The following is a 115343-nucleotide window of genomic DNA, read 5'->3' as shown; positions in this document are numbered from 1 at the left end:
TGGCCGCCCTCGGCGTCCCCGGCGCCGAGCACCGGCTCGACGACACCGCGGCGGCGGCGCGCGGGCTGGCCGTCCAGGCCCGGTACTACCGCCAGCACGTCCTGCCGTGGGTGCTGCGCCGGGTCCGCGGCCGCTCGTCCGGCGACGGGCGCGTGGCGAAGTACCCGGCGTGGACCAGCGTCTCCTGAGCCGGCGGGCCGGGCTCAGGTCACCAGGCCGCGCCGGTACGCGTAGATGACTGCCTGCACCCGGTCGCGCAGGTCCAGCTTGGTGAGCAGCCGCGACACGTACGTCTTCACGGTCTCGGGGCTGATGACCAGCGCGGCGGCGATCTCGGCGTTGGTCAGCCCTTCGGCGATGAGCCGGAGCACCTCCAGCTCGCGCGGGGTGAGCGGCGCGCCGGCCGGGCCGTCGGCGGCGGGCCGGATACGCGCGGCGTAGCGCCCGACGAGCTGCCGGGTCACCTCCGGGTCCAGCAGCGCGGCGCCGGCCGCCACGGTGCGGACGCCGTGCAGCAGCTGGGTGGTCGGCGCGTCCTTGAGCAGGAAGCCGCTCGCCCCGGCCCGGAGTGCCTCGTAGACGTACTCGTCGAGGTTGAACGTCGTCACCACCAGCACCTTCACGGGCTCGGCCACGCCGGCGCCGGCCAGCCGCCGGGTCGCCTCGATCCCGTCGAGGACCGGCATGCGCACGTCCATCACCACGACGTCCGGCCGTAGGCGCTCCGCCAGGCCGACCGCCGCCCGGCCGTCGCCGCACTCCCCGACCACCTCCATGTCGGGCTGCGCGCCGATGATGGTGACGAATCCCGTCCGTACGAGGGCCTGGTCGTCGGCGACCAGCACGCGGATCGTCACAGCGGGATCCGGGCGGTCGTGGTGAAGCCGCCGTCGGGCCGCGGCGCCGCGGTGAACGTGCCGCCGAGGGCCCGGACGCGCTCGGCGAGGCCGCTCAGGCCGCGGCCGCCGTCGGTGGAGACCTCGACCGTGAGCTCGTCCGGGCCGTGATGGAGGTGCACGACGGTACGACGGCCGTGGGCGTGCTTGAGCGCGTTGGTCAGTGACTCCTGGACCACGCGGTGGGCGACGGCCTCGGGGTCGCCGGGCGTCTCCCGGGGCGTGCCGGACTCCGTGACCTCGACCGGCTGGCCGGCGCCGCGGGCCTGATCGACCGGTGCGCGGAGGTCGGCCTGCCCGCCGTGGCCGGGGTCCAGGACGTCCAGGAGCCGGCGCAGGTCGGAGATGGCGCGGCGGCCCGTGCCGGCGACGGCGGTCAGCGACTCGTCCAGGCGGTCGGGCGCGGCGGTCAGGTACCGGGCCGCCTCGGCCTGCACGACCATCGCCGTCACGTGGTGGGTGACGACGTCGTGCAGGTCGCGGGCGATCCTGGCCCGCTCGGCGGCGCGGGTGCTCTCCGCGACGTGCCGGCGGCGCTCGGCCTCGGCGGCGCGGGTGACGCGCAGCCACGCGCCGATCCCCCACGCGAGCGCCACGGCGAGATAGAACGTGAGGTACCCGGTGACGCCCTCCGCCGAGCCCCGCCGGTCAAGGGCCACGGCGAGCGGCACGTACGCCACCGTCACCGCCGCCGCCGTGAGCACCCGGACCCGGCGAGCGGCACCTGGGCGCCCGGCGGGGAGCGCGTCCCCGCCGAGGTGGGCGCCCGCGCTCATCAGGGCGATGGGCAGGGCGGTGCCGGCGACGAGGTGGTAGCCGAGGAGCTGGTCGGCCGCGAACCCCGCCGCGACGAGCGCCAGGCACAGCGCCGGCCGGCGCCGCCGGAGCACCAGCGGCAGGCACTCGAGCGCGGCGACCGCGACGGCCCACCCGTCGAACGGGCGGGACGGCAGGTCCTCGGCGAGGCGCGTGCCGTAGCCGTGCAGCGCCGGCACGAGCGAGGCGGCGGCGAGCAGCAGCGCGAGCGGCAGGTCCCGGGCCGTGACGTCGAGACCCGCCCACCGCTCCCGGAGCCGCTGGGCGTCGATCACCGGCTGAGCGTAGCGGCCGGGCGGCGGCTCCGGCGGGGCAGCACGCGGCCCCGGCGCCGGGCGAGGGCCATGAAGGCCACGGTGGCCATCACGCCGCCGACGACCGACGCCAGGCTCGCCTCGGGGCCGAACGTGCCGCCGGACAGCAGCACCGGCCCGGACAGCGCGCCGTCGAGCAGCCCCTGCGCCGTGTCGTTGCCGGAGACGTCGGTGCCGAAGACGCCCGCCTCCGCGAAGTTCCAGGCCCAGTGCAGGCCGATCGGCAGCCACAGGGTGCGGGTCGCGGCATAGGCGGCGCCGAGCATGCCGCCCGCCTCGATCGCGATGGCGACCGCGCCCCACAGGCTGGCGTGCGGGTTGAGCAGGTGCATGAGGCCGAAGAGCGCGCCGGTCAGGGCGAGGGCGGTCCAGGTGCCGGTGCGGGCCTCGACGACGCGGAACAGCACACCCCGGAAGATGAGCTCCTCGGTGACTGCGGCCGCGAGCATCAGGCCGAGCAGTGCGGCGGCGCCGGACAGCGAGCCCCAGCCTTCGACGCGATAGCCGCCGAGGAGCGCGATCACGGCGATGACCGCGGTGAACAGGGCCGCGCCCAGGACCGCGCCGCGGCCGAACGCGACGGCCGCGCCCTCGCGGGGCAGGTCGGGCGACGGGCGGCGGCCGATCCGGACGTACACGACGAGGGCCAGGACCGCGGTGGCGGTGCCGGCGAGGAGAGTGAGCCACGGATTGCCGCCCGCGACGAGACTGCCGAGGAACGAGACCGCGAAGACCGCGGCGAGCTGCAGGAACGATCGCATGCAGTGAACGGTATGGATTCGCGCGCGGCAGCACGTCACCGCGCGGTGGACACCTGACCGTAGCTCGCTCGGGGGACACGCGTGGGCGGCCGAGGGAAGCGTGGACGCTGAAATACCTGATCCTCCGCCTGCGCGGAGGTTCCCGAGTCGAACGGAAACAGCAGGAAGCGCCCACATGGCCTCGGCCGCCGCCGCATTACGCGGGGATCAGCTCGTGGAGCCGGTTCAGGGTATAGGTCTCCGAGCCGGCGGGCAGGCCCTCCGGTGCGTCGATGCCGATGAACGTGACGGGTTCGTCGGGGAGGCTGCCGTCCCAGATGGTCACGTCGGCGCCGGCGCGCCACAGGTCCACGAGGTACGACACGGTGAGGTACCGGCGCTCCATCAGTGCCCGCACCCGGTCGGCCGTGGTGAACGTCTGCTCCTCGACCCGGTTGAACGACGGGCGGCCCTCCAGGTACAGGTGCAGCCACACCGCCTCCCAGCCGCGCTCGCCGCGGGCGAACACCATCGGCAGGGCGATGCGGCCCTTGCCGCGCAGGTCCGAACGGGCCCGCACGGTCCGGGCGTCGAACGGGGCGCCGCGCTGGTCCAGGGCGCGGGTCTGGTAGCCGAACATCGACTCGGCGACCTGCTGGAACGACTCGCCCGAGTAGATGTGCACCTGCGGCACGACGTGCGGCGCGCCGATCGTCAGCGGCACGTCGATGAACTCGGTCGCGCCGTCCGGTGCCTCGGTGATGTCACCGGAGTGCACCACCCCCTCGTGGTGGTAGTTCGTCCACGACACCTGGCCGACGCTGTGGTACTCGTCGTCGAGCAGCAGCACCGACAGGTCGAAGTCCGTGCGGAGGCTGGTCTGGCGCCAGTAGGTGAAGAAGCGCAGCAGCTCCCCCGCGACCGGCGCCCGCGAGCCGCGCGGCAGCACGCCGAAGCCGCCCTCCGCCGACTTGCCCGACAGCGGCAGCGCGACGTCGAGCACGTCCGGGTCGACCAGCAGCGGCCGCTGCGGCCGCGGCAGCCGCGCCGCGATCCGCGCGTCGAGCAGCGCCGACAGCTCGGCGACCAGCCCCGCAGGCAGCGGCGGCCGCTCGTCCGGCCCGATCCACGCGCGGCGCGACCGGTTCACGTACATGCGCGCCGACACGGGCGCCAGCCGGTTGCCGACATGCTCCCGCAGCGAGCACAGCACCCGCCCCGACGCCGAGCCGAGCGCACCCCTGACCGCGTCGACCACGACGCCCTGCTCCGCCGGCGAGGCGAGCCGCAGCAGCCGGTCCGCGGAGCGCAGCAGCAGGCCCGGCGCCGCCGACAGCACCGACGCCGCCGCGCCGGCGCCACCCGCACCGATCGCCTCCTCCGCACGGGCCGCCAGGTTGCGCACCCGCCGCTCGCCACGCGCGACCGCGAACACCGCCTGCGCGTGCGGCCACTGCTCGTGCTCGTGCGGGTGCAGCCGCTCGCCGAGCCGCTTCCACGGCTCGGCGTGCCGGGCGACGTCGCCGAGCCGGTCCTGGTGGGCGGCGACGACCCGGTCCAGCGCGGCCAGCAGGATGCGCCGCTCCGGGCGCCGGAAGGACCGGAACCGGGTGGGTGCCGCCAGCGAGACGTCCCCGCCGGAGACCTGGCAGGCGAGGCGCAGCACGTCGGTCGTGGTGTCCACGGCGACCAGCGTCCGGCCGAGCACCAGCCTGACCCCGTTGAGCACCGCCCGGTGCTCCCGCACCGGGATCACGTCCGGCTGCGTGCCGTCCATGCACGCGACCGCGAGCTCGCCGAGGAGCGCGAGGTCCGCCTCCCCGAGCGGCGTCGTGCTGCCGGCCAGGGCCAGGTACAGCCGCTCCGCCTCCACGTCGGCGGTGTCGCCGAGGTGCAGCAGCGTCAGCCGGTCACCGGCCGAGGCGATCAGCTCGTCGTGGGCGGCCAGCAGTTCCGCGTAGGTGTGCTGGTACGTGCCGTAACCCGGCAGGTCGAGCAGGTTCACCGCACCGGAGCGCACCGCGTCGCGCAGCACCGCGTCGGAGGCCGTCCCGCCGCCGGCGAGCACCGCCGCGCGCAGTCGCTGCGTCCAGAACTCGACGGTGTCCGGCACGTCGTGCGGGAAGCCGATGAAGTACGCGTTGTGCTGGACGTGGTCGCCGACCAGCTCCCGTACCGCGGAGACCACCGTCGCGGCGAGGTCCATCGCCGGCCCGGGGGCGAGGCCACCGACGTGCTCCAGCAGCGCCCGCGACGCGGAGAACCCGGCGTCGAGCAGCGCCGCGTCCAGCTGCCGGGCCACCGCGGCACCGTCACCGGCCGCACCGGTGCTCGCCGGCACGCGCAGCGTCCTGGAGATGAGCAGCTTCTCGAGCATGCGGCCCCCATTCGGTCAACAGCCGGCCGGGGCCGGCACGGGTGGGCCGCCGGGGACTCGAACCCCGAACCCTTCGATCCAACAAGGAGAAGGAAGCGCCTCCATGTCCGCTAAGGCGGGAAGCGGACGCGCTACTCAGTCGAATGCTCTACCAGTTGAGCTAGCGACCCGTGCGTCGATCATCGCACCGGCCCGATCGGCGCGGCCATCGATTATCGCGCTCCTCGGCCCGGCCGCTGTATGCGGAAGTGCGGCCGCTGTATGCGGGACGTGCTGCCGCTGTACGTCGCCCTTGCATGATGGGCGGGTCTTCATCGACAGGAGGTACGTGCATGCCGACCGCTGGAAGGCGGTGCCGCGCCGGCCGCTGGACGGTCAGCTCGGCGGCGTCTCGCCGGGGTGCCGGCCTGAGGCCGCGGCCGCGTCCCGCAGCGCCTGGGCGAGGAGCTCCTGCACGGCGGAGGCGGCCATGCGGTGGAAGCGGCGCTCGACGGCCGGGAGGTCGTCGTGCGAACCCTCCGCGACGAACTCCTCGAAGAACACGTTGAAGCGCTGGGCGATCCGGCGCACGTCCGCGGCGAGTTCCTCGAACTCGGTCATGGCGCGCGCCGGGGGGATGCGATGGGCCGCGAGCTCCCGGCCGATCTCCACGAAGGCCTTGCTCGGCGCCTTCACCATGCCTCGTTCGGGGTCGAACGACAGCAGGCCCAGGCCGATCGCGCGTCGGACCACGTCGGGGTCGACGTGGCCGTCGGGGAACAGTGCGGCGAAGTCCGCCGGGCTCATCTCGGTGGACTCACCGAATGCGGCCAGGTCCTGCTCCTCGCCCACCAGGGCGGCGATGCTCGCACCGCGGGACCAGTTCTCCAGCAGATCCTTGATCGCGGCGAGTGAGAAGCCGCGCTCCTGCAACCGGCCGATGACGCGGAGCCGGGCGAGATGAGCCGAGTTGTAGTAGCCGATCCGCCCGCGGATCTCCGGCCCGGGAAGCAGCCCCTTCGACTGGTACATGCGCACGGTCGATGTCCGACTGCCCACCCGTTGAGCCAGCTCATCAATCGTGAGTTCGTCGCTCACGGTAACAGCATACCGACACCTGAAGGACACCCTTCAGACGTTGAACCTCATCGCTTCATCTAGCACTTGACGAGTGTCCACTCTTCTAGTGTTTACTAGCACGGTTCGAAGCTTGTCGCTGCCGAACGTGTGCTGAGCCAACGGGGGAGGATCAGGATGACGGCGAAACGCGCCCTTTTACGGTTCCTGGCGGTGGTACTGGTCGGCGGCGCAGCGCCGCTCGCCGCGACGGCGGCGGCCGCGACGGCGGCGCCGCCGAAGTGCGGGGCCGCCGAGCAGAGCATGGCGGCGGCCGCGGCGGCGGCGCGTGCCTGCGGCAGGCGGGTCGAGACGACGGCGGCGCGGTCCGCGACCACCCAGACGTTCGCGAACGCCGATGGCAGCACCACCGTCGAGCGGTCGGCCGAGCCCCGGTTCGGGCGGCGGGCCGACGGCGCCTGGGTCGACCTCGACCTGCGGCTCAAGCCGGGCTCTGACGGCGCTGTGCGGCCCGCGGCCTCGGCGCTGCCGGTCACCATCTCCGGTGGTGGGGCCACCCCGCTGGCGAAGGTGGCCGACGGTGCCCGCGAGCTCGCCGTGACGTGGCCCGGCATCCTGCCGGCGCCGCGGCTGGAGGGCGACACCGCGGTCTACCCGGAGGTGCTGCCCGGCGTCGACCTGCGGGTGAGCGCCGCGGCACTCGGGTTCTCCGAGGTGCTCGTCATCAAGGACCGGGTGGCCGCGGCGAACCCGGCACTGCGGCAGATCCGGTTCGGGCTGATGGCCAAGGGCGTCACGGCCAAGGCCAACGGCGCGGGCGGTATCGAGGCTCGCGACCCGGCAGGTGCGCTGGTCTTCAGCTCCCCCGCGCCGCTGATGTGGGACTCGACCAACAGCACCACGGCCGATCGGGGCAGCGGGACCGGCGGGCGGCGGCAGGCGGTGATGGCCGTGCAGGTCACCGGCGACCAGCTGACCGTCGTGCCGGACCAGAAGCTGCTCAACGACCCGGCCGTGACGTTCCCGCTGTTCGTGGACCCGTCATGGACCGGGCACGTCGCCGGCAGCGCATGGACCAGCGTCTGGTCGCGCAGCGACACCGCGGGCAGCTCGTTCTGGCAGAACGGCACGGCGCTGAACGACGCGGCGGCCAAGGGCGGCGCCGGTTCGGGCCGCACCGAGGACTGCTCCGGCTGCGGCCAGTACGTCATCCGGTCCATCTTCCGAATGGAGATCAACGGCGTCGCCGGCAAGCAGATCAAGGCCGCCACGTTCCGGGTCCAGCAGCGCTGGGCGTGGACCTGCAACCCGTCGTCCAACGCGCGGCTGTGGATCACCGACGGGATCTCCCCGTCGACGACGTGGAACAACCAGCCGACCTGGCACGGTGACTGGACCGCCGACGCGACCGCCAACCACCGCGAGGGCGGCGGCGCGGGATGCAACGGCACCGGGGACATCGAGTTCGACGCGACCGCGATGGTCCAGCACGCGGTCGCCGACGGATGGCCGGACCTCACGCTCGGCCTGCGGGCGATCGACGAGGGCACGACGAACCACTGGAAGCGGTTCAACGCCGGCAGTCCGGTGCTCGCGATCGACTACAACACCCCACCGAACACGCCGGATGTGCTGACCGTCGACGGCAAGCCGTGCGCGACCGGCGCCGGCGCACCGTACGTCGCGACGGCCACCCCGACGCTGCGGGCCCGGGCCACGGACGTGGACAACGACGACCTCAAGGTCTCGTTCAGCCTCGCCCGGGCGCAGATCCGAAGCGGCATCACGTTCTGGACCGCGATCACCCCCGGCGGCGAGAACACAGTCCCCAACGGCGGCACCGCCCAGTTCACCACGGGCACGCTCGGCGACGGGGGCCGCTACAGGTTCAGCGCCCAGAGCGACGACCAGCACGGCGGGGTCAGCCCGGTGACCGGCACCTGCGAATGGCTGGTGGACCTCGTCAACCCGGTGGCGCCGAGCGTCACCGCGGACATCTACCCCGCGTCCTCGACCGGTTGCCCGGCGCAGGGCTGTGGCTCCGTCGGCCAGACCGGGACGTTCACGTTCGCCAGCTCGCCGGACGTCGCGTTCTACCGGTGGGGCTTCGCCGATCCACCGACCACGGTCGCCACGCCGGCGGCGGTCGGCGGCAGCGTCTCGGTGACGTGGACCCCCACCTCGGGCGGCGCCCGGACGATGTACGTGACCGCCGTCGACCGGGCCGGACGCACCGCCACGACACTCCACCAGTTCCTGGTCTCCGGGCCGTCCCCGGCGGTGGCGCGCTGGGACCTCGAGGAGGCGGCGGGCACCACCTCGCTGAACGACGTGACCGGCCACGGGCACACGGCCACGCTCGGCGGCGGCTCGCTCGGCGCGCCGGGCCGGATCGTCGGCGGCCCGACGGCGCTCTCGCTCACCGGCGGGTCCTCGGAGTTCGCCACCGCGTCAGTACCCGAGCTGGACTCCAGCAAGAGCTTCGCCGTCGCCGCCTGGGTGCGCCCGACGCTCACCACCAGCACCCGGGCCGTCATCAGCAAGGACGGCGTGCACACCTCCGCGTTCCGGCTTTCCGGCAGCAACTCCTGCGGCTGCTGGATCCTTTCGTGGAACACCGTCGATGCCGCCAGCACCGGCGATGCCCGCGTCGTGGGCTCCCCGGTGGTGGCCAACGTCTGGGTGCACCTCGCGGGCGTGTACGACGCGGCCACCGGCCAGGCGACGCTCTATGTCGACGGTAAGCCGGTCGGCACGGCGGCGATCCCGGCGCCGACGTGGAACGCCACGGGTCCGCTCGCCATCGGTCGGGCCCGCTGGGCGGACGCCGTCGCCGACCAGTTCGCCGGCAACATCGCCGGGGTCCAGGTGTGGAACCGATCGGTGACCGCGGCCGAGGTGGCGGAGCTGGTCGACCCGCTCACGGCCGGCGTCGTCGGCGAGTGGCACATGGACGAGATCGGCCCCGGACCGGCGTACGACTCCTCCGCGATGGCGCACGACCTGAACTTCGTGAACGGCGCGTACGTGCCGGAGTCCGACGCCGGCCAGACCGGCACCGGCCTGCGTCTGAACGGCGTCACGGCACACGCCCGGACCGAAGGCCAGGTGCTGCGTACCGACCAGTCGTTCACGGTGTCGAGCTGGGTGCGCATGGGCGACGGCGACACCTCGACGCCGGGCCCGCAGTTCCCGATCGGCAACCACAACGCCGTCGGGCAGGACGGGCAGAACCTCAGCGGTTTCTGGCTGGGCCTGCGCAACTACGACGGCGTCCCCCGGTGGCGGTTCAGCATGACCGACACCGACACCGACTCCCCCACGAACCCGTGGACGGAGGCGGTGTCGGCCCCGCTGGCGACATCCTCGATCGGCGCATGGGTCCACCTCGTCGGTGTCTATGACGCACAGGCCCGGATGTTGAAGCTGTACGTCAACGGCTCCCTCGCAGCGTCGGTGACCCGCTCGACGCCCAACTGGGACGCGACGGGCCCGCTCACGATCGGCGCCGGGAAGGTCGTCCCGGCCGGCGGCGGGGCGCCCGTCCTCACCGACGGGTGGTCCGGCGACCTCGACGAGATCCGTGTCTACGCCGGCGCCGTCGCCGACGTGACCCGCATCCCCTGACCCCCCTCGAACCTCGCACCGGCCGGGCCGCACAGGCCCGGCCGGCCACCTCTCATCGGTCCTGTACGGGGAAGGATTGACCGTGAATGTCCATGACGCGTGGCCGCGGCTCACCGCACGCGCCCGAGCGGTGCCAAGACGCCCGATCCTGATCGCCGGAGCCACCGTGTTCGCCCTGGTGGCCACCTCGTTGATCGTCCTTCCGCTGGTCAAGGCGGAGCCACGGCCGACCGCGCAGCGCGAGACGACCGTCGCCGGGCAGAAGCGCACACCGGAGAAGGCCGACCCGGCTGTGACCGGCCGCCCGTTCACCGCACCCGACCCGGTGTGGCCGGCGGCGGCGACGGTCGAGGTCGACCTGCCGTCCACCGGCGCGCAGGTCGGCGGCCTGCCATTCCGGTTGGAGCGGGTGTCCGGGGCCGGCCGGATCCGGTTGCAGACCTTCGACCAGCCTGCCAGCAGGTCCGCCGGTGTCACCGGGGTCCTGCTGCGGATGGACACCACCGACGGCACACCGGCGACGGTGCGGGTCGGCCTGGACTACTCCGCCTTCCGGGGTGCCTACGGCGCCGGCTGGGCGAGCCGGCTCCGCCTGGCGCAGCTGCCGGTCTGCGCCCAGCGCTCCCCGCAGGCCCCGGAGTGCGCCGCGATGTCGGTGCCGCACGTGTACCGCAACGACATCGCGTCCCGCACGGTCACCGCGGAGGTGACCACTACTGGCGGCGGCACCCTCCTCGCGCTGAGCGCCGCGGCGTCCGGGTCGGCCGGCTCGTCGGCGGGCGACTACGCCGCGACCAGCCTGACCCCGTCGGCGACCTGGTCGGCCGGCGGCAGCGCCGGCGACCTGTCCTGGAACTACCCGATGCGGGTGCCGCCGTCCCTCGGCGGCCCGGCACCGTCGGTCGCGCTGTCCTACTCGTCGTCGGCGGTCGACGGCAAGATGGTGACGACCAACAACCAGCCCTCCGTCATCGGTGAGGGCTTCGAGTACTCGCCGGGCACGATCGAACGGCACTACCGCGCCTGCGCCGAGGACATGACGGGCAGCCCCTCCCCCAACAACGCCTCGACGAAGACCGGCGACCTGTGCTGGGCCACCGACAACGCGACGCTGTCGCTGTCGGGGCACGCGGGTGAGCTCATCAAGGAGCCCGGCGCGTCGAACCGCTGGCACCTGCGCAACGACGACGGCACCAAGGTCGAGCGGAGGCTCGGCGCCGCCAACGGCGCGAGGGACGGCGAGTACTGGGTGGTGACCACGACCGACGGCGGGCAGTACACGTTCGGGTCGAGCACCGGCGGCACGCTGACCGAGCCGGTCTACGGCAACCACCCCGGCGAGCCGTGCAACCAGGCGACGTACGCCGCCTCCGGCTGCACCCAGGCCTACCGCTGGCACCTCGAGTCGGTCGTCGACCCGCACAGGAACTCGATGACCTACTCCTATGCGAAGGAGACGGGCAAGTACGCCCGCAACGCCACCCGCACCGACCTGGTGACCTACGACCGGGGCAGCTACCTCACCACGATCGACTACGGCACCCGCACCGACGGGTCCGGCCCGGCACCGCAGCGGGTCAGCTTCGACCACGCCGACCGGTGCCTGTCCGGCTGCACCACCCACGACGCGGCGCACTGGCCGGACACCCCGTGGGACCAGCAGTGCTCGGCGTCGCCGTGCGACGTGGTCTCGCCGACGTTCTGGGTCACCAAGCGGCTCACGGGCATCGTCACCAAGGTGTGGAGCGCGAGCCTCGGCGACTACCAGCCGGTCGAGTCGTGGGGCCTCGAGCAGTCGTTCCCCGACCCGGGCGACGGGAACCTGCCGGGCCTGTGGCTGGACAAGATCAAGCACGCCGGTCTGGTGGGCGGCACCACGACGCTGCCTGACATGACCATCGTCGGCGTCCAGCTGAGCAACCGGGTCGACGCCATCGACGAGTCGGCGGCGATGAAGTGGTTCCGGATCAAGACCGTCAACTCCGAGTCCGGCGGCAAACTGACCGTCACCTACTCGGAGCCGGACTGCGTCGCGGGCAGCCGGGTGCCCAACCAGGGCGCGCTGGAGAACAACACGCTGCGCTGCTACCCGGTGAAGTGGAAGCCGAACGGGCTCAACACGGCGATCGTCGACTACTTCCACAAGTACGTCGTCACCGACGTCACCGAGACCGACCTGACCGGCGGTGCGGTGCAGACCCGCACGCACTACGACTACCTCGGCGACCCGGCCTGGCACTACACCGACGACGACGGCCTGATCACCCCCGACGACAAGACGTGGTCGGTGTGGCGCGGCTACGCCGCGGTGCGCACCGTCAAGGGCGAGCCGGGCGAGCAGACCTCGGTCGAGACCCGCTACTTCCGCGGCATGCACGGCGACCACCTGCCCAGCGGCACCCGGTCGGTCACCCTGCCGGCGATCGCGACCGGTGGGGTGCCCGCCGTCACCGACGAGGACGCCTATGCCGGCATGGTCCGGGAAACCGTCATCTCCAACGGGCCCGGCGGCGCCGAGGTGTCCGCGACGGTGAACGAGCCGTGGCAGTCGGCGGCGACCGCGACGCGGACCATCAACGGCGTCACCGTGTCGGCGCGGTTCACCGGGACCGCCGCGACCCATACCCGCACGTCCCGCGACGGCGGCCGGAGCGCCCGCACGACCACCGTGCGGAACACGATCGACGCCACGTACGGCGACGTCAGCAAGGTCGACGACAACGGCGACGACGCCGTCACCGGCGACGAACGCTGCACGCTCACCGACCACACCCGCAACACCACGAACTGGCTGCTCACACTGCCGTCGCGGCAGCGCCGGTTCGCGGTCTCGTGCGCCGCTGCCGCCGCCGGCGGGATCGGTGCGGACGACGTCATCAGCGACGATCTCACCTCCTACGACGGGCTGGCCAACGGCGCGGCGCCGACGGTGGGCGACGCGACGAAGACCGAAACCCTCGACACGTTCACCGGCGGCGTCGCCGGGCACACGGTGAGCGCGGAGACCACGTATGACGCGTACGGCCGGGTCACCCAGGTGAAGGACGTCCGCGGCGGCATCACGACGACGGCGTACTCGCCGGCCAACGGCCCGGTCACGCAGACCACGGTCACCAACCCGCTCGGCTGGCCGACCGTCACGACATTGAACCCGGCCTGGGGTGCCACGGTCGCCACGGTCGACGTCAACGGCCGCCGCACCGAACTGGACATGGACCCGCTCGGGCGGCTGGTCTCGGTGTGGCTGCCGGGGCGCGACCGCGGCCAGCCGGCCTCGAGCACGTACGCGTACCTGTACCGGACCGACGGCGCCATCACGGTGACGGCCAGGACGCTGAACCAGAACGGCGGCTACGTCACCGCCTACACGCTCTACGACGGGCTGCTCCGGCTGCGGCAGGTGCAGTCGGCCGACGCGACGGGCGGTCCGAAGGCCATCGTCACCGACACCCTGTACGACTCGGCCGGGCGGATCAGCACCGTGCGCAAGCCGTACCTGGCGTCGGTCGCGCCGAGCACCGACCTGTTCAACCCGACCGGCACGATCCCGGCGCAGACCCGCACGCTCTACGACGGCGCCGGCCGTTCCGTCGCCGCGGTCTTCCAGGTGCAGGCGTCCCCGGCCAGCCCGGGCGGCACCGAGAAGTGGCGGACGACGACCAGCTACGGCGGCGACCGGGTCGACGTGGTCCCGCCCGCCGGTGGCACCAGGACGTCGACGGTCACCGACGCGGCCGGCGTGACGGTCGAGCTCCGGCAGTACCACGCCGGGGTGACCCCCGGCCCGGCGGTCCCGGCGACCGGCTACGACGCCACCGTCTACCGCCACAACCGCAAGGGGCAGGTCGACCGGGTCACCGACCCGGCCGGCAACCGCTGGGACTACACCTTCGACCTGCACAACCGGCAGCTGACGGTCACCGACCCCGACAAGGGCCTGACCACGATGGTCTACAACGCCGGCGGTCTCCTGGAGACCAGCAAGGACGCCCGCAACACCACCATCGCCTACACGTACGACATCCTCGGCCGCCGCACGAGCGTGCGGGACAACGGCGTCACCGGGCCGAAGCGCGCGGAGTGGACCTACGACAACCTGAGCAACGGCACCACCGCCCGCGGTCAGGTCGTGAAGTCCATCAGGTACGCCACCCCGACCGAGACCTACGAGGTCGAGACCCTGGGCTTCACCGCCGGCTACCAGCCGACCAGCGTCAAGTACACGATCCCGCCGACCGAGCAGAACCTGGCCGGCACCTTCTCCTACGTCTACACGTACAAGCAGGACGGCAGCACCGCCACCATGCGGATGCCCGCCCTCGGCGACCTGGCCACCGAGACGCTCACCTACGGCTACACCGACCAGGCGAAGTACAAGAGCCTCGGCACCAACCTCGGCACCAGCTACGTGACGGGCATGGACTACACCAGCTTCGGTGAGCCCGGCGCCGTGCACCTGGGCAACAACGGCGGCGCACCCGTCGACGTGGTGCGCACGTACGACCAGGACACCCGCCGGCTGGCCCAGATCTGGACCAGCAAGCAGTCGCCGGCGGCCACGGTGGCCGACGTGCGGTACGGGTACGACAACGCCGGCAACGTCACCAAGGTCGACGACATCACCGCCGGGGACCACCAGTGCTTCGAGACGGACCACCTGGGCCGGCTCGCCGAGGCGTGGACCCCCACCAGCGGCGACTGCCAGGCGGCCAGGTCCGTCGGGGCGCTCGGCGGTCCCGCGCCCTACTGGCAGTCCTTCGCCTACGACGTCGCGGGCAACCGCAGCGGCCTCGTCGAGCACCTCATCGGGCAAGGGCAGCGGACCACGACCTACGCCACCACCGCCGGCACCCACCGGCTCGCCGACGCCACGATCACCGACAACGGCGGGACCCGGAGCCAGTCCTACCAGTACGACGAGACCGGCAACACGAAGGCCCGCCCGGCGGCCACCGGTCAGCAGAACCTGACCTGGGACGCCGAGGGGATGCTGGCCTCCAGCTCCGACGCGACGGGCACCACGACGTACGTCTACGACGCCGACGGCCACCGGCTGATCCGGCGGGACCCGGCCGGCAAGACGCTCTACCTGCCGGGTCAGGAACTGCGCTTCACCAGCGCGACGGGCGCGAAGACCTGCACCCGGTACTACAGCATCGGCGACCAGTCCGTCGGCACGCGGACCGCGGCCGGCCTCACCTGGCTGATCAGCGATCAGCAGGGCACGGCGAACATCTCCGTCAACGCGGTGAGCCTGACGGTGGCGGTGCGGCGCACCGACCCGTACGGCACCGTGCGCGGCGGCACCGGCACGTGGCCGGCGAAGATGGACAAGGGTTTCGTCGGGGGGACCGTCGACAACACCGGCCTGGTCCATCTCGGCGCCCGCGAGTACGACCCGGCGATCGGGCGCTTCGTATCCGTCGACCCACTGATCGACAACACCGAACCGCAGCAGATGAACGGCTACTCGTACGGCAACGACGCGCCGCACACCAACACCGACCCGCACGGCGGACGCTCGTGCAGCGTCGAGGACGCCAGGCAGGGCTGCAAGGAGCCGGAGCACCACCTGCCGCCGATCAGCGACCAGTACGACACCGCCGGCGACGAGTACTTCGGCGACGTCAAGAATCCCGGTGACAGGCGGTACACCATCAAGACCGGCCCGAAGGCACCCGGACAGGGAATCATCATCTGCCGCTTCTTCATCCCGGAGAAGGACGCCGCCGGCGGGTACCTCCTCGGCGACGACCGCGACTTCAGCCTCAACGCCGACGTTCCCTACCGGATCACGATGGCCTGGAACACGGACACCGGTGAGATCACCTACACCGTGTGCGCCAGCACGATCCAGGAGCAGCTCAACGTCCCGTGGCCGGTCATGGACAGCAAACCGCCATTCGTCCGGATCGACGAGGTGCCGCTCATCGCCAGCAGGCAGGTGCCCGCGCTGCCGATCGAGAAGGGCGGCGCCAACGACGCCACGGTGGTGTCGGCCCGGGAGAACCATCTGGACATCCAGTACTCGGGACTCAACAGCGCGCTCCCGTGCTGCGAGGTCAACGGCGAGATCTGGATCGACGTCAACGACAAGGGTGACATCCGCGTGGACCTGACCGGGGACGACTATCCGAACTTCGAGGTCGTGCAGTACCGGCCCGGGCAGGTGCCACGGAGCCTGGGCAGGGACTCGTCGGGAGTGGCCGGCGGCGGCAACTCGATGCCGTTCACGCTTCCCCGGAGGCTCAGCTGGGTCAACGGCGAGTGCGTCACGAGCTTCTGCTGATGACCGACCTGTCCGGCGCGGGCGACCGGCCGTCGAGCACACGTCCGGCGGTCTGGTGGTTCGCCGTGCCGCCGGCGCTGCTCCTGGTGTTCCTGTGTGTGGCCGGCGCGCTCGCTCCCCAGGGAGGGATCTCGGGCGAGCGCGCCGCCCGGCCGGTCGCCGGGCCGGGCAGCTCGGTGCACTTCGAGCTGCGGCCCGGCACCACGTTCACCGTCTACCAGGACGCCCCGACGAGCCGGGCCGGCATGAACTGCTCGGTGGCGCTCGACGACGGCGACCCGTCAGGGTTGAGCACCGGCAGCGGCGGCCAGGCCGGCGGCATGTTCGGGCGCCGGCCCAGGCGGGTGTTCGTCGGGGGCACGAGCTACAACTACGCGATGCAGCTCGCGGACAACCACACCGCGGGCATCACCGTGTCGTGCAGCGGCGGCGACGTCCTGGTGGAGTCGGGCACCACGACCTCGTGGACCAGCGCCGCCGTCACGGGGGCGGCCGTCGCGACCACGGGGGCGGCGCTCGTCCTCATCGCCGCACGCCGCCGGCGACAGCTTCCGTAACCCGTCGGTCGCCGCCGCGCGAAGCGGCGGCGACCGGAACCGGGCCTGCACAGGCGGCTGGATGGCCCGGAGGTCAATGCAGTGCCGTCACAAGATCGGCCCGATGCGGGCACGATCCTCACCGAAAGGAAACTGGATGTCGAACGTCCTGAGAAGTCGATGGATGCGGTGGATGCTGCCCGTCGTCGCCGTCGTCACGCTGCTCGCGGCAACGCCCGCCCCGGCGTCGGCGCAGGCCGCGGCGGGGCGGACCCCCGCGCAGTCGCAGGCCGATTCCGGCCCGGCGCCGGAGGGCCGGATCTACAACAGGAACGCCGCCAAGTGCATCGGTATCGCCAACGGCCTCGCCGGCATCTACACCTGCACGACCAACAACGACCAGACCTGGCACTCCCCCGCCGGCAGCTGCCATCCGACGTACCCGACGTACTGCATGTACGTGAACGGCGACGGCAGGTGCCTCGCCGTCAACGGGGGCAACATCTACAACGGATCACGCATCCTGGGCTTCCCCTGCACCGGGAGCCTGGATCAGTACTGGGCCCGGGCTCTCGACCCGAACCAGAACTCTGTCGAGCACAACCTGATGAACCTGAAGGGCGGCTTGGAGGGATGCGCATGCGTGCTGGCGGTGCAGTCCATCTCCACGTACAACGGCGCTCCGGTGGTGCTGTGGGCCTCCAACGGATCAGCGGACCAGCACTGGACGCTGTTCTAGCCTGACGAGAACCTGCGAGGGGCGCCGCGGCCGGCTGCCGCTGCGCTCGACGTGGTGCCGGAGCAGCCGGCAACCGCGCCTCCCCGTTTCGCTGGACCGCCGCCGGCCCTGCCGGTCGGCGGCGGTCTTCCGCTGCACGCAGTTCCTGCTTCGGGCGACCACGTCCGGGCAGAAGGCCGACACCGTAGCGGTCAGATCCATCGGCGTACATAGCACGTTCGCCGCATTGACGGGTCATTCACCGGTGTCTACGTTCGGCATTCGATTACCTCACGGGGGAGGTCTGTTCGGCATGCCATCTGCCACCCGCGGGCTGCGTCGTGCTGCCCGCACCACCGCGGCCGCCGTGCTGCTGTCCGTCGCCGTCGTCGCGCTCCACGCCGGTCCGTCCACCGCGGAGCCGGCGCCACCGGACACCAACTTCCAGAAGGTGCCGCTGGACGAGAACACGTCCAACCCGATGATGCTCGACATCGCCGCCGACGGCCGGGTCTTCTACGTGGACCGGCTCGGCGACGTCAACGTGATCCAGCCTGGCGGCGGGACCGTGCGGTCCGGGCGCCTGAGCGTCTTCACGTCGTACGAGAGCGGGCTGCTGAGCATCGCGCTCGACCCGGCCTTCACCACCACGCACTGGCTGTACCTGTACTACTCGCCGCTGACGGCGAACGTCGACCGGTTGAGCCGCTTCACGGTCAACGGCGACACGATCGACCCGGCCAGCGAGAAGGTCATCCTGGACGTGCCGGTGCAGCGGGCCGACTGCTGCCACCACGGCGCCGGGCTCGCGATCGACAAGACCAACGGCAACCTGTGGCTGGCCACGGGCGACGCGACGAACCCGTTCGCCTCGGACGGGTACACCCCCATCGACCAGCGGTCCGGCCGGGCGATCTGGGACGCGCAGGGCACCGCCGGCAACACCGACAGCCTGTCGGGCAAGGTGCTGCGCATCCATCCGGAGCCGGACGGCACGTACACGATCCCGAGCGGCAACCTGTTCCCGCCGGGGACCGCGAAGACCCGGCCCGAGATCTACGCGATGGGGCAGCGCAACCCGTTCCGGATGGGCCTGGACCCGAAGACCGGCTACGCGATGGTCGCCAACTACGGGCCGGACGCCGACACCGCGAACCCGGCCCGCGGCCCGCAGAACACCGTCGAGTGGAACATCATGTCCGCGCCGGAGAACTCCGGCTGGCCGTACTGCATCGGCAACAACACGCCGTACCTCGCCTACAACTTCGCGAACGGCACGTCCGGCGCGCCGTTCGCGTGCGGCACCGGCCCGGCGAACACGTCGCCGAACAACACCGGCCTGACGACGCTGCCCGCGGCGAAGCCGGCGACCGTCTGGTATCACAAGAATCCCGACCCGAACCAGTTCCCGCAGCTGTCCGGCGGCGCGCCGATGGCGGGGCCCGTCTACCGGTTCGACCCGAACCTCGTCTCGGACCGCAAGTGGCCGCAGTACTTCGACGGCCGGGCGATCTTCGCCGAGTGGAACAGCAGCTTCATGTACACGTTCCAGCTGTCCGCGGACGGCAAGGCGGTCACGGCGATCGACCGGCTGCTGGGCGCGTTCTCGTTCAAGAAGCCGATGGACTTCAAGTTCGGCCCGGACGGCGCGCTGTACCTCATCGAGTGGGGCAACGGGTTCGGCGGCAACAACACCGACTCCGGCATCTACCGCATCGACCACGTCGTCGGCGGCGCGTCACCGGTCACGAAGGCCGAGGCCAACCGGACGAACGGGCCGGCGCCGCTCACCGTCGCCTTCACCGGCGACAAGTCGAGCACCCCGGCCGGCGGCGCGTTGCAGTACCTCTGGACCTTCGGCGACGGGGGCACCTCCACCGCGGCGAACCCGAGCCACACCTACACCGCGAACGGCAACTACACGGCCGTGCTGAAGGTGACCAACACGATCGGCAAGTCCAGCACCGCGAGCGTGCCGATCACCGTCGGCAACACCGCGCCGACCGTCGCCCTCACCGCACCGCCGGACGGCGGGTTCTACCAGTGGGGCGACCAGGTCTCGTTCTCCGCCACGGTCACCGACCCGGAGGACGGCGCCGTCAACTGCACCGAGCTCCAACTCAACGCCATCCTCGGCCACGACGAGCACGGCCACCCGCTGGACTCCTACAACGGCTGCAGCGGCACCGTCACCACCACGTTGTCGAGCGGGCACGCCGAGGGCGACAACGTCTTCTACGTGCTGGAGGCCGTCTACACCGACCACGGCGGCGCGGGCGGCTCGGCCCCGCTGACGACCCGCAGCCAGGTCATCCTGCACCCGAAACGGACGGGCGCGGAGTTCTACACCAACACCGGGCGCGCCTCGAACGGCCACGGCACCGACGACGCCGGCGTCATCGTCGAGGCGAGCGCCGACGGCAGCAGGCACATCGGCTTCGTCGAGGACGGCGACTGGTGGAGCGTCGAACCGGCGTCGCTCGCGGGCGTCAACGTGATCCGGGTGCGGGCCGCGTCGGCGACGACCGGCGGCATCGTCGACGTCCGCTGGGGTGACCCCGTCAACGGCACCCTGCTCGGCAGCGCCACGGTGCCCGGCACCAGCGGCTGGCAGAACTACACCGACGTCGCCGTCGGCCTGACCGCGCCGCCGGCCGGCACCGGCAAGCTCTACTTCGTCGGCCGCAGCCCCGGCGGTGGCACCGAGTTCCTGTTCAACGTCGACTGGATGGCCTTCATCGGCACCGGGGTCGCCGTGCCGACGGGCACCCAGCAGCAGGTGGTGTCGCTGCGGGCCAGGATCAACAACAGGTACGTGACGGCGGACAACGCCGGCGCGAGCCCGCTGATCGCCAACCGGACGGCGATCGGCCCGTGGGAGCAGTTCGACATGCTGAACCTCGGCGAGGACTTCGTGGCGCTGCGCGCCCACGCCAACAACAAGATCGTCTGCGCGGACAACGGCGGCGCGAACCCGCTGATCGCCAACCGGACGGCCGTCGGGGCGTGGGAGATCTTCCAGCGCATCACCAACAGCGACGGCAGCGTGTCGTTCAAGGCCGTCGTCAACGCCAGGTACGTCACGGCCGAGAACGCCGGCGCCGCGGCGCTGGTCGCGAACCGGACCGCGATCGGGCCGTGGGAGCGGTTCGACCTCCTGCAGTAGACGAGGACCGATGCGGCGGAACCCCGGCGCCCGGATCGTGCCCCACCAGGGCATCGACGCGCGTGCGGGGTCCCGGGGTTCCGCTGCCGAACCCCCGTCGGTAGTCTCACTGCAACTACCGACGGGGGTAGCCATTGGCGGGTGGCCGTCCTGCCAGGCACCCCCTCACTCGTCCTGAAAGGGCGGAAACCGAATCGTGTCCGAAACCCCGTTGTGGCTGCAGGGCCGCACCGCCGTCATCGACGCCACCGACTCGTCGGCCTGGCGTGACGGCACCACCCCCGACTACCACCTGTCCCACCAGGTCATGCCCGGGCAGCGCACCACCCAGCACGCGCCGGACTCGCTGGAGGCGGTCGTCGAGACCATCGTCCAGGTCTTCGAGATGGAGGTCTCCTACAAGAAGGACCCCGCGACCTGGGTGTCGATGGTGACCGAACACTTCCGGACGAACGTCAACGGCGGGCCGTGGGCGAGCGCGCAGGACATCGCCGACATCGGCAGCTACAACATCCTCATCGGCGAGAGCCCGTTCTACAAGACGGGCCAGGAGTCGTTCGAGTCGTCGCACCACATCTTCCACCAGGCGTTCCCGGGCGGCTTCTACTGGGAGGTCCTGGAGGTCCTCAGCCCGCCGCCGGTCGTCACGTTCAAGTGGCGGCACTGGGGCGCCTTCGAGGGCGAGTACCACGGCCACCAGCCCAACGGGCAGACGATCGAGATGTTCGGCATCAGCGTCGCGAAGGTCAGCGACGACCTGAAGCTCCTCGAGGTCGAGCACTACTACGACCCGAACCAGTTCCTCGGCAAGCTCACCGGCGGCTGCCCCGTCGCACACTGACAGCACTACCCGGCGGCGGCCACCCGGTTCATCCAGTGGCCGCCGTCCACAATGGACATACCGCGCCCTTCAGGCGTTGCGGCCCGCGGCGTGCCGCTGCAGCGTCGACTCGGGCAGGCCGGACTCGGCGGCCAGCGCCCGCCATGTCGCGCCCTCCGCCCGCCGGTGCGCGGCATACGCGGCGACCGACGTGAACCCGAGCGGCGCGGCGGCGCTCGAACTGCGGCTCGCGGCCCGGTGCCGTTTCGTCGCGTGCGGGACCGCGGCGATGCCGTGCCGCTCCATCGCGGCGAGGACCGACCAGCGCGTCACCCCGGCCTCGGCGGCGATCGCGGCGACCGTGCGGTGCTGCCGCAGATGGCGGTGGCGGAGGTACGCGCCGACGTCGGCGTGACCGGCGGACCGGGCGGCCGGCAGCAGCCGGGCATCGCCGGGATGGGCGCGGATCCGCGCGCGCTGCGCGGCGAGGTCCGGTGCGATCGCGGGCAGGTGCCGGGACAGCCAGTCCTTGTGCAGCCCGGCCTCGCGGCTGATCGCGGCGAGGCTCCGCCCGCTCGCGAGACGGTCGCGGACGTAGCAGGCGAAGGACTCGAACCCGAACTGGGCCGCGACCTTGGCGCCGACGTCGGACAGGTGCTGCTCGGACCGCTGCCGGTTGCCTTCGGCGCAGGCCGCGGGGCGGATGGCCGACAGGGCCGCGAGGGTCTTCACGAGGCGCTCCTGCGGATGCGGCCGGCCCCGGGCGGCCTCGGCCGCGGCGACCGTCAGGGCACCGCTGCGCGCCCGGACCCGGGCCGCCGCCTGCGCCCGCTGGACGGCCGGGTCGCGATGCTGGCGGGCCCGCAGCGCCTCCGCGCGCCGCTGCCGGGTCCGCCGCCCCGCCAGCGGGTTGCCGACCTCCAGGCCGAACGCGGCGATGTAGGCGGCCTTGGTCCAGCCGTGCACCCGCAGGTGACTGGCCACCGACAGGTACCAGCGACCGCACAGGTGGCAGCAGACGCGTTCGCCGTCGCCGTCGCCGAGCATCACGCCGACCGGCGCGTGGAAGGGCGTGCCGTCGTCGAGGTGCCCGATCACGCCGCGCCTCCCTCGGCTGGTAGTCGCATTGAGACTACCGAGGATGCGACGCGGGCGGAACCCCGCGCCGTAGGCTGACGCGATGGGTGAGCTGCCGCCACTGTCCCTGGCCGACTGGATCGTGCTCACCGTCGTCGACGAGCAGCCCACGCACGGCTTCGCGATCGCCGCGCTCACCGCCGAGGACGGCGCGGTCGGCCGGGTGTGGCACATCCCGCGCCCGATCGTCTACCGCTGCCTGGACCGCCTCACCGGGCTCGCCCTGATCCAGGTGGAGACCACGGAGGCGGGCAGCCGCGGCCCGCAACGCTCGATCCTCGCCACCACCCCGGCCGGATCGGCGGCGGTCGCCGAGTGGCTGCACGAGCCGGTGCCCCACGTGCGTGACATGCGCTCGGCGCTGCTGGCGAAGCTGGCCCTGATCACCCGCCGCGGCGAGGACCCCGCCGGCCTGATCGCCGCGCAGCACGACATCCTGGCCCCGGTCCGCGACACCCTGCGGCGCCGGCACGCCGCCGCGACCGGCTTCGACCGGACCCTGCTCTTGTGGCGGCTGGAGAACGCCGAGGCCGCCGTGCGGTTCCTCGACGCGATCGGCCGGTCATCGCCCGCGCCGCCGCCGGACGACGCCGGCTGACCTCACAGCCGCGGGACCGGGTCCGGGAGAAGTTGGTTGCACGCGTGAACCCGGAACGGCACTTCGGTGACACCGGCGCGCGGTTCGCTGCCCTCATGGTCGCCACGGGGACGCAGCTGCTCGCACCGGGGACGGGCGTCGACGTGCCCTGGGCTCAGGCGTACGCCACGGCCTGGGACGTCGCCGCGCCGCTGCCCGCCGTGCGGCTGCCGGTCGGCGAGGCGGCCGGGCAGGTCCTCGCGGACCCGATCGTCGCCGCCGCGCCGCTCCTGCAGCTGCCGTAACGCCGCGCACCTGCGAGGGCCGGCGGCGGCCGTCCCGTGCACCTGCGGGGAAGGTTGCGCTGGTCCCGCGGCGCATGCACTCTTGGTGGACGAGTCTGGCGGCGACCTGCGGTCCTGCCAGGTGGCACGCCAAGGCGGGAGCTGATGGGAAACGCGTGGCTCGCCGACGTCGGCGCGGACCCGCAGCGGCGGGCCCGTGAGATCGCGGCCGCCCACGAGCGGTTCCTGTCCACGCAGGCCCTCGCCGGGATCGACCCGGGGCTGCGGGACGTCGTGGCCAGGTCCTGGCAGCGGTCGTCGGCCGCGCGGGTCGGCCAGGACGCGAGCCCGCCGGTCCTGCTCGCCGACGACGACCTGTCCGCGTACCGGGCGGCGCACCCGCTCTCCCGCGTCATCGGCGTGCTGCGGCAGCTCGTCGGCGACACGGCGGACGACGGCGACTACCTCATGGCGGTGTCCGACGCCGCGGGCCAGCTGCTGTGGGTGGAGGGCCACCGGGTCGCCAGGGCCCGCGCCGAGCGGATGAACTTCGTCGAGGGCGCCCGGTGGGACGAGCCGCACGCCGGCACCAACGCCCCCGGCACCGCGCTGGCGCTCGACCACGAGGTGCAGATCTTCGCCACCGAGCACTACCTGTCGTCGGTGCAGGCGTGGACGTGCTCGGCCGCGCCGATCCACGACCCGGTCTCCGGGCAGGTGCTGGGCGTCATCGACATCACCGGCGGGCACGGCGTGGCCAACCCGCTGAGCCTGGCCCTGGTGCGCTCGGCGGCCCGCGCCTCCGAGGCCGAGCTCGCCCGCCAGCTGTCACGCCATCCCGCCGGCTCCCGACCGGTGCTCGAACCTCCGGGGCTGTGGACACCCGCCGCCGGGCCGTCGGTGCGCCTGTCAGCGCTCGGCGGCAACGACGGCACCCTGCACGTCGACGGGCGGACGATCCGGCTGCAGCGCCGCCACACCGAGATCCTGATCATGCTGGTGCTGCACCCGGACGGGCTGACCGGCGAGCAGCTGCTGAGCGCCCTGTACGACGACCAGGCGAACCCGGCCACCGTGCGGGTGGAGCTGAACCGGCTCCGGCACGTCGTCGGCGACCTGCTCGCATCCCGCCCGTACCGGCTGCGCACGAGCATCGACGCGGACTTCGCCGACGTGGCGGCGGCGCTGCACGGCGACCACCTCGCCCGGGCCCTCGCCGGCTACCCCGGGCCGTTGCTGCCGACGTCGGAGGCGCCCGGGGTGGCTCGGCAGAGGCAGTGGCTGCACACCCAGCTCCGCTCGGCGGTGCTCGCCTCGTTCGACGCCGGGCTCGTCCGGACCTGGGCCGACCGGAGCGGCTTCGACGACCTCGAGGTGTGGGAGCGTCTCGCCGCCGTCGCGCCGCACCGCTCGGCGCACCGCGGCGTGGCCAACGCCCGCGTGCGGCAGCTCCGCGCCGAGTACGGACTGAGCCGCTGAGCGAGCGCCGACGCTACATTCATGTAACGTCCGCGAAACTACCGTGCCCGTCACGGCCCAACCGTCCAACGACGGACGGCGGCAGCTGACGGAAGGTCACCACGATGACCGACTTCGCCGCGCCCGGCACGTCCGGCGCGAAGATGCACTACGAGCCGCGCTACGACAACTGGATCGGCGGGCAGTTCGTGCCGCCGGTCAAGGGGCAGTACTTCGAGAACCCCACCCCGGTGACCGGTCAGACGTTCACCGAGGTCGCCCGCGGCACCGCCGACGACGTCGAGCTCGCCCTCGACGCCGCCCACGGTGCGGCGCCCGCCTGGGGCCGGACCTCGGCCGGCGACCGGGCGAACATCCTCAACAAGATCGCCGACCGGATGGAGGCGAACCTCGAGGCCCTCGCCGTCGCCGAGACCTGGGAGAACGGCAAGCCGATCCGGGAGACGCTCGCCGCCGACATCCCCCTGGCGATCGACCACTTCCGGTACTTCGCCGGCGCCATCCGGGCCCAGGAGGGGTCGCTGTCGGAGCTGGACGACGACACCGTCGCGTACCACTTCCACGAGCCGCTCGGCGTCGTCGCCCAGATCATCCCGTGGAACTTCCCGATCCTCATGGCGACCTGGAAGCTCGCGCCCGCCCTCGCGGCCGGCAACGCCGTCGTGCTCAAGCCCGCCGAGCAGACCCCCGCCTCGATCCACTACCTGATGAGCCTCATCGGCGACCTGCTCCCGCCGGGCGTCGTCAACATCGTCAACGGGTTCGGCGTCGAGGCCGGCAAGCCCCTCGCGTCCAGCGCCCGGGTCGCGAAGGTCGCGTTCACCGGCGAGACGACCACCGGGCGGCTGATCATGCAGTACGCCAGCGAGAACATCAAACCGGTCACGCTGGAGCTCGGCGGCAAGAGCCCGAACATCTTCTTCGACGACGTCAGCGCCGCCCAGGACGACTTCTACGACAAGGCCCTCGAAGGCTTCACGATGTTCGCCCTCAACCAGGGCGAGGTCTGCACCTGCCCGTCCCGCGCGCTGATCCAGCAGGGCCACTACGACCGGTTCCTGCACGACGCCGTCGCCCGCACCGAGCAGATCGTGCAGGGCCACCCCCTCGACCTGGCCACCATGATCGGTGCGCAGGCGTCCAACGACCAGCTCGAGAAGATCCTGTCGTACCTCGACATCGGTCAGCAGGAAGGCGCCAAGGTCCTCACCGGCGGCGCGCGGGCCGACCTCGGCGGCGAGCTCGCCGGCGGGTACTACGTGCAGCCGACGATCTTCCAGGGCAACAACGCGATGCGCATCTTCCAGGAGGAGATCTTCGGTCCGGTCGTGTCGGTCGCGCCGTTCGCCGACTTCGACGACGCCATCAAGATCGCCAACGACACGCTGTACGGACTGGGCGCCGGCGTCTGGACCCGCGACGGCTCCAGGGCCTACCGGGCCGGCCGCGCCATCCAGGCCGGTCGCGTGTGGACCAACTGCTACCACGCATACCCCGCGCACGCCGCCTTCGGCGGCTACAAGGGCTCGGGCATCGGCCGGGAGAACCACAAGATGATGCTGGACCACTACCAGCAGACCAAGAACCTCCTGGTGAGCTACTCCCCCAAGAAGCTCGGCTTCTTCTGAGCCGATGGCCGAGATGTCACGCGTCGCGGTCACCGACGCCGCGGCCGAGCTGTTGCGCAAGCTGTACGCGGCCAACGGGCCGCTGATGTTCCACCAGAGCGGCGGCTGCTGCGACGGCAGCTCCCCGATGTGTTACGTCGATGGTGAGTTCCGCACCGGCGGGTCGGACGTGCTGCTGCAGGAGCTGCGGATCGACGGCGTCCCGGAGCCGGTGACGTTCTGGATGTCCGCGGCGCAGTTCGAGGCGTGGCGGCACACCCACCTCACCGTCGACGTGGTCAAGGGCCGCGGCGGCGGGTTCTCCCTGGAGGCTCCCGAGGGCGTCCGCTTCCTGATCCGGTCACGGCTGCTCACCGCCGAGGAGAACGCCGTCTTCAACCCGTAGACGGGCCCTACCCAACCCAGCCCCGCCCCGGGTCAGCCGGGACGGGGCTGCTGGCCGTGAACCCGTCGCGCCTGGTCACTGCCGACGCCGGCGGTCATCCCGCTGCCGCCGGTCAAGGTTCCGTCATGCAGATGCGGGGCTGATGAGACCAGGCTCTCGAAGACGCGAGCCCGGCAGCCGATTTGCTGCTGCACATGCGACAGCTAGGGTGTGCCGGTGACAGTGTTCCGGATCAGTGAAGCGGCCGAGCTGCTGGGCGTGAGCGCGGACACCGTCCGGCGCTGGGTCGACGCGGGCCGGCTGACCGCCAGCCGGGACGAGCACGGCCACCGGCTCATCGACGGCCTCGATCTCGCCGAGTTCGTCCGCACCGAGGGCACCGACACCGGTGCGTCCTCGGCGCGCAACCGGCTGCGCGGGATCGTCACCGCCGTCGTCAAGGACACGGTGATGGCGCAGGTCGACATCCAGGCCGGCCCGTTCCGGATCGTGTCGCTGATGAGCCGGGAAGCCGTCGACGAGCTCGACCTGCAGGTCGGCTCGGTGGCCATCGCAGTGATCAAGTCGACCACGGTCGTGGTGGAGCGCTCCACCCCGGCCGTCGCGAATAAGGGGAGGACCAGCTCGTGACATCCCGTTGGATCCGCACCAGCCTGGCCGCGTTCGCGGCCTTGACCGTCGTGGGGATCAGCGCCTGCGCCGACGACACGAAGACCGCCGCCCCGCAGCCGTCCACCGGCAGCGCCAGCAGCGCCGCCGCGGTCACCGGCGACATCACCGTGTTCGCGGCCGCCTCGCTGACCGAGTCGTTCAAGACCATCGGCAAGGACTTCGAGACCGCCAACCCCGGCACGAAGGTCACCTTCAACTTCGCCGGCAGCTCCGCCCTCGCCACGCAGATCAACCAGGGCGCGCCCGCGGACGTGTTCGCCTCCGCCGCGCCGGCGAACATGAAGACCGTCACCGACGCCGGCGGCGGCGAGGGCACGGCCACCACCTTCGTGAAGAACCAGCTCGTCATCGCGGTGCCGAAGGGCAACCCGAAGGCGATCAAGGGCCTCGCCGACCTGGCGAAGCCCGGCGTGAAGGTCGCCCTGTGCGCCGAGCAGGTGCCGTGCGGTGCCGCCGCTAAGAAGGCCCTCGACGCCGCCACCGTGAAGCTCACCCCGGTGACCCTCGAGCAGGACGTGAAGGCCGCCCTGTCGAAGGTGAAGCTCGGCGAGGTCGACGCGGCCCTGGTGTACCGGACCGACGCCAAGACCGCCGCGGCGGACGTCGAGGGCGTCGAGTTCCCCGAGTCCGCCGGCGCGATCAACGACTACCCGATCATCGTGCTGAAGAAGGCGAAGAATCCGGCCGGCGCGCAGGCGTTCGTCGCCTACGTCATGTCCGACAAGGGCAAGGCCGTGCTCACGGGCGCCGGCTTCCAGGCACCGTAAACTCCGGCGATGCCGATCATGGACTCCGCGAAGGCGACGCGACCAGCGGTCGCGCCGCCCCGGCGGCAGCGGATCCCGGCCGGGCTGCTCCTGCCTGCCGGGCTCGGCCTGCTGTTCCTCACGGTCCCGCTGATCGGCCTGCTGATCCGCGCACCCTGGACCACGCTGCCGCAGCGGCTCACCGAGCCGGGCGTGCTCACCGCGCTGCGGCTGTCGCTGCAGTGCGCCACCCTCGCCACGCTGGTCTGCGTGCTCCTCGGCGTGCCCCTCGCCTGGCTCCTCGCCCGTATCGAGTTCCCCGGCCGGCGCCTCGTCCGGGCGCTGGTCACCGTCCCGCTCGTGCTGCCGCCCGTCGTCGGCGGCGTGGCGCTGCTGCTCGTCTTCGGCCGCCGCGGGCTGCTCGGCGAGTGGCTCGACACGACGTTCGGCATCACGTTCCCGTTCACCACCACCGGGGTCGTCATCGCCGAGTCGTTCGTGGCGATGCCGTTCCTCATCATCGCCGTCGAAGGCGCGCTGCGCGGCGCCGACAGCCGCTACGAGGAGGCCGCCGCGACCCTCGGCGCCGGCCGCTGGACCACGTTCACGCACGTGACGCTGCCGCTCGTCGCGCCCGGCATCGCCGCCGGCGCGGTGCTGTGCTGGGCCCGGGCGCTCGGTGAGTTCGGCGCCACCATCACGTTCGCCGGCAACTTCCCCGGCACGACCCAGACGATGCCGCTCGCCGTCTACCTGGCCCTGGAGACCGACCTGGACGCCGCGATCGTGCTGAGCCTGATCCTGCTCACCGTCTCCGTCGCCATCCTCGCCGGCCTCCGCGACCGCTGGATCACCAGCCCATGACCGGCGCCTTCGTCGACGCGCACCTCGTCGTGGACCGGGGCACGTTCCGGCTCGACGTCGCCCTGCGGATCGACCCGGGGCAGGTCGTCGCGCTGCTCGGCCCCAACGGCGCCGGCAAGACCACCGCGCTGCGCGCCCTCGCCGGTCTCCAGCCCCTCACGACCGGGCACGTCACCGTCGACGGCGCCGACCTCGACCGGCCCGACCGGCGCCGCTTCACCCCGCCGGAGCGCCGCCCGATCGGCGTCGTCTTCCAGGACTACCTGCTGTTCCCGCACCTGACCGCGCTCGACAACGTCGCGTTCGGCCCGCGCCGTCACGGCGTCGACCGGCGCACCGCCCGCGAGCAGGCCGCCGCCTGGCTCGCCCGGGTCGGGCTGGCCGAGCACGCAAAACGCAAACCCCGCCAGCTCTCCGGCGGGCAGGCTCAGCGGGTCGCCCTGGCCCGCGCCCTCGCGGTACACCCGGCGCTGCTGCTGCTCGACGAGCCACTCGCCGCCCTCGACGCCCGCACCAGGCTCGACACCCGCGCCGAGCTGCAACGGCACCTCGCCGAGCACGCCGGCGCCGCGCTGCTCGTCACCCACGACCCGCTCGACGCGCTCGTCCTCGCCGACCGGCTCGTCATCGTCGAGGACGGCCACGTCGTGCAGGAAGGCGACGCGGCCACCATCACCGCCCGGCCACGCACCGACTACGTCGCCCGTCTCGTCGGCCTCAACCTGTACCGCGGCCGCGCCGACGGCCACACCGTCCACCTCCCCGGCGGGTTCGACCTCGCCACCACCGACCGGCTCGACGGCGACGCGTTCGTCGTGTTCCGGCCCTCCGCGGTCGCGCTGCACCCGCACCAGCCCGACGGCAGCCCCCGCAACACGTGGAGCGCGACCGTCGCCGGCATCCAACGCCACGGCGACAACCTACGGATCCAGCTCGCCGGGCCGATCACCGCCGCGGCCGACGTCACCCCGGCCGCCGCCGCGCACCTGAGCCTGGCCCCGGGCCAGCAGCTGTGGGCCGCGGTCAAGGCCACCGAAACACACGCCTACCCGGCCAGCGGGCCGGCCGACCGCGCCGAGCTGCTTGGCACATGACCTGATGCCGAGGTGACCACCAGCTCGGGCCGATGGGCCGTACACGGTGGACCGGCGCTACAGTCGTCGGATGGGCTCCGTAGCAAAGCTGCTCGCCGCGCGACTCGTGCTGTTCGTCGCCGCGGCCGGCGTGATGTACATGCTGCCGATCGCCCTCGACCCGGCGTTCAAGCTCGCCATCGCGCTCGTCGTGAGCATGATCCTGTCGGCCTTCCTGCTCCGCCGCCTCCGCGCCGACGTGACCGCCGACGTGCAGGACCGCGTCCAGCGCAGGCAGGAGCGCAGGAGCGGCTCCGACCGGCCGGCCCGGTAGGCCTCGCGCAGCGACCCGGCACGCGCCCCGCTACGGATGGGTGGGGTGTTCGTGGCCGGCGTGGCCGGCCGGCTCCAGCTGGAACGTCGAGTGGTCCACGTCGAAGTGCCCGGCCACGCAGGCCTGCAGCGCGTCGAGCAGTTGTGGGGCGTGCCCGTCCTGGAAGCATTCGTCGCGGACGACGACGTGGGCGCTGAGCACCGGCAGGCCTGACGTGACGGCGTGGACGTGCAGGTCGTGCACGTCCAGGACGTGGTCGAGCCCGGTGACGTGGTCACGAATCTGGTCCAGGTCGATACCGGACGGTGTCGCTTCGAGGAGCACGTTGACCGCCTCGCGCAGCAGCCGGACCGCCCGCGGGGCGATGACGAGGCCGATGAGCACCGACACGATCGCGTCGGCACGGTTGAACCCGGTCGCCGCGATCACCCCCGCCGCGACGAGGACGCCAACTGAGGTGACGGCGTCGGTGGCGACCTCGAGGAACGCGCCGCGCATGTTGAGGCTGGCGTTGCGGGCCCGCCACAGCAGGGCGACGCCGACGAGGTTCCCGGCCAGGCCGATGAACCCGAACAGCGCCATGCCGCCCGGTTCGACGGTGGACGGCTCGACCAGCCGGCGGACGCCCTCGACGAACACGTAGACGCTCATCCCGGCGAGGACCAGGCCGTTGACGGCGGCGGCGAGGATCTCCGCGCGGGCCCACCCGAACGTGCGGCGGCCCGTCGCCGGGCGGGCCGCGAGCACCGTCGCACCGAGGGCCAGGGCCACCCCACCCGCGTCGGCGAGGACGTGCCCGGCGTCGGCGAACAGCGCGAGGCTGCCGGTGACCAGCGCACCGACGACCTCGACGGCGAAGATCGCCACCGAGACGGCGAGCGCCCCGGCGAGCGCGCCACGGTGCCGGCCGGTCGCCGTGACCTGGTGGTCGTGATCGTGTCCGTGGCCCATCACATCACTCTCCCGCGACACATGTTCACATGCGCATATTAATACGCGTGACCGACGACGCGTCAAGAGTCGGGTCTCTTCTACTATGTTGCTTCGTAGTTGCGATCCGAGAGCGATTGAGTTGCCCCACCCGGGAACTTTCACGTCCCGGCGAACGACTACGTGACGTAGGAGTCAGGTCAGGGGAAGGAACGGGTGCGGTGAGGTCAGACACGCGACGACGGATCCGGTGGCGGGCGGGCGCGGCGCTGACGGTGGTGGCCGTCGTCACGGCCCTCACCACCGCCTCGCCTGCCTGGGCGCACAACGCGTTGCGCGGCAGCACCCCGGCCGAGGGCGCCGGCCTGCCCACCAGCCCGGCGGCGATCACGATGACGTTCCGCGAGTCGCCGAACGCCGCCATGGCGCAGGTGGCGGTGGTCGACGCCGCCGGCGCCGACCTGGTCGCGGGAGCACCGACCGGTGCCGGGACCACCCTCACCCAGCCCTTGCGGGCGGCGACCGCGGCCGGTGCGGTCAGCGTCACGTACCGCGTCGTCTCCACCGACGGGCACCCCGTCCAAGGCAAGATCACCTTCACGGTGGCCGCCGCCCCGCCCGCCTCGCCGGCCGCCGGCAGTCCGTCCCCAGTGCCGGCCCAGACCAGCGCCGCCGCGCCGGCACCCACGACCGCCGCCGCCACGTCTCAAGCCGCCGCCGCGGCGGAGGAGCCGGTCCAGCCGTGGGGGGTCGCGTTCGTCGTCGGGCTGCTCGCCGGTCTCATCGCGATCGCCGCGGCCCTCGCCTTCTGGCCGCGGCGCCGACGCGCCGACCAGACCGGCGGACCGGACGCCACCTGACCACCGCCCCATCGGAGGAACGGACGTACATGCTCACCGTCATGTGGCAGCGCATCGCCGTCGCCGGCGCCGTCATCGCCGCGGTGCTCCTGGTGCCGGGGGTCGCCGCCGCGCACATCAGTGTCACCGCCGAGGACGCCGTCCCGGGCAGGACCGCCCGGCTGACGTTCCGGGTGCCGAACGAGAGCGACACCGCCAGCACCGTCAAACTCGAACTCGTCATGCCGGCCGCGACCCCGATCGCGTTCGTCGCGCTCAAGGCCGTCCCGGGCTGGACCGCCACCACCGAACGGGGGCCGCTGCCCGCACCGGTCGACACCCCGGACGGCCGGCTCACCGAGGCCGTCACGAAGGTGACCTGGACCGCGGCGGCCGGCGGCGGCATCAAACCCGGCTACTTCGAGGACTTCGAACTGTCCGCCGGCCCGCTGCCCGACGTCGGCACCATCGCGTTCAAGGCCCTGCAGACGTACTCCGACGGCGAGGTCTCCCGCTGGATCGAGGAACCAGCCGGCGGCCAGGAACCCGACGACCCGGCACCGGTCCTGCACCTGGCCCGCACCGCACCCGGCAGCGCCCCGCCGGCCGCAGTACCGGCCGCGGCGGGATCCTCGGGCACCGGTCCGCTCCCGGTCGTCCTGTCGGCGGCAGCGCTCGCGGTTGCTGTTGCGGCACTGGTACTGACCGTCGCCGGCGCCCGGCGGGCAGCACGTGACGCGAACCGGCGACCGGAGTGACCCGGTGGCGTTGAAGGAGGTCGCGCGGCGACGCGCGCCGGCCGCGGTGCCGATCGTGGCCGCAGCCATCGCGGCGGCGGGTGCGGTGTACGCCGGCGGGGGCGCCGACGCGACGGCGCTGCCGGGGCTGAGGGTGGCCGGCCCGGTGACCACATGGGGACTGCCGATCGCCAGAGTGCTGGCCGACGTGAGCGCGGCGGCGACGCTCGGGCTGCTGCTGGCCGCGGTGTGCCTCGCGCCGGTCGACCGTGAACGGACCGGGCGGGAGCGCCGGTCGTCGCTGTCCGCGGCGGGATTCCACGCGACCCGGCTGGCGTCCCTGGCCGCGGCCGGATGGCTGGTGGCGGTCGCCGCGCTCGCCGTGTTCACCGTGTCGGACCTGCTCGCCGCACCGGCCGCCGACGTCGTGCGCGGACGGGCGGCGGTGAGCTTCCTGCTCGACCTCGTGCAGGGCCGGGCGATGCTGGTGAGCGCGGCCGCAGCGGCGGTGATCGCGGTCGTCGCCCGGCTCGCCTTCGCCGTGCGCACGGTCGTGCCCCTGGCCGCGGTGGCCGTGGTGGGGCTCGCCGCGCCGGCGTTCGCCGGGCACGCGGCCTCGTCGGGCAACCATCAGCTCGCCGTGTCGTCGCTGGTGCTGCACAGCGTCGCCGCGGCCGCCTGGCTCGGCGGGCTGACCGCGCTACTGCTCCTCCGCCTTCGCGGCGCCGCCGACCGGCACCGGGCGGTGCGCCGGTTCTCCGTCCTCGCCACCTGGTGCCTGCCGATCGTGGTCGCCGCCGGGTCGATGAATGCCCTGACCCGACTGCAGCACCCGGCCGAGCTGTGGAGCAGCCCGTACGGACGGCTCATCGCCATCAAGATCGGCGCTGTCGCCGTCGTCGTGTGCCTCGCCGCGTGGCACCGGCGGGTCAGCATCCCGGCCCTGGCCGGCGGCCGGCCCGGGGCGTTCCGGCGGATCGCCGTCGTCGAGGTGGCCGTCCTCGCCGCGGCGTTCGGGCTCGCGGTGGCCCTGTCCCGGACGCCTCCGCCGGCCGCCGGCAGCGGCGAGGAGACCCTCGCCCAGAGCCTGCTGGGCTTCCCCATGCCCGGCCCGGTGTCGGTCGGCCGGCTGCTGACGCAATGGCTCGTCGAGCCCCTCGCGCTGACGGTCGCGCTGGCCGCCGTCGGTGCCTACGCCGCGGGCTGGTGGCGGCTGCGGCGGCGGGGCGTCGCCTGGCCGGCCCACCGCCTCGTCGTGTGGACCGCCGGCTGGGTGGTCGTGGTCCTCGCCACCAGCTCCGGGCTGGCCCGCTATGCGCCGGTGCTGTTCAGCGCGCACATGGCGGTGCACATGGCGTTGAGCATGCTCGCGCCCATCCTGCTCGTCCTCGGCGCGCCCGTGAGCCTGGCGCTGCGCGCCCTGCGCCCCAGCCGCGAGACCACCTGGCCCGGACCCCGGGAGTGGCTCACCGCCGCCCTGCACAGCCGCCCCGCCGCGCTGCTCGGCCATCCGCTCGTCGCGCTCGCGGTCTACGTCGGCAGCCTGTACGGGCTGTACTTCACCGGCCTGTTCGAGCTCGCGCTGCGCTCCCACGCCGCGCACCTGGCCATGCAGGCGCACTTCCTCGCCGCCGGCTACCTCTTCTTCCACACCCTGATCGGGGTCGACCCGGGCCGTCGTCCCGCACCGTTCCCGCTGCGCATGGTGCTGCTGTTCGCCGCGATGGCCCTGCACGCCATCTTCGGGCTCGCGGTCCAGCAGTCCACGACCGTGCTCGCCGCCGACTGGTACACCGCTCTCGCCCGCCCCTGGGGCCCGTCGCCGCTGCAGGACCAGCGACTCGGAGGCGGCATCGCCTGGTCGTTCGGCGAGCTTCCCAGCGCCGCCGTCGCGCTCGTGCTCCTCACGCAGTGGTGGCGCACCGACCAGCGCGAGGCGCGACGCGTCGACCGGGCCATCGACCGGGCCGACGCCGCCGGCGAGGACCACGCCCTCGCCGCCTACAACCGCCAGCTGGCCGACTGGGCCGCCGAGGCACGACGTACCGACGACGCCACCGACGAGGGAGCCACCCGCCGATGACCAAGAAGGCCAAGCCCCGCACCTCCGCGTTCAACGCACCGGCCCGACGCGCCGGCCCGACCCGGCGGCCGGCCCGCGGGTGGTGGCAGAACGGCAACCTGATGCTGACCGTCACCCTCGTGGTCGCCGCCGTGATCGCCGTCGGCGCGTTCCTCGTCGTCGACGGCACCGGCAGCGAAGCCGAGCCGGTCACCGGCGCGGCCGACCCACGGCTGGTCCGTGCGGACAGCCACCGCCTCGACGTCGCCGCCGACGGAAAGGTCACCCTGGTGGAGTTCCTGGACTTCGAGTGCGAGTCCTGCGGCGCCGCCTACCCGTCGGTCGAGCGGCTCCGCAAGGAGTACACCGGGAAGATCACCTACGTGGTGCGGTACTTCCCGCTGCCCAACCACACCAACGCCCAGAACGCCGCCCAGGCGGCGCAGGCCGCGGCGCAGCAGGACAAGTTCGAGGCCATGTACACCAAGCTGTTCGACACCCAGAAGGAGTGGGGCGAGGCGCGGACCTCGCACGCGGACACGTTCGCCGGCTACGCCGAGCAGCTCGGCCTCGACATGACCCGCTACCGCGCCGACGTCACCGCACCGGCCACGGTCGAGCGCGTCAACCGCGACAAGGCCGACGGCACCGACCTCGGCGTCCAGGGCACCCCGACGTTCTTCCTCAACGGCAAGCGGCTGCAGGTCTCCCCCACGTACGCCAACCTGAAGAAGGCCGTCGACGACGCCCTCGCGGCCGGCGGCTGATGCCGGTCCACGCCCGCAGGCTCGGGTGGCTGCTCACTGTCGCCGGCGCGCTCGGGCTGGCCGCCGCGTTCGTGCTCACCGTCGAGAAGATCCGGCTGCTGCAGGACCCGGCGTACCGGCCGACGTGCAGCATCAACCCGATCCTGTCGTGCGGCTCGATCATGGGCAGCGACCAGGCCGAGGTCTTCGGGTTCCCCAACCCCCTGCTCGGCCTGGTCGGGTTCACCGTGGTCGTCACCACCGGCGTCGCCGTCCTCGCCGGTGCCGTCCTGCCCCGCTGGTGGTGGCTCGGGCTGCAGGCGGGCGCCGTCTTCGGCGTGGTCTTCGTGCACTGGCTGTTCGTGCAGAGCGTGTACCGCATCGGCGCCCTGTGCCCGTACTGCATGGCCGTGTGGGTCGTGACGATCGCCGTCTTCTGGTACGTGACGCTGCACAACCTCGGCGGACGGCCGATCGTGGCCGCGGTCGCGCGGTTCCACAGCACGATCCTCACCGCCTGGCTCCTGGTCCTGGTCGCGTTGATCGGCGTGGAGTTCTGGGACTTCTGGAGGACCTTGCGATGAGCTGGCGGACACTGCTCGCCGCGGTGACGCTCGGCGGGCTCACCGTCCTCGCGCTGCCGGCCGGACCGGCGAGTGCGCACGCGACGCTGGTCGGCTCGAACCCGACGGCGGACGTCGTCGTCGACGCGCTGCCCGGCGAGGTCGTCGTCACGTTCACCGAGCCCGTCCGGCCCGTCGCCGACAAGGTCAGGGTCATCGCGCCGGACGGCGGGCGCCTGGACACCGGCAAAGTCACGGCCCGCGGCGCCGACCTCGTCATCCCGCTGCGCGGCAACGGACCGCGAGGCACCTACCTGGTCAGCTACCGGGTCATCTCCGCGGACAACCACCCGATCAGCGGCGGCTTCGCCTTCTCCTACGGCGAGGTCACCGCCACCCCGACCGACGACGCGGGCGCCGACGTCCAGACCGACCCCCTGGTGAAGCACACCATGTCGGCCGCGCGGTGGATCGGCTTCCTGGGACTGATCCTGCTGGTCGGGCCGGCCCTCGTCCTCCTCACCCTGTGGCCGGCCCGGCTGCCCACCACCGGCCCGGTCCGCCTCGCGCTCGCCGGTGCCGGTCTGGTCGCGGTCAGCGCCCTGCTGGAGCTGTACCTGCAGATCCCGTACACCTCCGGCGGCGACCTCCTCGACGCAACCACCGACGGCGCAGGCGACGTGCTCGGCAGCACCTACGGCGCCGCCCACCTGATCCGTCTCGCCGCCGTCGCCGCGGCCGTGCTGCTCCTTCGGCCGGTCGCCGGCCTGCGCGCCGGAAGGCTCGACCAGGCGCTGCTGATCGGGCTCAGCGTCGTCGGCGCCGCCACCTGGCCGCTGTCAGGGCACCCGAGCGCCTCCCCGGTCCCCGCGCTCACCGTCGTCGCCGACGCCGCGCACCTCGCCGCGATGGCCGTCTGGGTCGGTGGCCTGGTCATGCTGTTCGGGTTCCTGCTCCGCCACGCCGACCACCGCGAGCTGGGCGTCATCATGCCGGTCTGGTCCGGCTGGGCGCTGCTCGCCGTCACCGTCCTCGTCCTGGCGGGCACCGCCCAGGCTCTCGTCGAGATCGGCACCCTCGGCGCGCTCACCGGCACCCTGTACGGGCGGCTGGTCATCGTCAAGGTCTGCCTGTTCGCCGTCATCCTCGCGGCCGCCGCGTACGCACGGAGCGTCACCAACCGCAACTACCCGGCCGCCACCGACGACGCCGACGAGGAAGTGGCCGGCGCCACGGTACGCAGGCGGCTGCGGATCGGGGTCCTCGTCGAGATCGGCGTCGTCGTGCTCGTCCTCGGCGTGACCTCCGTGCTGGTGCAGACGACCCCGGCGCGCAGCGTCGAGGCCGCCGCGGGCCGACCCGGCCGGCCGGTCGAGGTCAGGGTCAGCAGCAACCTGTTCCAGGTCGTCGTCGACGTCTCGCCGGCCAGGACCGGGATCAACACCGTCCACCTGTACGCCCGCAAACCCGACGGCAGCGCGCCGCTCAAGGTCGTGGAGTGGAAGGCGACGGTCGCACTGCCGTCGAAGGAGGTCGAACCGATCACTGTGCCGCTCGTGGCCCTCACCCCGGACCACGCCAGCGGACAGATCGCGTTCCCCACCGCCGGCACCTGGGACATGCGCGTCACCGTCCGCGTCGACGACATCAACCAGGCGACGGTCACCGCCAGAATCCCGGTCGGCTAGACCCTCTCGACCTACTACTAGTCTCGATAGTAGTATTCATCGCGAGCCGGGGACCTTGGTGTGGTCGCTGTCAACCCGGCTTGACGCGGCGCGCGTTCCGCCTCGCTCAGGGGCTCGCGCCGCGTGGCAGCGATCCCGCCGCGCCGGACGTTCTCTCAGATGCCGATCACTCCGGGCCCGACGGTCACCCGCAGCCAGATGATGAACTCGGTCCACGCGCCGGTCAGCAGCGCGAGACCGACCACCATCAGCATCACGCCGCCCGCCACGTTGATGGCGCGGCGGTAGGGGCGGGTCGCGGTGATGAAGGCCAGCCCGCGCCGCATGCCGACCGCGACGGCGAGGAACGGCAGGCCGAGCCCGGCGCAGTACGCCGCGGCGAGCAGCAGCCCCCGGCCGACCGTCGCGTCCACCGCGGCCAGCGACAGCACCGCGCCGAGGGTCGGGCTCACGCACGGCACCCAGCCCAGCCCGAACGTCGCCCCGAGGATCGGCGCACCGGCCAGCCCGGCGCGGGGAAGGAACCGGAGCCGGCGCTCGCTGGGCACCCGGGGCAGCAGGCCGGCGAACGCCAGTCCCAGCGCGACGGTCAGCGCCCCCGCGACGACCTCGACCGTCCGGGCGTGCTGCCACAGCAGGCGACCGGCCTGCGCGAACGTCACCCCGGTCAGCAGGAACACGACGGTGAACCCCGCGACGAACAGGCACGCACCGGCGAGCATCCGTCCACGCCCGGCCGCCGGCGCGACGGCCACCGCGCCGCCTGCCGCATTCCCGGACGCCGTACTCCCGGATGCCACGGGTCGCGGCCCCGGCAGCGTGGTGGCGGCGAGGCCCGTGACGTAGGACAGGTAGCCGGGCACGAGCGGCAGCACGCACGGCGACAGGAAGCTCACCACACCCGCCAGCAGCGCTACGGCCATTCCCGCCAGCAGGGGGCCGCCCGCGGCGACCCCTGCGAAGAAGTCCCCCACCGGCGCTCCTCGATCAGACGCGAGCCACCACGGTACCAACGACTCCTATCCACCGTAGTAGGAGGGTGTTTCCGGGCTCATTCCGGCGCCGGGGAGCCGTCGGGCGGGCCGCCGTCGGCACCCAGCAGCCCGGCGAACTGGCGGACCAGGTCCGCGCCGGTCATGCCCGCCGCCGCGAACTCGTGCACCTCGCCGTCGGCCATGCCGACGGACACCCGCACCCGCCCCCCTTCCTCGGTGCTGCGCGCCCACTGGATGCCCTCCAGCGGCAGGTCCGGTGCTGTCACACCGTCACGGATCGCCCGTCCGGCCCGCACGGACAGGACCCAGCCGGCGACGGCCGCGGCCACGGCGAACACCGCGAGGGCGCCCGCGGCCGCGAAGAGCACCTCGCCGGCCCGGGCATTGACGGCGGCGCCGACGCCCATGCCGGTCATCGCGAGGGCCAGGGCGCCGAACGCGGACCCGCCCGCCCAGCGCAGCAGCGCCTGCCGGCGGGCGGCGCGGGCGACCACGTGCACACCGCCGTCGGTGAACCACAGCGTCGCCGTCGTCCCGTCCGCCACCTCGACCCCGCGCAGTTGCATGCCGCCACGGTACGCGCCCCGTCACCGCCGCCCGATCCGGCCACGGCGGTGGCACGATTCGGGGATTCGTTACTACTAGCCCGCCTAGTACTGTCCTTCTCAGCAACACGGACGACAACGACACAGCCAATTGGAAGGAACACCGCGATGAGCGAGTACGGCGAGTTCGAGACCGGTTACGAGTCCGGCGACGTCGAGCAGCTGCACACCGAGGCCGGCAGCGAGCAGGACTACCAGTCGGACTTCGGCGTCTACAGCCAGGACAGCGCGTCGGCCGAGTCCACGGACTTCGAGACCGGCAAGCACGTCGAGTACGTCGGCGCGGACGGCTCCCGCTTCGAGTCCACCGACTACACCAGCTACAGCCACGACGAGGCCGAGACCAACAGCGTCTTCGCCGCCGAGGGCAGCGAGCAGTCGTCGTCCTCCGAGTACGCGAGCATCGACGCGCTGCGCGCCCAGTTCCAGTCCGCCTTCGCCGAGGGCACCCAGATCTCCGACGGCGGGCACGGCCCCTCCATCGCCGGACACTGACCCCTCTACGACCCCCGACGGGGTCGAGCGGTCCGCGCGCAGGTGCCAGCGGGGCGTGTCAGCCGCCATCAGGCGGAGGACACGCCCTTGCGCGTGCGGAAGCCACGCATCGCGGCCGCTACGGCCCGGAGGCCGACGGTGGGTCGTGTCCGCCGGCGAGCAGCAGGACCGGCGTCGGCGCGGTGCTGTTGTGCCGGTCGGCCCAGGTGCTCAGGGCGGACTGGCAGGCGTGGTCGACGTGCCGCAGGCCGCGCAGGTCCAGTTGCACGGCCCAGTGCGCCGGCAGGCCCGACAGCGCGGTGAGGATGACGGGCAACCGCAGGAACGTGGCGTTGCCGACCAGCCTGACGTGGATCGGGCCCTGACCGGAGTCGGTGACGTGCACGCGGACGTGCGACGTCTCCCAGGCCGACTTCGCGACCGCGAGACCGATCCCGATCAGGACACCCTGGAACATGTCGATGAGCAGGATGGCGCCGGCGGTCCCGGCCAGCACCAGCGCCTCGCCCCGGTGCTCACGCCACAGCTACGGCAGGACCTTGACCGGCAGCAGCTTGAACCCGGCGTGGATCAGCACGCCCGCCAGCGCCGGCAGCGGAATGAGCGCGAGCACGGCCGGCAGCGCCGCGACGAACACCAGCAGCCAGACCCCGTGCAGCACCCGGGACGCCTTGGTCCGCGCGCCGGCCTGGACGTTCGCCGCGCTGCGCACGATCACCGCCGTCATGGGCAGCGAGCCGAGCACACCGCAGACGCTGTTGCCGACGCCCTGCGCGATGAGCTCCTTGTCGAACGCGGTCCGCGACCCGTGGTGCATCCGGTCGACGGCGGACGCGCTGAACAGGCTCTCCGCCGAGGCGACGAGCGCGAACGCGACGGCCGTGCCGAGCACACCCACGTCCGCCAGCTGCCGGAGCTGCCCGATCGACGGCTGCAGCACGCTGAGCAGCCCGCCGACGTCCACGGTCGCCAGCGGCAGGTCCAGCGCCGCCGTCGCGGCGGACGCGGCCGTCACCGCGACCAGCGTGCCGGGCACCAGGCGCGCCGGGCCGGGCAGCTGCGCCCACCGCACGGCGATCACGATGGTGCCCAGTCCGACCGCGACGGCGGTCAGCGCCGTGCTCGAGGTGCCGGCCTGCACGGCCAGCCGGACCAGCCCGGCCAGCTTGTCGATGCCGCTCGACGGTGCCGTGGCGCCGGCGAGGACGTAGAGCTGCGCGGCGATGAGCAGCAGTCCGATGCCGGTCAGCATGCCCTGCACGACCGCGACGGAGATGGCCTGGAACCAGCGGCCGAACCGCAACGCGCCCAGCCCGATCTGCAGCAGCCCGGCGACCAGCACGATCGGCCCGAGGGCGGCGACGCCGTACGTGCCGACGGCCTCGGCGACGAGCACGGTGAGGCCGGCCGCGGGTCCGCTGACCTGCAGGCTGCTGCCGGGCAGCGCCCCGGCGACCAGTCCCCCGACGACGCCGGTCACCAGTCCGAGCTCGGCCGGCACGCCGGACGCCACGGCGACCCCGGCGCACAAGGGCAGCGCGACGAGGAACACCACGATCGAGGCCGGCAGGTCGGTGCGGGCGACCCGCATCGCCCGGCGCACGGGCGTGGTCACAGCGGCCGGAACGCGTCGGAGCCGGGCCGGGCGGCGAGCACCTGGCCGGTGTCGACCGCGTACACCCAGGCGTGCAGCCTGAGGCGGCCGGTGGCCAGTCGGCGCGCGACGCCCGGGTGGCTCTGGAGGTGGTCGAGCTGGGTGAGCACGTGCCGCTGCGCCGCCGCAGCCAGGTCCACAGCCAGATCCGCAGCCGGGTCCACAGCCAGATCCGCGGCCAGGTCCTCGGCCAGGTCCTCGGCCGCCGTCGCGAGGTCCGCGGTGTGGCCGAGCCAGCGCCGGACCATCGGCATCGTGTCGGTCCGCGCGGCGTCGGCCAGCCGGGCGAAGCGGTGCGACTGGCGCTTGACGGTCTCGGGGAAGGCACGTGCGTGGTCGATGAAGGTCTGCATGATCGTCCAGGTTCGGTAGCGGTGTGAGTGACGTGGCTGCGCCTCACGCCGCCGCACATGCCGGCGCGCGTCGCTCAGAACGGGTCGGAGGACGCGTGGTCTCGTGCGGCGGGCAGAGGTGGGTCGCTCAGCACCGCAGGATCTGCAGGAGGGCCTGTATCCGGCCCGCGATGTACCGGCGGCCGGCGGCTGCCCGCGGCGCTGCGGGCACGGCTGCCACGCAGCGACTCTGGATGACGTCACCGACGACGCCGACCCGGCGCTCCGCCAGGGGCTGGCTCCGCATGGGTCTGGCGACCTGGTCGCGGTCGATCCCCGTGCAGTCGGCGGGACGCTCCACGACCGGCAACTGCTGGTTGCCGGCCGCCGCGTGTACGCCGGAGACGGCGCCGACCGGATGGTGCACCGCGCCGAGGTGCAGCAACAGCGCGCACACGACCATTGCCACGGCCGACACGACCTTGCGCTGCACATCCACCTCTCGTCGGCTCCGCCGGCGGGATCAGTCGGGTGGATCAACACGGCCGGCTCACGCCGGTTACGGGACGCCAGCTGTGAAATAGCTGAAAAAGTGCGAAACGGTCAGCGCCAAGGTTCCCGGCTACAACGACAGCGCGGCGGGCACCCAGGACCCGCAGCAGCGGTCGAACATCGCCATGGCGAGGGGCGCGACCGCGACCGCGGCCACTCCCGCGGCGACGCACGCCTTGGCCGCCGCGGCGAGCGGCCGCGGCGGGGCGAGGAGGCGGTGCAGTCGCTCCAGGCTGTCGCCGCCGCTGACGGCCAGCAGCCCGCCGCCCGCGCCGACCGGCTGCGCCATGGTGACGAGCGCCCGGGCGAGGTCGATCCGCTCGGCACTGCGGGCGGCGGTGTCGTCGGCGCACAGCTCGACCAGCCGCTCGACCTGCCGCCTCGCCAGCGTGAAGGCGGCGACCCCGGGAAACGCCTGCTCCAGGAACCGGACCCAGTGGGTGAGGTGGTAGTGCCGTCCGCTGGCGTGGGCGCGCTCATGGGCGAGCACGGCGTGCAGCTCCGGCGCCCGGAGCTGGTCCACGGCGCCGGAGGTGATCACGATGTCGGTCGCCCGCCCCGGCATCAGGTAGGCGGCGGGCTGGTCATGCCGCACCACCGTCGCGCCGGGCACCGGCGAGGGGATGCCGGCGAGCCGGACGAGCATCCGCAGATCGGCCCGCCGCGCACGCTGGACGGCGGCCATCCGGGTGACGCCGAGCCCCATCCGGTAGCACAGCGCCGCCACGGTCACGAGGCCGACGACCGCGGCGACCTGGGCCGGCGCGTCGTGCCGGCCGAGCAGCGAGTCGAGGCAGAAGTGCCAGGCCCCGCTCACCAGGTCGTGGGTGCGGTCCCAGTACAGCAGCAGGTTGAGCCCGGTGAGCAGGCTCGCCGCCACGACGGCGCACGACCCGACCAGCCAGGCGGTCAGGGCCAGCCGCGGCGCCCGCACCACCCACGACGCCCCGGCCAGCCGCGGCGCGGCCACGAGCGCGAGGACGAGCGTGAACGCGATGAGCAGCAGTGGACTCATCGGCCCGAGATCCGCCGCTCGTAGCTGTTGAGCGCCTCGCGGAGCGCGGCGGCGTCGTCCATGGTCATCCGGCCGACGAAGTGCATCAGCGCCTCGCCGCGGTCGCCGCTGTCCACGAGCACCTCGTGCATGGTCCGCGCGACGACCTGATCGCGGGTCAGTGCCGGCAGGTACCGGTACGCGCGGCCGTCCGGCTCACGGGTCAGCCAGCCTTTGCGGTACAGCGTGTCGATCACGGTCATGACGGTGGTGTAGGCGAGCTTCCGGTGCCACCGCAGGTCGTCCATCGCCTCGCGGACGGTGGTCGGCGCCTGCCGCTTCCACAGCACCTCCATGAGTGCCGTCTCCAGCTCTCCGAACCCTTGCACGACGCACCCTCCGCCCGACTGACGGCTAGCGTAGCGTGGCCGCGCCCACCACCGCGCCGCCCGAACGGTGGCGACCGGTCATCGGAGCCACGACCGTACGCCGCAAGCTACTAGATTCGATAGTAGTTTGCCGTCCGAAGCATCGACGAGACGACGCGCAACATGGTTGTCGATCATCGACAGGATTCGGTGCCGGGACTTTTTTCGCGACCTGTTAAAATACTATCGATGGTCGTAGACTCCGCTGCATGTGGAGGACGTCCGCCAGGCAATCGTTTTCCTGTCGGGTGCTGGCGGCGATGGCGCTTGTCGCGGCCTGCGCCGGCTGTACCGCCGAACAACCGCCGGCTGAGCACCGATCGCCCGCCGTCGCCGGTCCGGTGCTCGCGCCGCCGTCGGCCGGGTTGCCGGTGCACCCGTCCGGCAGCCCGACGGCCCTGCACGGTTCGTGGGACGTCAGTCAGGTGGACGACCCGTGCCGGACCCTCACGCAGCAGGAGGCCGCCCAGGTCCTGGCGATCCCGGTCGACCCGCCGCGGAAGGTGGAGAGCTGGCCGCCGGTGTGCGCCTTCGGCCTGACAGCCAAACTCGGACCCCTCGCCCCCGGCGGCACACCCACCATCACGGAGTACCTGTACCTGCTCGACGACTCCCAGACCAGCGGGCGTGACGACTTCGAACGCGGGCGCAGCAACCCAGCCGTCGTCGAGCCCGTCACCGGGATCGGCGACGAGGCGTACTGGACGCCGGACAAGTACGAGCTGCAGGTGATGAGCGGCAAGACGCACGTCATCACCAAGTTCAGCGGCCGGAACCCGCCGGCCGACGCCAAGGCCAAGGCCATCGCGGTCACCCGGATCTCACTGCCCAGAGCGAAACCCTAGAAGAGCGCGGCACCGATCCACGACCCCCGCCCGACCCCGGGCGGGCACGCGAACACGCCGCCGGCCAGGTGCTGGCTGAAGCCCTTGAGCGGGTCGTTCGCGGCGAGCCGGCGCTGGATGGCGACGAACTGCCGCTGCGGGTCGCGCTGGTAGCAGATGAAGATGAGCCCGGCGTCGATCAGCCCGTTCGGGTCCGCGCCGGCGTCGTACGAGTAGGACCGCCGCAGCAGTTTGGCGCCGCCGTTCGCCTCGGGCGACGCCAGCCGGGCGTGTGACGCGGGAAGGTCCAGGCGGTCGTTGCTGTCGCGGCGGCGGCCGATGACCGTCTCCTGGGTCGCGACGTCGGTGCGGTCCCAGGTGTCCAGCAGCAGCCGGATCCGGCGCACGACGAGGTATGTGCCGCCGTGCAGCCACGCGGGTCCGTCGCTCACCCAGAGGTGCTCGGCCTGTTCCTGCTCCTTGGTCAGGTCGAGGTTGGCGGTGCCGTCGCGGAACCCGAACAACCCGACGGGGTCCGCCGCGTCGCCCGCGTCGCGGAAACCGACCTGCCGCCAGCGGAGCACGGCATTGCCCCGACCGGCGCTCACGAGCGCACGGACCGCGTCGTGTGCCGTCGTCGGGTGCTGGGCGCAGACCTGGATGCAGAGGTCGCCGCCGCCAGCGGCGGGCTCCAGGGACTCGCCGGGAAACGTGGGCAGTTCGGCCAGTGCCGCCGGGCGGCGGTCGACCAGGCCGAACCGGCCCTCCGTGAACAGGGCCGGTCCGAAGCCGAACGTGACGGTGAGCGCGGCACCCGCCGCGCGGGTCAACTCCTCGGCGACCCCGGTCCACGCCCGCAGCAGCTCGATCAGGCCGTCGCGATCCCTCGCCACCACGTCGAAGCCGGACATCTGCAGGAACGGCAGGACCGGCGTGGTGATGCCGGACTGGTGGACGCCGTGGAACGCGGGTGGCGGCGGGTCGCTGCACGCCGCCGCACCGAGCAGCGACCCGCCCAGGATCCCGGCGCCGGCCAGCACCGAGCGGCGCGGGATCCCCTGTCCTTCCACCGACGGCGCCATCGCCAGAACCTACATCGAGCGCCATGCATCAGGCGAGCGTGCCCGCATCATGTGGTGGTGGCGTGCCTGGACCGGAAGCCGCGCAGCCGCAGGCTGTTGGACACGACGAACACCGACGACAGGGCCATGGCGGCGCCGGCGAGCATCGGGTTGAGCAGGCCGGCGGCGGCGAGGGGCAGGGCGGCGACGTTGTAGGCGAACGCCCAGAACAGGTTGCTCTTGATGGTCCGCAGGGTCCGCCGGGACAGCCGGATCGCGTCGACTGCGGCGAGGAGATCGCCACGGACGAGAGTGAGGTCGGAGGCCTCGATGGCGACGTCCGTGCCGGTGCCCATGGCGAGGCCGAGGTCGGCCTGGGCGAGCGCGGCGGCGTCGTTGACCCCGTCGCCGACCATCGCCACGACCTTCCCGGCGGCCTGCAGGCGGGCGACGGCGTCGACCTTGCCGGCGGGCAGCACGTCGGCGACGACCTCGGTGATGCCGACCTGCTCGGCGATGGTGCGGGCGACGGTGGCGTTGTCGCCGGTCAGCAGGATCGGCGTGAGGCCGAGCCGGCGCAGTTCGGTGATCGCCTGGCGGCTGGTCGGCTTGACCGTGTCGGCGACGGTCAGCACGCCCCGGGCCCGGCCGTCCCAGCCGGCGAGGATCGCGGTCTGCCCGGCGTGCTCGGCGGCGGCCTGTGCGGCCCGCAGCTCGTCGGGGATGGTCAGTCCGTCGTCGAGCAGCAGCCGGGCCCGCCCGGCGACAACCAGCCGCCCGTCGACGGTGCCCCGCACGCCCAGCCCTTCGGCGTTGGCGAATCCGGACACCGCGGGGAGGGCGCCGAACCGTTCGGTGGCCGCGGCGGCGGTGACGCTGCCGATCGGGTGTTCGGAGGCGGCCTCGAGGGCACCGGCGAGGCGGAGCACCTCGTCGTCGACCGCGGCCGCGTCGACGAGCGCCATCCGGCCGGTGGTCACGGTGCCGGTCTTGTCCAACACGACGGTGTCGATCCGCCTGGTGGATTCGAGAGCCTCGGGGCCCTTGATGAGGATGCCGAGCTGGGCGCCGCGGCCGGTACCGACGAGCAGCGCGGTCGGCGTGGCCAGGCCGAGGGCGCAGGGGCAGGCGATGATGAGCACGGCGACGGCCGCGGTGAACGCGGCGGTGAGGCCGGAGCCGGTGCCGATCCAGTAGCCGAGGGTGCCGACGGCGAGCACGATGACGATCGGGACGAACACGCCCGAGATGCGGTCGGCGAGGCGCTGGACGGCGGCCTTGCCGGTCTGGGCCTGCTCGACCAGCTTGGCCATCTGGGCGAGCTGGGTGTCGGCGCCGACGCGGGTGGCCCGCACGACGAGGCGCCCGCCGGCGTTGACGGTGGCGCCGGTGACGGCGCTGCCGGGCCCGACCTCGACCGGGACGGACTCGCCGGTGAGCATGGCCTCGTCGACGGCGGAGGTGCCCTCGTCGACGACGCCGTCGGTGGCGATCTTCTCCCCGGGCCGGACGACGAACCGGTCCCCCACCGCCAGCTGGTCGACCGGGATGCGGTGCTCGGTCCCGTCGCGCAGGACGGCGACGTCCTTGGCGCCGAGCTCGAGCAGGGCGCGCAGGGCGGCGCCCGCGCGGCGCTTGGCCCGGGCCTCGAAGTAGCGGCCGGCGAGGATGAACAGGGTGACGCCGGCGGCGGCCTCGAGGTAGATGTTGCCGGCGCCGTCGGTACGTTCGATGGTGAGCTCGAACGGGTGCGTCATGCCGGGGGTGCCGGCGGTGCCGAGGAACAGCGCCCACAGCGACCACCCGAACGCCGCCAGGGTGCCCAGCGACACGAGCGTGTCCATGGTGGCGGCGCCGTGGCGCAGGTTGGTCCAGGCGGCCTTGTGGAACGGCAGGCCGCCGTACACGACGACCGGCGCGGCGAGGGTCAGCGACGCCCACTGCCAGAAGTCGAACTGCCACGCCGGGACCATGGCGAGCAGGATCACCGGCACCGTCAGTACCAGCGAAACCCACAGCCGGGTCCGCAGCGGTCGCAGCTCGTCGACAGGCTCGGCGGTTGCCTGTGGTGGTGTGGGCAGGGCCGCGGTGTAGCCGGTCTGCTCGACGGTGGTGATGAGGTCGGCGGCGGTGACCTCGCCGGTGACGGTGACGTCGGCCTTCTCGGTGGCGTAGTTGACGGTGGCGGTGACGCCGTCCATGCGGTTGAGCTTCTTCTCGATCCGCGCGGCGCAGGAGGCGCAGGTCATGCCGCCGATGGCCAGTTCGAAGCGCTGTGGTGCCGCGATCAGCGGCCGGGTGAGTGCCATGACATGTCCTCAGCTGTGCGTGTGACCGGGCTCGCCGTGCTCAGACGGGGCCGGATTCGATTGCGCCGTGGCGCCGGCGATGGCGGTGAATTCCGCGGTACGGACGACGCCGCCGTGCTGGAAGTCCAGGAACAGCCGGTAGGTCCCGTCCGACGGCACCTCGGCGTAGAAGGTGATCCGCGGGCCGGCGGTGGTGCGGCCGTCGCCCGGCGCACCGTCGGGGTGGACGTGCAGGTAGGCGAGGTCGCCGTCGCGCACCGCGACGAGGTGGCCGTACGCGCCGAGGTAGGGCTGCAGGTCGGTGACGGCGACGCCGTCGCGGGTGACGGTGAGGGTCAGCTTCGACGACGTGCCGGGGACCAGGTCGCCGTCGACGGTGACGGTGTAGCCGTCGACGGTCGTGGTGCGCCGCGGCGTCGGGAGGGCCCGGGGCTGGTAGTCGCCGGGGGCGGGGACGTCGACGCCGAGGGTGAGGCCGCGCGGATGCCCGGCGGGCTGGAAGTCGGCGAAGACCCGGTACTGGCCGGGAGCTCCGGCGGTGAGGGGGACGCTCCAGGTGCCGTCGGCGTCGCGCTGCGGGTGCACGTGCTGGAACCCGGCCAGGTCGCGGCGCACGACGATGAGGTGCAGGTCCTTGTCGTGGCTTCTGGTGTAGGCGGTGACGGGTCCGCCGCCGGGGCCGGTGATCCGGAAGCGGAACGGGGCGGGCCCGGTCGTGCTCAGCGTGGTGCTGAGCGGTTCGATGCGGTAGCCGTCCTGGGTGACCTGCAGCCCGGCGGGCAGTGCCGCCGCGGCCCCGGTCTGGTGCTGGTCGTGGCCGCCGGTCGGCTGGTGGCCGGGGTCGGCGGCGGCGTCGTGGTCGGTGCCGGTGTGGGCGGCCGGGGCCGCGGCGGGACCGGCGACGTGGCCGATCCCGACCGCGGCGGCGAACACGGCCGCCAGGCCGAGCGCGTAGGCGCCGAGCTTGAGCGGTGTGCGCATGACTACCTCGCCACCTCGTAGAGGGAAGTCGTCGTGTTCATTGCGGTGCTCCTCATCGGTCGATGGTTCCACTGTACCCCTACCCCCTAGGGGTATCAACGAGACGGTCTTGTCCCGGTGCGGATGTGACAGGTCAGACCCGGACGGGCTCGGTCGCGGCCGCGGGCGCCGGGCGCAGTGCGATCGCGGCGATCACGGCGCCGGCCAGGGCGATCACTGCGGCGCCGGTGAACGCGGCGGAGTAGCCGTCGGTCAGCGCGGGCAGGTCGCCGAGCCGGTCGGCACCAGACGCGGCGGCGACGGCGGTCATCGCGGCCAGGCCGAGCGCGGAGCCGACCTGGTAGCTGGTGTTGACGATGCCGGCCGCCAGCCCGCCCTCCTCGGGCCTGGCCGCACCGATCGCGGTGCCCAGCGACGGGATGAAGGCGAGCGACATGCCCAGCGCCGCGACGAGCGAGGCGGGCAGCACGTCGGCGACGAAGCTGCCGGTCGGGCGGACGAACGCCAGCCAGCCGAGGCCCGCGGCGAGCACGGTCAGGCCGGCGACGACCATCGCCCTGGGGCCGAACCGGCCGATCGCCCGCGGGGCGAGGAAGATCATGCCGAGCATGATGAGGGCGGTCATCGGCAGCAGCGCGGCGCCGCTGGGGAAGGCGCTGTAGCCGAGGACCTGCTGCAGGTACAGGTTGAGGTAGAACCACATCGGGATCCATGCCGCGCCGAGCAGCAGCTGTGCGACGTTGGCCGCGGCGAGGTTCGGCGCCCGGAAGATCGACAGCCGCATCAACGGCTCGCGGCGGGCCGCCTGGATCGCCACGAACGCGGCGAGCGCGAGCGCCGCGGCGCCGAGCACGAGCCACGTCCCCACGGACGACCAGCCGACCTCGGGGGCGCGGACGATCGCGTACACCGCGGCGGCCAGACCCACGGTGACGGTGAGCGCGCCGAGCAGGTCGAGCGAGCCGCGGCGGGCGCCACCGGACGGCATCACCGCCGGGATGGCGGCGAGGACGAGCACGGCGATCGGGACGTTGATGTAGAACACCCAGGGCCAGCTGACGTACTCGGTGATGACCCCGCCGAGGAACACCCCGGCCGTGCCACCGGCCGGCGCGGCCGCACCGTACAGCGCCAGGGCCTTGGTGAGCTCCTTCGGCTCGGCACCGAAGAGCATCATCAGCAGCGTCAGCGCCGACGGGGCGATGAGTGCCGCGCCGGTGCCCTGCACGGCGCGGGCGGCCAGCTCGACCGCGACGCCGTCGGCGAGCCCGGCGGCGAGCGATCCGGCCAGCAGGACCGCCCAGCCGGCGGCGAACACCCGCCGGGCGCCGAACAGGTCCGACAGGCGGCCACCGAGCAACAGCAGGCCGCCGAACGCGACGACGTAGGCATTGAAGACCCAGGACAGGTTGCCCGGGGTGAAGCCGAGTTCGTCCCGCATGCGGGGCAGGGCGACACCGATGATCGAGGTGTCCATGATGACCATGAACTGAGCCAGGGCGATGAGCCCGAGAGCCCACCACCGCCGGGATGCGCTTGCCATCTCCATCACTCCTTCGTACCCCCAGGGGGTATCCGTGTGGAGCCATCCTTACCCCCAGGGGGTATATCCGTCAACCCGGACTTCGCCACAGCGGCCGGCGCCGGCGATCTGGATGTTCGTCCGCGCGCGTCGAGCGCTGCCGAGCCGCAGCAGACGACCTGGACGATACCCCCGGGGGGTTCATACACTGGGTGGCATGACGACACCGGCACGCGGCTATACCGCGACCAAGGACCAGCTGCAGGGCCGCCTCAGACGCATCGAGGGGCAGGTGCGCGGGATCGAGAAGATGGTCGACGAGGACCGCTACTGCATCGACGTGCTCACCCAGATCGGCGCGATCCAGGCCGCCCTGGACAAGGTCGCACTGGGCCTGCTGGACGACCACTCCCGGCACTGCATGCAGCACGGCGCCGAGGAGGGCAAGGGCGAGGAGATGGCCACCGAGATGATGGCCGCCGTCGGCCGCCTGCTGCGCCGCGGCTGAAGGCCCCTGCTATGAAGCCGCTGCGGCGCGGCGCAGGCCGAAGCCGGTGATGCCGCGCGGCTTGTACACCGACAGCACCGTCGCGACGATGAGCAGCAGCAGACCGGCTCCCGCGTGAACGAGCGGTGACGGGCTACGCAGCTGCGCCAGGGACACCGCTGCGCCCTGAGCAGTCCGCCGCGGCAGGGGACTGAATCGAACCCGCGGGTGCGGCACCGCCGCATGCCGGCGCCGCACCCGCCGAGCGACTACAGCTTGGCCAGCATCCCCTGCATCTCGGTGATCTCCGCGGTCTGGTCCGCGGCGATCTTCCCGGCGAGCTGCTTGGCCGCCGGGTCCTGGCCCTGGGCCTGTTCGGTCTTGGCCATCTCGACCGCGCCCTGATGGTGCTTGATCATCATCTGCAGGAACATGGTGTCGAAGTCCTTGCCGGTGGCCTTGGACATGTCCTGCATCTCCTGGTCGGTCATCATGCCGGGCATGTGTCCCATGCCGCCCATGTCGCCGTGGCTCATGCCACCGGGGCTGGGGACCGGCTCACCCCAGGCGGTCAGCCAGCCGGACATGGTGGCGATCTCCGGCTCCTGCGCCTTGGCGATCCTGTCGGCCAGGGCCTTCACCTCCGGCGTGGTGGCCTTCGACTGGGCGATCTTCGCCATGTCCAGGGCCTGACGGTGGTGCGGGATCATGTCGGTGGCGAACTTGACGTCGGTGGCGTTGAACGTGGCACCCGACTTCGGCGCCGCGACGGACGTGGGGGCGCCGGTGCCCATGGTGCCGTGGTCCATCCCGCCGTCGCCGCAACCACCGGCGAGCAGGGCGAGGCTGAGCGCGCCGGTGGCGATCGCGGCCCGGCGAAGGTTGATCGTGCGCATGGTGAGTCCAGCTCCTGAGGATTCGAAACGGTGACGCGGACGCGTCAGGACGTCGCCGCGGGCAAGGTGCCGGCGGCAGCAACGACTCCTGAGACGGCCTACGTACGCCAGATCGACAGCACGCTGCGCGCCGGCGGTCCGCAACCGCTGCCGCCGGCCGCCTCGGCCGCGACGGTGACGGCCAGCGTCCGGACCACAGTGGCGGGCGGCACCGCTTGTGACACGGTGAAGGTGGGGGCGGGGGCGCCGATGGCGGGCGGCATGGCCGACTGGCACATCGCCTCGGCGTGACCACCTCCGTGCGGACCGCCGGGACAGGAGTCGTGGTGCCCGTCCGGAGCGCACTGCGGCATCGCCTGGACGGCCGTCGCCATGCTCGCGTGCGTCGCCTTCGGGAGCGGGGCGGCGGCCAGGGTGTGCATCCACGCGACACCCAGCACGAGCAGCACCGCGGCCAGCAGCCAGGCGTGCGACCGCACACCGGCAGACCGCATACGGCGGCTCCGCACCACTCCCCGACCACCTCCTATGCAACATCGTAGACCTCGGACCCAGGCCACTCTCGCCTGCCGCGCATACCCCATGGGGGTGCGTCGAGCGGGACGGAAGGAGCCGGCGATGACACAGCCGCACGGCAGCGGGCGCGACAAGCACGCGGGGCACGACCCTGAGGCGTTCCGGCGCAAGTTCTGGCTCAGCCTCGTGCTGACCATCCCGATCGTCGCGACCAGCCACATGGTGATGGGCTGGCTCGGCTACCGGCTCGACTTCCCGGGCATGGCTCTCGTCGGGCCGGTGCTCGGCACGGTGGTGTTCCTCTACGGCGGATGGCCGTTCCGCGCCGGCGCGGTCGCCGAGGTCCGCGACCGCGCCCCGGGCATGATGCTGCTCATCGCGATGGCGATCACCGTCGCCTACACCGCCTCCGTGGCCACCAGCCTCGGCTGGTTCGACCTGGAGTTCTGGTGGGAGCTGGCCGCGCTGGTCACCATCATGCTGCTCGGGCACTGGCAGGAGATGAAGGCGATCGGCCAGGCCGGCGGCGCCCTCGCGGCCCTCGCCGCGCTGCTGCCCGACGACGCCGAGCTCCTCGACACCGACGGCCGGCCGCGGCCCGTGCGGGTCAGCGACCTGCGTGTCGGGGACACGGTGCTGGTCCGCTCCGGCGGCCGGGTGCCCGCCGACGGTCACATCGTCGACGGCCGGGCCGAGCTCGACGAGTCGATGGTGACCGGCGAGTCGCGGCCGGTCGCCCGGACCGCCGGCGACCGGGTCGTGGCCGGCACCGTCGCCACCGACTCAGCGTTGCGCGTCGAGGTCGAGGCCGTCGGCGACGACACCGCCCTCGCCGGCATCCAGCGCCTCGTCGGGCAGGCCCAGCGGTCCCGCGGCCGGGCACAGGTCCTCGCCGACCGGTTCGCCGCCTGGCTGTTCTACGTCGCCGCCGGCGCCGGGCTGGTCACCTTCGCCGCCTGGTGGGCGGCCGGCGACCTGGACGGGTCGGTGGTGCGGACGGTCACGGTGCTGGTCATCGCCTGCCCGCACGCGCTCGGCCTGGCCATCCCGCTGGTGATCGCGCTGTCCACGGCGGTGGCCGCCCGCGCCGGGATCCTGGTCAAGGACCGCCTCGCGCTGGAGCGGATGCGCACCGTCGACGCGGTGCTGTTCGACAAGACCGGCACCCTGACCAAGGGCGCGCACACCGTCACCGGCGTCGCCGCGGCGGACGGGCACACGGGGCAGCAGGTGCTGCGCACCGCCGCCGCGGTGGAGGCCGACAGCGAACATCCCCTGGCCCGGGCCATCGTGACCGCGGCCCGGCGGGACGGCGCGACCGACCTGCGTGCCGAGGAATTCCAGTCGCTGACCGGCCGCGGCGTGCGGGCCACCGTCGGCGGGGTCCGTTACACCGTCGGCGGCCCGGCGCTGCTGCGGGAGCTGCGCGTCGGCCTGCCCGACGACGTCGCCGCCGCGGCCGCCGCGTGGGCCGGGCGCGGCGCCGCCGTGCTGCACCTGATCCGGCTCGACGATGACGCCCCGCACGCCGTCGGCGCGCTCGCCCTGGAGGACGAGGTCCGGCCGGAGGCGAGGGAGGCTATCGCGCGGCTGCGGCGGCTCGGCGTCGGCAAGATCGTCATGATCACCGGGGACGCCCGGCAGGTCGCCGACGCCGTCGCCGCCGACCTCGGGCTACGTCCGGGCGTCGACGAGGTGTACGCCGAGGTCCTCCCGGCCGACAAGGACCGGACCGTCGCCGACCTGCAGCGGCGCGGGCTGCGCGTGGCGATGGTCGGCGACGGCGTCAACGACGCCCCGGCCCTGGCCCGCGCCGATGTCGGCATCGCCATCGGCGCCGGCACCGACGTCGCCATCGAGTCGGCCGGCGTCGTGCTGGCCTCGTCCGACCCGCGTGGCGTCACCGGCGTCATCCGGCTGTCCAGGGCCAGCTACGGCAAGATGGTCCAGAACCTGGCCTGGGCCGCCGGGTACAACATCGTCGCGATCCCGCTCGCCGCCGGCGCCCTCGCCTGGGCCGGGATCACCCTCAGCCCTGCCGTCGGGGCCGTGCTGATGTCCGCGTCGACGATCGTCGTCGCGCTCAACGCGCAACTCCTGCGCCGGGTCCAGCTCACCCCGAGCCGGTGAACGGGCGGGATCCGTCAGCCGGGGCGGCGGGCGCCCATGTACGGCATGGTGTCGATGCGGGCCATCCGGACCGGCACCCCCGCACGGGACGCGTGGACCATCAGGTTGTTGCCGACGTACATCCCGACGTGGTGCAGGTCGCTGTAGAAGAAGACCAGGTCGCCGGGCCTCAGGTCGGCCTTGCTGACCGCGCTGCCCTGCTTCCACTGCGCGCCCGTGTAGTGGGTGAGCGACACGCCCGCGGCCTTCCAGGCGTACTGGGTCAGGCCGGAGCAGTCGAAGGTGCCGGGTCCGACGGTGCCGAACACGTACGGCTTGCCGATCTGCGCGCAGGCGGTCTTGACCGCGGTGCCCGCCGCGCCGCCGATGTACACGGCCGGGCACTGACCGATGTACAGCTCACTCTTGGGCACGTCGGTCGCGCCGAGCTGCCGGCGCAGCGCCTGCAGCCGGTCGACCTCGGCCTGGATCGACTTCTTGCGGGCGGCGAGCTCGGTCTCCTGCTCCTGCTGCTGCGCGACGAGGGCGTCGATCTTCGCCTTGTCGGCGGCGTATCCGTCGCGGAGCTGCGCGACGGACGCGATCTGGTCGGCGCTGTTCTTCGCGAGGCGGTTCAACGTCGCGAGCTGCTCGGCGAACGTCTGCGGCGAGTCGGTCGACAGCAGCACGCTGAGCACCGACGCGCTGCCGTACTTGTACTGCCGCGCCGCCATCACCCCGACCTCGTGCATGGCGGCGTCGACCTGCTGCTGCAGGGGCGTGAGCGTGGCGGTGAGCGTCTTGGCCTTGGTCTGGTTCGCCGCGAGCTGGCTGTGCAGGTCGTTGTACTGCTCGATGACCGGCTCGAGCTTCTCCCACGCCTCGTCCAGCTGCCGCTCGATCTCCGGCAGCGACGGCTCGGCGTGCGCCGAGACGGACGGCACCAGTCCGGCGAGGGCGACGGCGGCCACGACCAGCGTTCTGCGAACGATCGAGAACGTGCGGTTACGGTCCACCGAGGCGACGCCCTTCCTCCAGCCGGCGCCCCAGGGCCTCGAGGGAGACCTGCCGCCGAGACGGGCCGTGGCCCACCGTAGAGAGGTCCACGACCGCAAATCAACCCATCGACCGACTTCCTTCGCTACGCAGCCGGATCGTCACGTGGCGTGTATTCCTATTGGTGATCGGACATGTGGCACACCGAGCTAACAAGCGTATCGGTGGGCACTCCGGCCGCCAGCGTGCGCCGTTTCGCCTTGCTCTGCCTGTACATGCGACCTCCTATGACGAATAGGAGTCGATGAGGCGGTGTGGGCCTCGCTGCCCCCAGGCGCCGCTCGCGCCGGACCATTGACATCAACAGGAAGCTTTGTTTACAGTTGCTCGCCGTTCCCCTAGAGAGGATCGTCGATGCGCAGGTTCCTCGTTCGGGCAGCCGCGCTCGGCGTGCTGCTGGCAGGGCTCACCGGGGTGCCCGGCGCCGCCGCCGCGACCGGGCCGGTCCCGCTCGCACCTGCTGACCTGACCGGGTCGGTCGCCAACACCGGGATCTCGCTGTCGTGGCGGCAGCCGGCGGGCGGTCCCGCGGTCGCGTCGTTCCGGGTGTACGAGGGCGGGGTGGCCGTGCGGCGCACCGCGACGACGTCGGCGCCCATGCAGTACATCGGCGTCAACACCACCCACACCTACACCGTGACCGCGGTCTCCGCGACCGGCGTGGAGTCGGCCCAGTCGGCGCCGTTCACGGGGACCACGTGGACGCCCGGCATGGCGCCGCAGTGCACCGAGCCCGCGCCAACCACCGTGTTCGACGTGACCTCCTCCGCCCTGTCGGTGCGCTGGACCGTGGGCCGGTCGTCGCCGCTGCTCGCCCTGAGCGTCAACGGCCGCGATCACGGCATCGTGTCCGGCACCAGCCTGCGGGTCGGGGGCCTCACCCCGGACACCTCGTACGCGGTCGCGCTGCGGCGGGTCGGCTGCGGCTCGCAGGAACCCACGGTGGGGTACGCGACCACCCGCACCCTGCCGGGCACGACGAACACCACGGCGGCCCCGCGCGACCTGGTCGTCACCGGCCGCAGCGACCGCTCCATCGCGCTGGCCTGGTCGGGGCCGACGGACGGGTCCTACGTCCACCAGTACGCGATCTACGACGGCGCCTACCGGGTGGCCACGAGCTGGACCCGGTCGGCGACGGTCACCGGACTGTTCCACGGCACCGGGCACCGCTTCACGGTGGCGGCGCTGAACGTGGCCGGCAACGAGTCCGAGCACAGCCCCGTGCTGTCGCCGTCGACCGAACCCTGCCCGGCCCAGCCGCCGGCCCCGGCGCGGGTGAGCGCGTCCGCCGTCACCGCGTCCACCGTCCGCCTCGACTGGACCCTCGAGTCGACCGCCACCTCGTACACCGTGCTGGACGGCAACACCGTCGTCGCCACCGTCACCGAGCCGGCCGCGGTGCTCACCGGCCTGGCGTCCGCGTCGACGCACCAGCTGCGCGTGGTGGGCCTGCTGACCGGCTGCACCGACACGCCCGCCTCGGCGCCGGTCACGGTGACCACGCTGCCGGGAGCGGCCGACCGGCCGGCGGCCCCGGCCGGCTTCCAGGCGGGCCGGGCGACGATCGCCGACGGGTACTACGCCGACATCCCGCTGTCCTGGTCGACCTCGGCCGGCCTGACCTACCGCCTCTACGACGGCGCGACGGTGGTCGGCACCTACCCGGCCGGCGCGGTGACCCTGCGCACGCGGGGCGCCGAACGCCACGTGTACCGGCTGACCGCGGTCAACGCCAACGGCGACGAGTCGGCGCCGTCCGGCCCGGTCGAGGTCATCACCCCGTTCCTGGTCGCGCCGTAACGACAGCCGCCCGGCAGGCCAGGGTGGTGGGCCCCCCGTTTCCGGCCCACCACCCTGGCCTGCGTCGTGTCGAAGCACCGGTGTCCGGGATGTCTTCCAGGATCGCCGGACGCAGTGGCGGCCGCGAGGTCGGCGGGCGGAAGTTGACCGGCAACTTCCGCCGCTGAGATCCTGGGCCCCGGCATGGGTCCGGCCCGGTACTGATGCCGTCGGGGCTCGGCATCTACGGGAAGGATCGGATGTTCGGCGCGCAGGTGCGTGCCCATCGCCAGCGGCGGGGCATGACGCAGGAGGAACTGGCCGCCAGGACGGGCGTGAGTGCCCGCAGCATCCGCAATCTCGAGGCCGGCCGGATCGACCGCCCACGCGCCAGCACGGTGCGGCTGCTCGCCGACGCGTTCGCGCTGCGCGGCGACGACCGGGACCGGTTCTTCCGGTCCGCGCTGGACGACGCCGGGCAGCAGCCGGCGGACGAGGCCCCGGCACGCGGGCGGCCCGCGCCCGCGCAGCTGCCCGCCGACGTGGCCGGGTTCGTCGGCCGCACCAACCACCTGCGACAGCTCACCAAACTGCTCGACAACGCCGACCGGTCGGCGACCGTCGTCATCTCCGCCGTCGCCGGCACCGCCGGAGTCGGCAAGACCGCGCTGGCCGTGCACTGGGCCCACCAGACCCGGGACCGGTTCCCCGACGGCCAGCTGTACGTGAACCTCCGCGGCTACGACCCCGACCAACCCGCAAGACCCGACGACGTCCTCGCCAGGTTCCTCGACACGCTCGGCGTCACCGGCCCCGACATCCCCGCCGACCTGGACGAACGGACCGCCCGCTACCGCACCGAGATCGCCGGCCGGCGCATGCTCATCGTCCTGGACAACGCCGCCACCGTCGAACAGGTCCGCCCGCTGCTGCCCGGCACCGGACCGTGCATGGTGCTGGTGACCAGCCGTGACAGCCTCGCCGGACTCGTCGCCGTCCACGGCGCCCAACGCCTCACCCTCGACCTGCTCCCACCCGACGACGCCGTCACCCTCCTCCGCCGCCTGATCGGCCACCGCATCGACGCCGACCCCACCGCCGCCGCCACACTCGCCGCCCAGTGCGCCCTGCTACCACTGGCGCTACGGGTCGCCGCCGAACTCGCCGTCGCCCGCCCCACCACCCCCATCACGGAACTCGTCGACGAGCTGGCCGACCACCAGCAGCGCCTGGACCTTCTCGACGCCGACGGCGACCCCCGCGCCGCCGTGACCGCCGTGTTCTCCTGGTCGATACGACACCTTCCGCCCGACGCCGCCCGAACCTTCCGCCTCCTGGGCCTGCACCCCGGCCCCGACTTCGACGCCTACAGCGCCGCCGCGCTCACCGGCGCCGGCCTCGCGCCGGCCCGCCACGCCCTGGAGCGGCTCGCCCGGGCCCACCTCGTGCACCCCACCGGCCCCGGCCGGTACGCCATGCACGACCTCCTCCGCGCCTACGCCATCAGCCTGGCCAGTGCGGAGGACCCCGAGACCGGCCGCAGGGCGGCGTCGACCCGGCTCTTCGACTACTACCTGGCCACCGCCACGGCGGCCGCGCGTCTCCTGCACCCCGCGGGCGCCCAGGACCAGTCCGGCACTCCCCCGCCAGTCGCAGCCGCCCCGGACCTCACCGACCCCGAGACCGCCCAACGGTGGCTCGACGCCGAACGGCCCTGCCTCTTGGCCGCCGTCACCCACACCGCGGTCCACGGTCTGCCCACCCACGCGGTGCGGCTGTCGATGGCCCTGTACGAACACCTCGAAGGCGGCCACTACATCGACGCGCTGACCATCCACGGGCACGCCCGCGACGCCGCCCGCCAGACCGGCGACGTCGCCGGGCAGGCCCACACGCTGCTCGCCCTCGGCACCACCAACCTCGGCCTCGGCCGGACCGACCCCGCCGGGGAGTACCTCGCACAGGCGCTGACCCTGTTCCAGCGCGCCGGTGACCAGGTCGGCGAAGCCCGCGTCGTGCTGAACCTCGGCCGGGTCGACGACCACCGGGGGCGGCACCAGGTCGCCACAGACCACCACGAGCGGGCCCTGATCCTGTACCGGCAGCTCGGCGACGCGATCGGCGAAGCCCGCGTCCTGACCAGCCTCGGCAACGTCGAGGAGCACCGGGGGCGGTACGAGGTCGCCACCAACCACCACAGGCAGGCACTGACCCTGTTCCGGCAGGCCGGTCACACCACCGGCGAAGCCATGAGCCTGATGAACCTGGGCGTCGTGGAGGACTTCCGGGGCCTCTACCAGGCCGCCGCCGAGCACCACGGGCAGGCGCTCGCCCTGTTCCGGCAGACCGGCTACCCACGCGGCGAGGCCATGGCCCTGCACAACCTCGGCATCGCCGAGATGCGGCGGGGCCGCTACCAGGCGTCCGCCGAGCACCACGAGCAGGAGCTCGCGCTGTGCCGGCAACTCGCCTGGCCCCGCGGCGAGGCCTGGGCGTTGGACGGCCTGGGCAGTGTCCACACCCGGCTCGGCCGGCCCGACCGGGCCGCCGACCTCCACCAGCAGGCGCTCGCCCTCTTCCAGAAGTCCGGCGAGCGGGACGGCGAGACCCGGGCACTCAACGGCCTGGCCGAGGCCGCGATCGCCGCCGGCCGCCCCACCGACGCCCTGCCCCACCTCACCACCGTGCTCCGCACCGCCCCCCGCGACCAGCGGGCCCGCGCCCACGCGAGCCTCGGCCACGCCCACCGGGCCCTCGGCGACCCCGCCCTCGCCCGGCACCACTACGACCACGCCCTGGCCCTCTACACCGACCTCGGCTCCCCGCACGCCGCCGACGTCCGCGCCGACCTCACAGCGCTCGACGGCCGGTAGGCCAACGGATCAGTCCATGGCCGCCAGCAGCGCGTCGCCGACGGTCCTCGCGGCGGGAGAGCTGTAGGGCTGGAGCCCTTTCACCAGGGTCAGGCGGGTTCTGGTCAACCGCCGGTCGGTGAGGGGGACGCGGACCAGGGTGCCCCGCGCCAGTTCGGCGGCGGTGTCCTCGGCGGCCATGAAGATCGCCGTCATGGTGCGTGCCGCGATGTCGCGCAACAGGGCGAGCGAGTCCACCTCGTGGCTGATCCTCAGGTGGGTACCGGTCTCCGCGCAGGCCCGGTCCACCTCCTGCCTGATGCCGAAGCGCGTGCCGGGCAGGGCGACCGGATGATCGCCGACGTCGCGCAGCGAGCACGCCGGCAGCCCGGCGAGCGGGTGGTCGGGGCGGACCATCACGGACAGGGGCAACGGCTGGTCCTTCAGCGTGATGACATCCGAGCGGGTCGGCGCTCCGAAGACGAACCCGAGGTGTGCGGTGCCCTCGGCGACGGCGGCACCGACGTCGTGGGAGCCGGCGACGCGGACATCGATGCGGATGTCGGGGTGGGTGGAGGCCAGCGCCTGGAGGGTGTCCGGGATGTACCGGCCCAGCGGGCCCTCGACGGTGGCGATGACGACGTGTCCGCGCACGCCGTGCCGGTCGGCGTCGAGCTCCGAACGCAGGTCGGCGGCGCGCTGCTGGGTGTGTGTCGCGAACTCCAGGACGTGGTGCCCGGCGGCGGTCAGGGTCATCCCGCGGGAGCCGCGGGTGAACAGCGGCACGCCGAGGTCCTCTTCCAGCAGGCGGATCTGGCGGCTGACGGCGCTGGGCGCCACGAACAGGTTCGCACCGGCGCGCATCACCGAGCCGGTGGCCGCGACCTCGCGGAAGTAGCGCAGCGCCGATGATTCGGTCGAGTGCAGCGGGCCACCTCCGAACCTCTCGATGATCTTGCGAACTTTTCGCAAGATCGCTGCCACAAATCATTCTGGTCATCTCAATTGGCGAATGCAAGGCTCGTCGGTGAACCGACCCGCTTCCGCCGATCCCGAGGATGTGCCGTGTCCGATCTGGTGCCGACCCCGTTCGGCTACGCCTTCCTGCCGGGCGTCAGGCAGTACTCCCAGGGCGTGGTGGGCACCGAGGGCCACGCCCTGACCCGGGTGCAGTTCTCCTCCCCCGTGGCACTGCACGACGGGCTGAACCTGGCCGCGGAGATCATCGACGCCGCGGGCCGCCCGCCGGCCGCGCTGTGCGCCTGCGAGCTGCGCACGCCGGCCCCGTTCACGGAGGCGGGGTTCACCGCGTTCAACGGCCGGTACGTGGGCGCCCTGGCGGCCTTCGGCGTCCAGCTGCACGATGGCGGCAGCCCGGTCGCCCGCACCAACGTGTGCCCACCCGCGGGACTGGTCGACGAGCCGAGCATGCATGCGTTCTGCTTCACCGTGCCGGCCACCGCCGGCCCGGTCACCGACTTCGTCGTCTCCGGCAGTGCCGAAGTCCCCGAGGGCCTGGACAATTACCACGACCATGTCGTCGCCCCGGGGGACACGACGCCCGGCGGCCTGCTGGACAAGGCGCGGTTCGTGCTCGACGAGCTGACGGGTCGCATGGCCGGCCTCGGCGTGACCGGCGAAGCGCCACACGTCGTGCAGGTGTACTCCACGCACGACATCCACGCGGTCCTGACCGGTCCGGTCGCCACCGGATTCGCGCCGTACCGCGGCGTGACGTGGCATCCCGCGCGGCCCCCGGTGGCGGGCCTGGACTTCGAGATGGACTGCCGCACGGTGAGCACCGAACGCCTGATCGACCCGCAGGGAAGGAAGCACAGATGAAGCAGGAGCACTACGTACGACCCAGCGGGCTTCCGCCCGTCAACGGGTACAGCCACGCGGTCGCCCACCAGGGACGCAGCATCCTGGTGTCCGGCCAGGTGCCGCTGGACGCCGACGGGAACCTGGTGGGGGCCGGCGATCCCGAACGGCAGGTCGCCCAGGTCTTCACCAACCTGGCCACCGCGCTCGCCGCGGCGGGCGCCGGCCTGCACGACGTCGTGAAGCTGACCGTGTACCTGACCGACCGCGCCGACCTCGCCGCGTTCCGGCGCGTGCGGGATCGGCACATCGACCTGGCCCGGCCGCCGGCGAGCACGCTGGTGCTGGTCCAGGGCCTGATCGACCCGGCGTTCCGGGTGGAGATCGATGCCCTCGCGGTCCGCTGACGCCGCGGCGTCCGTCCTCCCGCCGGGCGTGTGGCCGAGCCCGGTCACCGCGGCGGACAAGGTCGCCTACGCCGGTGTCGCCGTCCGCGACGGCGGGGACACGGTGTGGTGGGCGCAGACCACGCCCGGGAGCACCGGCCGGATGAGCGTGTTCCGCCACGACCGCGGTGGCTCGGTGCGCGAGGTGCTCCCCCGGCGGCTCGACGCGCGCACCAGGGTGCACGAGTACGGCGGACAGGGCTGGACCGTCGTGGGACAGACCCTGGTGACGAGCGACTTCGCCGATCAGCGCCTGTACCGCGTGGACGGCGGCACGGCCCTGCCCCTGACACCCGACACCGGCCTCGCCGACCGGTACGCGCAGCCGACCGAGCTTCCAGGCACCGGGTGGGTCGTGTGCGTCGCCGAACGCCACCGGGCCACGGTGCGCCACGCGCTGGTCGCGGTGGCGCTCGACGGATCCGGTGCCGTCGTGGACCTGTGGACCGGGTCGGACTTCGTCGCGGCACCGGCGATCTCACCGGACGGGCGGAGCATCGCGTTTCTGACCTGGGAGCATCCGCTGATGCCCTGGGACGGGACGCTGCTGCGGACCGCGGCGCTCACGTTCGATCAGGGACGTCCCGCCATCCACGACGTGACGGTCGTCCTCGGCGGGCCAGAGGAGTCGGTCCTGGCACCGTCGTGGATGGACGACCGCACGGTGTGCGCGGCGACCGACCGGACCGGGTGGTGGAATCTCGTCGCCGTACCGGCGGCCCACCCTTCCGCGGACGGCGAGCCGGCGCCGATGTGGCCGGTGGCCCAGGAGTGCGGTGTCCCGCTGTGGCAGCTGGGCTTCCGGAGCCACGTCCCGGTCTCCGGCGGTCGCACGGCGGTGGTGTCCGGCGGTCGGCTGGTCGTGCTCGACCCGGACGGCACCGCCGCCGCGTTCGAGTGCCCGTTCACCGGCTGGCTGCCATGGCTCGACGCCGAAGGTGACGTCGTCGCCGGGGTCGCGGCGGCAGACGACCGCGCACCCGCCATCGTCAAGGTCGACACCGTGACCGGCGCCTGGACCGTCCTCGCGGAGCCGCCCCAGCCGGATCCGGTCTGGACACCGCGGCCGCACCGCCGCACCGTCCCGACCCCAACCGGGGAGGTGCCGGTGCACTTCTACCCGCCGACCTCGCCGCTGTACCGGTTGCCGGAGGGCGCCGCGCCGCCGGCCATCATGTGGGCCCACGGCGGCCCCACCGCGTCCTTTCCGCAGCACCACCAGCCCGAAGTCGCCTACTTCACCAGCCGCGGCCTCGCCTTCGTCGCCGTGGACTACACCGGATCGAGCGGACGCGGCCGGCGGCACCGCACCGCGCTGCGGGGACAGTGGGGCGTCGCCGACGTCACCGACTGCATCGCCGTCGCCCGCGACCTCCTCGAGCGCGGCCGCGTGTCCCGCATCGCCATCCGCGGGATCAGCGCGGGCGGACTCACCGCGCTGCTGGCACTGGCGCGGCCGGGCTCGCCGTTCGCCGGAGGCGTCTCCTACGCCGGCGTCGCCGATCTGAGCCACTTCGCGCGGCACACCCACGAATTCGAGTCCCGCTACCTCGACGGGCTCATCGGGCCGCTACCCGAGGCGCAGGCCACCTACGACGACCGGTCACCGCTGTCACACATCGACGCGGTCACCCGGCCGGTACTGCTGCTGCACGGGGAGCGCGACCCGGTCGTCCCGCTGGAGCAGGCGCAGGCGCTGGCCCAGGCGCTGACCGCCGGGCAGGTGCCCCACGCCCTGCTCGTGTTCGCCGACGAGGGGCACGTCTTCGGCAAGTCAGAGACCATCGCCGCCGCGCTGGAAGCCGAGCTCGGCTTCTACGGCCAACTCTTCGGCTTCGACCCACCGGGCGTCGCGCGCCTCCCGCTGACCGGCGTGGCAGGAGATCCATGACGATCGACCCGCCCACCGTGATGATCACCGGCGCCACCGACGGTCTGGGCCGCGCCCTGGCCCACCGGCTCGCGGCCGACGGCACCCGGCTCGTCCTGCACGGACGCGACCCCGGCAAACTCCGCCACACCGCCGCGGAGCTGCGTCGCCGGCACGGCTGCCCACAACCGGCCACCGTCTGCGCGGACCTGTCCGAGCTCGCGCAGGTCCGCCGGCTGGCCCGCGACGTGGCCTCGGCCACCGACCGGCTCGACGCGCTCGTCAACAACGCCGGAGTCGGCTTCGGCGGGCCTGAAGAGCGGCACCGGCAGCTCAGCGCCGACGGCCACGAACTGCGCTTCGCCGTCAACCACCTCGCCGGTTTCGACCTCACCCTGCGGCTGCTGCACCTCCTACGCCGCGCACCGCACGCCCGGATCGTCAACGTCGCCTCCATCGGCCAGCACCCGATCGACTTCGCCGACGTCATGCTCGAACACGGCTACACCGCGGTGCGGGCGTACCGGCAGAGCAAGCTCGCCCAGATCATCGCCGGCCTCGAACTGGCCGAACGCCTGCGCGGCGAACCCATCACCGTCAACAGCCTGCATCCGGCCACGTACATGCCGACCAAGATGGTGCTGGCCGGCCTCGGTCACAGCGTCGACACGCTCGAAGCCGGCACCGCCGCGACCTGGCGCCTGATCAGGCTGCCCGAGCTGGCCGGCACCACCGGCCGCTTCTTCGACCGCACCGCGGAAGCGCGCGCGCATCCCACCGCCTATCAGCAGGACGTCAGAACGCGGCTCTGGCGGCTCAGCATCGACCTCACCGCGGCGCCGCCACCCTGAACGCCGGCCACCGGCCGAGGCCCCCGCCCCGGTGTCCATAGTGGACATTTGTGGTTTCAGCCGTAATTGACGCCATCGACATGCCGCGATGCTGTCCGCGACAGGCGCGGCCGGCATGTCGGCGGGGGCGGTCTGGGAGGATGCGGAGATGGCGAACGCATCTGGTGACGGCGTTGCGCGGCGGGTCGTGGTCGTCGGGTATGACGGGTCCGAGCTGCTCGACATCGCCTGCGTCACCTCGACGCTCGACCTGGCCGTCCGTGTCGCGGGGCGGGCGCTGTACCGGACGGAGCTGGTCTCCCCGAACGGGCAGCCGATCCGCTGTGACTCGGGTCTGGAGCTGCACAGCCACGGGTCGCTGCAGCGCGCGACGGGGGCGATCGACACGCTGGTCGTGTCCGGGGGTCGAGGGCACGAGGCCGCGGCCGCCGACCCGGCGATCGTCGCGCACGTCCGGCGGCTCGCCACGCTCGCCCGGCGGGTGGCGTCGGTGTGCACGGGCGCGACCGTGCTCGCGGCCGCCGGGCTGCTCGACGGCCGCCGGGCGACCACGCACTGGCACTACGCCGACGCGCTCGCGCGGCAGTACCCGTCCGTCCACGTCGATGCCCGGCCGATCTTCATCCGCGACGGGCGCGTCGCCACGTCCGCCGGTGTCACCAGCGCCCTCGACCTGACGCTGGCGCTGGTGACCGAGGACTGCGGGCCCGACCTGGCCCGGATCGTCGCGCAGGCGCTGGTCACCTATCTGCAGCGGCCGGGCAATCAGGCGCAGATGAGCGTGTTCACCGCACCGAACCCGGACCACGTGACGGTCCGCGAGGCCGTCGCCTACGTCACCGCGCACCTGGCGACCACGCTCGACACGGCGACGGTGGCCAAGCACTGCGACGTGAGCGCACGGCAGCTGCACCGGCTGTTCATCGAGCACCTCGGCATGCCACCCGGCCGGTTCGTGCGCCGCACCCGGCTGGACACCGCCGCGCGGCTGCTGTCGACCACCGGCCACCCCATCGGGCTGGTCGCCCGATGGTGCGGGTTCACGTCGCTGGAGACCCTCCGGCAGGCGTTCGTCGCGCAGTACGGAGTGCCGCCGTCGCAGTACCGGTCGATGTCGACGGCGCTCTCCGCCGGCCCGAAACCCGCTCGCAGCCGTGATGCGGGTGGCCCTTGCCCGGAGTGCCAGGATTCCTGACGCGATGCCGGGTCCGCTCCCTCACCTGGCCGCGGCGTGGTCACAGTGAGGGCATGAACCCCTCGCACACCGTCGATCGAGACACGTCCTCGTGGCTGACGCGCCGCTGGCCGACCGCGGTCGGACTGGCCGCCGCGACCGCCGTGCTGCTCACCGTCGCCGACCGGGAGACCGCCGTCACCTGCGTGTGGGTGGCCGCGCTCTGCTACGTCGCGGCGGCCGCGCTGCACCGGCCGTGGATGGCGTGGGTGGCCGTGCCCGCCGGCAGCGTCGTCATCGCCGTCGGGGAGATCGCCGGCACGGGTCGATGGGTGCTGCTGGGCGCCACCGCGGCCGTGCTCGCCGCCGGCGCCCTGATCGTCGGCGGCCCGCGCCGCCAGGTGGTCACGCAGAGCGTCGCCGGCGTCGTGTACGGCGGTCTCGCGCTCGCCGCGTTGACCCTCGACCCGAATGCCGGCCTCGTCGCGGCCGGGCTCGTCCTGGCCGCACACGCGGCGTGGGACGCCCTGCACCACCGCCGCGGGACGGTCGTGTCCCGCTCGCTGGCCGAGGCCTGCATGGCGCTGGACCTGCCGCTCGGGCTCGGCCTGGTCGTGCTCGGCCTCGCCGGGTGAAAGTCCCTCACCGCACCACTGTCCTGAACTCGTCCAACGGTGCGACCCGCGCGGCCGCGCCGATCCCCGAGGAGCTTCGATGACCAACGCTCAAGCGACACCCCGCCGCCGCCGTGGGGTGCTCGGTGTCGCCCTGTCCCTCGCGTTCGCCACGCTCGTGCCGCTCGCCGCGCCGGCGGCCCCGGCCGGCGCGGCACCGCCGGGCGCCGTCGCCGACGCTGAGATCGCCAGGATCCTTGCCACCGACCCGGCCGCGACCCGGCTGTCCGCCGATCAGGTCGCCTGGCCCGACGACGGCGTGGTCCTCACCGTCACCGGAGAGGCGGCCGGCAGCTGGTGCGGGACCGGGCGGGCCTGCGTGCACGCCGACGCCAACCGGGCCGGCTACGGGTACGCCTTCTACCGCTGCGGGACCTACCGCCTCCCGGAGTACGGCTTCCCCACCGGCCAGCGCGCCGGCGCCTCCTCCTGGTACAACAACCAGACCGGCGGCGCCAAGATCCGGTTCGAGGACGAGTGGTTCACGCTGACCCCCGTCCTGGCCGGGCACGGGTTCGGCAACATGCCCGGCTACCTGAACGACCGCGCCTACTGGCTGGAACTGCTCTGCTGACGACCTGAACGCACGACCGGCGCGTGACCGTCCATGTCGGACGGTCACGCGCCGCGGTGGTCCCGCGTCGAGGTCAGCCGTTCACGAAGCCGGCTCGACCGGGAGCCAGAGCTCGCAGGTCGCGGTGGTGAAGTCGGCGGCACGGTCGAGGATCGAGACGATGGAAGGGCCCGGCCGCAGGCGCCACGGGTTGGAGGGGAACCACTCGGTGGCGGTCGCCGCCCAGGTCGACTGCAGCGTCTGCGGGAACGGGCCGCTGGTGCGGAACACGGCCCACCGGCCGGCCGCGACCTCGATGGCGTCGAGGTCCTCCGGCACGGCCGAGGCCTGACCGACGGCGACGCCGTGCAGGTAGGTCAGCTCGGTGCCCTCGGTGGCGTCGGGGTCGACGTCGTCGGTGACCTGCAGCAGGCCACCGGGTTCGGTGCCGCTCAGCGCCTTCAGGCGGACGTGCTCCGTCTGCGGCAGGGCGGCGATGTGCGCCTGGATGTGCGGGTTGACGCCGTGGTGGATCAGCGGCACGCGGGCCGTGTGCCCGATGAGCCGGAACGCGGGCCGCTCGACGATGCGGGTGTCCATGGGGTTGCTCCCTTCGACGGTCAGGCGGAACCTGACCTGCGGTTGAGTGCGAAGGGGGCCACCGTCCCGCCGGACGTCGCCGGGCGCGGCGCCGTGCACCGCCCGGAACGCCCGCCCGAACGCCTCGGTCGAGGTGTACCCGTACCGGACGGCGATGCTGAGCAGGTCGTCCGTGCCCTGCACGACGTCGGCCGCGGCGACCGTCATCCGGCGCCGCCGCACGTACTCCGACAGCGGCATCCCCGCCAGCGACGAGAACATCCGCCGCAGGTGGTACTCCGTCGTGCCGGCCGCCGCGGCGAGCCCGGCGACGTCGAGCTCGCCGGTCAGGTGCCGCTCGACGTGGTCCACGAGCCGGTTGAGCGCTGCGATCACAGTGGCCTCCCTTCGACGTCCAGCCTCGCCGCCCGCGGGCCGGTCGCGCCCGACACCTGCGGACCGATCCGATCATCCGCCAGCATCGCCGCCGCGGGACACACCGACACCGCGGCGGCGGCTAAGGTGCGACCCCATGGGCCTGCATTGTGGATACCTCGTCGCCACCGCCGAACCCGCCGCGCTGCTGGAGGAGCTGTCCCGGCACGCGGGCGAGTTCGCGACGGGGGCCGTGGTCGACCGGACCGCCGACGCGGACGCCGACGAGTTCGGACTGCTGCTCGGCGGTGGCGACGGCCGGGCGTTCCTGGTCGACGCGTCCATGATGCTGTCCGACGCGGCCGACATGATCATCGAGATGTCAAAGGCGCTGGGCACCGTCGTCGGCGCCGGTGCGGAGACGGTTTCCGGCTCGTACTGGCTGACGGTGGCGCGCGACGGTGACCTCGTCCGGCACGCGTTCATGTCGTTCGCGGGGCTGACCCTCGGCATGGCGATCGGTGAGCCGCTGCCGTGCGAGGAGGAGTTCCCGCTCGTCGACAGCAGCGGCGACGGCGTGTTCGCCGCGATGGCGGAGTTCGGGCTCGACCCGTCCGCGTGGCTGAGCTCCGGGCCGGCGACGGTGGTGGCGTTCGACGCGACCAGGCTCCCGGCGGGCGGGCACGTCGCCGAGATCCGCCGCGAACACACCGAGCGGCACGGGCGCCCGGACGGCGAGTGGCTGCACGAGCTCGTCGCCGTCGAGGCGAAGCAGTCCCGCCGGGCCGTCAGCGGTTGACGTTGCCGGTGTCGTGACTCCGCGGGGCGGGCTTCTGCCAGCACAATGGTCCGCATGGATGTGCAGCTGACCGTTGTGAGCCTGTTCCCCGACGACGCTGGGGCGCAGGACGAGGCCACCCGGCTGTTCGGCGCCGAGCTGTGGCGTGCGGGGGTCGACGCCGTGCCGGTCACCGCGCCGGCGCCGGAGGGGGCGAAGTCCGGTGCCGCGCAGACGATCGGGCAGCTCGCGGTCGCCGGGGTGTTCTCCGCCGCGACCGTCACAGCGATCAGCCAGATCGCGGTCGCGTTCATCAACCGGCACGCCGCGAAGCGGATCAGGCTGACCGCCGGCGACGTCGAGCTGGAGATCGACGGCGACCTCGGCCCGGCGCAGCAGGAGGCGCTCGCCAAGGTCGTCGCCGCGCTGGCGGACCGCGGGGCCGCCGGCTGATGGCCCGGCACGCGCTGCTCGTCGGCACCGACGTCTACGACGATCCCGCGCTCACCGAGCTGGCCACCCCGGTCAAGGACGCCGACGCGCTCGCCCGGCTGCCGCGGGGATCCGCGGTGCGGCGGAGGAAGGAGCCCGCGACGGTGCTCGGCCCGGATGCGCCGAGCCCGCCGCGGGGCACGTCGTCAGCTCTTGACGGAGCCTGCCATGAGACCACCGATGAACCAGCGGCCGAGCACGATGTAGACGAGCAGGGTGGGCAGCGACGCGATCAGCGCGCCGGCCATCGAGGCGGCGTAGTCCGGGGACTGGGCGCCGGCGAGGGCGTTGAGCGCGATGGTGATCGGGCCGTTGCGGGTGTTGGACATGAAGATGGCGAACAGGTAGTCGTTCCAGGCCGACGTGAACTGCCAGATCACCGTGACGACGAAGCCGGGCGCGGACAGCGGCAGGATCACCGACCCGAACGTGCGGAGCATGCCGGCGCCGTCGACGCGGCTCGCCTCGATCAGCTCGACGGGCACGGTGGTGGCGTAGTAGTTGCGGAAGATGAGCGTGCAGATGGGGATGCCGTAGACGCAGTGGACGAAGACCAGGGTCGGGATGCCGGGCGGCAGGCCGATGTCGTGGACGATCGAGCGCAGCGGGATCATGACGGCCTGGTACGGGATGAACATGCCGAACAGGATCAGCGTGAACACCACGTCGGCGCCGGGGAAGCGCCAGCGGGACAGCACGAAACCGTTGGCGGCGCCCAGGATCGAGGAGATGACCGCGACAGGGACGGCGAGCTCGAACGTGCGGATGAACGACGGCCGCAGCGACGTCCACGCCTTCTCCCACGACGCGAACGTCCACTCGTGCGGGAGGTTCCACTGGCCGTTGACGCCGATCTCGCGGCCCGACTTCAGGCTGGTCACGATCAGCACGTACGCCGGCATCAGCACGATGACGAGGAAGAGCAGCAGCAGCGCGTACGTGATGACCCGGCCCAGCGGCGAGCGACGGTTGATCCCGCCGCTCGGCTTGCGGCCAGGGGACGGCACCGTGGCGGCGTCGGCGGCGTCGCGTGGGATGGTGGCGGTCATGAGCGTCGCTCCACGCGGTTGTTGTAGACCAGGTACGGGATGATGACGACCGCGACGAGCAGCAGCAGGATGACCGAGATCGCGGCGGCCTTGGCGTAGTCGCTGGTGAGCAGCGTCTGCCACACGTACACGGCGGGGACCTCGGTGATCCACTGGGCGCCCGACACCGACATGATCAGGTCGAACATCTTCATCGACATGTGCCCGAGGATGATCAGCGCCGACAGTGCGGTCGGGGTGAGCTGCGGGAAGATGACGTGCCGGTAGAGCTGGTAGCCGGAGGCGCCGTCCATCGCGGCGGCCTCGCGCAGCTCGGCGGGGATGCCGCGGAACCCGGACAGGAACAGGGCCATCACGTAGCCCGACAGCTGCCAGATCGCGGGCAGGGCCATCGCGGCCATGCCCCAGTCGGGGTCGGTCCACCACGGGTTCTGCAGGAAGCCCAGGTGCAGGTCGGCGAAGATGCGGTTCAGGCCGCCGGCGGCGTCGCCCGTGCCGGAGTTCATCAGCCACCGCCACACGACGCCGGACGCGACGAACGACACGGCCATCGGGAACAGGTACACCGCCCGGAAGAACCCCTCGGCGCGCACGCCGCGCTCCAGGAGGAACGCCCACAGCAGGCCCATCAGCAGGGCGCCGAGCATGAAGACGACGGTGAAGACGAGCAGGTTCTTGAGCGAGTGCACGAACCGGTCGTTGATGTCCTCGGTGAAGAGGTCGACGAAGTTCTTCAGCCCGACGAATCCCTTGCTGCCCAACGCGTCGTGCTCGTCGGTCAGCGACAGCTTCGCGGTCCAGCCGATGAGGCCGTACACGAAGACGCCGAGCACGACGAGCGAGGGGGACAGCAGCAGCAGGCCCGGCGCCCACCGGCGCATCCGGGCCGTGTTCTTGGTGGTCAACGTTCTCCAATCACCGACGCGCCGGGGCTTTGGAAAAAAGCCCCGGCGCGAAGACACCTACTTGCCGGCGAACTGCTTGGCGGCGGCGACGAGCGCCTTCTGCAGCGAAGCGACGTCACCGTCGCTGGAGAACTTGCCCTGCGCCGAGCCGACCGCACCCTGCCAGCCCTGCGAGCAGGCCGAGCCGTGCGGGCAGGACGGGACCGGGGTGCCCTTGGCCCAGTCGGCGATCGCGGCCTGCTGGTAGGCCGGGTAGTCGGTCGCGACGGAGTCCGTGCGGGCCGGGATGGAGCCCTTCTTCACGTTGAACGCCTTCTGCCCGGCCGCGGAGCCGAGGGTCTTCAGCCAGCACTTGGTGCCTTCGGCGTTCTTGGCGTTCTTCGGCAGCACGAACGAGTCGGCCAGCCACTGGTAGGCGTCGCCGTTGCCCGGGAACACCGAGTAGCTGTAGTCCTTGAAGTTCTTGGCGTCGAGGTCGGCGGCCTCCCAGTCACCCATGAGCTGGAACGCGGCCTTGCCCTCCATGAGCAGCTTCTCCGCGTCGGTCCAGTCGAACGTGTCGCGGTCCTTGTTGCTGTAGGTGAGCAGCTTCTTGTAGTCGTTGATCGCGGTCGTCACGTCCGCGCCGGCCCAGTCGGTCTTGCCGTTCCACAGGCCGTTGAACTTGTCGGCGCCGAGGTCGGAGATGAGCACGGCCTCGAACAGCATCTGCTGCGTCCAGTCCTTGCCCAGCGCGAGCGGCGCCGCGATGCCCTTGGCCTTCAACGTGTCCAGCTGCGTGAAGAACTCGGGCAGCGACTTCGCCGGCGCGGTGATGCCCGCGTTGGCGAGGACGGTCTTGTTGGCCCACAGCACGTTCGCGCGGTGGATGTTCGCCGGCACGGAGTAGATCTTGCCGCCGACGGTGAGACTGTCGACGAGACCCTTCGGGAACGCCGTGGTCAGGCCCCACTCCTTGTACTGGGCGCTGAGGTCCTCGATCTGGCCGGCCTTGATGTAGTCGGACAGCTCGGCGCCGGCGTGCGCCTGGAACGTGTCCGGCGGGTCGCTCTGCTGCAGGCGGGACGCGAGGACCTGCTTGGCGTTGGAGCCGGCACCGCCGGCGACCGCGCCGTTGACGAACTCGTACTGCGAGCAGTCGGTCTTGAACTGCGCGACGAGGCCGTCCAGGCCCGCCTTCTCACCGCCGTCGGCCCACCAGGTGAAGACCTCGACCTTCTTGTTGCCACCACTGCCGTTGCTGCTGCCGTCGCCGTCGTCGGCGCCGCAGCCGCTCACCACGAGGGCGAGGGCGAGGCCGGCGGCGGTGACGAGCGCACGCGTCTTGACGCGCATGTGTCCTCCTGTGCGGGGATTACACGGGGGTGTTGAGAGATGTCGGTGTGTGGTCGAACATGTTTGAGCATGATTGAAAGACCTGCCCGAACCTTCGTCCCGCACAGGCTGTTCTGTCAACTCACGGCAATCAAACTGTGATGTGACGGCACATGGCCCAGACTTTTGACGAGACTTGACGAAACCCGCGACCTCGGCTTCTCATACCCGGACGCGGTCGATCATCGCCACGGACGCGTGACGCCGAAGCGCCGGCCGCGATCCACGCGGGCTGATTGAACCGGTGCCGCAGCGGGCAACCACTCTCCTAAGTGGTGTGTCGCGCCTCCCCCGGCGCGGCGCCGATCGGCAACGAATGCGAGGAGCGGTATTCATGGCTGAGAACACCAAGCAGACCAGCGAGAAGGCGGCCTCCGCGGCGAGCGAGGTCCTGCGCGACCCCGACGCGACCAGCGCGGACAAGCAGGCCGCCGGCAGCGCGCTGTCGCAGAAGGCCCCGAAGTCCGGCTCGCAGAAGTGACGCACTGACGAAGGCCCGGCCGATCCGGCCGGGCCTTCGTCGCGCGAGGGACCTCAGCCGCGTTCGAGCAGCTTCGCCATGCGGGCCTGATCCTCGAGGACCTCGTTGATGCGGGCCTGCACGGTGTCCATCTGGCCGATGGTCTCGCTGGTGACGTGGATGCCGTCGGTGACGGACTGGGCGTTGGTCTGGATGCCGGCGATCTGCTCGGCGACCTTCTGCGTCGCCGTGGCGGTCTCGCGGGCGAGATCCTTCACCTCGCCGGCCACGACCGCGAAGCCCTTGCCGACGTCGCCGGCGCGGGCGGCCTCGATGGTGGCGTTGAGGGCGAGCAGGTTCGTCTGGTCGGCGATCGACGAGATGATCTTGATGACGTCGCCGATCGCGGTCGACGACTCGCTCAGCGCCGTGACGTTCGTGGTCATCTCCGAGGCCCGGGCGACCGCCTCCCGCGCGACCCGGGTCGCGTCCTGGCTGGCGGAGCGCAGCCGGGAAAGATCGAGTCCAGCAGGTCGCGGGCGTTGGTGGCGGCGGTCTCCTGCGCGCGGCAGATGTCGAGCCGCTGCGACACGAGCTGCTGCACGTTGCGCAGCGCTGACGCCCTGGACTCGCTGAGCTCGATGAACTCGGTGGTGAAGAAGTCCATCGTGCCGATGACCCGGTCACCGATCATGATCGGAAAGCAGATGCCCGACCTGACGCCCGCGCGCTGGGCGGCCGGTGCCCGTACGCAATCCGTCAACTCGGCGAGATCGCGGATGAACACCAGGTCACGGGCCCGCCACGCGCGACCGGACAGGCCGACGCCCTCGGCGAACGTGGCCGCCAGGGTGACCTGGCGGAACTCGTCGCCGGCGGAGCCGGACTCCAGCTGGAAGCGCAGCTCCTGGGTGGCCGGGTCGACCTCCCAGTAGGAGCCGTACGCCCAGCCGAACGCGCTGCGCACCGTGTCCAGCGCGGCCCGGATCACGCTCTGCGAGTCGTGTGCCGAGCCGAGCGCGGCGACAACCGTCGTGACCGCGAGCCGGTCGTCGGCGAGCTGCTGCAACTGGACCGCGTTGCAGGCCTGGGTGCGGGCCTGCTCGGCGATGCGGGCGATCGCGTTCCACTTCTCGGTCCGCGGCCCGTCGACGCGCAGCTCGAGCGGCGAGTAGTACTCGAAGACCGCGATGACCTCGCCGGCCTTGACCACCGGGATCAGCACGGCGGAGACGGCACCCGCCCGGGTCGCCGCCTCGCAGCGCGGGCAGTCCCGGACACCGCGGGTGTCGTCGGCGTAGATCGGCCGGCGGCCCTGGAAGGCCCGACCGACCAGCCCGCCGGTCGCGCCGGCGACCGCCTTCAGCTGCCCGGCGATCGGTCCGGTCTCGAACGCGAGCCGCAGCCCACCGGCCGGCCCCGTCACGGACCCCGCAGCGGAGCCCGGGGACCCGGGCAGCCAGACCGCGCCGTAGAGGAACCCGTGGGAGCCGACCAGCGACTCGACCGTGATCCGCCAGGTCGACGCCTCGTCGGTCGCCCGCTCCAGGGCGGCGACCAGCTGCTCCAAGGCCTCCACGTCCCGGGGGACCGCGGAGCTGGGCTCCTGGACTCGACCACGTGCTCGCAGCAGGCCCAACGTGACCCCTTCGGTCGGTGCGACGGTTGCGCTTCCAACCAATCGGCACCGAACCTTGCAACCTTACGGCTTCCGGGCGACCACCGCGTAGATCTGCAGATCCTCGCTGACCGGGCGCTGATCGGTGTCGGGGCGCCAGTCGCCGACCGGGACGATGCCGGGCTCGACGATCTCCAGGCCCGCGAAGTAGCGCTCGAGAGTGGCCCGGGGCCGGGCGCGGACGTCGGTGCGGCCGGCGGCGAACATCTGCTCATACGCGGTGATGCCCTGCTGGGTGCTGAAGTCCATCGTGCCATGGGTGATCACCAGATAGCTGCCGGACGGCACCGCGTCGACCAGGCGCTTGACGATGGCGGCGACCTGCTCGTCGTCGTGGACGAAGTGCAGGGTGGTGATCAGCAGGACGCCGACCGGGCGGGTCAGGTCGAGCGTCTCGAGGAGGCTCGGGTGCTCCAGGATCGAGTCGGGGTCGCGGACGTCGGCCTCGAGGTAGGCGGTCGCGCCGCGCGGGTCGCCCTGCAGCAGCGCCCGGGCGTGCACCATCACGATCGGGTCGTTGTCGACGTAGACCACCCGCGACTCGGGGGCGACCCGCTGCGCGACCTCGTGCGTGTTGTCGGGCGCGGGCAGGCCGGTGCCGAGGTCGAGGAACTGCCGGACGCCGGCCTCGGCCAGGAAGTGCACGACGCGGCGCAAAAACACCCGGTTGGCCCTGGCCAGGGCGACGACGGCCGGGAAGGCTGCGGCGATCGCGTCGCCGGACTCGCGGTCAGCTGCGAAGTGGTCCTTGCCGCCGAGCCAGTAACTGTACCGCCGCGCGGGGTGCGGCACAGTGGTGTCGATCCGGCTCTGCTCGCTGCTGTCCACCGGCGTCCTTTCCAGGCGGCGTGCTGTGTCGTGACCGAACTTAGTGGTTCGTCACAACAACACCAACCACCGCCCGGGCTACTCGCCGATGCCGGTCCGGCCCGGATCGGCCAGGGTCTCGTCGATGTCGGCGCTGGTCTTGGCCAGGATCGAGCGGACCTGGTCGCGGGTCAGCTCCCCCGGCGCGTGCCACAGCTCGGCGAAGTCCTTGGCGATCACGCTCTCCACCACGATCCACGCGGCGACCGACGGGTACATCCTGCCGTGGCCGATCATCTCGCGGAACGCGGCGTACGCGGGCTCCGTCTCCAGCCTCGTCCCCGCGACCGCTTCCGAGCGCGCGGGCCAGAGGCCGGTGCTCACGGCGTACCGCTGCTGACTCTGCTTCCCGGTGAGGAACCGCACCCATTCGAAGGCGGCTCCGGGGTGCTTCGCGTCCTTGAGGATCGCCAGGTTGGAGCCGCCGAGGAAGCCGAACCGCCCGGCCTTGCCCGCAGGCAGCGGCGCGGTCCCCCAGCCGGCCCGCAGCCCGGGGCGGTCCGGGTCGGCCAGGAAGTCGCCGACGGACTGGGAGTTGTCGATGGTGACGGCGCCGCGACCAGCGGCGAACGCGGCCGGCACGTCGTTGTTGATCATCTTCGCCACCTGCGGGTCGTTGAACCGCGCGACCAGCCGCTGGTAGTAGTGCACGGCGTCGACGGCCGCCGGCTCGGACAGGCGCGACGCGGTGCCGGCCGTGTCCAGCAGGTCCCCGCCCGCGCTCCAAACGAACGGTGCCACGTTGTGGATGATGCCGAAGGTGTTCTCGTTGCCGATCGCCAGCGGCGCGACCCCGCCGCCGGTGGCCTGGATCCGCTGCAGGGCCGCCTCCAGCGACTCCCACGTGGCGAACGCCGTGGCCGCGTCCAGACCGGCGGCCTTGAGCACGTCGGTACGGTAGAACAGCGCCCGCACGTCGACCAGCCACGGCATCGCCGTCGTGTCCGGGGATCCGATGAGATGGCTGGAGCTCCAGCTGGCGGCGGTGAAGGCCGTCTGCCCGCCGACCGCGTCGATCTCGGCCGCCGTGTAGGGGCGCAGCGCCCCCAGCCGGCTGAAGCCGCCGACCCAGGTGGTGCCGAGCTGGGTGACGTCGGGGCCTTCGCCGCTGGCCGACGCGGTGCTCAGCCGGGTGAGCGCGTCCTCCCAGACGATCCGCACGGGGTTGACGGTGATGTTGGGGTGCGCGGCGTGGAACTCCTTGGCCTCCTCGGCGACGGCCTTCTCCTGCAGCGGCCCGCCCGACGGCATGTACCAGAAGTCGATCGTGACGGGCGGCTGGTCCGCGGCGTACCCGACGGTCTCCTTCGCACCGTCACCGCCTCCGGCGCACCCGGATATTGCGAGCACGGTGACGGCGGCGACGGCCAGAACCCTGAACACGCCCCGTTCATCGGCAGCACGGTCCTCCACTTGAGCACGGAGCCGGGGGCGGATAGTCGACACAAGTCGTGTCACGGAATGAGGCTGATCGCGCTGACCTGCGTCACCACGGCTTCCGGTCGGTCGGGGCCATGGCGGCGGGCCGATACCGTCCGTGCGGCTGCGCCTCCGAGCCTGGGGGTGCACCCCGATGCGGAGGCCTTTGCCAGATGAGACACATAACTGTGCTGTTCGTGCTCGCCCTGACCGCGGGCGGCCTGACCGGCTGCACGATCGAGACGCAGGTCGGGACGCCGTCAGCGGGCCGGGTCATCGGCTCACCCACGGCCGATCTCCCGCCGAAGGAGGCGCTGCTGGCGGCGGTGAACACGCTGGGCAGCACCGCGTACACGTTCGAGATCAAGCAGGGCGCGAAGACCGGCGGGGGCAGGATCGACCCCGCGGACCAGGCCGCCACGATGTCCATGGGCGGCCGGGTCGGGACCATCGACATCTCAGTGGCGTACACCGTCATCGCGCCCGAGCTGTGGGTCAAGGCCGACTTCGGCGCGCAGCTCAACAAGGCGTGGGGCGTCGACGCGGCGCACTGGATGCGGGTCGACCGGTCGAAGGTCGGCGCCTCGGCGACGCTGCCGATCGACCCGGCCGGCGCACCACGCCTGGGCGTCACCGAGCTGTGCAAAAACGGTCTCGGTGAGGTCGAGCGGACCGATGCCACCCACTACAAGGGCACCGTCGACGTGACGGCCGCCGACACCATCCTCGCCCCTCCGGACGACGCGGTGCGCAAGGCCGGCGCGAAGGCCAAGGCAGTCCCGTTCACAGCGACCGTCGACGCCAAGGGCCGGCTGACCGAGTTCGCCGTGGACGGCGACGCGATCGACCCGGAGCTGTCGATCCGGCTGACCTTCGCCGGCTTCGGCTCGGTCCCGCCGGTCACCGCGCCGGCCGGTGCGGTCCCCGCCCCGGATTCGGTCTACGACCTGTTCGAGTGACGCTCCCACGGCGGGGTGCGGTGGCTCTCACACCCCGCCGTTTCCCCATAATCCTATCTGGTAAGTAGCAATTAGTCCACGCCCGCGGCCGTCTTCGTGACGAGCGCGACGGGTCGTTGACAGCCGCGCATCGACGCTGCTGCACTGTTTGCATGGCCAGCACGCCACTGTGGACCCGCGACCACATCGACTTCGGTCGAGTGTGGTCGGCCAGCTGTCCCGCCTGACTCACGCCCGCTTCCTTCCAGCGACCCCCGCGCGACGCGGGATGCGTTCGCCCCCGAACCACTTCGTGAGGAACCGTGATGTCGACCCCGCGTGCCCGCAAGCGTCCATCCACCGCAGACAGACACCGTTACGACTCGGCGTACGTCGTCGTCGCCGTCCCCTTCCCGGGTGGCGGACCGGCCGGCGACGTCGCTCCCCCACTGGTCTTCCGGCTCCAGCCCCGCCCCCAGGGCCCACGGCGATGAGGCGCGTCCACACCGCCTGCCGCTGGCTGCGCTGGCTGGGCGGCACCGACGCCACCGCCCGCCGCCGCGGCCTGCCGCGGGTGCCCGCTCCCCGCCTGCCCGCGACCACCACGTAGGGCGGCAGCACCAGAGCGCTCCCGGTCGCCGGGTCGGAAACCCTGCGACCGGGAGCCGGTGCTCCGGGACGCGTCAGCCCCAGACGCTCGCGGACCAGGCCTGGCCCGACCAGGTGCGGCCGGACCACGTGCGACCCGACCAGGTCCGGCCCGACCACGTGCGGCCGTCCCAGACGGCGCCGGACCACGTGCGGCCCGACCAGGTGCGACCGGCCCAGTTGCTGCCAGACCAGGTGCGGCCCGACCAGGTGCGGCCGTTCCACGTGTCGCCGTTCCAGGCGGTGCCCGTCGTGCAGACCTGCGCCCAGCCGGCCGGCGTCCACGCCTGGCCCATGATGTCGACCTCGCCGGTGAGCTCGGTGCCCGTGTCGGGGTCGGCCACGTGCGAGGTGCCGCGCGACGCCTCCAGCGAGCCGAGGCCCGTCGCCGGCAGGTAGCCCTGCGCCGCGACGGCCGGGGTCGGCGCCTTCACGGCGGCGGCGATGTCGAGCTGGCCCGCGCCCTGGGCGAGCGTGTCACCGGCCGGCATGGCGTCGGCGGTGCCCGTCAGCAGCTTCTTCACCTGGTCGGGGGTGAGCCCGGGGCGCTGCTGCAGCAGCAGCGCGGCGGCGCCGGACACGACCGCGGCGGCCTGCGAGGTGCCGCTGCCACGGAAGTACCGCTGGTCGGGGTCCTCGGGGATGCGTGCCTGCGGGTAGGCGGCGTCGATGAAGGCGTTGGGCACGCGCAGCGACACCACCGACTTGCCGGGCGCGACGAGGTCGGCGTGGCGGGTCGCGGAGCCGCCGGTGCTGAAGTCGGCGACGACGTCGTCGGAGCGGTCCGCGGTGGTCAGCGGGTCGGCGGCGCCGACGGCCAGGACGTTCGGGTTCTGCGCCGGCATCCCCACGCGGGACTCCTGGAGGCCGTCGTTGCCGACGGACACCACGACGACGATGCCCTTCTTCCAGGCCGCCTCCACCGCGTACGACAGCGGGTCGAGGCGCGGGTCCTGGGTCGAGTCGGTGCCGAACGACAGGTTGAGCACCCGGATGTTGAGGCCGGGGTCGTCCTTGTGCGTCACGACCCAGTCGACCGCCGCGATGACCTGCGAGACGTCGACGGCGCCGTCGGCCGCGGCGACCTTCATGTTGACCAGGTGCGCGTCCGGCGCGACCCCGACGAACCGCTTCTTGTCCGCCTCTTTGCCGGCCGCGACCCCGCTGTCGCGGCCGGCGATGATGCCCGCCATGTGGGTGCCGTGCCCGAACGTGTCCAGGTTGCGCAGCGCGGGCGTCTGCGACTCGAACGACAGGTCGGGGCCGTTGACGACCTTCCCCGGCGTGTCGAGGCCCGCGACCGGCGCGATCCCGGAGTCGATGACGGCGACGCCGACGCCCTGACCGGTCAGCTTCGCGCCGGACGCGTCGGTGGCCGACCAGACGTCCTGCGCCCCGATCGACTGGGTCAGGCTGTACATCGAGTGCTGGTCCTTGTCGGCGTTCCACTCCTCGCCCTGCAGGCGCACCGCGCCGTCGAGCGTGACCGCCCGTACACCCGGCGCGGCGCTCACCGCGGCGAGCGCGCCCGCGGGAATCGTCGCCGTGAACGCCCCGACCAGGTCGAGGTGCTGTCCTACGGTGCCTCCCACCCGGGCTACGGCGGCCTCCGCTCCGCCGGTCCCGTCATGCCGGACGATCACCGCCACCGACGCCTCGGCGGCGTGCCCCGTGCGGACGGCCGCGGCCGCCGGCCCCACGAGCGGCCCGGCCAGCAGACCGGTCGCCGCGGTCGCGGCAACAGCGGCCCGGATCAGGGAACCTGAACGCATCAAACCTCCATCTGACGGTGCGGTCATTCGATCGTGAGGCCCCCGCGGGCCCGGGGCTGTCGTCCGATCAGCCGGTCCCGTCCCGTTTCGTGGTAACCACCGCCACATCGCCCGATTCAGCACCCTGCTCGCACCCGTCCCGCACCCGGGCACGTCGTCTGCGAAGCTCCCGGCACCGACGAGGGGTCAGCGTCGCGGTGGTTCGACGACGCGCGGCGGATGCGGGAGGATGACAGGGCGTCACCGGGACGCACCGGGGAGAAGGAGAGGCCCGTTGGGCGAGGACGGCGGCGCGCCGCGCGATGCGCGACTGCTGGCAATGCTCGACGACGACCGGCAGGGCTGGGTGCTCGCCACAGCGGTGCGCGAGGACGGCGAGATCGTCGACTTCGAGATGGTGTACATCAACGACGCCGGCTGCCGGTTCGCGGGCCGGTCCCGCGAGGAGCTGATCGGCCGGCGCTACCGGGAGGTGTGGCCGGAGACCGTGCACGACGGGACGCTGCCGCTCTACCGGGAGGTCGTGGAGACGCGGCAACCCGTCACCCGCACGGTCTACTACGACCGGCCGAGCGTGACCGGGCATTTCGAGATGCGGGTCAGCCCGTGGGGTGACGGGCTCGGGGTGCGGTTCGTGGACCTGCGGCAGCTGACGGTCGCGCCGCAGTCGACGGGTGGCACCCGGCTGTATGACGTCCTCGACGCCGCCTTCGACGGCTTCACGCTGCTGCGGGCGGTGACCGACGGCAGCGGCGCGATCGTCGACTTCGTCTGCGACTACGTCAACCAGCTCGGCGCGAAGCTCGTCGGCCGCACCGCCGAGGAGGTCATCGGGCACCCGCTCAGCGAGGTGTCACCCGGTAGCTGGGACGACGGCCTGTTCGACCGGTGCCGGTCGGTGGCCGAGACCGGCGAGCCGTGGCTGGAGCAGCGGCCGTATCCGCAGGTCGGCCAGGTGTGGGAGGTGAAGGTCGCCCGGGCGCGGGCCGACGCCGGCACGCCGGCCGTGGCGGTGTCGTTCCGGGAGGTCACCGACCAGGTCGGGCAGCAGCGGCACCTCGCCGCCGTCGCCGCGGAGGCCGAGCGGGCCGCCGCCCGCGCGACGGACGCGGCGGCCCGCGCCACGGCGCTGCAGACGGCGACGACGGCGCTGGTCGCGGCCAGCACGACCGCCGAGGTGTATGCGGCGATCGGCTCGGTGCTGCGCCCGTCGGCGGGCGGCCAGGGCCTCGCGCTCCTGCTGCTGCACGAGCAGCAGCTGCAGCTGCGGTTCCACGACGGCTACGAGCCCGACGTCGTCGAGAAGCTGCGGGAGCTGCCGCTGGACCACCCCTATCCGGCGACGGCGGTCGCGCGGACCGGGCAGCCGCTCTACCTGACGTCCCTCGCCCAGTTCCAGGCCGCGCAGCCGGACCCGGCGGTGGCGGTGCCGGCGGGCGAGCGGCAGGCCTGGGCGTTCCTGCCCCTGGCGGTCGGTGGTGAGGTCCTCGGCACGCTCGTCGTCGGCTACCGCAGGCCGCGCGAGTTCGACTACGACGAGCAGGCGACGCTCATGGCCCTCGCCGGCCTCGGCGCCCAGGCGCTGCAGCGGGCGCTGCTCTTCGAGGCGCGCACCACGCTCGCGTCCGCGCTGCAGCGGGCGCTGCTGCCCGCGACGCTGCCGCGCGTGCCGGGGCTGCGCCACGCGGCCAGGTACCTGCCGTGGACCCACGGCGTCGACGTCGGCGGCGACTGGTACGACATCATCGACCTCGGCGAAGGGGCCGTCGGCGTCGTCATCGGCGACGTCGCCGGGCACAGCGCGGCGGCCGCGGCGACGATGGGGCAGGTCCGCAACGCGCTGCGCGCGTACGCCGGCGAGCGGCACAACCCGGCCAGCGTCGTGCACCACGTCAACCGGCTGGTGCTGGACCTGCACCCGGACACCATCGCGACCTGCTGCTACCTGGAGGTGCACCTCGCGGAGGGCACCGCCACCGCCGTCTCCGCCGGGCATCCGCCGCCGATGCTGCGCACCGCCGACGGCGTGCACCGGCTGCAGCTGCGGCCGTGCCCGCCGCTCGGCGTGACCCCTGACGCGGTCTACCTCGACACGACGCTGCTGATCCCGCAGGCGGCGACGCTGCTGCTCTACACCGACGGCCTCGTCGAGGACCGCCGGCACCCGATCGACCAGGGGCTGCGGGAGCTGCGCGCGGCCCTGCACAGCGCGCCGACCCGCGACCCCGGCGGCACCCTGGACCACATCCTCGGCAGCGACGTCGGCCCGCGGCCCCGCACCGACGACGTCGCCGTCCTCTGCCTCACCAGCGACGCCGTGCCGACCGCGCCGCCGACCGCGCGGCGCCGCTTCCGGGGCGAGGCGATCAGCGCGTCGGCGGCCCGCCGCTTCGCCGCCGACATGCTCACCGCGTGGAAGCAGGCACCGATCATCGACGACGCGCTGCTGCTGCTCGACGAGGTGATCACCAACGCGATCCAGCACACCGTCGGTGACGTGACCGTCGAGCTGAGCCTGGGCGAGTACCTGCGGGTCACCGTCCACGACACCAGCATCCGCCCACCGGAGCGCCGGACGGCACCGGACGGCGCCGACCGCGACAACGGCCGCGGCCTGCACATCATCGAGCAGCTGGCGGCCGCGTGGGGCTCCGAGCTCGTCCCGACCGGCGGCAAGCTCGTCTGGTTCGACCTGCCCCGCGTCTGACCGGGGATGCCAACCTGGTCACGCAGCGTGTCGGAAAGCTGACCCCGTCGGGGTGGCCGCCAACCGTCGCTGGTACCACGACTGCATGATGCGACGGCTGGCCGCGCTCACTGTGGCGGCGACGATGAGCACGGTGCTGGTCACGGTCGAGCCGGCGGCGGCCGTGCCGCCCGGCGGATCGGCGGGCACGGACATCTCCCACAACCTGACCTTCAGCGGTGCCCCCGGGTTCGCCAACGACGTCGTGGTGACGAAGTCCGGCACGACCGTGACGATCGACGACACCTATCCGATCAGCGTTTCCGGCGACTGTACGCACCCCGTGCCGGGCGACGACACGGTCGCGCAGTGCACGGTGTCGATGTCGCCCGACATCCACGTCGAGCCGGGCGACTGGAGCGACCGGGTCACGGTGATCGGCGGCGGCTCGGTGCACTGGCTCATCGGTACCGGCGACGGCAACGACACCATCGACCTCACCGGCGTGACCGTCTCCGGCTCCAACGTGGCCGCCGGCAACGGCAACGACACCGTCACGTCCAGCACGCACGGCGAGCAGATCGACGGCGGCGCCGGCACCGACACGGTCAGCTACGCACAGCACCCCGGACCCGTCATCGTCGACCTGAGCACCGGCGACGGCGGCCCCGAGCACGACGGTCTCGCCGCCGTCGAGGCGGTCGTCGGCGGCCCCGGCGACGACACGCTCACCGGCGACGCCGGGGCCAACACGCTGAGCGGCGGCGACGGCGACGACCTGATCAGCGGGGGCGGCGGCAACGACACCCTCCTCGGCGGCGACGGCGCCGACACGATGTACGGCGGCACGGGCGTCGACACGGTCAGCTACGGCGACCACGCGGTCCCGGTCACCGCCAGCCTGGACGGCCTGGCCAACGACGGCGCGCCCGGCGAGGGCGACCTCATCGGCTCCGCCGTGGAGAACCTCACCGGCGGCTCCGCCGACGACGTCCTGTACGGCAACGACTCGGCGAACGTCCTGCGCGGCGACCCGAGCGGCAACTGGCTGCCCATCACCGGCGGCGCCGACACCATCTACCCGCTCGGCGGCAACGACGTCTCGTACGGCCTCGGCGGCGACGACACGATCACCGACGGCGACGGCGCCGACACCATCTACGGCGGATACGGCGCCGACGACCTCCACGGCGGCGCCGGCGGCGACACCATCCACGGCGACCAGGGCGCCGACACGCTGTCCGGCGGCTCCGGCTACGACGCCCTCGACGGCGGCGCCGACATCGACTGGTGCCACGCCGACACCGGCGGCGCCAGCAAGACCGCCTGCGAGTTCCCGGGCCAGCTCCCCTGACCTACCGCGCCGGCCCCGCATCCCGCAGAATTTCCGGGCGGCGGGCACAACCGATCCGGTGGTTGCTGCGATCCAGGAGGTGAGCAGGGAGGGAGCCGGATGCGGGCCGACGAGGAGCACGCCTACGTGCAGTACGTGAGCGACAGGGTGCTCGCGCTGCGCAGGACCGCCTACCATCTGTGCGGGGACTGGCACGAGGCGCACGATCTGGTGCAGGCGACCTGCATCAAGCTGTACCGGCACTGGGGCAGGATCAGCGCCGCGGACTCGCCGGACGCGTATGTGCGGCAGGTGCTCGTGAACGTGTACCTGCAGCAGCGCGGCACGTGGTGGGCGCGCAACGTGCGGCTGTTCACCGACGCCGAGCCCGATCCGGCGCCGGCACCGGCGCTGGAGCACCGGGTCGACCTGCACGCGGCGCTCGCCAAGCTGGCGCCGGGGCAGCGGGCGGTGCTGGTGCTGCGGTACTGGGAGGGGCTCGACGTCGCGGAGACCGCGCGGGTCCTCGGCTGCTCGACCGGCACGGTGAAGAGCCAGACGTCCTACGCCCTCGCGGCGCTGCGCCGCCTCATGCCCGACTACGCCTGGGAGGCGCGGTGAGCGAGCAGCTGTTCCGGTCGGTGCCGCTCGACGAGCCGCCGCTGCCGCCACAGTACGTCGACACCCTGGTCGCGCGGGGGCGCAGGTCCGTGCGGCGCCGCCGGGTCGCCGCGGTGATCGCCGTCGTGGCCGTGCTCGCCGCCGGTCTCGGGCTGCTGCCGCTCGTGCGGCCGGTCGCCGTCGTGCCGGCCGCGCCGGGGGCGACGCCGTCGCTGCCCGACCACATCGCGCCGTACTCGTCGCTGACCAGCACCGTCAGCCGCTCCCCCGGCGGGCGGGCCATCATGCTGTATCAGTTCGGCAACGGCGAGCTGTTCAACCAGTTCCAGCCGCTCGCGCTCGGCGCCGACCGGGACACCTACCGGCAGCTGGACGCGGCCGAAGGGCGCCGCCGCATCCGGCCCTGGCTGCTGTCGCCGGACGGGACGACCGCCGTCCTCACCGACGACCGGATCGCCGTCGACGCGCTGACCCTCGTCGACCTGCCCACCGGACGCCGGCGGGCGGTCCCGCTGCCCGCGCCGACGGGTGCGGTGCCGCTCGCGTTCTCCCCCGACGGGCGGACCCTGGCGTACTCGGCGGTGCCGATGCCGATGGGCGACCCATACAACAGCACCCTCGGCGAGTCCCGCCGGACCGGCGTGCTGACCCTGGTGGACCTCCCCACCGGCCGGCACCGCACGCTGAGCGGCGTGACTCCGGTCTTCGCCGCGTCGTTCGCGCCCGACGGGCAGCGGATCGCGGTCCAGACCGGGCCCCAGGTCCAGATCGTCGACCTCGACGGCACGGTGGCGCGGACCGTCGACCTGCCCGCCGAGCACATCCTCACCATGAACGCCGCCTGGTCGCCGGACGGCCGGCTCCTCGCCGCGACCGGCGCCACGACCTCCAGCGGCGGCGACGGGGTCACGTACTACCACCGGCGGATCGTCTTCGCCGACGCCACCGGGAGCGGGTCCGTGCCGGCGCCGGTCGCGGCGGAGGAGATGCTCGGGTGGCGGTCAGGCGACCGGATCGTCGCGCTGGTCTCCGCCGGCGAGGGCCCCGGTGAGCTGCGGGACGTGCCGCTGGGCGGCGGGCTGCCCGGCACGCTGCTGAGCCGGTTCGACGCCGGGCAGAGCTGCGAGTACGGGACGCAGACGTGCCAGGCGTACGAGATCCGCATGGCGACCGGGCTGCTGCCGTCGCTGGTGGTGCGCCGCGCCGACCCGGACCGCGGACCGTGGCCCGGGTGGTTCACCGTTACCACCGCCGGCGGCAGCGTGTTCCTGGTCGTCGTGGTGTTCCTGCTGTACCGCCGGATCACCCGCCGACGAGGGGCAGGTGCGTCCCGGGGAGACGCTGAAACGGAATGAGGCCCTCGACCCGGTCGGGGCTCAGCTGGAGCACCTGGTCGGCGTCGACGGACACCGCGAGGAGCATGGCGGTCGGCGTGGGGTCGACGCCGTCGACGAGCACGACCGGGATCTTCCCCGCGTCGATCATCTCCGCGATCGCCGCCGTCTCGTGCGGGTGCGGCGGCGTCTCGGCGGTGACGGCCAGCACGGTGTGCGCCGGCAGGTGCCGGCGCAGACCCGCGACGAGCTGAAACCCGATGCCCGTGCCGCCGTCCCGGCAGACGACCGCCACCTCGTGCCGGGTCGCGAGGGTCGCGAGGACGGCGGTGACGTCGCCGAGGTACGCGCGGACCTGTGGCCCCTCCAGCGCCACGATCGTCGTGGCGGCCTGCGACGCGTCGTCGGCCTGTGCCGCGACATCGGCCGGCGCGGGGAAGGCGACGGCGGCGCCGATCCAGGCGCGCCGGGCCCGCAGGCTGCTCGCGCCGCTGATCGCGGCGGCGGCGAGCAGGATCAGCCCGATCGCGTATGAGCCGTTGATGTCGTGCACGGTGTTGATCAGCAGCGCCGGGAAGAGCCCGACCCCGCTGCCGACGGCGCCGATCACGCCCGTGATGGTGCCGGCCTGGGCGGGCGGCGCGGTGCGCCCGATGAGCGCCAGCACGCTGCCGAACGCGGTGCCCAGCGCGACCGCGACGCCCCCGAGGGCCGGGCCCGCGACCCAGGCGAGCGGCAGCTCGAACGCCAGGACCACCAGCAGCGCGGCGAGGGCGGTGAAGCAGGTGCCGATCACGGCGGTGGGGGCGCGCCGCCGGCACAGCCAGCCACCGAACGGCCCGGCCATCGCGCCGAGACCGACCGCGCCGGCCGCGAACAGCATGGCCACGGTCCAGCCGACGCCGTACGTGTGGTGCAGGTACGCCGGCAGGTACACGTCGAGGGCGACGAGGCCGCCGCACGAGACGCCGTACCAGACGGCGAGATAGCGGGTGACGGGCCGGCGCACCAGGGCGGGAACGGCCGACCAGGCACCCCCCGGCCGCCGCCCGGCGGTGGGACGGTCGCGCAGCACGACGGCGGCCAGCCCGGCGTGGCCGAGCAGCGCGCACGTGAGGATCAGCAGGCCGTGCTCCCGGTCGATGGCGACCGTGGCGCGCACGGCGACCCCTGCCGTGGCGGCGAGGCACATGCCCCCGGCGAGGAGGCTCAACGCGGGCGCGCGGCGGCCGGGCGCGACGGCCCGCACGAGGGCGGCCGCGGCGGCGGGCAGGCCCGCACCCCCGACGCCGAGGGCGCACGCCACGACGACCAGCGCCGCGAGCCCGTCGACGACGGCCAGGCCGGCCGCAGCGACGGCCGCGACGAGGCTCACCACCGGCAGCACGACCCTGGCACCGAACCGGTCGGTCAGCACCCCAGCCGGGACCCGCAGCAGCACGCCGACGACGAGCGGCACGCTGCCGAGCAGGGCCCAGGCGCCCGCGTCGAGCCCGAAGCGGTAACCGAGCTGCGGGCCGAGCGGGCCGATCAGCATCCACACCCAGTAATGCAGGATGTAGCCCGTGACGGCCACAGCCAGCGTGACGCCGGCCCTTCCCGCCGGTGCCGCCCTGCCCGGCGGATCCACCCGCCGCATCAGCATCGTGCCATCAGCCCCGCACCCCCACGCAACACTCGACCTGCCCACCTCGTCTGGTGGACCTCACTCCTCAACGACCTGAGGACGTAGCCGGTTACGCGTGCCCCGGGCGAGATCCCGCGCACGGGTGCGCCGCGGCGGCGGCCGTATCCTCGACCCATGATCGGAACGCTGGACGTCGTGGTCCTGGACGCCGCCGACTACCGCGGCCTGGCCACGTTCTACGCCGAGCTCGCCGGCTGGGAGCAGACCTACGCCGACGACGACTGGGTGTCGCTGCGCGCGAACGACGGATGGAAGGTCGGCTTCCAGCTCGCCCCCGACCACCGCCCGCCGCTGTGGCCCGGCCAGGAGCGCCCGCAACAGGCGCACCTGGACCTCCACGTCCCCGCACTCGAGCCCGCCCTCGAGCGGGTGCTGTCGCTGGGCGGCACCCTGCTGCGCCGCAACGACCGCTGGATCACCGTCGCCGACCCGGCCGGCCACCCGTTCGACCTCTGCTGGCAGCCCGGCAACGACGGCGTGACCCTCCTCGGCCCGGTCGTGGACTGCGCGGATCCGTGGCGCCTCAGCCAGTTCTACACCGCCCTGCTCGGCAAGCCCCTGACCCACAACGACGACGACTTCGCGCAGATCGGCGACAACGGCGACCGCCCCGTCCTCTTCCAGCGCGTCGACGGCTACACCCCGCCGCGCTGGCCGGACCCGGCCCACCCGCAGCAGCTCCACCTCGACGTGCTGGTCGACGACCTGGATGAGGCCGAGGCGGCGACCCTGGCCCTGGGCGCGACCCGGCTCCAGGCCGGCGGCGACACCTTCCGCGTCTTCCTCGACCCGGTCGGCAAGCCCTTCTGCCTCTGCTCCCAGCCCGGCTGACCCACCCCGGCCGGCCCGGGGCGCCGCTACGCCGCTGCGGGCGGGTCCGCCGCGGCGCGACGGCGGCGGCGGAGCAGGCCGGCGGCGCCCCGATCATGCTCGGCATCGCCGGCCTTCTCGCCGGGCTCGCGGGGCTGTTCGCCGCGGTCGTCGTCTACCGCCGCGCGGGCGCCTGATCGAGGCTGCGCAGGATCGCGGCCTCGGCGGCGTCCCACGTCTCGGTGTGGTGCAGCCACGGCGGCGCCGGGGCCGGCTGCGGGCCGAACAGGAACCGGTGCGGCACGATGCCGCGCAGCGCCTCGTGCACGTCGGGCTTGTCGTCGACGAAGTGGGTGATGCCCAGCTCCGCGCAGTGCACGGCCTTCTCGGGCCGCCGCAGGCAGAACCGGAGGTGTTCGCGGGGGATTCCGGTGCGGGCCGCGAACGCGTGATGGTCGAGCCACTGCCGCGTGTGGCGCTGCACCCGCTCGCCGCACTTGGAGACCAGCCACACCTGCTCGAAGCGCGGCACGAGACGGGCGAGGGCCTCCAACGCGCCGGGCACCGCCGGCGTGGCCAGCATCCTGGCGGTGTCGCCGCTGAAGAACTGGGTGTCGCCGCCGCCCGGGGCGGCCCCGCCGATGATGACCCGGCCGATGTCGACGCCGAGCCTGCTGCCTGCTGTGTTCATGTGGTTCAGCGTCGCCGCCGCGGTGCTAGCGCGGAACTATTCTTGTCCGCGCGGCTATAGTCTGAGGTTATGGCAGTGTCGCCGGACGCCCTCGCCGCGTTCGCGGTGTTCGCCGAGCACCTCAACTTCACCCGGGCGGCGGAGCGGCTGCGCATCTCCCAGCCCGCGCTGCACGTGAAGATCGGCAAGCTGGCGCGGGAGCTGGACCGGCCGCTGTACCACCGGGTGGGGCGGCGGCTGGTGCTCACGCCCGAAGGTGAGGCGGTGGCCCGGTTCGCCCGCGCGCACGACGAGCGGCTCGCGCAGTTCCTGGCCGAGTTCGCCGGTGCCGCGCCGCGCCGGCCGGTCGTGCTCGCCGCCGGTCAGGGCGCCTACCTGTACCTGCTGGGCGACACGATCCGGGCGGTGCTGGCCGAGGAGCCGACCCGGCTGCGCCTGATCAACTGCGACCACCGGCAGATGCTCGCCGCGGTGCGGACCGGGCAGGCGCACCTCGGGGTGAGCGTGCTGGACGTGCTGCCCGAGGACCTGACCGTGGCGGAGCTGGCGACGTTCCCGCAGATGCTGTTCGTGCCCGAAGGACACCGGCTAGCCCGGCGCAGGAGCGTCGGGCTGCGCGACCTGGACGGCGCCCGCATGGTCGTGCCACCGCAGCACCGGCCGCACCGGGTGCTGCTGGAGCAGGCGCTGCGGGCCGCCGGCGCCGGCTGGACGGTCGCGGTGGAGGCGGAGGGGTGGCCGCTGATCGCGCAGTTCGTCGCGCTCGGCGTGGGGCTGGCGGTCGTCAACGGCTGCGTGCCGCCGCCCGCGGGGGTCGCGGCCCGCCCGGTCCGGGACCTGCCGCCTATCACGTATCACCTGGTCCATCAACCTTCGGCGATGTCAGACCCGCGAATCACCGGTCTTGCGCAGCGCATTCTTGCCCGCGCCTGAAAATTTCACGGATCCGGATTCCTGCAACAAACCTGCACACCAGAACCCTTGTCGTGGAGGAAAGCGCTTTCCTAGTATCGGGTTCCGCCGATGCTTTGACACCCCCGTCGCATCACCCCCACGGAGGCTTCGCATGAGCCCACAGTCCCGAACACCCCGCCGCCTCGCACTCCGGGCCGGCGTGGCCGCGGCCGCCACCGCCATCGTCGGCACCGCGATCGGCGTCGCCCTGTCCACGCCGGAGGCGTCCGCGGCAACCGGCGGCGTCACCGGCTTCGCGACCCAGAACGGCGGGACCACCGGCGGCGCCGGCGGGCAGACGGTCCGGGCCACCACCGGCACCGCCATCCACGCCGCCCTGTGCAACCGCGCCAGCAGCAGCACCCCGATCATCATCCAGGTCGAAGGCACGATCAACCACGGCAACACGACCAAGGTCTCCGGCAGCAGCTGCAACACCGCCGAGGACAAGATCGAGCTCAAGGAGATCAGCAACGTCACCATCATCGGTGTCGGCGGCGGGGCGGTCTTCGACCAGCTCGGCATCCACATCCGCGACTCGAGCAACATCATCATCCAGAACGTGACGGTCAGGAACGTGAAGAAGTCCGGCTCGCCCACGTCCAACGGCGGCGACGCCATCGGCATGGAGAGCACCGTCCGCAACGTCTGGGTCGACCACGTGTCCCTGGAGGCGTCCGGCGGCGAGTCGGCGGGCTACGACGGCCTGTTCGACCTCAAGGACGACGTGCAGTACGTGACGCTGTCCTACAGCACCCTGAAGAACTCAGGCCGTGGCGGCCTCATCGGCTCCAGCGAGAGCGACCGGGGCAACAGCTACATCACGTTCCACCACAACTCGTACACGAACATCGACTCCCGCACGCCGCTGCTGCGCGGCGGCATCGCGCACATCTACAACAACTCCTACGTGAGCCTCAACGAGTCCGGCATCAACTCCCGGGCCGGCGCGCGGGCACGCATCGACAACAACTACTTCAAGAACTCCAAGGACGTCATCGGCACGTTCTACACCAGCGAGGCCGGCTACTGGCAGGTCGCGGGCAACATCTTCGACAACGTGACCTGGTCGCCGAAGGGCACCGACACCAACCCGGCGGGCCCGAACCCGACGTCCAACACCAGCGTCAGCATCCCGTACAGCTTCTCCCTCGACCCGGCCAGCTGCGTGCCGGACGTCGTGAGCCGCACCGCGGGCGCGAACAAGGGCCTGCAGGTCTCCAACGGCAGCTGCACGCCGACCAGCCCGACCGGCGGTCCGACCTCCGCCGGGCCGACCTCGTCGTCGCCGCGGCCGTCTTCCCCCGGCCCGTCCTCGCCGGGACCCACGCAGGGCGGCACGAACCTCAGCATCGGCGCCGGTTCCGACGGCTCCAGCAAGGCCGACGGCACCAGCTATGGCGACGTCCGCGACGGCAGCATGAGCACGTACTGGTCGCCGTCCGGCACGACCGGCTCCATCTCCATCAAGTGGGGCTCGGCCACCGCGATCTCGCGCATCAACATCCGCGAGGCGTCCGGCTCCACCGGCGTCATCCGCAACTGGCGCGTGCTCAACGGTGACACCGGCGCGGTCCTCGCCTCCGGCACCGGCGCGGGCGTCATCACCTTCACCCGCACCTCGCTGAAGAAGGTCACCTTCGAGATCACCAGCGCCACGGGCACCCCGAAGGTCGCCGAGTTCGAGACCTACGCCTGATCCGCGGGCACGGGCGGCGGGGCCGGATCCTCCGGCCCCGCCCGCTCGCGGAAGCGGTCAGAGCAGGCTCAGCTTGAACACCTCGAACGCGGCGGCGAACGTGACGCCGAGGCGGGTGCCCGTCTGCCGGGAGAAGCCCTCCAGGAACTCCTCCGCGTCGAAGTCGCCGGTGCCGAGGCCGCGCAGGTAGGCCTCGTGCGCCTCCAGGGACCGCACGCCGAGATCGAACGTGGCGGTCGTGTCGGCGGCATGCTTGGACAGCGGCGAGTTCGCCGCCCACACCTGCCGCACCCCGCCCCACCGCTCCAGCCCCTCGTCGATCTGCTCCCGGAACACCCACCGGTTCCCCGCGTCGCGCGCGGCGTCGAGGACCGCCCGGCCCGTGACGATGTGGTCCGACATGTTGAGCGCGTCGCCGGCCTCGTCCCAGCTGTCGCGGAAGTTGTTCGTGATGACGATGTCCGGCCGGTGCGTGCGGATCACCCGCGCCAGCTCGCGCCGCAGCGGCACACCGCCCTCCAGGACGCCGTCGGGCAGGCCCAGGAACTCCACCTGCGACACCCCGACGATCTGCGCGGACTCCCGCTGCTCCCGCTCCCGCAGCGGCCCGGCCTCCGCCGGGTCCATCCCGTCGATGCCGGCCTCGCCGCTGGTCAGCAGCACGTACGCCACCTCCTTGCCCTGACCGGTCCAGCGGGCGATCGCGGCGGCGGCGCCGAACTCCAGGTCGTCGGGGTGCGCGACGATCGCGAGGGCCCGCTGCCAGTCCTCGTCGACCGGCTGCAGCGGGTGCGGTGTGGCAGGCGTTTCAGTCATGCCTCCCATCTTGCTGCACGCCGCGCGCCGGTGCCGCCAGGTCCGCCCGGCCCCGGGCAGGCCGGTTGAGCACGGCTTCCTCCGGCGGGTTGTCCCGTCGATCCGGACATGTCGATCATGTCGTAGGCTGCGTCCCGGTTGAAGGTCACCGTCCTGGGAGTCCGGCCCGTCAATGAACACCATCCGTCCGTCCGTGGCCCGCGTCGCCACGGCGTGCCGCACGCTGATCGACGCCCGCTGGTTCACCGTCGCCTCGTTCACGGTGATCGTCATCAACGCGGCGGTGCTCGGCCTGGAAACCTACGACGGTGCGCACCGCGCCGCCGCCGACGTGCTCCGGGTCGTCGAGTACGGCTGCATCGTGTGCTTCGCGGTCGAGCTGCTGGTGCGGTTCGGCGCGCAGCTGCCGGCGCCGCAGGCGTTCTTCCGCGACGCCTGGAACCTCTTCGACCTGTTCATCCTGCTCTCGCCGCTGCTGCCGGGGGTGCGGGAGAACGTGACCGTGCTGCGCATGCTGCGCCTGGCCCGGATCGTGCGGACATTCCGGCTCTTCCCGAGCCTGCGGGTGATCCTGGTGGGCATCCGGCGCAGCCTGCCCGGCCTCGGCAGCTTCCTGCTCGTCACCGTCCTGCTGCTGTACGGCTACGCCATGCTCGGCTGGATGATGTTCGCCGACGCCAACCCCGCCCGGTACGGCACCGTCGGGCAGGCGATGCTGACCCTGTTCCTGCTGCTGTCCCTCGACGGCATCACCGACACCCTGCAGACCGGCCGCGCCGTCACCGAGTGGGCGGTGCTGTACTACGTCTCCTACATGGTCGCCGCCTGCTTCCTGCTGACCAACCTCCTCGTCGGCGTCGTGCTCAACGCACTGCAGGACGCCCATCAGGAGGAGCGCGACACGGCGAACGCCGCCCTCGCCCCTACCGAAGACCCAGCCGAAGACCCAGCCGAAGACCCCGCCGACGACCCTGTCGGGCGGCCGGGAGACGCGACGGTCGCGGCGCAGCTGGCCTCGCTGCGGGCGGCCGTCGACGCCCTCGAGCAGCACCTCGCCCGCCAGGCCGCGACGGATCCGGCCGGACCGGTGCCGCGCCAGCCATCGCCGGTCGGCGACGCATCTGGATGAGACCGTCCCGCGCGGGTCACTCGGCCGGGCGGGTGTAGCGGTGCTTGACCTGCGGCGGGAAGTACTCGGGGTCGCCGGCGGGGCGCAGCTCGACCCGCGGGGTCTGGTAGGCGGCCGGGACGTAGTTGGCGAACTCGCTGTTGAGCCTGCGCAGCTCGTCGCGGATCGCGCCGGCCAACTGCCCGACTCTTGCGGGGTCGCCGGTCTCGCCCTGCGCGAGCTCCGCCACGACGGACAGGTGCCGCTCCTCGTCGCTGTCGGAGAGGACCTGCAGGACGAACTTGCCCGTGACCCAGTCGCTGATGCCGTCGCGTTCCAGGGCGACGGTCACGTTCTCCGGGTAGATGTTGGCGCCGAAGTACGACACGGTGAACAGCGACCGGCCGAAGACCCACACGAACGGCAGCCGCGGGGCGGCGCCGGCGTCCAGGCCCTCCTCCGGGTCGAAGCCCAGGCCGGCGCAGTACGCGAGCATCGCCTCGTGCGACAGCAGGCCGCCCTCGTCGGCGATGTGGTAGCGGACCAGCGGGATCCCGCCGTCGCCGGTGAAGAGCAGCGTGCCCTCGTGGGTCTCGAAGTAGCGGGTCGCCGGGTCGTACTGCACGAGCGTCGGCAGCCGCGGGTCGCCGAACAGCGCGCGGGCGGCGTCGGGGCGGCCGGCGAGGAACCGCCGGATCGCCACGCTCAGCGGCGTCTCCGTGCCCAGGACGCCGGCGTCGGCGGTGCCGTACAGCGAGACCGAGTCCGACAGCGGGTCCGCCATCCCGGCCCTGGCGCCGACGAGCGTGCGCCACTCCTCGCTGAAGACCTCACCGGCGAGCAGCAGCTTGATCGCGTACGCGGGCCAGTCCACGCCCCGCTCCCGGCCGGCGTCCACGACATTCTTCACGAACGGCGGGTACCCCGCGAGGACCACCTGCTCGAAGTGCGGCCCCAGCTCCTGGACGACCCGCAGGATCTCGTCGACGTTGTTGCCGGGCGTCGCCACCGTGACCGGGTAGCCCTTCGCCGCCAGGTGCCGGCAGGCGGCGGCGGTGTACATGCCACCGACCCACGACCCGAGCGCGAAGCACACCACGACCAGCGTGCGCCGGCGGTCGGCCCGGAAGCTGCCGACCAGCGCCTGCTCGAACCGGCGGGCGACGACGAGCTCGTCCGGCACGGAGCGCGGCCACACGGTCGGCTGCCCCGACGACCCGGACGACACGGCGACCGTCTCGGCGCCGTCGAGCGTCCCCCCGCGGCACAGCTCCGGCAGCGGATACCTGCGGTGGTAGTCGGCCTTCGTCAGCAGCGGCACCCGCGCGAGGTCGCCCGCCCTGGCGATGCCGGCCGGGTCGACGCCGCGCTCCCGCAGGAACGACCGGTACGCGGGCACGCTCGCGGCGACGTCGTGAAACAGCCGCAGCGCCCGCTCGGCACCGTCCTCCACCGCCGCCGCGCCCGGCGGTGCCTCGTAGAACTCGCGCAGGCCCGCGAGGACCCGCTGCGCCCTGTCATCCACTGTCCGCACTCCGTCCGCACTCCGTCCGCTTCAGGCCCGGCCGATTGTATTGGCGGGCGCGGCGATCTTTGGGCAGACTCGACGCCGTGCGGGCGGCGCGGCGGGGCGGTGTGTACCTCTTGGGCGCGTTGCTGTCCGCGGTCGGCACCGTGCTCGCGCTGCCGCTGCTGTGCGTGCCGCGGCTCGCCCGGTGGTGGGCGGCCTGGCACCGCGACCGCGCCCGGCGGCTGCTCGACCCGGCGTCTGGGGCGCGGCCCACGCTGCGGGCGGCGTGGGCGGACGCGGCGACGGGCCGGACGGCCGGCGCCCTGCTGTGGCTGCCGGTGCACGCGGTCACCGGCGTGGCGTTCGGGCTGCCGGCGCTGCTGTGCGTGGGCAACATCGTGGTCGCGCTGATCGCGACGCCGCTGTGGTGGGCGTTTCCGTTCGTGGAGCGGCCGCGGCTGTTCATCGACGTCCCGGTGACCGGGTGGGCGACGGCGCTGACCCTCGGGCCGCTGCAGATCGGGCTGCTCGCCGCGCTGGCCTTCGTGGCCTTCCCGCCGGTCGCCCGCGCGCACGCCCGGATCTGCGTGGCGGTGCTGGCGCGCCGGGCCGGCGAGGAGCTCGCCGAGCGGGTCGCCGTGCTGACCCGGACCAGGGCGGACGTGCTCGACGCGCACGGCGCGGAGCTGCGCCGGATCGAGCGGGACCTGCACGACGGCACCCAGGCCCGGCTCGTCGCCATCGCGATGCGGCTGGCCGTGGCCCGGCAGGCGTTCGCCGAGTCGCCGCGGGACGAGCAGTTCGTGGAGGGGCTGCTCCGGGACGCGCACGAGGGCACCGAGGAGGCGATGGCCGAGCTGCGTGAGGTGATCCGGTCGGTGTACCCGCCGATCCTCGCCGACCGGGGGCTCGACGGCGCCCTGACCGCCGTGGTCACCCGCTGCGGCGTGCCGACCCGGCTGGAGATCGGTGAGTTCGAGCGGGTCCCGGCGGCCGTGGAGGCCGTCGTGTACTTCGCCGTCGCCGAGGCGCTCACCAACGTCGCCAAGCACAGCGGCGCGGCCGCGGCCCGGGTACGGGTCGGCCGCGCCGCGGACCGGCTGTCGGTGGTGGTCACCGACGACGGTGCCGGCGGCGCCGACGAGCGGCGGGGCACCGGTCTCGCCGGGATCCGCCGCCGGGTGCTCGCGCTGGACGGCGCCGTCGACGTCGACAGCCCGGCCGGCGGGCCGACGACCGTGACCGTGGAGCTGCCGTGCGGGTGGTGATCGCCGAGGACAACGTGCTGCTGTCCACCGGGCTGGAGCTGCTGCTCGGCCGGGCCGGCTTCCAGATCGCGGCCGTCGCGCAGGACGCTGACGGGTTCCTCGCCGCCGTGCGGGAGCACCGGCCCGACGTGACGATCGTCGACGTCCGGCTGCCGCCGACGTTCCGCGACGAGGGGATCCGGGCCGCCCTGCAGGCCCGGCGGGAGCACCCCGGGCTGCCGGTGCTGGTGCTGTCGCAGTACGTGGAGCAGCAGTACGCCGCGGAGCTGCTCGCCACCGCCGGCGGTGGGGTCGGCTACCTCCTCAAGGACCGGGTCAGCCGGGTCGACGGGTTCGTCGACGCGCTGCGCCGGGTCGCCGACGGCGGCAGCGCGATGGACCCCGAGGTCATCGCCCAGCTGGTGCAGCGGGCCGGCGACCCGCTCGCCGCCCTCACGCCCCGCGAACGCGAGGTGCTCGGGCTGATGGCGCAGGGCCTCGACAACACCGCCATCGGCGCCCGGCTCGTCATCACGGACAACGCCGTGCACAAGCACATCGGCAACATCTTCGCCAAACTCGGCCTCGCCGTCACCGACAGCGGCCACCGCCGCGTGCTGGCCGTCCTCGCCTACCTCAACGCCGCCGGCCGCTGAGCGACCACGCCGAGGCCCTCACTCGCGGGCGACGGCGGCTGAGGCGTTCACGAGCGGGCGCCGATCGCTTCGACCGGCGCCGGCCGCATCGCGATCCGGGTCGCCGTCATGATCGCCGCCCAGCCGAGCAGTGCCGCGACGGCCACGATCCCGGCGTACGTCGGCGGCGGCACCGACGGGATCGGCGTCCTGGTCAGCGCGAAGCTCGTGCCGACCAGCGACGGGAGCGCGGCCAGCGACCCGATGACCACGGCGGCCACGACGACGATCCTCGTCTCGCCGCGCATCATCGCGCGCACCTGCCCGGGGCTCGCGCCGACCAGCCGCAGCAGCGCGAACTCGCGGAAGCGCGCGGCGGTCGCCATCACCAGCGTGTTCACCACCGCGATCGCGAGGTAGCCGAGGAGCACCGCGTTGAGGACGAGGCCGACCACCGACTCGCCGGCGGTGGCGTCCTGTTGCGCGGCCACGAACGAGTCCCGGTCGCTGACCCGGACCGTCGGCAGGTCCCGGACGGCGGACCGCAGCGCGTCACCGACCGCCCGGGCGTCGGTGCCCGGCGCCGCCGCGACCAGCACGGCGAAGTCCAGCCGGTCCGTGGTGTGCGCCAGGACGAGGTCGTGCGGCAGGGTGACGTCGCCGAGGCCGAGGCCGCGCTCGTAGATCGCCACGACCGTCGGGGTGACCGGCGTGCCGTCGCCGAGCCGCAGGTCGACGGTGCCGCCGAGCGTCGCGCCGAGGGTGCCCGCGGCGATTCGGCTCAACGCCACCGTGTCGCCCCGCAGGTCCGCGACGTCGCCCTCGAGCACGCCGAGGTCCAGGGTCGCCGCGAGCCGGTCGCCGGTGACCCCCTGCGTGGCGTAGCTGCGGATCTGCCGGTCGTCGCCGGAGCCGAAGAGGGCGAGGGTCCGCGTGCGCACGAGCGGGGTCACCGCCGCGACGCCCGGCACGTCCCGCAGCGAGTCGGCGACCTCGGGCGACACCCCCGCGGAGGTCGCGGTGACGACGTAGCCGGCGCGCAGCCCGTCACCGGCCTGCTCCAGGGCGGCCGCGCCCGCGGTCGTGCCGCTGAAGAGCTGCCCGGCCGCGAGGGTGACGCCGATGATCAGCGGGGTGGTCGCCGCGGCGAGCCGCCGGGAGTTGGCGCGGGCGTTCGCGGTCGCGAGGAACCCGCTGACGCCCGACCCGCGGTGCAGCCAGGGGCTCAGGACGCGGACGGCGCCGGTGAGCAGCCGCGGCCCGAGCAGCCCGACGGCGAAGACCAGCAGGAACGCCGAGAACGCGGCGCCCTCGGCGGCGCCCTCGCCGGGCACCCGCAGCGGCGGCACGATCGCCATGGCCAGGCCTGCGGGGACGAGCAGCAGGCCGGCGGCCAACCGGATCCGGCCGAGTCTCGCCGGCTCCGCGGCGGCCTCGCCGAGCGCGTCGACCGGCCTGAGCCTGGCCGCGCGCCGGGCCGCGATCCAGCCGCCGAGGCGGGCGCCGATCAGGCACAGCACCGTCGCGGCCAGCAGCGGCAGCGGGCCGATCGACAGCTCGAAGTCGTCCGGCACCGCACCGGCGAGGGCGAAGACGCCGCGCAGGAGGAAGGCGAGCCCGATGCCCGGGACCACGCCGAGCACCGCGCCGAGCGCGCCCACCAGCACGGTCTCCGCGGCGATCATGCGCAGCACCTGTTTCGGGGTCGCGCCGATCGCCCGCAGGAGGGCCAGTTCCCGCAGCCGCTGCCGTACGGACAGCGCAAGGGTGCTCCCGACGACGACCATGATCACCACGACCATGCTGCCGCCGAAGGCGAACGACAGTTCGGTGATGAACGACCGCGTCGCGCCGACGTCGAGGAACTCGGCCTCGCCGCGGTCCCTGCCCGCGTAGACGACCACACCCGGGACCGCGTCCTTGACGGCGCGAGCGAGGTCGTCGACGCCGGGAGCGGCCAGCACGCCGATCACGGCCACCCGGTCCGGCCGGCCGGTCAGCTCCATGGCCCGCTCGTCGGTGAAGTACACCGCGGGCTGCCGGCTCCCCGGCGGCACCGCGATGCCGGTCACCCTGTACGTGGTCGTGTTCGAGCCGACCGCGAGCCGGACGTCCGCGCCGGCGGTGATGCCGGCCCGATCGGCCAACGCGGCGTCCAGGACCACGTCCCGCGGCGCGGCCGGCGCCCGTCCGGCGCTGATCGTGACCGGGCCGAGCGCGGCGGATCCCCAGCCGTGCCCCAGCACAGGGCGTCCATCCGACGCGTCGGCCGTCAGCAGGCTCACCGGGACGCTCACGTCGGCGATCGCCGCCCGTACACCGGGAACCCGCGCGATCTCCGCGACCTTGGCGGCCGGCAGGGTGGCCCGCTCAGCGAACCGCGGGTCGACGTCGTCGGCCACCGGCAGCGCCTGCGGGGCACCCACCACGAGGTCGGCGGCCCGGTAGCGTTCGGTGGGAGCCCCGGAGCGCTCGCTGCTCTCCAGCAGGATCCCGCACGCCGTGATCACCGCCGAACCGAACACCACCGCCACGAACGCGGCCACGAACCCGCCCTTGCGGTCCCTGACGGTGCTCCAAGCAAGCCACAGCATTCGCCGGTTCACGCATCCCCCAGGTGCGTCAGCCGCTGCGCGATCCGCTCCGCGGACGGCCGGTGCAGCTCGCCGGCCAGCCTCCCGTCGGCGAGGAACACGACGGTGTCGGCCCACGCCGCGGCGACCGGGTCGTGCGTGACCATCAGCACCGTCTGGCCGAGCTCGTCGACGATCCTCCTGAGCAGATCCAGGACCTGGCGGCCGCTGCGGCTGTCCAGCGCGCCGGTCGGCTCGTCGGCGCACACCAGGTCCGGCCCGGTGATCAGCGCCCGGGCGACCGCCACCCGCTGCTGCTGGCCGCCGGAGAGGCTGCCCGGCCGCCGGTCGTGGTGCTCGGCGAGCCCGACCGCGGCGAGGACGCCCGCCAGCCGCCCGCGGTCGACCGGCTTCCCGGCCAGCCGCAGGGGCAGCGTGACGTTGTCCGCCACGCTCAGCGCGCCGAGCAGGTTGTACGCCTGGAACACGAACCCGATCCGGTCCCGCCGCAGCTGCGTCAGCTCGGTCTCGGACCGGCCGGACAGCTCCGTGTCGCCCAGCAGCACCCGTCCCGACGTCGGGCGGTCCAGTCCCGCCGCGCAGTTGAGCAGCGTGCTCTTGCCGGATCCGGACGGCCCCATGACCGCGGTGAACGTCCCGCGCGCGAACCCGGCCGTCACCCCGTCGAGCGCGCGCACCGCGTGCTTGCCCGACCCGTACACCTTCGACACCGCGTCGAGGCGCACCGCACAGTTGGATCTCATGCCCTCCGAGGCTAGGCACGGCGGCGACCAGGACCGATACCCCGCGCCACCGCATCCGTGGTACAGCGGGCTGTAGTGCCGCTGAGGCGTGAGTCGGGTGACATCGTCCGCGGCGGGGGTCGGCTCGTAAGGTGATGGGATGTCTGGAAGTGGTCTTCACCAGAAGCTGGCGGAGGCGCGGTCGGGGATCCTGCTGTTCAGCCTGACACCGCCGCGGCGCAGCGAGAGCGATGAGCGGGTCAAGGAGATCGCCGCGGTGACGCTCGACCGGCTCGCCGGGCTCGACGTCGACGGCCTCATCCTGTACGACATCGACGACGAGTCGGACCGCAACCCCGACGAGCGGCCGTTCCCGTACCTGCCGACGATGGATCCGGCCGTGTTCCACGCGCAGCACCTCGGCGGCTGGGACAAGCCGACGATCATCTACCGCTGCGTCGGCAAGTACCACGAGGACGACCTCGCCGACTGGCTGCGGCACGCCGACCCGAGCCGGGTCCTCAGCGTCTTCGTCGGCGCGTCGTCGGGCGACAAGTCGGTGCGCACCGACATGCGCCGCGCCCAGGCCGTGCGGCAGGAGGTCCGTCCCGACCTGCCGCTGGGTGCGGTGGTCATCGGCGAGCGGCACACCCGCGGCGGCGACGAGCACCTGCGCATGCTGGCCAAGCAGGAGCGCGGCTGCTCGTTCTTCGTCTCGCAGGTCGTATACCACGTGAACGACACCAAGAACCTGCTCTCCGACTACTTCTACGCGTGCCGGGAGCGGGGGACGGCGCCGCGGACCGTCGTCTTCACGCTGTCGCTGTGCGGGTCGCTCAAGACGCTCGAGTTCGTCCGCTGGCTGGGCGTCGACGTGCCCCGCTGGCTGCAGAACTCGATCCGCTACTCCGACGACCCGCTCGCCGAGTCCTACCGGCAGGCCATGGCGATCGCCCGGGACCTCGCCGACTTCTGCGAGCACCTCGGCATGCCGTACGGCTTCAACGTCGAGAGCGTCTCGATCCGCCGCGCCGAGATCGAGGCCACGATCCGGCTGGCGGCCGACGTCGCGGCGCTGCTGCGGGAGCGCCGTTGACCGCTGAAGGTGACGGGCAGCGACTCGCCGGCGGGTTCGACAACGGCGCGGTCCGCGTGGGCGACACCGTCCGGCGGGCCGCGGGGGCGTGGACGCCGGCCGTACACCTGCTGCTGCGGCACCTGGAGTCCGCCGGGTTCGACCGTGCGCCACGCGCGCTCGGCCTCGACGACCAGGGCCGGGAGGTGCTGTCGTTCCTGCCCGGCACGGTCGTCGGCGCGCAGCGGCCGTGGCCGGACTGGGTGCACAGCGACGACGCGCTGCGCCAGGTGGCCACCTGGCTGCGCGACTACCACGCCGCCGTCGCGACGTTCGTGCCGCCGGACGGCGCGGTCTGGCGCGACGGGAGCGTCTGGCGGCCCGGGCTCGTCATCGCGCACAACGACGCCGCGCCGTACAACGCGGTCTGGTCCGGCGGGCGGCTGGCCGGGTTCTTCGACTGGGACCTCGCCGCGCCCGCCACGGTCGAGGAGGACCTGGCGTCGGTCGCGTTCGGGTGGGTGCCGCTGCACGCGCGGCACGTGGTGGCGGCGGAGGGGTTCACGGCGTTCGCCGACCGGCCGCGCCGGCTGCGGTTGTTCCTCGACGCGTACGGGTGGCCCGGCCCGGCCGGCGACTTCGTCGGCATCGTGCGCCGGCGGGTCCTCGCCATGGCGACGGAGGTCCGTCGCGCCGCGGCGGCCGGCGACGCCACGTTCGTGCGGATGCTGGCACACGGCACCGACGCGACGCTGGAGACGGCGGCCGCCGAGCTCGCCGGGTTCTGATACCGGTTCTAGACCGTCAGGAGCCGGTCCAGCAGCTGGTGGTACCGCAGGACCGTGTCGCGCATGCCCTCGGTGCTGTCCGAGGACCGGGCGCCGGCGCGTTCGAGCTGGTCCTCGCGCTCGTGGACGCTGGCGGACAGGGCCTGCATCGCCTCGTCGACCAGCTGGCGCGCCTCGGTGACGCTGCCGCGGGGGTCCTCGACGAAGTGGGTCTGCACGTCGTGCCAGCGGTGCCGGAACTCGTCGGCCTTGCCGGTGTCCCAGATGCTCAGGTCGCGGACGCCTTCCGGCGCGGTGGTGGCGGTGGTGGTCTGCGGCGCGGCCGGCTCGCCCGCGCTCGTGGTGGTCGTCTGCGGCGCGGCCGGTCCGCCCGCGCTCGTGGTGGTCGTCTGCGGCGCGGCCGGCTCGCCCGCGCTCGTAGTGGTCGTGGGTGGCGGCGTCGCGGGCGGCGTCTGGAACGCCCCGGGTGGCTGCGGCGCCTGGCCCCCACCGACGGGAGCGTTGTCGTCTCGGATCACGGTCGCGCCTCCTTGCATCCCTGCGTCTCAGCGGTTCCCTGTGGTTCCCTGTGTCTCAGCCGTGCCTTTGTCTCAGCCGTGCCTTTGGTCTCAGCCGTGCCTGGGGATCGGCCGGCCGCCGCCCGAGGGGTCGCCGAGCAGCTCGGCGAACAGCAGGCGGTAGTGCATCAGCGCCTGGCGGAGCTGCTCCGTCGACGCCTGCCCACGCTCGTTCACCTGATTGATCTCGTGGGCCTCGCGGTAGTGGCCGAGCGTCTCGGCGTGGTCGACGCTGAGGTCCTGGACCCGGACGTCGAAGTCCCCGGTCGGGTATCCGCGCTCGTGCATCACCTTCGTCACCAGGTCGTCGGCCTCGCGGGTGGCCGCCTCCGGCTCCTCCACGAAGTGGGCCTGCATGCGCTCCCATTGCTCCGCGTACCGCTGCCGCTGCTGAGGATCGAGCTCCCTGAGTTCCAGCTCGTCGTGGCGGCGCTGGCGCTGCTGCAGGTCGCGCTCGGCCGCGCGGCGGCTCGACTGCTCGCCGATCGCCCGGTCGTACTCGGGCCCGAACTGCTGCTTGAGCTCATTGGTGCGACGGTGCCGGCTGTAGCTGACCGCGATGAGCGCGATGACGAGCACGACGATGATGGCGACGAGCAGGACTGCGGTTGAGGACATCACGAATCCCTTCCGAGGTAGCCAGGTCCGACGCTACTGCGACGCGGGACGGCTCGGCCTCACCCTCTCGCCGGCGGCTTGTGTGGGCCCGGTCTGGCCGGGTAGTGCGCCGGCATGAAGGCTCACTCTGATGCCTGGAGGTCGGCGGTCACCGTCGTCCAGGAGGCGACACCGCCGTGGATCCCGGCCGACGCGCACGAGATGACGGTCATGGTGGAGTTCCCGCCGGGAGACCCCGGCACGCCCCCGCACCGGCACCCCGGGCCCGCGTTCGGTTTCGTCCTCGAGGGCGAGATGCTGTTCGAGCTGCAGGGCTCGCCGCCGCGGGTGGTCAAGGCCGGGGAGGCGTTCTGGGAGCCGGGCGGCGACGTCATCCACTTCCGGGACGGCAACAACCGCGACGACGTCCCGCTCCGCTTCATCGTCACCATGTTCTGCGCCCCCGGCGAGCCGATGCTGACGCTCGTCGACGAGGCCGAGCTCCGAACGCTGTCCAGGGAGTCCCAGCTCTGAACGCCTTGTAGGAACGCCTTGTAGGGAGGACATCATGCACATCGCTGTGATCGGCGGCACCGGCCGCATCGGCTCACGGGTCGTCGACATCCTCACCTCGCGTGGCCACCGGGCCGTGCCGCACGCCCTGTCCACCGGTCTCGACCTGTTCACCGGCCGGGGCGTCACCGAAGGCCTGCGCGGCGCCGACGTCGTGATCAACGTGACCAGCTCGCCGACGTTCGACGACAGGGCGGCGGCGTTCTTCCGCACCACGATGGACAACCTGCTGCGGGCGGCCGTCGCCGAGGACGTCGGCCACACGGTCCTGCTGTCGATCGTCGGCATCGACCGCGTGCCCAACCTCGCCTACTACCGGGCGAAGATCACGCAGGAGGACATCCTGAAGTCCGCCCCGGTGCCGTACTCCATCATCCGCGCCACCCAGTTCTTCGAGTTCATCGACACGGTGATGTCGTGGACCTCCGACGAGCACGCCGTGCGCCTGCCGGCCACCCCGATCCAGCCGATCGCCGCCGACGACGTGGCCCGCGCCGTCGCCGACGTCAGCGTCGGAGCGCCGTTGCGGGGCACCCGGGAGGTCGCCGGCCCCGACGTCTTCTCCCTCGACGCGCTGGGCCGTCTCGCCCTCGCCGCCCATCACGACCCTCGCCCGGTCATCACGGACAGTTCGGCGGGCCTGTTCGCCGCCGTCCCGGGCGACGCCCTCATCCCCCGCCCTGGCGTCGTCATCGCCCCGACCCGCTTCGAGGACTGGTCCGCCCGCGTCCCTGTCCGCTGAACCGCTGCCAGAACACCGCGTCCAGCTCCCGCTCGACCGCCGCGCGCGCGTCCACCGGCGCGCGCACGAGGTCGACGGCCTCAGCGACGAACCCCTGCCGGACGAGCCGGACCGCCACTTGCGTGCCGGTCTCGTCCGGTCAGGCCGCGGGCTCGCCGAGGAGCTGGGCGAGGCGGGCGTAGCTGTCGCCGCCGTGGCCCGCGGCGACGGCGCGGTCGACGATGCGCTGGACGGCGCGCAGGGGGGCGGCGTCGATGCCGCGGGCCGTGGCGGCGTCGGCGACGTGGGCCATCGCGGAGCCGGCGGACGCGATGCTGGAGATGTCGGCGGGGAAGCGGCCCTCGGTCAGCTGGTCGGCGAAGCGGTCGGCCATGCCGGGCAGCATGGCGCCGATGCCCCTGGCGAAGCGCGCGAACGCGGCCGGCTCGATGCCCTCCGCCATGGCCAGCGCGAACGCGTGCGCGAGCCCGCCGACCGACATGGCGAACACGTCGAGCAGCGCCATCTCGTAGGCCGCCGCCGCGCCGGCGTCCTCACCGAGGTGGACACCTGTCCCGCCGAAGGCTTCCAGGGTGCGGCGGTTTCGCTCGTACGAGCGGCGGGCGCCACTGTAGAGCACCGTCGCGGCGGGTGTCCCGATCGTCGGCGCCGGCGTGAGGATCGCCCCGTCGAGGTAGTCGATGCCGTGCTGCCCGGCCCAGTCCGCCATGGCGCGCGCCTGCGCTGCGGGTCCGCTGCTCAGGTTGACGAGGGTGCCCCCGAAGCGGTCCCGTACGGGCGCCACACACGCCCGGACGGCGGAGTAGTCGAGCAGGCATGCGACGGTGACCCTGGCCCCGGCCACCGCGTCGCCGGCCGACGGCGCGAGCACCGCACCCTGCTCGACGAGCGGCGCCGCGCGCTGCGGCGTCCGGTTCCAGACCACTGTGGAGCGGCCGGCGGCGAGCGCCGCCGCGGCGAGCGCCCGGCCCATCGGACCGAGCCCGAGAATCGCGATGTCGGTGTCTGTCACACCGCCGACCGTAAACGTTCACGTTGACGTGAAGGTCAAGTCCTGATGCAGTGCAGGGCATGCGGATCAGCGAGCTCGCCCGCCGGACCGGCACCACGCCGAGAGCCCTGCGCTACTACGAGGAGCAGGGCCTGCTGCACCCCACCCGCCGCGCGAGCGGCTACCGCGACTACGACCAGCGGGCGGTCCACACCGTCGGGCACATCCAGCTCCTGCTCTCCGCCGGACTGGGCACGACCGTGATCGCCGAGATCCTGCCCTGCGTCCCGGACGACACGACCGTGCTCGCTCCCACCTGCCCGGAGCTGCTCGACGGGCTCGCCGAGGAGCGCGCCCGGATCACCCGGTCCATCGAGAAGCTCGCCGCCGCCCGCGCCATCCTGGACCGCCTGATCCAGGGCCCCTGACGGCGCGTGCGGCGCGATCGGGGACTGTCGCGCGTGAGGGGCCGTCCTCTACGTTGGTCCGTGATGGAACTGATCCTCAAGGCGATCGACGTGCGCGGCCGGCATGCGTGGCGGTGGCTGTTGACCGACGCAGCCGGCAACGTGCTCGGCGATCACACCGTCAGGGTCGACCGGTCGGCCTGGCAGGCCGCCGGAATGGACGACCTGCACCGGTTGGTGCGCCACGGGGGCGGGTCCGCGGTCCTCGACGGGTTCGGGGAGTGGCTGGGCCGGGAGGTGCTCGGGGAAGGCATCGGCCGGGCGATCGTGGCCGCGCGGCCCGCCACCGTGTGGGTCGAGGCGGCGCCGCTGGTCGATCCAGGGCCGCTCGAGTTGGCGCACGTCGCCGGTGTACCGCTGGCCGCCCGCGGCGACATCGCGCTGGTCTTCCGGGCAGCGGGCGCCGGGCAGGACAAGCGGCCGGTCGGGGCGCGGCTGCGGATGCTGGCGGTGTTCAGCCAGCCGACCGCGACCACGGCGCTGGCGCTGCGGCACGAGCGGTTCGCGCTGAGCCGGCTCGTCCGCCGGCTGGCGGCGCACGAGCGCAAGGCGATCGACCTGGAGGTGCTGCAGTACGGCGCGACCCGCCAGGAGCTGATCAACAAGATGTGGCTGCGCCAGGGGCCGGACGTCCTGCACATCTCGGCGCACGGCACCGCCGGCGGCCTGGTGCTGGAGTCCGAGACCGGCGGCCGTGACCTCGTCGGCACCGACGATCTCGTCGAGCTGCTGCGCCCGGGGAAGAACCAGCTGAAGCTGGTGGTGCTGTCGGCCTGTGAGTCGGGCGCCGGCCTGGCGGAGGCGGCGGCCTGGGCCGGCCTGGCCTGTGGCCCGGACGAACCGGACGGTGGCCCTTCCGGCCGGGACCTCGCCGGGTGGGACCTGCCGGGTCCGGGGCCCGGCGGCCTGGAGCGCGGCCCGGTCCGGTGGGCCGGCAGCAGCCTGGCGCACGTGATCGCGCGCGAGCTCGGCGCCGCGGTGCTGGCCATGCGGTTCCCGGTGAGCGACGAGTACGCCATCGCGCTGGCCCGCGAGGTGTACACCGGGCTGTTCACGTTCGAGCTGCCCGTGGCCGCCGCGGTCGCCCGGGCGGTGCCGGCGGCGGCGGGCATGACGCCGACGCCCGACCGGCCCGCGATCTCGATCGCCGTCCCGACGCTGCACGGCGCGGCGACCGCCGCGCTGCCGCTGGTGCCGCCGGCCGCCGGGCCTGTGCTCGACCCGGCGCAGGCGCCGATGGCGGGGTTCCCGGCCGAGCCGGAGTCCTTCGTGGGCCGCACCGCGGTGCTGATCTCCGCCGGCCGTGCCCTGTCCGCGGGCAGCGGGTTCACGACGGTGCTGCTCGACGGCGAGGCGGGCGTCGGCAAGACCGCGTGCGCCCTGGAGCTCGCCTACGGCCGCCACGACACGTTCGCCGCCTCCGCGTACTGGGCCGCGCCGCCGCCGGACGGGTTCGCCGGCGCGCTCCTCGGCCTGGCCCGGTCGCTGGAGCGCCAGCTGCAGCCGTACGGGTTCGCCATGGCCGAGGCGGTCGAGTCGGTCGCCGGCCTGCACGCGTTCCTGCCGCAGCTGACCAAGCTCCTCGCGGACCGTGGCCTGCTGATCGTGCTGGACGGCCTGGAGAGCCTGCTCACCCCGGAAGGCCGCTGGCGCGACCCGCGCTGGGCGGACCTGATCGGCGCGCTCACCGGGCACCGCGGCGAATCGCGGGCGATCCTGACCAGCCGGGTCGCCCCGGTCGATCTCCAGCGTCCCGACGTGTGCCGGCACCGGCTCCTGGGCCTCGACCTGATCGAGTCGCTGCAGCTGATGCGCGAGCTGCCCGGCCTGAGCGGGCTGCTGCCGGCCGGCGCCGGCGAGCACCGGTCCGGGCAGGCGGGTCCCGGCGGCGACCGGGCCCGGTGCCGCAGGATCCTTGGCACCACGCGTGGCATCCCGCAGCTGATCATGCAGGCCGAGGCGAAGCTCGCCATCGGCGTCCCCGACGGCCCCTGGGAGCCCATCGCGCCGCCGCCCGACGAGCCGGAGCCGACCCCACCATGGATGCCGCCCGTGGAGCCACCACCGGCGCAGCCGCGCACCTCCACACCGCCGCCCGTAGACCCGCCGCCGAACTCCAGCCCGCCGCTGACGAGCCCGCCGCCGTACACGAGCACGCCGCACACGAGCACGCCGCCGTACACGAGCCCGCCGCCGCTGACGAGCCCGCCGCCGCACACCAGCACGCCGTACACGAGCACGCCGCCGTACGGGTACGCGCTGCCGTTGCCGGACGAGGCGCCGCCGATGCCCGCGGCGCCGCAGTCACCGGCCGCGCCGCCGGCCGCGTTGATCGATGCCGTGGTCGCGGCCCGGACCGGCGCGATCGCGGGCATGCAGGTCGCGCCCGCCGCCCGCAGCCGCCTCGAACGGACGATCCGCAGCACGGCGGGCGTCGCCGACCGCGAGCAGACCCTGGCGGTCGGCCGGCTGCCGGTCGGCGCGGGGCTGCTCCTCACCGACGCGGCGCTGTACTGGCTGGACAAGGACCGCGGCTCGGTGGTGATCGCGGTCCCCTACCGGGCGTTCCCCGGGCGCACGTTCCGCTCCGTCGCCAGCATCGCCGGGGCGCCACCCACCCACGTCGACCTCGGCGACGGCATCCCCCGCTCGGCCGGCGGTGCGGCGGCCAACCTGATGGACCTGCTGAGCGCCATGCAGGCGGAGCTGCGCGCCACGTCCTGACGCCGCCCGGCGCCGCGTCACCCGACCGGCAGCGGCGCCCCGCAGTTGGTGCAGAACCTGCCGGTGTCGTTGACCTGTCCGCACCGGGCGCAGCCGTTCGCGGGCGGCTGGCCGGGCGCCGCCGGTGCGGGCGGCGGCAGGGCCTTGCGGTGCTCGACACTGCGTTCGATCACCCTGATCGCGTCGTTGTCGATGCGCGCGGCCTGGACCACGCCCCACACCTGCGTGAGGATCACCGGCCAGAACACGAACGCCGTGATCAGCGTCGGCAGCGCCTGCTGGCCGAGCACCCCCACGCCCGCCCGGGCGACCAGCGCCTGGTCGTCGCACTCGAGCCGGATCTTCAACGCGGTCCGCATGCCCGCCACGGTGCGGAACATGCCGGTGCGGGTGACGTCGACGTCCCACGCGCCGGCCCCGGTCCGCGCCGACACGACCTGGTATCCGGCGCCCTCGAAGTGCCGGGTCACGTCGGCGACGATCGGCGCCGGGTCGATCGGTGCGTCGAGCCAGAAGCGCCGCTCGCTCTTGAACACGCCCATCGCCGGATCACCGCTTCCAGGCCGGCTGGGCACCGGCCTGCGGCACCGGCTGCCCGGGGATGGGACCCGTGGCGGCCACGGCGGGCGCGCCGCCGTAGATGAGCGTCGTGCCGCAGCGCTGGCAGTGCCGCCAGCCGGGCTGGGTCCGCCCGCCGCAGCTGTGGCAGCGCGGCGCCGAGCGCACGCTCGCCGCCAGCGCCGCGAGGTTCGCGAACGTCGGCGTGCCGACCCAGCTCTGGATCTCCCTGACCCGCACCGCCAGCAGCGGGTGCGTCGAGGACTGGCTGATCTGCCACTGCAGGAACCGGTCCCACTTCGACTCCCGCAGCGCCTCGTACTCGAGGGCCTGGTCGGCGAAGGGCTGGATGTTCTGCGTGTACCGCGAGTCGTGCCGGATGCCCGCGAACCGGAACATCACCCGCGTGATCGCGTCGGCGCTGCCCATGTACGCCGCGGCCGCCCGGTCCGCCGACAGCTCGCTCTTGCGGCTCCAGTTGCTCAGCGCCATCCGCAGCGGGTGCGAGGCGACGCTGAGCACCGTGGAGGCGATCGGGATGTTGGCGGCGCTGCCGACCTTGACGGTGAGCTCGATGAACTGCGCCATCGAGTGGAACAGCATGTGCTGGCACAGGATGTGCCCGCACTCGTGCGCGATCACCGCCTCGATCTCGTCCGGCGACAGGTGGTCGAGCAGCCCGCTGTACAGCGTGATGGACGTCCTGGTCGCGCCGGTCGTGAACGCGTTGACCGGCCCGAGCGCCAGGTACAGCTCGGGCTCCTCGATCCCGAACGCCTCGCAGATCGGCGGCAGCAGCCGGTAGATCTCCGGCAGCTGGTGCGGCCCGAGCCGGAGCGCCTCCGCGAGCTGGCTGTTGCGGATGAGCCGTTCGCTGAAGTTCTTGTGGTACGTCTTGACCGCGTTCTGCAGCCCGCTCATCGACTCCAGATGGCGCCGCGCCGACTCGTCGGCCGGATGCAGCAGGTCGCTCGCGGAAAACGTCGTCATCCCATCACCCGATTCGTTCGGTCCCGTCCCCACGGGCACATCTGACGGACCGCTCGGCGCCCGCCGCCCGGGATGACCCGTTCGGGGGACGCCGGACCAGGTCGCTGGCATGATCGGGGACGTGGAGGAGGGGCCGCCGATGGCGCCGGCGACGGTCCGGGACCGGGCCGTGGCGCGGCTCATCGACACCGGGGTGCTGGCCGGGGCGGTGCTGGTGCTGGGTCTGGCGGTGCTGCTGCTCGGCGACGGCAGCCGGTTGCCGGCGATGCTGGCGGTGCTGGCCTTCGGGGTGCTGTGCGGCTACGAGTTCGTGATGCTCGGCGCGTACGGCGAAACCATCGGCAAACGGGTGATGCGGCTGCGGGTCGTCCGCCTCGACGGCGACGAGCCCGGGTGGGGAGCCGCGTTCAGCAGGACGTTCTTCCTGACCATCGCCGGCTGCCTGTCGTGCGGCCTCGGCGGGCTGCTGTTCTACCTGTCGCCGCTGCTGGACCCCGGACCGTGGAAGCGCGGCTGGCACGACCACGTCGCCGCCACGTTCGTCGTGTCCACCCGGGACTCAGACGTGGTGGCACGCGGCACGGTCGACGAGCCGCGGTGGCGTGGTCTCGCACAGCGAGCGCTCGGGCGGTGACAGGGTGGCGTACAGGGGGCACCGCGGGCGGAACGCGCAGCCGGTGATCCGCTCGTCGGCCGCCGGTGGGTCGCCCGGCAGCAGCGTCGGCGGGCGCTGCCGCGCGGCCACCGGGTCCGGCACCGGCACCGCGGACAGCAGCGCCCGCGTGTAAGGGTGCAGCGGGTCGCCGAGGACGAGCGCCGCGGGACCCGTCTCGACGACGCGGCCGAGGTACATGACGCTGACGACGTCCGCGATCTGAGCGACCACCGCCAGGTCATGGGTGACGAACAGGTACGCCAGCCCCAGGTCCGTCTGGAGCCGTCCCAGCAGCGCGAGGATCGCGGCCTGCACGGTCACGTCGAGCGAGGACACCGGCTCGTCGAGCACCAGCAGGTCGGGGGCGACGCTGATCGCGCGGGCGATCGCGACGCGCTGCCGCTGCCCGCCGGAGAACTCGTGCGGGAAGCGGCGCGCGAGTGCGGGGTCGAGCCCGACGAGGCGCAGGACCTCCGCCACCCGGGCCCGCGCCGCCGGGGCGGGGCGGCCCTGGGCGAGCAGCGGCTCGGCGACGACGTCGCCGACGGGCAGGCGCGGGTCGAGGCTGGCGAACGGGTCCTGGAACACCAGCTGCATCCGGGACCGCAGCTCGGCCTGGTCGGCGGCGGTGAGTCCGCTGGAGACGGTGCGGCCGAACAGCTCGATCGTGCCGCCCTCCGGCGGCCGCAGGCCGAGGATCTCCAGCAGCGTCGTGGACTTGCCGCTGCCCGACTCCCCCACGACCGCGTGCGTCTGTCCGGCGTGGACGGTCAGGTCGACGCCGTCGACGGCGTGGACGCTGCCGACCCGGCGGCGGAAGACACGTCCCTTGTGGACACCGAAGGTGCGGCGCAGCCCGGTGACCCGAAGCACCGGCGGCGCCGCGATGGGCCGGGGCGGCTTGAAGGCGTCGAGGCGGGGCTGCGCGTCCAGGAGGTCGCGGGTGTACGGGTCGGCCGGGCGTCCGTACAGCTGCCGCACCGGTGCCTGCTCGACGATGCGGCCACCGCGCATCACCGCGACCGTGTCCGCCATCCCGGCGACCACGCCCAGGTCGTGGCTGACCAGGACGAGCGCGGCGCCGGTGGCCTCGCGCACGTCCTGCAGCACACGCAGGACCTGCGCCTGCACGGTCACGTCGAGGGCGGTGGTCGGCTCGTCGGCGAGGATGACGTCGGGGTCGTTCGCGATGGCCATGGCGATCATCACGCGCTGCCGCATGCCACCCGACAGCTCGTCCGGAAACGTCCGGGCGCGCAGCTCCGGCGACGGGATGCCGACGAGCCGCAGCAGCTCGACGGCTCGCCGGCGCGCCTCGGTCCGGGACACGTCGCGGTGCGCGGTGATCGCCTCGGCGAGCTGGTCGCCGATGCGGTACACCGGCGTGAGCGCGGACAGCGAGTCCTGGAAGACGACCGAGGCCACGTTGCCGCGCAGCCGCCGCAGGTCGCGCGGTGCGGCGCCGATGACCTGCGTGCCGCCGAGGACGACGCTGCCGGAGACGGTGGCGGCGGCGGGCAGCAGGCCGAGCGCGGCGAGGACGGTGACGGACTTGCCGGAGCCCGACTCGCCGACGATCCCGAGCACCTGTCCACGGTGGACGGTGAGGTCGAGGCCGTCGACGGCCGGCGGCCCGTCGCCGAACCGGACGCGGAGGTCCCGGATCGCGAGCACCACGTCGTCATCCACTGTGGACGCCCCGACGGCCGTCGCCGGTCCGGCCGGTCGCGGTGGGCGGGACGGGCGCGAGCGCGGGTCGACGGCGTCGCGCAGGCCGTCGCCGACGAGATTCACGGCGAGGACGAACACCACGAGCAGCCCGGCCGGGTAGAAGAACATCCACGGGTAGGTGACGGCGGACGGCGTGCCGGCGGCGATCAGCGTCCCGAGGGACACGTCCGGCGGCTGGACGCCGAACCCGAAGTAGGACAGCGACGTCTCGGTCATCACGGCGGCGCCCACGGCGAGCGTCGCGTCGATGATGAGGAACGAGGCGGTGCTCGGCAGCACGTGCCGCACGATGACGCGCGGCGCCGACACGCCCATGAAGCGGGCCGCCCGCACGAACTCGAGCTCCTTCAGCGAGATCGTCAGCGACCGTACGACCCTGGCGGACACCATCCACCCGAAGGCCGCGAGCAGCCCGACGAACGCGACCCAGCCGCCGCCCCGCAGCCGCGGCGACACGACGGCGATGACGAGGAACGACGGGAAGACGAGCAGCAGGTCGACGACGAGGACGAGACCGCGCCCGGTCCACCCGCCGACGTAGCCGGCGACCGCGCCGACGGCCGCCGCGAGCACCGTCGACACGAGCGCCACGGCGAGCCCGATGAGCAGCGACTTCTGCAGCCCGCGGACCGTCTGGGCGTAGACGTCCTGGCCGATGCCGTTGGTGCCCCACCAGTGCCGCGCGGACGGCCCGGCGCGCAGCGCGGTGTAGTCGATGTCGTCGTAGGACCAGTGGGTGAGGAACGGCCCGGCGAACGCGAGCACGAACAGCAGCAGCACGATGACGGTGCCGGCGAGCGCACCCCGGTCCCGACGGAACCTGCCGGCCACCACCCGCAGCCGCGTCGGCGGCGCCTGCCCCGCCTCGTCGACGAGCTCCGCGGCGAGCGCGTCAGCCACGGCAACCACCTGCCCGAACGCGCATACAATACGGAAGGTATGTCACCGACGACCGTCCGCAGTGACGATTTGCAAGCGTCAGGTACGGTGGTGGAGAACCGGCCAGCCCCGCCGCCGACACCCGTCGTTGTCCGCCCTGACAGGCGAAGCGCGTCTTGGATGCCGAAGCCGAGCCCCGGTCAGCCGATCGAGCCGCACGAGCGCCCGCGCGCGTCGCGCGAGGCCAGCGGGCTCCGCCAGGCCAGCGGGCTCCGCCAGGCCAGCGGGCTCCGCCAG

Annotated in this window: 102 protein-coding genes and 1 tRNA gene (1 of these 103 running past the window's edge); 57 read left to right on the top strand and 46 right to left on the bottom strand. The window is 73.0% G+C overall.

Annotated features, from left to right (window positions below; all coding sequences use genetic code 11):
- On the top strand, positions 1-188 hold the final stretch of the coding sequence (locus ABD332_RS05385) for an SGNH/GDSL hydrolase family protein (protein WP_344500091.1). The gene continues 556 nt to the left of window position 1, outside the view; 188 of the gene's 744 nt are visible here — the last part of the coding sequence; its start codon lies beyond the left edge, outside the window; the stop codon is at positions 186-188.
- Positions 189-203: 15 nt separating this feature from the next.
- Here ABD332_RS05385 and ABD332_RS05380 read toward each other — a convergent pair whose 3' ends face one another.
- From ABD332_RS05380 to ABD332_RS05355, 6 genes are all read right to left on the bottom strand, one after another.
- Positions 204-857, bottom strand: a complete 654-nt coding sequence (locus ABD332_RS05380; RefSeq protein WP_344500089.1) for a response regulator — start codon at positions 855-857, stop codon at positions 204-206.
- Positions 854-1987 carry a sensor histidine kinase gene (locus tag ABD332_RS05375; protein WP_344500087.1) on the bottom strand — a complete coding sequence of 378 codons (1134 nt, stop codon included), beginning with the start codon at positions 1985-1987 and terminating at the stop codon, positions 854-856. The genes ABD332_RS05380 and ABD332_RS05375 overlap by 4 nt, the downstream gene beginning before the upstream one ends.
- Positions 1984-2787: a CPBP family intramembrane glutamic endopeptidase gene (locus tag ABD332_RS05370; RefSeq protein ID WP_344500085.1), complete on the bottom strand. Its 804-nt coding sequence runs from the start codon at positions 2785-2787 to the stop codon at positions 1984-1986. The genes ABD332_RS05375 and ABD332_RS05370 overlap by 4 nt, the downstream gene beginning before the upstream one ends.
- Positions 2788-2983: 196 nt before the next feature.
- Positions 2984-5143, bottom strand: a complete 2160-nt coding sequence (locus ABD332_RS05365; RefSeq protein ID WP_344500083.1) for a TerD family protein — start codon at positions 5141-5143, stop codon at positions 2984-2986.
- A 42-nt stretch (positions 5144-5185) separates the two neighbouring features.
- A tRNA-OTHER gene (locus ABD332_RS05360) sits at positions 5186-5313 on the bottom strand.
- A gap of 205 nt (positions 5314-5518) precedes the next feature.
- A complete protein-coding gene (locus ABD332_RS05355; protein ID WP_344500081.1) occupies positions 5519-6220 on the bottom strand; it encodes a MerR family transcriptional regulator in 702 nt (233 codons plus the stop codon).
- A 156-nt stretch (positions 6221-6376) separates the two neighbouring features.
- On the opposite strand from ABD332_RS05355, the gene ABD332_RS05350 reads away from it, so the two are divergent.
- The 6 genes from ABD332_RS05350 (at position 6377) to ABD332_RS05325 (ending at position 21376) form a co-directional block, all read left to right on the top strand.
- Entirely contained in the window at positions 6377-9826 is a 3450-nt protein-coding gene (locus ABD332_RS05350; protein ID WP_344500079.1) for a LamG-like jellyroll fold domain-containing protein, read from the top strand.
- A gap of 82 nt (positions 9827-9908) precedes the next feature.
- Complete coding sequence (locus ABD332_RS05345) at positions 9909-16115, top strand: RHS repeat domain-containing protein (protein WP_344500077.1); 6207 nt, start codon at positions 9909-9911, stop codon at positions 16113-16115.
- Positions 16115-16672, top strand: coding sequence for a hypothetical protein (locus tag ABD332_RS05340; protein WP_344500075.1), 558 nt, complete (start codon positions 16115-16117; stop codon positions 16670-16672). Before ABD332_RS05345 ends, ABD332_RS05340 begins: the two co-directional genes overlap by 1 nt.
- A gap of 136 nt (positions 16673-16808) precedes the next feature.
- Positions 16809-17390 carry an RICIN domain-containing protein gene (locus tag ABD332_RS05335; protein WP_344500073.1) on the top strand — a complete coding sequence of 194 codons (582 nt, stop codon included), beginning with the start codon at positions 16809-16811 and terminating at the stop codon, positions 17388-17390.
- Between the two features lie 292 nt (positions 17391-17682).
- Complete coding sequence (locus ABD332_RS05330) at positions 17683-20535, top strand: PQQ-dependent sugar dehydrogenase (protein ID WP_344500071.1); 2853 nt, start codon at positions 17683-17685, stop codon at positions 20533-20535.
- Between the two features lie 196 nt (positions 20536-20731).
- Positions 20732-21376: a SnoaL-like polyketide cyclase gene (locus tag ABD332_RS05325; RefSeq protein ID WP_344500069.1), complete on the top strand. Its 645-nt coding sequence runs from the start codon at positions 20732-20734 to the stop codon at positions 21374-21376.
- A gap of 69 nt (positions 21377-21445) precedes the next feature.
- Here the strand turns inward: ABD332_RS05325 and ABD332_RS05320 are convergent, their stop codons facing one another.
- A complete protein-coding gene (locus tag ABD332_RS05320; RefSeq protein ID WP_344500067.1) occupies positions 21446-22453 on the bottom strand; it encodes a hypothetical protein in 1008 nt (335 codons plus the stop codon).
- An 82-nt stretch (positions 22454-22535) separates the two neighbouring features.
- Between ABD332_RS05320 and ABD332_RS05315 the strand changes: the two genes are divergently transcribed.
- The 10 genes from ABD332_RS05315 to ABD332_RS05270 all read left to right on the top strand — a co-directional run bounded on the left by ABD332_RS05315 (position 22536) and on the right by ABD332_RS05270 (position 30534).
- Positions 22536-23090, top strand: a complete 555-nt coding sequence (locus ABD332_RS05315) for a PadR family transcriptional regulator (protein WP_344500065.1) — start codon at positions 22536-22538, stop codon at positions 23088-23090.
- A 44-nt stretch (positions 23091-23134) separates the two neighbouring features.
- On the top strand, positions 23135-23374 hold the full coding sequence (locus ABD332_RS05310; RefSeq protein ID WP_344500063.1) for a hypothetical protein: 240 nt from the start codon (positions 23135-23137) through the stop codon (positions 23372-23374).
- A 144-nt stretch (positions 23375-23518) separates the two neighbouring features.
- Positions 23519-24832, top strand: coding sequence for a helix-turn-helix domain-containing protein (locus ABD332_RS05305; protein ID WP_344500061.1), 1314 nt, complete (start codon positions 23519-23521; stop codon positions 24830-24832).
- A 104-nt stretch (positions 24833-24936) separates the two neighbouring features.
- Positions 24937-26460: an aldehyde dehydrogenase gene (adh, locus tag ABD332_RS05300; RefSeq protein ID WP_344500059.1), complete on the top strand. Its 1524-nt coding sequence runs from the start codon at positions 24937-24939 to the stop codon at positions 26458-26460.
- A gap of 13 nt (positions 26461-26473) precedes the next feature.
- Positions 26474-26845 (top strand): DUF779 domain-containing protein, encoded by a 372-nt coding sequence (locus tag ABD332_RS05295; RefSeq protein WP_425552134.1) that lies wholly within the window; start codon positions 26474-26476, stop codon positions 26843-26845.
- A 216-nt stretch (positions 26846-27061) separates the two neighbouring features.
- Positions 27062-27475: a TOBE domain-containing protein gene (locus ABD332_RS05290; protein ID WP_344500055.1), complete on the top strand. Its 414-nt coding sequence runs from the start codon at positions 27062-27064 to the stop codon at positions 27473-27475.
- Between the two features lie 50 nt (positions 27476-27525).
- Positions 27526-28284, top strand: coding sequence for a molybdate ABC transporter substrate-binding protein (modA, locus tag ABD332_RS05285; RefSeq protein WP_425552132.1), 759 nt, complete (start codon positions 27526-27528; stop codon positions 28282-28284).
- 18 nt (positions 28285-28302) lie between these two features.
- Positions 28303-29127, top strand: coding sequence for an ABC transporter permease (locus ABD332_RS05280; protein ID WP_344500734.1), 825 nt, complete (start codon positions 28303-28305; stop codon positions 29125-29127).
- Positions 29124-30221, top strand: coding sequence for an ABC transporter ATP-binding protein (locus ABD332_RS05275; protein ID WP_344500051.1), 1098 nt, complete (start codon positions 29124-29126; stop codon positions 30219-30221). Before ABD332_RS05280 ends, ABD332_RS05275 begins: the two co-directional genes overlap by 4 nt.
- 70 nt (positions 30222-30291) lie before the next feature.
- The gene (locus ABD332_RS05270) at positions 30292-30534 is read left to right on the top strand and encodes a DUF4229 domain-containing protein (RefSeq protein WP_344500049.1); all 243 of its coding nucleotides are present in this window, start codon (positions 30292-30294) and stop codon (positions 30532-30534) included.
- Between the two features lie 30 nt (positions 30535-30564).
- Here ABD332_RS05270 and ABD332_RS05265 read toward each other — a convergent pair whose 3' ends face one another.
- Positions 30565-31485 carry a cation diffusion facilitator family transporter gene (locus ABD332_RS05265; RefSeq protein WP_344500047.1) on the bottom strand — a complete coding sequence of 307 codons (921 nt, stop codon included), beginning with the start codon at positions 31483-31485 and terminating at the stop codon, positions 30565-30567.
- Between the two features lie 200 nt (positions 31486-31685).
- Between ABD332_RS05265 and ABD332_RS05260 the strand changes: the two genes are divergently transcribed.
- From ABD332_RS05260 to ABD332_RS05235, 6 genes are all read left to right on the top strand, one after another.
- Positions 31686-32324 (top strand): copper resistance CopC family protein, encoded by a 639-nt coding sequence (locus ABD332_RS05260; RefSeq protein ID WP_344500045.1) that lies wholly within the window; start codon positions 31686-31688, stop codon positions 32322-32324.
- A gap of 29 nt (positions 32325-32353) precedes the next feature.
- Positions 32354-33061: a YcnI family copper-binding membrane protein gene (locus ABD332_RS05255; RefSeq protein ID WP_344500043.1), complete on the top strand. Its 708-nt coding sequence runs from the start codon at positions 32354-32356 to the stop codon at positions 33059-33061.
- Between the two features lie 4 nt (positions 33062-33065).
- A complete protein-coding gene (locus ABD332_RS05250) occupies positions 33066-35123 on the top strand; it encodes a bifunctional copper resistance protein CopD/cytochrome c oxidase assembly protein (protein WP_344500041.1) in 2058 nt (685 codons plus the stop codon).
- A gap of 101 nt (positions 35124-35224) precedes the next feature.
- Positions 35225-35869 carry a DsbA family protein gene (locus ABD332_RS05245; RefSeq protein WP_344500732.1) on the top strand — a complete coding sequence of 215 codons (645 nt, stop codon included), beginning with the start codon at positions 35225-35227 and terminating at the stop codon, positions 35867-35869.
- A complete protein-coding gene (locus ABD332_RS05240) occupies positions 35869-36432 on the top strand; it encodes a vitamin K epoxide reductase family protein (protein WP_344500039.1) in 564 nt (187 codons plus the stop codon). The genes ABD332_RS05245 and ABD332_RS05240 overlap by 1 nt, the downstream gene beginning before the upstream one ends.
- Positions 36429-38099 carry a copper resistance CopC/CopD family protein gene (locus ABD332_RS05235; protein ID WP_344500037.1) on the top strand — a complete coding sequence of 557 codons (1671 nt, stop codon included), beginning with the start codon at positions 36429-36431 and terminating at the stop codon, positions 38097-38099. The genes ABD332_RS05240 and ABD332_RS05235 overlap by 4 nt, the downstream gene beginning before the upstream one ends.
- A 155-nt stretch (positions 38100-38254) precedes the next feature.
- On the opposite strand, the gene ABD332_RS05230 is transcribed toward ABD332_RS05235, so the two are convergent.
- Complete coding sequence (locus tag ABD332_RS05230) at positions 38255-39073, bottom strand: cytochrome c biogenesis CcdA family protein (RefSeq protein ID WP_425552121.1); 819 nt, start codon at positions 39071-39073, stop codon at positions 38255-38257.
- A 77-nt stretch (positions 39074-39150) separates the two neighbouring features.
- Positions 39151-39660, bottom strand: coding sequence for a hypothetical protein (locus ABD332_RS05225; protein ID WP_344500035.1), 510 nt, complete (start codon positions 39658-39660; stop codon positions 39151-39153).
- Between the two features lie 147 nt (positions 39661-39807).
- On the opposite strand from ABD332_RS05225, the gene ABD332_RS05220 reads away from it, so the two are divergent.
- Positions 39808-40194 (top strand): hypothetical protein, encoded by a 387-nt coding sequence (locus ABD332_RS05220; RefSeq protein ID WP_344500034.1) that lies wholly within the window; start codon positions 39808-39810, stop codon positions 40192-40194.
- A gap of 118 nt (positions 40195-40312) precedes the next feature.
- Here the strand turns inward: ABD332_RS05220 and ABD332_RS05215 are convergent, their stop codons facing one another.
- From ABD332_RS05215 to ABD332_RS05190, 6 genes are all read right to left on the bottom strand, one after another.
- On the bottom strand, positions 40313-40690 hold the full coding sequence (locus ABD332_RS05215; protein ID WP_344500032.1) for a hypothetical protein: 378 nt from the start codon (positions 40688-40690) through the stop codon (positions 40313-40315).
- A 30-nt stretch (positions 40691-40720) separates the two neighbouring features.
- Positions 40721-41809, bottom strand: coding sequence for a SulP family inorganic anion transporter (locus tag ABD332_RS05210; RefSeq protein WP_344500030.1), 1089 nt, complete (start codon positions 41807-41809; stop codon positions 40721-40723).
- A complete protein-coding gene (locus tag ABD332_RS05205; RefSeq protein ID WP_344500028.1) occupies positions 41806-42201 on the bottom strand; it encodes a carbonic anhydrase in 396 nt (131 codons plus the stop codon). The genes ABD332_RS05210 and ABD332_RS05205 overlap by 4 nt, the downstream gene beginning before the upstream one ends.
- Positions 42202-42328: 127 nt before the next feature.
- Positions 42329-42679: a hypothetical protein gene (locus ABD332_RS05200; RefSeq protein ID WP_344500026.1), complete on the bottom strand. Its 351-nt coding sequence runs from the start codon at positions 42677-42679 to the stop codon at positions 42329-42331.
- Positions 42680-42802: 123 nt separating this feature from the next.
- Positions 42803-43747 (bottom strand): M56 family metallopeptidase, encoded by a 945-nt coding sequence (locus ABD332_RS05195; RefSeq protein WP_344500024.1) that lies wholly within the window; start codon positions 43745-43747, stop codon positions 42803-42805.
- On the bottom strand, positions 43744-44115 hold the full coding sequence (locus ABD332_RS05190; RefSeq protein WP_344500022.1) for a BlaI/MecI/CopY family transcriptional regulator: 372 nt from the start codon (positions 44113-44115) through the stop codon (positions 43744-43746). Before ABD332_RS05190 ends, ABD332_RS05195 begins: the two co-directional genes overlap by 4 nt.
- Before the next feature lie 299 nt (positions 44116-44414).
- Here ABD332_RS05190 and ABD332_RS05185 point away from each other — a divergent pair, with 299 nt between their 5' ends.
- Entirely contained in the window at positions 44415-44999 is a 585-nt protein-coding gene (locus ABD332_RS05185; protein ID WP_344500020.1) for a hypothetical protein, read from the top strand.
- On the opposite strand, the gene ABD332_RS05180 is transcribed toward ABD332_RS05185, so the two are convergent.
- The 4 genes from ABD332_RS05180 to ABD332_RS05165 form a co-directional block, all read right to left on the bottom strand.
- Positions 44996-46060, bottom strand: coding sequence for a Dyp-type peroxidase (locus ABD332_RS05180; RefSeq protein ID WP_344500018.1), 1065 nt, complete (start codon positions 46058-46060; stop codon positions 44996-44998). The two genes, ABD332_RS05185 and ABD332_RS05180, sit on opposite strands and share 4 nt — an antisense overlap.
- Before the next feature lie 47 nt (positions 46061-46107).
- Positions 46108-48348 carry a heavy metal translocating P-type ATPase gene (locus tag ABD332_RS05175; protein WP_344500016.1) on the bottom strand — a complete coding sequence of 747 codons (2241 nt, stop codon included), beginning with the start codon at positions 48346-48348 and terminating at the stop codon, positions 46108-46110.
- A gap of 9 nt (positions 48349-48357) precedes the next feature.
- Entirely contained in the window at positions 48358-49329 is a 972-nt protein-coding gene (locus tag ABD332_RS05170; RefSeq protein WP_344500014.1) for a hypothetical protein, read from the bottom strand.
- Between the two features lie 133 nt (positions 49330-49462).
- Positions 49463-50872 carry an MFS transporter gene (locus ABD332_RS05165; protein ID WP_344500012.1) on the bottom strand — a complete coding sequence of 470 codons (1410 nt, stop codon included), beginning with the start codon at positions 50870-50872 and terminating at the stop codon, positions 49463-49465.
- A 196-nt stretch (positions 50873-51068) separates the two neighbouring features.
- On the opposite strand from ABD332_RS05165, the gene ABD332_RS05160 reads away from it, so the two are divergent.
- On the top strand, positions 51069-51359 hold the full coding sequence (locus ABD332_RS05160) for a metal-sensitive transcriptional regulator (protein ID WP_344500010.1): 291 nt from the start codon (positions 51069-51071) through the stop codon (positions 51357-51359).
- A 9-nt stretch (positions 51360-51368) separates the two neighbouring features.
- Here the strand turns inward: ABD332_RS05160 and ABD332_RS05155 are convergent, their stop codons facing one another.
- From ABD332_RS05155 to ABD332_RS05145, 3 genes are all read right to left on the bottom strand, one after another.
- Positions 51369-51515: a hypothetical protein gene (locus ABD332_RS05155; protein ID WP_344500008.1), complete on the bottom strand. Its 147-nt coding sequence runs from the start codon at positions 51513-51515 to the stop codon at positions 51369-51371.
- A 92-nt stretch (positions 51516-51607) separates the two neighbouring features.
- The gene (locus ABD332_RS05150; RefSeq protein ID WP_344500006.1) at positions 51608-52234 is read right to left on the bottom strand and encodes a DUF305 domain-containing protein; all 627 of its coding nucleotides are present in this window, start codon (positions 52232-52234) and stop codon (positions 51608-51610) included.
- Between the two features lie 98 nt (positions 52235-52332).
- Complete coding sequence (locus ABD332_RS05145) at positions 52333-52728, bottom strand: DUF6153 family protein (protein ID WP_344500004.1); 396 nt, start codon at positions 52726-52728, stop codon at positions 52333-52335.
- Between the two features lie 124 nt (positions 52729-52852).
- Here ABD332_RS05145 and ABD332_RS05140 point away from each other — a divergent pair, with 124 nt between their 5' ends.
- A complete protein-coding gene (locus ABD332_RS05140; protein WP_344500002.1) occupies positions 52853-54880 on the top strand; it encodes a heavy metal translocating P-type ATPase in 2028 nt (675 codons plus the stop codon).
- 14 nt (positions 54881-54894) lie between these two features.
- Here the strand turns inward: ABD332_RS05140 and ABD332_RS05135 are convergent, their stop codons facing one another.
- Complete coding sequence (locus tag ABD332_RS05135; RefSeq protein ID WP_344500000.1) at positions 54895-55875, bottom strand: C40 family peptidase; 981 nt, start codon at positions 55873-55875, stop codon at positions 54895-54897.
- 394 nt (positions 55876-56269) lie between these two features.
- Between ABD332_RS05135 and ABD332_RS05130 the strand changes: the two genes are divergently transcribed.
- Both ABD332_RS05130 and ABD332_RS05125 read left to right on the top strand, forming a co-directional pair.
- Entirely contained in the window at positions 56270-57718 is a 1449-nt protein-coding gene (locus ABD332_RS05130; RefSeq protein ID WP_344499999.1) for a fibronectin type III domain-containing protein, read from the top strand.
- A gap of 203 nt (positions 57719-57921) precedes the next feature.
- Entirely contained in the window at positions 57922-60570 is a 2649-nt protein-coding gene (locus ABD332_RS05125; RefSeq protein ID WP_344499998.1) for an ATP-binding protein, read from the top strand.
- 9 nt (positions 60571-60579) lie between these two features.
- On the opposite strand, the gene ABD332_RS05120 is transcribed toward ABD332_RS05125, so the two are convergent.
- On the bottom strand, positions 60580-61521 hold the full coding sequence (locus ABD332_RS05120) for a LysR family transcriptional regulator (RefSeq protein ID WP_344499996.1): 942 nt from the start codon (positions 61519-61521) through the stop codon (positions 60580-60582).
- A 93-nt stretch (positions 61522-61614) separates the two neighbouring features.
- On the opposite strand from ABD332_RS05120, the gene cnbZ reads away from it, so the two are divergent.
- From cnbZ to ABD332_RS05085, 7 genes are all read left to right on the top strand, one after another.
- Positions 61615-62391 carry a 2-amino-5-chloromuconate deaminase CnbZ gene (gene cnbZ, locus ABD332_RS05115; protein WP_344499994.1) on the top strand — a complete coding sequence of 259 codons (777 nt, stop codon included), beginning with the start codon at positions 61615-61617 and terminating at the stop codon, positions 62389-62391.
- Complete coding sequence (locus tag ABD332_RS05110; RefSeq protein ID WP_344499992.1) at positions 62388-62777, top strand: RidA family protein; 390 nt, start codon at positions 62388-62390, stop codon at positions 62775-62777. Before cnbZ ends, ABD332_RS05110 begins: the two co-directional genes overlap by 4 nt.
- On the top strand, positions 62758-64707 hold the full coding sequence (locus ABD332_RS05105; protein WP_344499990.1) for a S9 family peptidase: 1950 nt from the start codon (positions 62758-62760) through the stop codon (positions 64705-64707). The genes ABD332_RS05110 and ABD332_RS05105 overlap by 20 nt, the downstream gene beginning before the upstream one ends.
- Positions 64704-65537, top strand: a complete 834-nt coding sequence (locus ABD332_RS05100; RefSeq protein ID WP_344499988.1) for an SDR family NAD(P)-dependent oxidoreductase — start codon at positions 64704-64706, stop codon at positions 65535-65537. The genes ABD332_RS05105 and ABD332_RS05100 overlap by 4 nt, the downstream gene beginning before the upstream one ends.
- Before the next feature lie 88 nt (positions 65538-65625).
- Entirely contained in the window at positions 65626-66732 is a 1107-nt protein-coding gene (locus ABD332_RS05095; protein ID WP_344499986.1) for a GlxA family transcriptional regulator, read from the top strand.
- 53 nt (positions 66733-66785) lie between these two features.
- Entirely contained in the window at positions 66786-67346 is a 561-nt protein-coding gene (locus tag ABD332_RS05090; protein WP_344499984.1) for a hypothetical protein, read from the top strand.
- A 79-nt stretch (positions 67347-67425) separates the two neighbouring features.
- Positions 67426-67959, top strand: a complete 534-nt coding sequence (locus ABD332_RS05085; RefSeq protein WP_344499982.1) for a hypothetical protein — start codon at positions 67426-67428, stop codon at positions 67957-67959.
- 81 nt (positions 67960-68040) lie between these two features.
- On the opposite strand, the gene ABD332_RS05080 is transcribed toward ABD332_RS05085, so the two are convergent.
- Complete coding sequence (locus ABD332_RS05080; protein WP_344499980.1) at positions 68041-68913, bottom strand: AraC family transcriptional regulator; 873 nt, start codon at positions 68911-68913, stop codon at positions 68041-68043.
- Positions 68914-69049: 136 nt separating this feature from the next.
- On the opposite strand from ABD332_RS05080, the gene ABD332_RS05075 reads away from it, so the two are divergent.
- On the top strand, positions 69050-69691 hold the full coding sequence (locus ABD332_RS05075) for a hypothetical protein (protein WP_344499978.1): 642 nt from the start codon (positions 69050-69052) through the stop codon (positions 69689-69691).
- Between the two features lie 54 nt (positions 69692-69745).
- A complete protein-coding gene (locus ABD332_RS05070) occupies positions 69746-70123 on the top strand; it encodes a hypothetical protein (RefSeq protein ID WP_344499976.1) in 378 nt (125 codons plus the stop codon).
- A 185-nt stretch (positions 70124-70308) separates the two neighbouring features.
- On the opposite strand, the gene ABD332_RS05065 is transcribed toward ABD332_RS05070, so the two are convergent.
- The 3 genes from ABD332_RS05065 to ABD332_RS05055 all read right to left on the bottom strand — a co-directional run bounded on the left by ABD332_RS05065 (position 70309) and on the right by ABD332_RS05055 (position 73451).
- Positions 70309-71211: a carbohydrate ABC transporter permease gene (locus ABD332_RS05065; RefSeq protein WP_425552119.1), complete on the bottom strand. Its 903-nt coding sequence runs from the start codon at positions 71209-71211 to the stop codon at positions 70309-70311.
- A complete protein-coding gene (locus ABD332_RS05060) occupies positions 71208-72092 on the bottom strand; it encodes a carbohydrate ABC transporter permease (protein ID WP_344500726.1) in 885 nt (294 codons plus the stop codon). Before ABD332_RS05060 ends, ABD332_RS05065 begins: the two co-directional genes overlap by 4 nt.
- A gap of 81 nt (positions 72093-72173) precedes the next feature.
- Complete coding sequence (locus ABD332_RS05055) at positions 72174-73451, bottom strand: ABC transporter substrate-binding protein (protein WP_344499975.1); 1278 nt, start codon at positions 73449-73451, stop codon at positions 72174-72176.
- 373 nt (positions 73452-73824) lie between these two features.
- Here ABD332_RS05055 and ABD332_RS05050 point away from each other — a divergent pair, with 373 nt between their 5' ends.
- The gene (locus tag ABD332_RS05050) at positions 73825-73971 is read left to right on the top strand and encodes a hypothetical protein (protein WP_344499974.1); all 147 of its coding nucleotides are present in this window, start codon (positions 73825-73827) and stop codon (positions 73969-73971) included.
- 53 nt (positions 73972-74024) lie between these two features.
- Here ABD332_RS05050 and ABD332_RS05045 read toward each other — a convergent pair whose 3' ends face one another.
- From ABD332_RS05045 to ABD332_RS05030, 4 genes are all read right to left on the bottom strand, one after another.
- Positions 74025-74396, bottom strand: a complete 372-nt coding sequence (locus ABD332_RS05045; protein ID WP_344499972.1) for a methyl-accepting chemotaxis protein — start codon at positions 74394-74396, stop codon at positions 74025-74027.
- The gene (locus tag ABD332_RS05040; RefSeq protein ID WP_344499970.1) at positions 74393-75520 is read right to left on the bottom strand and encodes a GAF domain-containing protein; all 1128 of its coding nucleotides are present in this window, start codon (positions 75518-75520) and stop codon (positions 74393-74395) included. Before ABD332_RS05040 ends, ABD332_RS05045 begins: the two co-directional genes overlap by 4 nt.
- Positions 75521-75652: 132 nt before the next feature.
- Positions 75653-76456 carry an SAM-dependent methyltransferase gene (locus tag ABD332_RS05035; protein WP_344499968.1) on the bottom strand — a complete coding sequence of 268 codons (804 nt, stop codon included), beginning with the start codon at positions 76454-76456 and terminating at the stop codon, positions 75653-75655.
- A 78-nt stretch (positions 76457-76534) separates the two neighbouring features.
- Complete coding sequence (locus tag ABD332_RS05030) at positions 76535-77878, bottom strand: extracellular solute-binding protein (RefSeq protein WP_344499966.1); 1344 nt, start codon at positions 77876-77878, stop codon at positions 76535-76537.
- A gap of 209 nt (positions 77879-78087) precedes the next feature.
- Between ABD332_RS05030 and ABD332_RS05025 the strand changes: the two genes are divergently transcribed.
- A complete protein-coding gene (locus ABD332_RS05025) occupies positions 78088-78873 on the top strand; it encodes a hypothetical protein (RefSeq protein ID WP_344499964.1) in 786 nt (261 codons plus the stop codon).
- A gap of 662 nt (positions 78874-79535) precedes the next feature.
- On the opposite strand, the gene ABD332_RS05020 is transcribed toward ABD332_RS05025, so the two are convergent.
- Positions 79536-81272: a S8 family serine peptidase gene (locus ABD332_RS05020; protein WP_344499962.1), complete on the bottom strand. Its 1737-nt coding sequence runs from the start codon at positions 81270-81272 to the stop codon at positions 79536-79538.
- 274 nt (positions 81273-81546) lie between these two features.
- On the opposite strand from ABD332_RS05020, the gene ABD332_RS05015 reads away from it, so the two are divergent.
- From ABD332_RS05015 to ABD332_RS05000, 4 genes are all read left to right on the top strand, one after another.
- Positions 81547-83979: a SpoIIE family protein phosphatase gene (locus ABD332_RS05015; protein ID WP_344499960.1), complete on the top strand. Its 2433-nt coding sequence runs from the start codon at positions 81547-81549 to the stop codon at positions 83977-83979.
- Between the two features lie 85 nt (positions 83980-84064).
- Entirely contained in the window at positions 84065-85312 is a 1248-nt protein-coding gene (locus ABD332_RS05010; protein ID WP_344499958.1) for a calcium-binding protein, read from the top strand.
- Positions 85313-85411: 99 nt separating this feature from the next.
- Positions 85412-85912 carry a SigE family RNA polymerase sigma factor gene (locus ABD332_RS05005; RefSeq protein WP_344499956.1) on the top strand — a complete coding sequence of 167 codons (501 nt, stop codon included), beginning with the start codon at positions 85412-85414 and terminating at the stop codon, positions 85910-85912.
- Entirely contained in the window at positions 85909-87267 is a 1359-nt protein-coding gene (locus ABD332_RS05000) for a WD40 repeat domain-containing protein (protein WP_344499954.1), read from the top strand. Before ABD332_RS05005 ends, ABD332_RS05000 begins: the two co-directional genes overlap by 4 nt.
- On the opposite strand, the gene ABD332_RS04995 is transcribed toward ABD332_RS05000, so the two are convergent.
- Entirely contained in the window at positions 87215-88885 is a 1671-nt protein-coding gene (locus tag ABD332_RS04995) for an MFS transporter (RefSeq protein ID WP_344499952.1), read from the bottom strand. The genes ABD332_RS05000 and ABD332_RS04995 overlap by 53 nt on opposite strands.
- A 162-nt stretch (positions 88886-89047) precedes the next feature.
- Between ABD332_RS04995 and ABD332_RS04990 the strand changes: the two genes are divergently transcribed.
- Positions 89048-89764, top strand: a complete 717-nt coding sequence (locus ABD332_RS04990; protein ID WP_344499950.1) for a VOC family protein — start codon at positions 89048-89050, stop codon at positions 89762-89764.
- 154 nt (positions 89765-89918) lie between these two features.
- Here ABD332_RS04990 and ABD332_RS04985 read toward each other — a convergent pair whose 3' ends face one another.
- Positions 89919-90434 carry a hypothetical protein gene (locus ABD332_RS04985; RefSeq protein WP_344499949.1) on the bottom strand — a complete coding sequence of 172 codons (516 nt, stop codon included), beginning with the start codon at positions 90432-90434 and terminating at the stop codon, positions 89919-89921.
- A gap of 69 nt (positions 90435-90503) precedes the next feature.
- Between ABD332_RS04985 and ABD332_RS04980 the strand changes: the two genes are divergently transcribed.
- Positions 90504-91367: a LysR family transcriptional regulator gene (locus ABD332_RS04980; RefSeq protein WP_344499948.1), complete on the top strand. Its 864-nt coding sequence runs from the start codon at positions 90504-90506 to the stop codon at positions 91365-91367.
- A 133-nt stretch (positions 91368-91500) separates the two neighbouring features.
- A complete protein-coding gene (locus ABD332_RS04975) occupies positions 91501-93087 on the top strand; it encodes a pectate lyase family protein (RefSeq protein WP_344499946.1) in 1587 nt (528 codons plus the stop codon).
- Between the two features lie 57 nt (positions 93088-93144).
- Here the strand turns inward: ABD332_RS04975 and ABD332_RS04970 are convergent, their stop codons facing one another.
- Positions 93145-93903 carry a PIG-L deacetylase family protein gene (locus ABD332_RS04970; RefSeq protein WP_344499944.1) on the bottom strand — a complete coding sequence of 253 codons (759 nt, stop codon included), beginning with the start codon at positions 93901-93903 and terminating at the stop codon, positions 93145-93147.
- Between the two features lie 172 nt (positions 93904-94075).
- Between ABD332_RS04970 and ABD332_RS04965 the strand changes: the two genes are divergently transcribed.
- Positions 94076-95032, top strand: coding sequence for an ion transporter (locus ABD332_RS04965; protein WP_344499942.1), 957 nt, complete (start codon positions 94076-94078; stop codon positions 95030-95032).
- A 16-nt stretch (positions 95033-95048) separates the two neighbouring features.
- On the opposite strand, the gene ABD332_RS04960 is transcribed toward ABD332_RS04965, so the two are convergent.
- Positions 95049-96536 carry a phenylacetate--CoA ligase family protein gene (locus ABD332_RS04960; protein WP_344499940.1) on the bottom strand — a complete coding sequence of 496 codons (1488 nt, stop codon included), beginning with the start codon at positions 96534-96536 and terminating at the stop codon, positions 95049-95051.
- 110 nt (positions 96537-96646) lie between these two features.
- Between ABD332_RS04960 and ABD332_RS04955 the strand changes: the two genes are divergently transcribed.
- Both ABD332_RS04955 and ABD332_RS04950 read left to right on the top strand, forming a co-directional pair.
- On the top strand, positions 96647-97789 hold the full coding sequence (locus tag ABD332_RS04955; RefSeq protein ID WP_344500724.1) for a sensor histidine kinase: 1143 nt from the start codon (positions 96647-96649) through the stop codon (positions 97787-97789).
- Positions 97777-98424: a response regulator gene (locus tag ABD332_RS04950; protein ID WP_344499938.1), complete on the top strand. Its 648-nt coding sequence runs from the start codon at positions 97777-97779 to the stop codon at positions 98422-98424. Before ABD332_RS04955 ends, ABD332_RS04950 begins: the two co-directional genes overlap by 13 nt.
- 47 nt (positions 98425-98471) lie before the next feature.
- On the opposite strand, the gene ABD332_RS04945 is transcribed toward ABD332_RS04950, so the two are convergent.
- Positions 98472-100997 carry an FtsX-like permease family protein gene (locus tag ABD332_RS04945; protein WP_344499936.1) on the bottom strand — a complete coding sequence of 842 codons (2526 nt, stop codon included), beginning with the start codon at positions 100995-100997 and terminating at the stop codon, positions 98472-98474.
- 8 nt (positions 100998-101005) lie between these two features.
- Positions 101006-101740 (bottom strand): ABC transporter ATP-binding protein, encoded by a 735-nt coding sequence (locus ABD332_RS04940; protein ID WP_344499934.1) that lies wholly within the window; start codon positions 101738-101740, stop codon positions 101006-101008.
- Positions 101741-101879: 139 nt separating this feature from the next.
- Between ABD332_RS04940 and ABD332_RS04935 the strand changes: the two genes are divergently transcribed.
- Together ABD332_RS04935 and ABD332_RS04930 are read left to right on the top strand one after the other, a co-directional pair.
- Positions 101880-102815 carry a methylenetetrahydrofolate reductase gene (locus ABD332_RS04935; RefSeq protein ID WP_344499932.1) on the top strand — a complete coding sequence of 312 codons (936 nt, stop codon included), beginning with the start codon at positions 101880-101882 and terminating at the stop codon, positions 102813-102815.
- Complete coding sequence (locus tag ABD332_RS04930; RefSeq protein WP_344499930.1) at positions 102812-103582, top strand: phosphotransferase; 771 nt, start codon at positions 102812-102814, stop codon at positions 103580-103582. The genes ABD332_RS04935 and ABD332_RS04930 overlap by 4 nt, the downstream gene beginning before the upstream one ends.
- Positions 103583-103590: 8 nt before the next feature.
- Here ABD332_RS04930 and ABD332_RS04925 read toward each other — a convergent pair whose 3' ends face one another.
- Both ABD332_RS04925 and ABD332_RS04920 read right to left on the bottom strand, forming a co-directional pair.
- On the bottom strand, positions 103591-104100 hold the full coding sequence (locus tag ABD332_RS04925) for a hypothetical protein (protein ID WP_344499928.1): 510 nt from the start codon (positions 104098-104100) through the stop codon (positions 103591-103593).
- 90 nt (positions 104101-104190) lie between these two features.
- Positions 104191-104757 (bottom strand): selenoprotein S family protein, encoded by a 567-nt coding sequence (locus ABD332_RS04920; protein WP_344499926.1) that lies wholly within the window; start codon positions 104755-104757, stop codon positions 104191-104193.
- Positions 104758-104871: 114 nt separating this feature from the next.
- On the opposite strand from ABD332_RS04920, the gene ABD332_RS04915 reads away from it, so the two are divergent.
- Positions 104872-105270: a cupin domain-containing protein gene (locus ABD332_RS04915; protein WP_344499924.1), complete on the top strand. Its 399-nt coding sequence runs from the start codon at positions 104872-104874 to the stop codon at positions 105268-105270.
- A gap of 34 nt (positions 105271-105304) precedes the next feature.
- Positions 105305-106051: an SDR family oxidoreductase gene (locus ABD332_RS04910; protein WP_344499922.1), complete on the top strand. Its 747-nt coding sequence runs from the start codon at positions 105305-105307 to the stop codon at positions 106049-106051.
- A gap of 139 nt (positions 106052-106190) precedes the next feature.
- On the opposite strand, the gene ABD332_RS04905 is transcribed toward ABD332_RS04910, so the two are convergent.
- A complete protein-coding gene (locus ABD332_RS04905) occupies positions 106191-107063 on the bottom strand; it encodes an NAD(P)-dependent oxidoreductase (protein ID WP_344499920.1) in 873 nt (290 codons plus the stop codon).
- A 59-nt stretch (positions 107064-107122) separates the two neighbouring features.
- Here ABD332_RS04905 and ABD332_RS04900 point away from each other — a divergent pair, with 59 nt between their 5' ends.
- Together ABD332_RS04900 and ABD332_RS04895 are read left to right on the top strand one after the other, a co-directional pair.
- Positions 107123-107470 (top strand): MerR family transcriptional regulator, encoded by a 348-nt coding sequence (locus ABD332_RS04900; protein WP_344499918.1) that lies wholly within the window; start codon positions 107123-107125, stop codon positions 107468-107470.
- Positions 107471-107533: 63 nt separating this feature from the next.
- Entirely contained in the window at positions 107534-110233 is a 2700-nt protein-coding gene (locus ABD332_RS04895; RefSeq protein ID WP_344499916.1) for a CHAT domain-containing protein, read from the top strand.
- Positions 110234-110250: 17 nt separating this feature from the next.
- Here ABD332_RS04895 and ABD332_RS04890 read toward each other — a convergent pair whose 3' ends face one another.
- Together ABD332_RS04890 and ABD332_RS04885 are read right to left on the bottom strand one after the other, a co-directional pair.
- Complete coding sequence (locus ABD332_RS04890; RefSeq protein WP_344499914.1) at positions 110251-110775, bottom strand: zinc ribbon domain-containing protein; 525 nt, start codon at positions 110773-110775, stop codon at positions 110251-110253.
- 7 nt (positions 110776-110782) lie between these two features.
- Positions 110783-111781 (bottom strand): M48 family metallopeptidase, encoded by a 999-nt coding sequence (locus ABD332_RS04885; protein WP_344499912.1) that lies wholly within the window; start codon positions 111779-111781, stop codon positions 110783-110785.
- A gap of 109 nt (positions 111782-111890) precedes the next feature.
- On the opposite strand from ABD332_RS04885, the gene ABD332_RS04880 reads away from it, so the two are divergent.
- Positions 111891-112415, top strand: coding sequence for an RDD family protein (locus tag ABD332_RS04880; protein WP_344499910.1), 525 nt, complete (start codon positions 111891-111893; stop codon positions 112413-112415).
- Here ABD332_RS04880 and ABD332_RS04875 read toward each other — a convergent pair.
- Complete coding sequence (locus ABD332_RS04875; RefSeq protein WP_344499908.1) at positions 112341-115067, bottom strand: dipeptide ABC transporter ATP-binding protein; 2727 nt, start codon at positions 115065-115067, stop codon at positions 112341-112343. The genes ABD332_RS04880 and ABD332_RS04875 overlap by 75 nt on opposite strands.
- Positions 115068-115343: the final 276 nt, after the last annotated feature.

This window comes from Dactylosporangium maewongense, assembly GCF_039531485.1.
GTDB lineage: Bacteria > Actinomycetota > Actinomycetes > Mycobacteriales > Micromonosporaceae > Dactylosporangium > Dactylosporangium maewongense.
The sequence above is the reverse complement of the archived record's forward strand: the minus strand, read 5'-3'. Positions and strand labels throughout refer to the sequence as shown.

Excerpts from the sequence above, each read along its gene's own strand:
- ABD332_RS05370 (WP_344500085.1), bottom strand. The coding sequence starts at position 2,787 with ATGCGATCGTTCCTGCAGCTCGCCGCGGTCTTCGCGGTCTCGTTCCTC.
- ABD332_RS05365 (WP_344500083.1), bottom strand. The coding sequence starts at position 5,143 with ATGCTCGAGAAGCTGCTCATCTCCAGGACGCTGCGCGTGCCGGCGAGC.
- ABD332_RS05350 (WP_344500079.1), top strand. The coding sequence starts at position 6,377 with ATGACGGCGAAACGCGCCCTTTTACGGTTCCTGGCGGTGGTACTGGTC.
- ABD332_RS05340 (WP_344500075.1), top strand. The coding sequence starts at position 16,115 with ATGACCGACCTGTCCGGCGCGGGCGACCGGCCGTCGAGCACACGTCCG.
- ABD332_RS05335 (WP_344500073.1), top strand. The coding sequence starts at position 16,809 with ATGTCGAACGTCCTGAGAAGTCGATGGATGCGGTGGATGCTGCCCGTC.
- ABD332_RS05330 (WP_344500071.1), top strand. The coding sequence starts at position 17,683 with ATGCCATCTGCCACCCGCGGGCTGCGTCGTGCTGCCCGCACCACCGCG.
- ABD332_RS05315 (WP_344500065.1), top strand. The coding sequence starts at position 22,536 with ATGGGTGAGCTGCCGCCACTGTCCCTGGCCGACTGGATCGTGCTCACC.
- ABD332_RS05305 (WP_344500061.1), top strand. The coding sequence starts at position 23,519 with ATGGGAAACGCGTGGCTCGCCGACGTCGGCGCGGACCCGCAGCGGCGG.
- adh (WP_344500059.1), top strand. The coding sequence starts at position 24,937 with ATGACCGACTTCGCCGCGCCCGGCACGTCCGGCGCGAAGATGCACTAC.
- ABD332_RS05295 (WP_425552134.1), top strand. The coding sequence starts at position 26,474 with ATGTCACGCGTCGCGGTCACCGACGCCGCGGCCGAGCTGTTGCGCAAG.
- ABD332_RS05280 (WP_344500734.1), top strand. The coding sequence starts at position 28,303 with ATGGACTCCGCGAAGGCGACGCGACCAGCGGTCGCGCCGCCCCGGCGG.
- ABD332_RS05275 (WP_344500051.1), top strand. The coding sequence starts at position 29,124 with ATGACCGGCGCCTTCGTCGACGCGCACCTCGTCGTGGACCGGGGCACG.
- ABD332_RS05270 (WP_344500049.1), top strand. The coding sequence starts at position 30,292 with ATGGGCTCCGTAGCAAAGCTGCTCGCCGCGCGACTCGTGCTGTTCGTC.
- ABD332_RS05265 (WP_344500047.1), bottom strand. The coding sequence starts at position 31,485 with ATGGGCCACGGACACGATCACGACCACCAGGTCACGGCGACCGGCCGG.
- ABD332_RS05255 (WP_344500043.1), top strand. The coding sequence starts at position 32,354 with ATGCTCACCGTCATGTGGCAGCGCATCGCCGTCGCCGGCGCCGTCATC.
- ABD332_RS05245 (WP_344500732.1), top strand. The coding sequence starts at position 35,225 with ATGCTGACCGTCACCCTCGTGGTCGCCGCCGTGATCGCCGTCGGCGCG.
- ABD332_RS05240 (WP_344500039.1), top strand. The coding sequence starts at position 35,869 with ATGCCGGTCCACGCCCGCAGGCTCGGGTGGCTGCTCACTGTCGCCGGC.
- ABD332_RS05235 (WP_344500037.1), top strand. The coding sequence starts at position 36,429 with ATGAGCTGGCGGACACTGCTCGCCGCGGTGACGCTCGGCGGGCTCACC.
- ABD332_RS05225 (WP_344500035.1), bottom strand. The coding sequence starts at position 39,660 with ATGCAACTGCGCGGGGTCGAGGTGGCGGACGGGACGACGGCGACGCTG.
- ABD332_RS05220 (WP_344500034.1), top strand. The coding sequence starts at position 39,808 with ATGAGCGAGTACGGCGAGTTCGAGACCGGTTACGAGTCCGGCGACGTC.
- ABD332_RS05205 (WP_344500028.1), bottom strand. The coding sequence starts at position 42,201 with ATGCAGACCTTCATCGACCACGCACGTGCCTTCCCCGAGACCGTCAAG.
- ABD332_RS05195 (WP_344500024.1), bottom strand. The coding sequence starts at position 43,747 with ATGAGTCCACTGCTGCTCATCGCGTTCACGCTCGTCCTCGCGCTCGTG.
- ABD332_RS05185 (WP_344500020.1), top strand. The coding sequence starts at position 44,415 with ATGGCGCTTGTCGCGGCCTGCGCCGGCTGTACCGCCGAACAACCGCCG.
- ABD332_RS05180 (WP_344500018.1), bottom strand. The coding sequence starts at position 46,060 with ATGGCGCCGTCGGTGGAAGGACAGGGGATCCCGCGCCGCTCGGTGCTG.
- ABD332_RS05175 (WP_344500016.1), bottom strand. The coding sequence starts at position 48,348 with ATGGCACTCACCCGGCCGCTGATCGCGGCACCACAGCGCTTCGAACTG.
- ABD332_RS05170 (WP_344500014.1), bottom strand. The coding sequence starts at position 49,329 with ATGCGCACACCGCTCAAGCTCGGCGCCTACGCGCTCGGCCTGGCGGCC.
- ABD332_RS05165 (WP_344500012.1), bottom strand. The coding sequence starts at position 50,872 with ATGGCAAGCGCATCCCGGCGGTGGTGGGCTCTCGGGCTCATCGCCCTG.
- ABD332_RS05160 (WP_344500010.1), top strand. The coding sequence starts at position 51,069 with ATGACGACACCGGCACGCGGCTATACCGCGACCAAGGACCAGCTGCAG.
- ABD332_RS05150 (WP_344500006.1), bottom strand. The coding sequence starts at position 52,234 with ATGCGCACGATCAACCTTCGCCGGGCCGCGATCGCCACCGGCGCGCTC.
- ABD332_RS05145 (WP_344500004.1), bottom strand. The coding sequence starts at position 52,728 with ATGCGGTCTGCCGGTGTGCGGTCGCACGCCTGGCTGCTGGCCGCGGTG.
- ABD332_RS05140 (WP_344500002.1), top strand. The coding sequence starts at position 52,853 with ATGACACAGCCGCACGGCAGCGGGCGCGACAAGCACGCGGGGCACGAC.
- ABD332_RS05130 (WP_344499999.1), top strand. The coding sequence starts at position 56,270 with ATGCGCAGGTTCCTCGTTCGGGCAGCCGCGCTCGGCGTGCTGCTGGCA.
- ABD332_RS05125 (WP_344499998.1), top strand. The coding sequence starts at position 57,922 with ATGCCGTCGGGGCTCGGCATCTACGGGAAGGATCGGATGTTCGGCGCG.
- ABD332_RS05110 (WP_344499992.1), top strand. The coding sequence starts at position 62,388 with ATGAAGCAGGAGCACTACGTACGACCCAGCGGGCTTCCGCCCGTCAAC.
- ABD332_RS05105 (WP_344499990.1), top strand. The coding sequence starts at position 62,758 with ATGCCCTCGCGGTCCGCTGACGCCGCGGCGTCCGTCCTCCCGCCGGGC.
- ABD332_RS05100 (WP_344499988.1), top strand. The coding sequence starts at position 64,704 with ATGACGATCGACCCGCCCACCGTGATGATCACCGGCGCCACCGACGGT.
- ABD332_RS05095 (WP_344499986.1), top strand. The coding sequence starts at position 65,626 with ATGCTGTCCGCGACAGGCGCGGCCGGCATGTCGGCGGGGGCGGTCTGG.
- ABD332_RS05090 (WP_344499984.1), top strand. The coding sequence starts at position 66,786 with ATGAACCCCTCGCACACCGTCGATCGAGACACGTCCTCGTGGCTGACG.
- ABD332_RS05085 (WP_344499982.1), top strand. The coding sequence starts at position 67,426 with ATGACCAACGCTCAAGCGACACCCCGCCGCCGCCGTGGGGTGCTCGGT.
- ABD332_RS05075 (WP_344499978.1), top strand. The coding sequence starts at position 69,050 with ATGGGCCTGCATTGTGGATACCTCGTCGCCACCGCCGAACCCGCCGCG.
- ABD332_RS05070 (WP_344499976.1), top strand. The coding sequence starts at position 69,746 with ATGGATGTGCAGCTGACCGTTGTGAGCCTGTTCCCCGACGACGCTGGG.
- ABD332_RS05065 (WP_425552119.1), bottom strand. The coding sequence starts at position 71,211 with ATGACCGCCACCATCCCACGCGACGCCGCCGACGCCGCCACGGTGCCG.
- ABD332_RS05060 (WP_344500726.1), bottom strand. The coding sequence starts at position 72,092 with ATGCGCCGGTGGGCGCCGGGCCTGCTGCTGCTGTCCCCCTCGCTCGTC.
- ABD332_RS05055 (WP_344499975.1), bottom strand. The coding sequence starts at position 73,451 with ATGCGCGTCAAGACGCGTGCGCTCGTCACCGCCGCCGGCCTCGCCCTC.
- ABD332_RS05050 (WP_344499974.1), top strand. The coding sequence starts at position 73,825 with ATGGCTGAGAACACCAAGCAGACCAGCGAGAAGGCGGCCTCCGCGGCG.
- ABD332_RS05045 (WP_344499972.1), bottom strand. The coding sequence starts at position 74,396 with ATGACCACGAACGTCACGGCGCTGAGCGAGTCGTCGACCGCGATCGGC.
- ABD332_RS05025 (WP_344499964.1), top strand. The coding sequence starts at position 78,088 with ATGAGACACATAACTGTGCTGTTCGTGCTCGCCCTGACCGCGGGCGGC.
- ABD332_RS05020 (WP_344499962.1), bottom strand. The coding sequence starts at position 81,272 with ATGCGTTCAGGTTCCCTGATCCGGGCCGCTGTTGCCGCGACCGCGGCG.
- ABD332_RS05010 (WP_344499958.1), top strand. The coding sequence starts at position 84,065 with ATGATGCGACGGCTGGCCGCGCTCACTGTGGCGGCGACGATGAGCACG.
- ABD332_RS05005 (WP_344499956.1), top strand. The coding sequence starts at position 85,412 with ATGCGGGCCGACGAGGAGCACGCCTACGTGCAGTACGTGAGCGACAGG.
- ABD332_RS04995 (WP_344499952.1), bottom strand. The coding sequence starts at position 88,885 with ATGCGGCGGGTGGATCCGCCGGGCAGGGCGGCACCGGCGGGAAGGGCC.
- ABD332_RS04990 (WP_344499950.1), top strand. The coding sequence starts at position 89,048 with ATGATCGGAACGCTGGACGTCGTGGTCCTGGACGCCGCCGACTACCGC.
- ABD332_RS04985 (WP_344499949.1), bottom strand. The coding sequence starts at position 90,434 with ATGAACACAGCAGGCAGCAGGCTCGGCGTCGACATCGGCCGGGTCATC.
- ABD332_RS04980 (WP_344499948.1), top strand. The coding sequence starts at position 90,504 with ATGGCAGTGTCGCCGGACGCCCTCGCCGCGTTCGCGGTGTTCGCCGAG.
- ABD332_RS04975 (WP_344499946.1), top strand. The coding sequence starts at position 91,501 with ATGAGCCCACAGTCCCGAACACCCCGCCGCCTCGCACTCCGGGCCGGC.
- ABD332_RS04970 (WP_344499944.1), bottom strand. The coding sequence starts at position 93,903 with ATGACTGAAACGCCTGCCACACCGCACCCGCTGCAGCCGGTCGACGAG.
- ABD332_RS04965 (WP_344499942.1), top strand. The coding sequence starts at position 94,076 with ATGAACACCATCCGTCCGTCCGTGGCCCGCGTCGCCACGGCGTGCCGC.
- ABD332_RS04945 (WP_344499936.1), bottom strand. The coding sequence starts at position 100,997 with ATGCTGTGGCTTGCTTGGAGCACCGTCAGGGACCGCAAGGGCGGGTTC.
- ABD332_RS04940 (WP_344499934.1), bottom strand. The coding sequence starts at position 101,740 with ATGAGATCCAACTGTGCGGTGCGCCTCGACGCGGTGTCGAAGGTGTAC.
- ABD332_RS04935 (WP_344499932.1), top strand. The coding sequence starts at position 101,880 with ATGTCTGGAAGTGGTCTTCACCAGAAGCTGGCGGAGGCGCGGTCGGGG.
- ABD332_RS04920 (WP_344499926.1), bottom strand. The coding sequence starts at position 104,757 with ATGTCCTCAACCGCAGTCCTGCTCGTCGCCATCATCGTCGTGCTCGTC.
- ABD332_RS04915 (WP_344499924.1), top strand. The coding sequence starts at position 104,872 with ATGAAGGCTCACTCTGATGCCTGGAGGTCGGCGGTCACCGTCGTCCAG.
- ABD332_RS04910 (WP_344499922.1), top strand. The coding sequence starts at position 105,305 with ATGCACATCGCTGTGATCGGCGGCACCGGCCGCATCGGCTCACGGGTC.
- ABD332_RS04900 (WP_344499918.1), top strand. The coding sequence starts at position 107,123 with ATGCGGATCAGCGAGCTCGCCCGCCGGACCGGCACCACGCCGAGAGCC.
- ABD332_RS04895 (WP_344499916.1), top strand. The coding sequence starts at position 107,534 with ATGGAACTGATCCTCAAGGCGATCGACGTGCGCGGCCGGCATGCGTGG.
- ABD332_RS04890 (WP_344499914.1), bottom strand. The coding sequence starts at position 110,775 with ATGGGCGTGTTCAAGAGCGAGCGGCGCTTCTGGCTCGACGCACCGATC.
- ABD332_RS04885 (WP_344499912.1), bottom strand. The coding sequence starts at position 111,781 with ATGACGACGTTTTCCGCGAGCGACCTGCTGCATCCGGCCGACGAGTCG.
- ABD332_RS04880 (WP_344499910.1), top strand. The coding sequence starts at position 111,891 with ATGATCGGGGACGTGGAGGAGGGGCCGCCGATGGCGCCGGCGACGGTC.